This window comes from Colwellia sp. 12G3 (genome assembly GCF_002836775.1).
Taxonomy (GTDB): domain Bacteria; phylum Pseudomonadota; class Gammaproteobacteria; order Enterobacterales; family Alteromonadaceae; genus Colwellia.
Map to the genome: position 1 here is coordinate 1 of NZ_PJAQ01000028.1, position 115,343 is coordinate 115,343.

At 38.0% G+C, this 115,343-nt stretch carries 89 protein-coding genes (1 of these 89 running past the window's edge); 31 read left to right on the forward strand and 58 right to left on the reverse strand.

All coding sequences use genetic code 11. The annotated features are described in order from the left end of the window. The first annotated feature begins 474 nt into the window (after positions 1 to 474). Positions 475 to 1,425 (forward strand): DUF808 domain-containing protein, encoded by a 951-nt coding sequence (locus tag CXF71_RS07965; protein ID WP_101232431.1) that lies wholly within the window; start codon positions 475 to 477, stop codon positions 1,423 to 1,425. A gap of 96 nt (positions 1,426 to 1,521) precedes the next feature. On the opposite strand, the gene CXF71_RS07970 is transcribed toward CXF71_RS07965, so the two are convergent. The 3 genes from CXF71_RS07970 to CXF71_RS07980 all read right to left on the reverse strand — a co-directional run bounded on the left by CXF71_RS07970 (position 1,522) and on the right by CXF71_RS07980 (position 3,311). Next, positions 1,522 to 1,887, reverse strand: a complete 366-nt coding sequence (locus tag CXF71_RS07970) for a HopJ type III effector protein (protein WP_101232432.1) — start codon at positions 1,885 to 1,887, stop codon at positions 1,522 to 1,524. Further along, positions 1,887 to 2,147 (reverse strand): DUF2999 family protein, encoded by a 261-nt coding sequence (locus tag CXF71_RS07975; protein WP_101232433.1) that lies wholly within the window; start codon positions 2,145 to 2,147, stop codon positions 1,887 to 1,889. The genes CXF71_RS07970 and CXF71_RS07975 overlap by 1 nt, the downstream gene beginning before the upstream one ends. Positions 2,148 to 2,240: 93 nt before the next feature. Further along, the gene (locus CXF71_RS07980) at positions 2,241 to 3,311 is read right to left on the reverse strand and encodes a CNNM domain-containing protein (RefSeq protein ID WP_101232434.1); all 1,071 of its coding nucleotides are present in this window, start codon (positions 3,309 to 3,311) and stop codon (positions 2,241 to 2,243) included. A 528-nt stretch (positions 3,312 to 3,839) separates the two neighbouring features. Here CXF71_RS07980 and CXF71_RS07990 point away from each other — a divergent pair. After that, the gene (locus CXF71_RS07990; protein WP_101232436.1) at positions 3,840 to 4,349 is read left to right on the forward strand and encodes a YgjP-like metallopeptidase domain-containing protein; all 510 of its coding nucleotides are present in this window, start codon (positions 3,840 to 3,842) and stop codon (positions 4,347 to 4,349) included. A gap of 102 nt (positions 4,350 to 4,451) precedes the next feature. Then, the gene (locus CXF71_RS21495; RefSeq protein ID WP_198559851.1) at positions 4,452 to 4,622 is read left to right on the forward strand and encodes a hypothetical protein; all 171 of its coding nucleotides are present in this window, start codon (positions 4,452 to 4,454) and stop codon (positions 4,620 to 4,622) included. A gap of 115 nt (positions 4,623 to 4,737) precedes the next feature. Here CXF71_RS21495 and CXF71_RS21500 read toward each other — a convergent pair whose 3' ends face one another. Both CXF71_RS21500 and CXF71_RS07995 read right to left on the reverse strand, forming a co-directional pair. Further along, on the reverse strand, positions 4,738 to 4,905 hold the full coding sequence (locus CXF71_RS21500; protein WP_198559852.1) for a hypothetical protein: 168 nt from the start codon (positions 4,903 to 4,905) through the stop codon (positions 4,738 to 4,740). A gap of 369 nt (positions 4,906 to 5,274) precedes the next feature. Beyond that, on the reverse strand, positions 5,275 to 6,201 hold the full coding sequence (locus CXF71_RS07995; RefSeq protein ID WP_232771416.1) for a universal stress protein: 927 nt from the start codon (positions 6,199 to 6,201) through the stop codon (positions 5,275 to 5,277). Between the two features lie 405 nt (positions 6,202 to 6,606). Between CXF71_RS07995 and CXF71_RS08000 the strand changes: the two genes are divergently transcribed. Next, positions 6,607 to 6,975 carry a hypothetical protein gene (locus CXF71_RS08000; RefSeq protein WP_101232438.1) on the forward strand — a complete coding sequence of 123 codons (369 nt, stop codon included), beginning with the start codon at positions 6,607 to 6,609 and terminating at the stop codon, positions 6,973 to 6,975. Positions 6,976 to 7,632: 657 nt separating this feature from the next. Next, entirely contained in the window at positions 7,633 to 9,870 is a 2,238-nt protein-coding gene (locus CXF71_RS08005; RefSeq protein WP_101232439.1) for a M4 family metallopeptidase, read from the forward strand. Positions 9,871 to 9,913: 43 nt separating this feature from the next. Here the strand turns inward: CXF71_RS08005 and CXF71_RS08010 are convergent, their stop codons facing one another. Further along, positions 9,914 to 10,594 (reverse strand): substrate-binding periplasmic protein, encoded by a 681-nt coding sequence (locus CXF71_RS08010; protein ID WP_198559853.1) that lies wholly within the window; start codon positions 10,592 to 10,594, stop codon positions 9,914 to 9,916. 590 nt (positions 10,595 to 11,184) lie between these two features. Between CXF71_RS08010 and CXF71_RS08015 the strand changes: the two genes are divergently transcribed. From CXF71_RS08015 to prs, 5 genes are all read left to right on the forward strand, one after another. Continuing rightward, on the forward strand, positions 11,185 to 12,057 hold the full coding sequence (locus tag CXF71_RS08015) for a putative selenate ABC transporter substrate-binding protein (RefSeq protein WP_101232441.1): 873 nt from the start codon (positions 11,185 to 11,187) through the stop codon (positions 12,055 to 12,057). Then, positions 12,057 to 12,755: an ATP-binding cassette domain-containing protein gene (locus CXF71_RS08020; protein WP_101232442.1), complete on the forward strand. Its 699-nt coding sequence runs from the start codon at positions 12,057 to 12,059 to the stop codon at positions 12,753 to 12,755. The genes CXF71_RS08015 and CXF71_RS08020 overlap by 1 nt, the downstream gene beginning before the upstream one ends. An 8-nt stretch (positions 12,756 to 12,763) precedes the next feature. Continuing rightward, positions 12,764 to 14,275: a PhnE/PtxC family ABC transporter permease gene (locus CXF71_RS08025; protein ID WP_101232443.1), complete on the forward strand. Its 1,512-nt coding sequence runs from the start codon at positions 12,764 to 12,766 to the stop codon at positions 14,273 to 14,275. Positions 14,276 to 14,577: 302 nt separating this feature from the next. Beyond that, complete coding sequence (locus tag CXF71_RS08030) at positions 14,578 to 16,107, forward strand: thymidine phosphorylase family protein (protein ID WP_101232444.1); 1,530 nt, start codon at positions 14,578 to 14,580, stop codon at positions 16,105 to 16,107. Between the two features lie 52 nt (positions 16,108 to 16,159). Then, a complete protein-coding gene (gene prs, locus CXF71_RS08035) occupies positions 16,160 to 17,125 on the forward strand; it encodes a ribose-phosphate diphosphokinase (protein ID WP_101232445.1) in 966 nt (321 codons plus the stop codon). 219 nt (positions 17,126 to 17,344) lie between these two features. Here prs and CXF71_RS08040 read toward each other — a convergent pair whose 3' ends face one another. The 6 genes from CXF71_RS08040 to CXF71_RS08065 form a co-directional block, all read right to left on the reverse strand. After that, a complete protein-coding gene (locus CXF71_RS08040) occupies positions 17,345 to 17,530 on the reverse strand; it encodes a hypothetical protein (protein WP_101232446.1) in 186 nt (61 codons plus the stop codon). Positions 17,531 to 17,792: 262 nt separating this feature from the next. Then, positions 17,793 to 19,004: an alginate export family protein gene (locus CXF71_RS08045; protein ID WP_101232447.1), complete on the reverse strand. Its 1,212-nt coding sequence runs from the start codon at positions 19,002 to 19,004 to the stop codon at positions 17,793 to 17,795. A gap of 105 nt (positions 19,005 to 19,109) precedes the next feature. Then, positions 19,110 to 19,925 carry an ABC transporter ATP-binding protein gene (locus CXF71_RS08050; RefSeq protein WP_442871927.1) on the reverse strand — a complete coding sequence of 272 codons (816 nt, stop codon included), beginning with the start codon at positions 19,923 to 19,925 and terminating at the stop codon, positions 19,110 to 19,112. A 90-nt stretch (positions 19,926 to 20,015) separates the two neighbouring features. Next, complete coding sequence (locus CXF71_RS08055; protein ID WP_101232597.1) at positions 20,016 to 20,963, reverse strand: ABC transporter permease; 948 nt, start codon at positions 20,961 to 20,963, stop codon at positions 20,016 to 20,018. A gap of 89 nt (positions 20,964 to 21,052) precedes the next feature. Next, positions 21,053 to 22,438 carry a CmpA/NrtA family ABC transporter substrate-binding protein gene (locus CXF71_RS08060; protein WP_101232449.1) on the reverse strand — a complete coding sequence of 462 codons (1,386 nt, stop codon included), beginning with the start codon at positions 22,436 to 22,438 and terminating at the stop codon, positions 21,053 to 21,055. A gap of 398 nt (positions 22,439 to 22,836) precedes the next feature. Further along, complete coding sequence (locus tag CXF71_RS08065; protein WP_101232450.1) at positions 22,837 to 23,496, reverse strand: ANTAR domain-containing response regulator; 660 nt, start codon at positions 23,494 to 23,496, stop codon at positions 22,837 to 22,839. A 357-nt stretch (positions 23,497 to 23,853) separates the two neighbouring features. On the opposite strand from CXF71_RS08065, the gene CXF71_RS08070 reads away from it, so the two are divergent. After that, positions 23,854 to 25,689 carry a monovalent cation:proton antiporter-2 (CPA2) family protein gene (locus CXF71_RS08070; protein WP_101232451.1) on the forward strand — a complete coding sequence of 612 codons (1,836 nt, stop codon included), beginning with the start codon at positions 23,854 to 23,856 and terminating at the stop codon, positions 25,687 to 25,689. A gap of 123 nt (positions 25,690 to 25,812) precedes the next feature. Here the strand turns inward: CXF71_RS08070 and CXF71_RS08075 are convergent, their stop codons facing one another. The 4 genes from CXF71_RS08075 to CXF71_RS08090 form a co-directional block, all read right to left on the reverse strand. After that, complete coding sequence (locus CXF71_RS08075) at positions 25,813 to 26,409, reverse strand: hypothetical protein (protein ID WP_101232452.1); 597 nt, start codon at positions 26,407 to 26,409, stop codon at positions 25,813 to 25,815. Between the two features lie 89 nt (positions 26,410 to 26,498). Then, positions 26,499 to 30,443, reverse strand: coding sequence for an ExeM/NucH family extracellular endonuclease (locus CXF71_RS08080; RefSeq protein WP_101232453.1), 3,945 nt, complete (start codon positions 30,441 to 30,443; stop codon positions 26,499 to 26,501). A 458-nt stretch (positions 30,444 to 30,901) separates the two neighbouring features. Continuing rightward, positions 30,902 to 32,329 carry an aldehyde dehydrogenase family protein gene (locus CXF71_RS08085; RefSeq protein ID WP_101232454.1) on the reverse strand — a complete coding sequence of 476 codons (1,428 nt, stop codon included), beginning with the start codon at positions 32,327 to 32,329 and terminating at the stop codon, positions 30,902 to 30,904. Between the two features lie 59 nt (positions 32,330 to 32,388). Further along, a complete protein-coding gene (locus CXF71_RS08090) occupies positions 32,389 to 34,029 on the reverse strand; it encodes an acetolactate synthase large subunit (protein ID WP_232771425.1) in 1,641 nt (546 codons plus the stop codon). A 559-nt stretch (positions 34,030 to 34,588) separates the two neighbouring features. On the opposite strand from CXF71_RS08090, the gene CXF71_RS08095 reads away from it, so the two are divergent. Then, entirely contained in the window at positions 34,589 to 36,625 is a 2,037-nt protein-coding gene (locus CXF71_RS08095) for a hybrid sensor histidine kinase/response regulator (RefSeq protein WP_101232456.1), read from the forward strand. A 202-nt stretch (positions 36,626 to 36,827) separates the two neighbouring features. Here the strand turns inward: CXF71_RS08095 and CXF71_RS08100 are convergent, their stop codons facing one another. Beyond that, positions 36,828 to 37,343 carry a hypothetical protein gene (locus tag CXF71_RS08100; RefSeq protein WP_101232457.1) on the reverse strand — a complete coding sequence of 172 codons (516 nt, stop codon included), beginning with the start codon at positions 37,341 to 37,343 and terminating at the stop codon, positions 36,828 to 36,830. A gap of 10 nt (positions 37,344 to 37,353) precedes the next feature. Beyond that, positions 37,354 to 39,462 (reverse strand): LruC domain-containing protein, encoded by a 2,109-nt coding sequence (locus CXF71_RS08105; RefSeq protein WP_101232458.1) that lies wholly within the window; start codon positions 39,460 to 39,462, stop codon positions 37,354 to 37,356. Positions 39,463 to 39,952: 490 nt separating this feature from the next. On the opposite strand from CXF71_RS08105, the gene CXF71_RS08110 reads away from it, so the two are divergent. Further along, the gene (locus CXF71_RS08110; protein WP_232771417.1) at positions 39,953 to 40,789 is read left to right on the forward strand and encodes a DUF3108 domain-containing protein; all 837 of its coding nucleotides are present in this window, start codon (positions 39,953 to 39,955) and stop codon (positions 40,787 to 40,789) included. Positions 40,790 to 40,806: 17 nt separating this feature from the next. Here the strand turns inward: CXF71_RS08110 and CXF71_RS08115 are convergent, their stop codons facing one another. After that, positions 40,807 to 41,211, reverse strand: a complete 405-nt coding sequence (locus CXF71_RS08115; protein ID WP_101232459.1) for a hypothetical protein — start codon at positions 41,209 to 41,211, stop codon at positions 40,807 to 40,809. A 254-nt stretch (positions 41,212 to 41,465) separates the two neighbouring features. Between CXF71_RS08115 and msrA the strand changes: the two genes are divergently transcribed. Together msrA and CXF71_RS08125 are read left to right on the forward strand one after the other, a co-directional pair. Further along, complete coding sequence (msrA, locus tag CXF71_RS08120; protein WP_101232460.1) at positions 41,466 to 42,827, forward strand: peptide-methionine (S)-S-oxide reductase MsrA; 1,362 nt, start codon at positions 41,466 to 41,468, stop codon at positions 42,825 to 42,827. A 354-nt stretch (positions 42,828 to 43,181) separates the two neighbouring features. Then, a complete protein-coding gene (locus CXF71_RS08125; RefSeq protein WP_101232461.1) occupies positions 43,182 to 43,490 on the forward strand; it encodes a putative signal transducing protein in 309 nt (102 codons plus the stop codon). 114 nt (positions 43,491 to 43,604) lie between these two features. On the opposite strand, the gene CXF71_RS08130 is transcribed toward CXF71_RS08125, so the two are convergent. From CXF71_RS08130 to CXF71_RS08145, 4 genes are all read right to left on the reverse strand, one after another. After that, positions 43,605 to 44,813, reverse strand: coding sequence for an amino acid aminotransferase (locus CXF71_RS08130; RefSeq protein ID WP_101232462.1), 1,209 nt, complete (start codon positions 44,811 to 44,813; stop codon positions 43,605 to 43,607). 312 nt (positions 44,814 to 45,125) lie between these two features. Beyond that, positions 45,126 to 46,448 (reverse strand): DEAD/DEAH box helicase, encoded by a 1,323-nt coding sequence (locus CXF71_RS08135; RefSeq protein WP_101232463.1) that lies wholly within the window; start codon positions 46,446 to 46,448, stop codon positions 45,126 to 45,128. Positions 46,449 to 46,604: 156 nt separating this feature from the next. Further along, a complete protein-coding gene (locus tag CXF71_RS08140) occupies positions 46,605 to 47,399 on the reverse strand; it encodes a substrate-binding periplasmic protein (protein WP_101232464.1) in 795 nt (264 codons plus the stop codon). Between the two features lie 421 nt (positions 47,400 to 47,820). Beyond that, on the reverse strand, positions 47,821 to 48,534 hold the full coding sequence (locus CXF71_RS08145; RefSeq protein ID WP_101232465.1) for a FadR/GntR family transcriptional regulator: 714 nt from the start codon (positions 48,532 to 48,534) through the stop codon (positions 47,821 to 47,823). Positions 48,535 to 49,305: 771 nt separating this feature from the next. On the opposite strand from CXF71_RS08145, the gene CXF71_RS08155 reads away from it, so the two are divergent. Then, positions 49,306 to 50,178, forward strand: a complete 873-nt coding sequence (locus tag CXF71_RS08155) for a mechanosensitive ion channel family protein (RefSeq protein ID WP_101232467.1) — start codon at positions 49,306 to 49,308, stop codon at positions 50,176 to 50,178. Between the two features lie 84 nt (positions 50,179 to 50,262). Further along, a complete protein-coding gene (gene proB, locus CXF71_RS08160; protein WP_101232468.1) occupies positions 50,263 to 51,360 on the forward strand; it encodes a glutamate 5-kinase in 1,098 nt (365 codons plus the stop codon). A gap of 43 nt (positions 51,361 to 51,403) precedes the next feature. Here proB and CXF71_RS08165 read toward each other — a convergent pair whose 3' ends face one another. The 5 genes from CXF71_RS08165 to rimK form a co-directional block, all read right to left on the reverse strand. Continuing rightward, the gene (locus tag CXF71_RS08165; protein WP_232771418.1) at positions 51,404 to 52,165 is read right to left on the reverse strand and encodes a class II glutamine amidotransferase; all 762 of its coding nucleotides are present in this window, start codon (positions 52,163 to 52,165) and stop codon (positions 51,404 to 51,406) included. A gap of 61 nt (positions 52,166 to 52,226) precedes the next feature. After that, the gene (locus CXF71_RS08170; RefSeq protein ID WP_101232470.1) at positions 52,227 to 53,102 is read right to left on the reverse strand and encodes a mechanosensitive ion channel family protein; all 876 of its coding nucleotides are present in this window, start codon (positions 53,100 to 53,102) and stop codon (positions 52,227 to 52,229) included. 27 nt (positions 53,103 to 53,129) lie between these two features. After that, positions 53,130 to 53,552: an ATP-dependent zinc protease family protein gene (locus tag CXF71_RS08175; protein ID WP_101232471.1), complete on the reverse strand. Its 423-nt coding sequence runs from the start codon at positions 53,550 to 53,552 to the stop codon at positions 53,130 to 53,132. Positions 53,553 to 53,652: 100 nt separating this feature from the next. Continuing rightward, positions 53,653 to 54,678 (reverse strand): succinylglutamate desuccinylase/aspartoacylase family protein, encoded by a 1,026-nt coding sequence (locus CXF71_RS08180; protein ID WP_101232472.1) that lies wholly within the window; start codon positions 54,676 to 54,678, stop codon positions 53,653 to 53,655. Positions 54,679 to 54,691: 13 nt separating this feature from the next. Continuing rightward, positions 54,692 to 55,597 carry a 30S ribosomal protein S6--L-glutamate ligase gene (rimK, locus tag CXF71_RS08185; protein WP_101232473.1) on the reverse strand — a complete coding sequence of 302 codons (906 nt, stop codon included), beginning with the start codon at positions 55,595 to 55,597 and terminating at the stop codon, positions 54,692 to 54,694. Between the two features lie 143 nt (positions 55,598 to 55,740). On the opposite strand from rimK, the gene CXF71_RS08190 reads away from it, so the two are divergent. Beyond that, entirely contained in the window at positions 55,741 to 56,589 is an 849-nt protein-coding gene (locus tag CXF71_RS08190; protein WP_101232474.1) for a LysR family transcriptional regulator, read from the forward strand. A gap of 510 nt (positions 56,590 to 57,099) precedes the next feature. Here CXF71_RS08190 and CXF71_RS08200 read toward each other — a convergent pair. Next, complete coding sequence (locus tag CXF71_RS08200; protein WP_101232475.1) at positions 57,100 to 58,134, reverse strand: DUF21 domain-containing protein; 1,035 nt, start codon at positions 58,132 to 58,134, stop codon at positions 57,100 to 57,102. Between the two features lie 210 nt (positions 58,135 to 58,344). On the opposite strand from CXF71_RS08200, the gene CXF71_RS08205 reads away from it, so the two are divergent. After that, the gene (locus CXF71_RS08205) at positions 58,345 to 59,313 is read left to right on the forward strand and encodes a magnesium transporter CorA family protein (RefSeq protein ID WP_101232476.1); all 969 of its coding nucleotides are present in this window, start codon (positions 58,345 to 58,347) and stop codon (positions 59,311 to 59,313) included. Positions 59,314 to 59,420: 107 nt separating this feature from the next. On the opposite strand, the gene CXF71_RS08210 is transcribed toward CXF71_RS08205, so the two are convergent. After that, complete coding sequence (locus tag CXF71_RS08210; protein WP_101232477.1) at positions 59,421 to 60,587, reverse strand: cation:proton antiporter; 1,167 nt, start codon at positions 60,585 to 60,587, stop codon at positions 59,421 to 59,423. 114 nt (positions 60,588 to 60,701) lie between these two features. On the opposite strand from CXF71_RS08210, the gene CXF71_RS08215 reads away from it, so the two are divergent. Next, complete coding sequence (locus CXF71_RS08215) at positions 60,702 to 61,556, forward strand: universal stress protein (RefSeq protein ID WP_101232478.1); 855 nt, start codon at positions 60,702 to 60,704, stop codon at positions 61,554 to 61,556. Positions 61,557 to 61,926: 370 nt separating this feature from the next. On the opposite strand, the gene CXF71_RS08220 is transcribed toward CXF71_RS08215, so the two are convergent. The 3 genes from CXF71_RS08220 to CXF71_RS08230 all read right to left on the reverse strand — a co-directional run bounded on the left by CXF71_RS08220 (position 61,927) and on the right by CXF71_RS08230 (position 64,182). Further along, entirely contained in the window at positions 61,927 to 62,178 is a 252-nt protein-coding gene (locus CXF71_RS08220; protein WP_101232479.1) for a hypothetical protein, read from the reverse strand. A 26-nt stretch (positions 62,179 to 62,204) separates the two neighbouring features. Further along, entirely contained in the window at positions 62,205 to 62,441 is a 237-nt protein-coding gene (locus CXF71_RS08225) for a hypothetical protein (RefSeq protein WP_101232480.1), read from the reverse strand. Positions 62,442 to 62,835: 394 nt separating this feature from the next. Further along, entirely contained in the window at positions 62,836 to 64,182 is a 1,347-nt protein-coding gene (locus tag CXF71_RS08230; RefSeq protein WP_101232481.1) for a magnesium transporter, read from the reverse strand. Between the two features lie 360 nt (positions 64,183 to 64,542). On the opposite strand from CXF71_RS08230, the gene CXF71_RS08235 reads away from it, so the two are divergent. The 3 genes from CXF71_RS08235 (at position 64,543) to CXF71_RS08245 (ending at position 70,974) form a co-directional block, all read left to right on the forward strand. Next, a complete protein-coding gene (locus CXF71_RS08235; protein WP_101232482.1) occupies positions 64,543 to 67,785 on the forward strand; it encodes a glycoside hydrolase family 2 TIM barrel-domain containing protein in 3,243 nt (1,080 codons plus the stop codon). A 97-nt stretch (positions 67,786 to 67,882) separates the two neighbouring features. After that, a complete protein-coding gene (locus CXF71_RS08240; protein WP_101232483.1) occupies positions 67,883 to 70,243 on the forward strand; it encodes an aminotransferase class III-fold pyridoxal phosphate-dependent enzyme in 2,361 nt (786 codons plus the stop codon). A gap of 356 nt (positions 70,244 to 70,599) precedes the next feature. Next, entirely contained in the window at positions 70,600 to 70,974 is a 375-nt protein-coding gene (locus CXF71_RS08245) for a DUF413 domain-containing protein (RefSeq protein ID WP_101232484.1), read from the forward strand. Positions 70,975 to 71,235: 261 nt separating this feature from the next. Here CXF71_RS08245 and CXF71_RS08250 read toward each other — a convergent pair whose 3' ends face one another. From CXF71_RS08250 to CXF71_RS08265, 4 genes are all read right to left on the reverse strand, one after another. Beyond that, complete coding sequence (locus tag CXF71_RS08250) at positions 71,236 to 71,742, reverse strand: DUF1353 domain-containing protein (protein WP_157826715.1); 507 nt, start codon at positions 71,740 to 71,742, stop codon at positions 71,236 to 71,238. Positions 71,743 to 71,919: 177 nt separating this feature from the next. After that, entirely contained in the window at positions 71,920 to 73,434 is a 1,515-nt protein-coding gene (nhaC, locus tag CXF71_RS08255) for a Na+/H+ antiporter NhaC (RefSeq protein ID WP_101232486.1), read from the reverse strand. 415 nt (positions 73,435 to 73,849) lie between these two features. Next, positions 73,850 to 75,010, reverse strand: coding sequence for a saccharopine dehydrogenase family protein (locus CXF71_RS08260; RefSeq protein ID WP_101232487.1), 1,161 nt, complete (start codon positions 75,008 to 75,010; stop codon positions 73,850 to 73,852). 51 nt (positions 75,011 to 75,061) lie between these two features. Beyond that, positions 75,062 to 76,159 carry a saccharopine dehydrogenase gene (locus CXF71_RS08265; RefSeq protein ID WP_101232488.1) on the reverse strand — a complete coding sequence of 366 codons (1,098 nt, stop codon included), beginning with the start codon at positions 76,157 to 76,159 and terminating at the stop codon, positions 75,062 to 75,064. 672 nt (positions 76,160 to 76,831) lie between these two features. On the opposite strand from CXF71_RS08265, the gene CXF71_RS08270 reads away from it, so the two are divergent. Next, positions 76,832 to 77,023 (forward strand): alanine:cation symporter family protein, encoded by a 192-nt coding sequence (locus tag CXF71_RS08270; protein ID WP_442871926.1) that lies wholly within the window; start codon positions 76,832 to 76,834, stop codon positions 77,021 to 77,023. A 47-nt stretch (positions 77,024 to 77,070) separates the two neighbouring features. Here the strand turns inward: CXF71_RS08270 and CXF71_RS08275 are convergent, their stop codons facing one another. The 9 genes from CXF71_RS08275 to CXF71_RS08315 form a co-directional block, all read right to left on the reverse strand. Then, entirely contained in the window at positions 77,071 to 78,030 is a 960-nt protein-coding gene (locus tag CXF71_RS08275; protein WP_101232490.1) for a DMT family transporter, read from the reverse strand. 179 nt (positions 78,031 to 78,209) lie between these two features. Next, complete coding sequence (locus CXF71_RS08280) at positions 78,210 to 79,043, reverse strand: phytanoyl-CoA dioxygenase family protein (RefSeq protein WP_101232491.1); 834 nt, start codon at positions 79,041 to 79,043, stop codon at positions 78,210 to 78,212. A gap of 324 nt (positions 79,044 to 79,367) precedes the next feature. Then, the gene (locus CXF71_RS08285) at positions 79,368 to 83,654 is read right to left on the reverse strand and encodes an alpha-1,6-glucosidase domain-containing protein (protein ID WP_101232492.1); all 4,287 of its coding nucleotides are present in this window, start codon (positions 83,652 to 83,654) and stop codon (positions 79,368 to 79,370) included. A gap of 209 nt (positions 83,655 to 83,863) precedes the next feature. Further along, entirely contained in the window at positions 83,864 to 86,887 is a 3,024-nt protein-coding gene (locus tag CXF71_RS08290) for a TonB-dependent receptor (protein ID WP_101232493.1), read from the reverse strand. Between the two features lie 476 nt (positions 86,888 to 87,363). Next, on the reverse strand, positions 87,364 to 88,551 hold the full coding sequence (locus CXF71_RS08295; protein WP_101232494.1) for an MFS transporter: 1,188 nt from the start codon (positions 88,549 to 88,551) through the stop codon (positions 87,364 to 87,366). A gap of 101 nt (positions 88,552 to 88,652) precedes the next feature. Beyond that, positions 88,653 to 88,910, reverse strand: coding sequence for a hypothetical protein (locus tag CXF71_RS08300; protein ID WP_101232495.1), 258 nt, complete (start codon positions 88,908 to 88,910; stop codon positions 88,653 to 88,655). A 488-nt stretch (positions 88,911 to 89,398) separates the two neighbouring features. Then, positions 89,399 to 89,728: an antibiotic biosynthesis monooxygenase family protein gene (locus CXF71_RS08305; RefSeq protein WP_101232496.1), complete on the reverse strand. Its 330-nt coding sequence runs from the start codon at positions 89,726 to 89,728 to the stop codon at positions 89,399 to 89,401. A 110-nt stretch (positions 89,729 to 89,838) separates the two neighbouring features. Beyond that, entirely contained in the window at positions 89,839 to 90,228 is a 390-nt protein-coding gene (locus CXF71_RS08310) for a hypothetical protein (RefSeq protein WP_101232497.1), read from the reverse strand. Between the two features lie 119 nt (positions 90,229 to 90,347). Beyond that, positions 90,348 to 90,860: a hypothetical protein gene (locus CXF71_RS08315; protein WP_101232498.1), complete on the reverse strand. Its 513-nt coding sequence runs from the start codon at positions 90,858 to 90,860 to the stop codon at positions 90,348 to 90,350. A gap of 587 nt (positions 90,861 to 91,447) precedes the next feature. On the opposite strand from CXF71_RS08315, the gene CXF71_RS08320 reads away from it, so the two are divergent. Continuing rightward, a complete protein-coding gene (locus CXF71_RS08320) occupies positions 91,448 to 92,161 on the forward strand; it encodes a cytochrome b/b6 domain-containing protein (RefSeq protein ID WP_101232499.1) in 714 nt (237 codons plus the stop codon). Positions 92,162 to 92,222: 61 nt separating this feature from the next. Here the strand turns inward: CXF71_RS08320 and arsB are convergent, their stop codons facing one another. The 8 genes from arsB to CXF71_RS08360 form a co-directional block, all read right to left on the reverse strand. Next, a complete protein-coding gene (gene arsB, locus CXF71_RS08325; RefSeq protein WP_101226930.1) occupies positions 92,223 to 93,275 on the reverse strand; it encodes an ACR3 family arsenite efflux transporter in 1,053 nt (350 codons plus the stop codon). A 2-nt stretch (positions 93,276 to 93,277) separates the two neighbouring features. Beyond that, complete coding sequence (locus CXF71_RS08330) at positions 93,278 to 93,742, reverse strand: helix-turn-helix transcriptional regulator (RefSeq protein WP_232771419.1); 465 nt, start codon at positions 93,740 to 93,742, stop codon at positions 93,278 to 93,280. 24 nt (positions 93,743 to 93,766) lie between these two features. Further along, a complete protein-coding gene (locus tag CXF71_RS08335; RefSeq protein ID WP_101232500.1) occupies positions 93,767 to 94,324 on the reverse strand; it encodes a cytochrome b/b6 domain-containing protein in 558 nt (185 codons plus the stop codon). A 365-nt stretch (positions 94,325 to 94,689) separates the two neighbouring features. After that, the gene (locus CXF71_RS08340; protein ID WP_101232501.1) at positions 94,690 to 96,330 is read right to left on the reverse strand and encodes an AMP-binding protein; all 1,641 of its coding nucleotides are present in this window, start codon (positions 96,328 to 96,330) and stop codon (positions 94,690 to 94,692) included. A 165-nt stretch (positions 96,331 to 96,495) separates the two neighbouring features. Then, the gene (locus CXF71_RS08345; protein ID WP_101232502.1) at positions 96,496 to 97,911 is read right to left on the reverse strand and encodes a coniferyl aldehyde dehydrogenase; all 1,416 of its coding nucleotides are present in this window, start codon (positions 97,909 to 97,911) and stop codon (positions 96,496 to 96,498) included. Continuing rightward, a complete protein-coding gene (locus CXF71_RS08350) occupies positions 97,911 to 100,274 on the reverse strand; it encodes an efflux RND transporter permease subunit (protein ID WP_101232503.1) in 2,364 nt (787 codons plus the stop codon). Before CXF71_RS08350 ends, CXF71_RS08345 begins: the two co-directional genes overlap by 1 nt. 4 nt (positions 100,275 to 100,278) lie before the next feature. Next, on the reverse strand, positions 100,279 to 101,493 hold the full coding sequence (locus CXF71_RS08355; protein ID WP_157826716.1) for a WD40/YVTN/BNR-like repeat-containing protein: 1,215 nt from the start codon (positions 101,491 to 101,493) through the stop codon (positions 100,279 to 100,281). Positions 101,494 to 101,634: 141 nt separating this feature from the next. Next, complete coding sequence (locus CXF71_RS08360) at positions 101,635 to 102,681, reverse strand: AraC family transcriptional regulator (RefSeq protein WP_232771420.1); 1,047 nt, start codon at positions 102,679 to 102,681, stop codon at positions 101,635 to 101,637. 138 nt (positions 102,682 to 102,819) lie between these two features. On the opposite strand from CXF71_RS08360, the gene CXF71_RS08365 reads away from it, so the two are divergent. The 5 genes from CXF71_RS08365 to CXF71_RS08385 all read left to right on the forward strand — a co-directional run bounded on the left by CXF71_RS08365 (position 102,820) and on the right by CXF71_RS08385 (position 109,769). Continuing rightward, the gene (locus CXF71_RS08365; RefSeq protein ID WP_101232505.1) at positions 102,820 to 104,661 is read left to right on the forward strand and encodes a DUF1302 domain-containing protein; all 1,842 of its coding nucleotides are present in this window, start codon (positions 102,820 to 102,822) and stop codon (positions 104,659 to 104,661) included. A gap of 42 nt (positions 104,662 to 104,703) precedes the next feature. Next, complete coding sequence (locus CXF71_RS08370; protein WP_101232506.1) at positions 104,704 to 106,065, forward strand: DUF1329 domain-containing protein; 1,362 nt, start codon at positions 104,704 to 104,706, stop codon at positions 106,063 to 106,065. Between the two features lie 127 nt (positions 106,066 to 106,192). Beyond that, positions 106,193 to 107,812, forward strand: coding sequence for a GMC family oxidoreductase (locus CXF71_RS08375; RefSeq protein ID WP_101232507.1), 1,620 nt, complete (start codon positions 106,193 to 106,195; stop codon positions 107,810 to 107,812). Between the two features lie 15 nt (positions 107,813 to 107,827). Then, positions 107,828 to 108,094, forward strand: coding sequence for a DUF1145 domain-containing protein (locus tag CXF71_RS08380; protein WP_101232508.1), 267 nt, complete (start codon positions 107,828 to 107,830; stop codon positions 108,092 to 108,094). Positions 108,095 to 108,230: 136 nt separating this feature from the next. Continuing rightward, the gene (locus CXF71_RS08385) at positions 108,231 to 109,769 is read left to right on the forward strand and encodes an arylsulfatase (RefSeq protein ID WP_101232509.1); all 1,539 of its coding nucleotides are present in this window, start codon (positions 108,231 to 108,233) and stop codon (positions 109,767 to 109,769) included. Positions 109,770 to 109,992: 223 nt separating this feature from the next. Here CXF71_RS08385 and CXF71_RS08390 read toward each other — a convergent pair whose 3' ends face one another. The 4 genes from CXF71_RS08390 to CXF71_RS08405 form a co-directional block, all read right to left on the reverse strand. Next, on the reverse strand, positions 109,993 to 111,000 hold the full coding sequence (locus tag CXF71_RS08390; protein ID WP_101232510.1) for an aldose epimerase family protein: 1,008 nt from the start codon (positions 110,998 to 111,000) through the stop codon (positions 109,993 to 109,995). A 58-nt stretch (positions 111,001 to 111,058) separates the two neighbouring features. Further along, the gene (locus tag CXF71_RS08395; RefSeq protein ID WP_101232511.1) at positions 111,059 to 112,633 is read right to left on the reverse strand and encodes a sodium/sugar symporter; all 1,575 of its coding nucleotides are present in this window, start codon (positions 112,631 to 112,633) and stop codon (positions 111,059 to 111,061) included. 105 nt (positions 112,634 to 112,738) lie between these two features. Beyond that, complete coding sequence (gene galK, locus CXF71_RS08400) at positions 112,739 to 113,923, reverse strand: galactokinase (RefSeq protein WP_101232512.1); 1,185 nt, start codon at positions 113,921 to 113,923, stop codon at positions 112,739 to 112,741. Further along, positions 113,923 to 114,966: a UDP-glucose--hexose-1-phosphate uridylyltransferase gene (locus tag CXF71_RS08405; RefSeq protein ID WP_101232513.1), complete on the reverse strand. Its 1,044-nt coding sequence runs from the start codon at positions 114,964 to 114,966 to the stop codon at positions 113,923 to 113,925. Before CXF71_RS08405 ends, galK begins: the two co-directional genes overlap by 1 nt. A 153-nt stretch (positions 114,967 to 115,119) precedes the next feature. Between CXF71_RS08405 and CXF71_RS08410 the strand changes: the two genes are divergently transcribed. Further along, positions 115,120 to 115,343 carry the 5' end (the start) of a LacI family DNA-binding transcriptional regulator gene (locus tag CXF71_RS08410; RefSeq protein ID WP_101232514.1) on the forward strand. It continues 781 nt past the right edge of the window, so the window shows 224 of its 1,005 coding nt (coding positions 1-224); the start codon lies at positions 115,120 to 115,122; its stop codon lies off the right edge, out of view.

Consider the following 115,343-nt stretch of genomic DNA (forward strand, 5'->3'; position numbering starts at 1 on the left):
CAGTTCCCTCTTCAGTAGATAAGGGCTCCCGCAACCAATCTAACTGTAAACTCCTTATAAAGTATTATCCAATCTAGCTTAAGCAACTGTCCAAGTAAAATCCCAAAAATAATTATAAAACTCGAACTCGTCTAAGTATCAATTATAAATAGCCGAAGGTTTTCGTTATTTTTTATAATCTCATTACCGTAAAAATCTCAATCCTAATACTCTCTATTCCTCAATCGAAAGCCTGCGTTGATTTATTTTCCCTATCCACAACAAAATCACAATCCTCTGAATCCAAACCACATTCAATAGTAAGACCAATTTGATTAAATCAATGCCTTGCCTCTAAGCCTTTTAATTCTCGCTGAGTGGGAAAGCACTTAATCAACTTGGTATAATACAATTCTTCTTTGCAATTGTTATTGAATAATAAGGTTAAGATAAATATAGTGTTGTCGTTAACAAACATAAATGACAAGGATTTTTATGGCTGGTGCAAGTTTACTGACGTTATTAGATGATATTGCCATGCTGCTCGATGATGTCGCGGTTTTATCAAAAGTTGCCGCTAAAAAAACAGCAGGAGTTTTAGGTGATGATCTGGCTGTAAATGCTGAACAACTTTCGGGTGGTTTAAAAGCAGACCGAGAGCTGCCCGTAGTATGGGCTGTTTTTAAAGGCTCGATGCTCAACAAAGCGATTCTTGTACCTATTGCTTTATTACTGAGTTACTTCCTACCTATGGTGATCATGCCGTTGTTAATGCTAGGTGGTGCTTATTTATGTTATGAAGGCTTTGAGAAAGTTTGGCATAAGTTCTTCCATAATGATAAACACATAGAACAACATGAAGAACTAGTGAGTGCACTGCAAGATGAAAATATAGATATTACTCTTTATGAAAAAGATAAAATCAAAGGTGCCATTCGTACCGACTTTATCCTTTCAGCAGAAATTATTATTATTGCTTTAGGCACTGTCGCAGATAAACCGATAACAACTCAAATATCAGTCTTAATTTTTATTGCCATTTTGATGACTGTAGGTGTTTATGGCTTAGTCGCCGGTATTGTAAAAATTGATGATGGTGGCCTGTTACTCATTAAAGATAAATCCGTTAACCTTTGGGGCAAATCAAAACGTGCCTTAGGTTACTTTATGATTGCTTTTGCACCTAAACTCATGAAGTTTTTAGCTTTTGCAGGCACTGTTGCTATGTGGCTTGTCGGAGGCTCACTCATTACTCATGGTATTCCTGCTTTTCATCACACCATTGAAATAGCAATAAATTTTGCCAGTAACCTCCCTATATTTTCAGGGTTCTTAGTTGCAATTACCCCACTGTTAATCGACTTATTTGTCGGCTTTGTTTTAGGTGCAATACTGGTATTTATTTCTTTAGCGGTAATGAAAGTCGCTAAGAAAATAAAGAACTAGAGAGATAAAAGTAATGGTTAGTTAATCGCTAATGAGCACTTAACTAACCATTAAACACGATGGGTAACAGGTATATCTGAGTTTTAGTCAATAATACTAGAGGGATGTTAACGCAATTGATTTAAATTTAATTGCCTGCCAACCACTTTGTATAAAGTTACGAATATTACCATGGTCATTGCCTTGAGGATTATTTATCACGTCATCACGATAAAACCGTCCAAAACAAGCCAACGTTTGTTGCTCTGTTAACTTATTCAACTGAGCAAAATAAAATATCTTGCAAGAGCCTTCATTAGTGCCTGCTTCATTAAGTAAGTCACCATTAGCGAACGTTGCAGGCACATAGCTATAGTTTTCACTAATAACCTGCATTACTTGCTCAAAACTTATTTCATCAGCACTTGTATCTAGTTTAGTTATAAAGTTAGCTAAGGTAATGCTTACTTCTTCAGTACTCATTAAATATCACCGGCTTTTAATCTTGCTTTTGCTTCCTCTACTTTAGAGAAATCTAAACCTAGCTCATTTACTGCCTGTTCAATAAGTCCTGGATCTGCCATCACTAAACTCATAATCGCTTGTAGTTTTTCAGGTGGAATGCCAAGTTGTGCAATGAATGCCATTGCCATCATAGGATTTTCAGTGAGCGCCTGAAAAAGCTCATTAATTTTTTCATCACTGATATTTAGTTCTTTTAATATTTGGATAATCGGGTTCATTGAATTTTCTCATTGTTAAGACATTAATTAATAATACAGCTATTTTAACAAATAAAATCCATTGATAAAGCATCTGCTGTCTTTAAAAATAATTTACTCCGATTGATCGGTTACTTTATCAGCGGTTTTATCTGTATTGGTCGTTTTAAGCCTTTGCCGATATTGTGCTTTAGCTAGTTTTTGTAAATCGGCAACCTCGTCACTTTCATCGACAATTTCACGGCCGAGGAAAGTTTCAATGGCATCTTCTAGTGTTACCACCCCAGCAGTTTGACCAAAATGATCTTCTACAATAAATATATGTTCATGACGCTTAATAAATAGATCAAGTAAATTTAGCACTGGCAACCGTTCCGACACCCTACCTATAGGGCTAATAATATTTTCAAGACTTTCCTGTCCTTGTCCCTGTCTTTCGTTTTCATATAAGTTAGCTTTAATAACAACACCACAAATATTATCAATACTGTCATCATAAACGGGAATTCGGGTAAAATTTGCTGTCTTTTCATTGTTAATAGCTTCCGTAATTGTTACCTCTTTAGCTAAAGCATGCACAACAGTGCGTGGTGTCAAAATATCTTTTGTTTTGGTCTTTCGTAATTCTAAAATATTTTCAAGTAATTGATTTTCTTTCTTATCGAGTGTTCCACCTTTATGGCTGAGCGCTGCGACCATCAGTACCTCTTCCCTTGTAATGACATCTTTATTTTTACGGCTAAACAAACGAGTAAGTAATGATGAAAGCCAGACAAGGGGATAAATAATTTTAACTAAAAAAGAAATGATATAGGCAGAAGGTATTGCTAAAGTACGCCAGAAGTTAGCCCCCAGTGTTTTAGGAATAATTTCAGAGAAATATAAGATAGCCAAAGTCAGTAAAAAAGCAATAAGGGTTTCTTTTTGCTCGCCAAAAATACGAACAGCTTGAGCACCAACACCAACCGCCCCCATTGTGTGAGCAAACGTATTAAGGATCAGAATACTTGAAATAGACTGATCTAGATTATTCTTTACCTTAGCTAATTTTTTTGCCCCTAGTGCTTTAGCCGCAAGTTTTTGTGCCACAAATGCAGGGCTGACTGAAAGTAAAACGGCCTCTAAAATAGAGCATAAAAATGAGACTCCAATAGCAAGCACAAGGTAAATCATAAGTAATGCCATTATTGTCTATATTCCCTTTGTCCCATACCCGAGCAATCCCCCATAAAATATTTAACCGTTATACCCGTTACCAATCAAAGTGCGGGAATTCAGTGGGAAATAAAATAGCGTTAGGCAAGGAGGATAATTTAAGCATAGTCATTCTGTGCTTTGATTATTTAACGCCACATAAAGCGATTTTAAACCCATAAAAGAAGCGCTTGAGCAACATCACCCCATCGTTTCTGTGATTTATAAGGGAATAACCCTTATTTCATAACCGCGCCTTGAATTGAAATTGCTCAAGCACTCTGAAACCTGCATCTTGAATGATAACGGGTATTTACATTATAGTATTAAATTAAGGACAATATTACAGATGGGTAGTTATAGGTAATTGGAAATATACGGTTAATGAGTCAAACAGGTCTTTAATGATACTTACCTACCCCCATAAGAAAATAAAAAGTATAATAGAGCTGTTTTACCTAAGTAAAATAGACAATAACCAAATTAGTACCTATTACCCTAAGCATTATTAAACTAACTATGTCATCACCATTGAAGTATTTATCAGCCTATTCTCAGCAAGTACAAACTCAGGTTCAGCAAATGCTTGACCAAAAAAAACTTGCCCAATATTTATTGACTAAATACCCTACTACCCATGAAATAAGTAACGATAAAGCTTTACGCTGTTATGTGATGGCATTAAAAAATCAATATTTAAAGAAATCTGCACCGTTAAGCCAAATAAAATATGATGATAAAATTCACATTATCAACAATGCTTTAGGTTTACATACTTATATTTCTCGTGTGCAAGGTAATAAGCTTAAGAGCAAAAATGAGCTTCGTATTGGTAGCCTCTTTAAAAAAGCCCCTGAAGCTTTCCTAGCCATGATTGTGGTGCATGAATTAGCGCATTTAAAAGAGAAAGAGCATAACAAAGCATTTTATAAACTATGCCAAAGCATGTTGCCTGAGTATCATCAATTGGAATTAGATTTACGTATATACCTTACGCAATTAGAAGAGCTAGGTGATATTTATAACTAAGATCCAAACATTTTAAATGTTAGAAAGAGCTTCCTCCCACTTGTTTGATGAGCTATTTTTATATAAATTACTGCTTAACTACCAAAAGAATAAAATACGAAGATGTCTGAAACTAAGATTACGTTTGAATTGGAAAAACAAAACAAGAATAGTGTCCGCTATAAAGAAATCCCCAAAGATGGCATGCCACCAATTTTAGGCTCTATTTATGTACAAAAGTGGTATGCGGGTAATAGTAAATATCTAGAAGTGACTATTAATAAAGTGGATTAATACATTTGGCTTTAAATTTAATGGGATGAAAAACCAAAAAACCAGAATACCTTATTAAGGTAATTCTGGTTTTTTTAGTTTAACCGCTAGTAAAACTAACGGTTATCATTTCTTGCTACGATTGATATAACATAGCTAGAAAATCTTTAGACTCATTCAATTGGGTAAATTTAAACAATTTTGAACCGGCTTGGTCTTTAACAACAACATTTAATTTGTTAATTGAAATAGACTTTACTGGTGCTTCAATAGCGTAAATCTTACCTTGATAAGTATAAGACATAATATAACTCCTTTAATTGCGTAAACACGCAATATTAAAAAGCCCATAACTGCATATACATAATGATAATAATACGATGAACTAACCGAGAATGACTCGGGATCTCATGCAGCAAAAAGCTTTAATTTAATAACTTTTTATTAAGGTATTGGCTGACTGTGAAAGGGAAAGACAAAACACGAAAAAATCACTGGGGATTAACGTTAATTAGCTGAGGAAGGCTAATCAACGTTAGAGAATATACGGGGCTTTGTAGGAAAAGTAAACATCTATTTTATAAGTATTCGATAATAGCACTAAAACAACCGGTTAAATTGAAATCAATGTGACCTAATACTCACGTTATAGCTAGGTAATATGCAGGTTTAACTAGCTAAGGCACTTTATCGATAAAATATCACATTCAACATTATCGAGTATCTTTTCAATAGTATTACCGATGAATTTTCCATTATTACCCATGCCCATGACTAATAAATCTATTTGGCATGATTTCACTAAATCTGGTAATTCATATTCGGCAGAACCAGCGACTAAATGTGTCGATTTTTCAGTAAATTCATAATCCTTAAGTAATTCGTCAAATATAACTTTATGATGATGTTTTATCGCATCACTATAATCGTTAAAATCACCATTAACTAAGCTATGGTCCATACCTACTGAACTCATACCCTGCCATAATTCAATGCCTATAGGTTGATAACAATGGCAAACCTGCAATTCTCCATCAAATAACTCAGCCATTACCAAACCAGCTTGTAGAATATTAGTATCTAATCGCTCGGTTTTATCGTGTGTTTTTTCAGGATCAACCGCAGCCATAATCTTATGATATGAATAGTCGCTAATGTTCTTAGTGAGTAATAAAGGGACCTTACAGTGCTCTAACAATTGCCAATCACTGGGGGTGAAAAATATTTTATTAATAATAGAATCTTGTTTGGTTGACTTAATGACCAGAGAAACGTCAGTACTCGCTACTTTTGCTAATACTGCACAACTAACATCGCAATGCCAAACAACATCGATGTTAACCACTATATTAAGTGCTTTGACTTCAGATACATAGGTTTCTAACCAACGAACTTTCGAAGCTAAATACTCTTTTTGTAACGCTTCTAATTGTGTTTGATTGAAGTTCCAATGGCTAACAAATTGACTATTATAAGCCACAAGAAATAGCTCGATACTTGCTGATGTTTTTTCCGCAATGTTAATGGCTTGCACTAACGCTGCTTGATGATCACTAGTCGAGTCCATCACCACCAAAATATTTTTAATCAATCTCATCATTAGCTCCTAAATAGCAGTTATCCAAGTGATATTACTGCGATAAAAATCGCTATTCACTAAGAAAGTAATTTGCTGTTTCCCTAACTTAAAAATTAGTTGATTTACAGACTTTTAGCAACGTATTTACCTTGATTTTTCCTACTAGTTGATCTAAATAATGTATCCTTTATCTGTAATGCCATGTCTAACCATTTAAACGAACAATGGCACATTTTTTGATAGTATTAATTTTCGAGATAATGTGCCTTGCCCCCCATGGCATTACATTTTATTCTGAACTATTTCCCGCTTTATTAGGAATAAGTTAATCTACTGATAGATTAAAGGTTAACTTACCTGTATTAACTTGCTTGTACTTACTAAGTGTAACAATTAAAAATATAGCCAATAGAAGGACGTTTTTAAATGAAAATGATCATAGTTTTTGTTCTTATTTTAACTATTTCATATGTTTCTCATGCTAAAGATGCTGCTGACATAGCAATAGATGCGGTAAAATCACATGAAAAAATCATTCATTTTCTTAAGGATAAATCCTCAAATGACTACCAAGTCACCTACCAGCAATTAGAACTCGGTGGGATTTGTGGTTTCGTTGGTTGTAATTGGCGACAACTCGTTTCTGTTATCATTACCTCCAAAAGTTCAAATAATCCATCTAAGACTATTTTAGTATTAGTTGAGGGCCTAACATCAACTATCGATAGCAAACCAACAGTTAGCTTTGTTAATCTAAAAACTAGCTTAGAAAATGAATTGATTGTTATTAACTAATCTATTTATTCTCACCTCTTACCAAAAAAGTAACTTATACCAATTTGATTAAATTTCTTCCCAACTCAGAGCTCTGATCGATATTCAATAACAAGGCAAATTTGTTTCGGTTTAGTCATTCTAAATCAAATAAACTTAACGATGTTAATGAACATCGAGAAAGCTCCCAGAGGGCGAGTTTAAAAGGTTTACATGCTGCGTTATTGATTTTGATAAGGGAATAACCATTCTCTTCAATCAATGCCTTGCCTCTAATCCTTTTAATTCTCGCTGAGTGGGAAAGAACTTAATCAACTTGGTATTACAAAACTATATTGTACCAAGCCGATTAATAGCTGCTATCACCTCAACACCCGCTTTATTCTTATAAAACCTGACCGCATAATAAATTGATATAAAGTAATAAAAATATAAAAACTTCTGCCTTTTATATCAAATACGTTCTTTGTAACGATTTCATTACGATTCCAATTGTTAAATTATTATTAATTTTTTGTTAATAACTTAATTTTACTGCTACGTTTAATTTGTCAGCAAAGACTGACTAAAAATCCTCCACATTGACTTAAACGAAATTATGTTTAATTTTTTGGAGAAAATAAAAATAATGTCTGGTTTTTATCCCAGATACAAAATTAAGTTTAATAGGTATATTTCATGAAAAAATACAATAAGATAACGAAGTTGTCATTACTCGTCGGCGCATCACTAGCAGCATCGGCATTCAACACTAATGCCACTGAAGTTACTTCCATGATAGTGCAAAACCAAACCGTAAATGGCGTTCCGTCGTTTGTTGTTGGTGAACTAGGAAGTATGACTCAAAGCACTGCAGCCCAAGCACTAAAAGACATAATTTCTAGCCAGAATGAATTTGCAGCGAACGGTAATGAAAATTTTAACGTTCGTAGACAATGGACAGATGAATTAGGAAAAACACACACACATTTCGATCAAACCATCAATGGTATTAAGGTTTATGGTACAAGTATGATCATGCATGCCAATAGCTCTGTCGGTGTGTTAAGTACTGGAAATAGTCAAGCAGACATTTATGGTATTACCGGAAATTTAGCGAAAAGCACTACACCAGCACTATCAACCTTTAATAGTGTGAACTCACTAAACAGCAGTAATGCCAATACCGGTAAAAATCAAGCGGTAGCTGCAGCACAAAGCATTGGTGAAGTTAACGGCTCTGCAGAGCTTGCTTACCTATATTTACCTTTAACTGAAGAAACAAAACTTGCTTATCGGGTAGAAGTTTCTTGGGATAATGGTGGCGAAGATTTTGGCCGTGACTTTGTTTATTTTGATGCGAATACTGCTGAAGTATTAAGTCGAGAGGCACAAGTGCACTCTTCAAAAAATTGGAAAACTTATACATTAAATGGCGGCTCTGCCAATTCCGCCCCTGGGTCGTTACTCTGTACTAATACTCAAACTTGTGGCGGTAATGCTGCAGCGCAACGCGCACATGATGGTGCCGCAAAAGTTTATGATTATTACCAAAGTAAATTTGGTCGTGACAGCTTAGACAATAATGGCATGACATTAATATCAAGTGTTGATATGGGTGTCGCGAATGCTTACTGGACTGGGACTCAAATGATTTACGGGCAAGCATCAAATGGCTTGAATGATTTTACCAGTGACTTTGATATTATTGGTCATGAATTAACCCATGGCGTTACTGATAAAACAGCAAACCTTGTTTACGCTAATGCGTCCGGTGCACTGAACGAAGCTTGGTCAGATATTTTAGGGCTTTCAGCTGAATCATACCGTAATGGCACAACAAGCTCATCTTGGTTATTAGGTGATGGTTTGTATAACACGCCAGGTAAAGCATTACGTTATATGGACAATCCAACCAAAGATAATTATTCAAAAGATTGGTGGCCAGAACGTATTCCTTACGTGAGCAATCCAAGTAATAGTAATGACCAAGGTGGCGTACATGGTAACTCAGGTATTGCTAACTTAGCTTATGTATTACTCGTGGATGGTGGTACTCATCCACGTAACAAATCAGCCGCACAAGTACCTAGTATTGGTATGGCTAAAGCTGAGAAAATATTCTATCGCGCGCTAGTTACCTATATGAATCAAAACACTAACTTTGCCGGTGCAAGAACAGCAACGGCACAAGCAGCACAAGATTTATATGGTGCAACAGAAAAAAATGCAGTAGAAACAGCTTGGTGTGCTGTAGGAGTTGGCGCTTGTCCTGATGGCGGAACAGATCCTACTGACCCTGGTGGTAATGTGTTAACCAATGGTGTTGCTGCTGCAAATTTAGGAGCTTCATCAGGTTCAGATATTGTTTACACCATGGATGTACCTGCAGGCGCAACTAATATTAGTTTTACCTCTAGTGGTGGCTCTGGCGATTCAGACATGTATGTGAAATTTGGTTCAACACCAACAGACTCAACATATGACTGTCGTCCATACAAAAATGGCAACAGTGAGTCTTGTTCGGGTACATCGACTGGTGGCAAGTATTATGTCCGTTTAAAAGCCTATTCAACTTTTTCAGGTGTCAGTCTAACGGGTAGCTACTCAACTAGCACTCCGGGTGGTAACGATCCAATTAATGATACTTTATCTAATATTTCAGTAACGCAAGGACAATGGCAACGTTATACGCAAGTATTACCTGCAGGTTATGTCGATATGACTATTAGTATTTCAGGGGGCTCTGGTGATGCTGACTTATACGTACGTAAAGGAGCACAATCGACATCTACTGTATATGATTGTCGCCCATATAAAAATGGCAACAATGAAAGCTGTAGTTTCACTAGCCCAGGCGAAGGGACTTATTACATAGATGTTTATGGGTATACTAACGCCTCTGGAATAACGTTAACGTTACAAGCTAATCCTTAATTATTTATTAAGGTAAAAGTAAAAACTAGTCAACAACTGTTGACTAGTTTTCGTCTTTTATCGACCATTTATGCTTTATTTCAACTAATTTCCCTGACGTTACTAATTCAGTATAGGCCGTTTGAAAACGTTCAATGACCTTAGGATCGGTATTAAAACCAAAAGCAATACTTAAGTTATTTTGTAACCCTTTTGCCTCTTGTAATTTTGTTAACGTTGAAAAGTCATAATCGATATTTTGGCTTTGTAACGCTAAAGTGAGTTCATTACTGAGGATAATATCTATACGTTGTTTTTCTAACATGAGTAAACTTTGTTCACCTTTAATCACTTTATAAATATTTTTAAAGCCGTTATCTATTAAATACTGTTCGGTATTGTTTTCATTTACACTGGCGATAAGCATACTTTTAATTGCATGTAAGGATTCATACTCCTTAGTAATCTTACTTTTTAATGCCCAAAAATAGAAACGCTCATATTTTAAAGGTCCGATCCAGTGAAACAATGGATCACGCGCGCTTGTGTGGGAAATGGAATAGATGAGAACATTAGGCTCCCTGCGTGCAGTACCATAGGCTCTTGCCCAAGGTAAAATGTGAATATCCGGAATATCGCCCGTTATTTTAAATAGTTCTGTAATGACATCCGTCGAATAACCACCTAAAGAGCCATCTTCGAGCTTAATTTGATAGGGCGGTAAGTACTCAGTGACAACTTTCACCACCTCTGATTTCGCTGAAAAGCTTGATAATATAAACAGGCCTGTGATAACCAAAAAAGCTATCTGAGAATTTAAAAATTTACCGTAATAATGCAATATTAGTTACCCTAAATTTATGGAAATACTGACATTCATCGTAACGTATAAAGTAAATAATGACCATATAGAAATCGGCTTACACCTATGTCACTTTAATACGCTTCAATACCCATCTATTATTTAATTTATGTTTCAATCAGCACTATAACTTGAGAGTTATTTTACTTATTGATGCTATAAAAACCTAAGTAATTAAATAGATAAGACGAAGACTCTCGCTGTATTTTACCTCAGTGTAAAATGACAACTGCCACTATAAGACGATAGATGATAAAATAATCGCGTTATCCTCAGAGCAAAGCTAATGCACTCAATAATATGCTTAATCGTCACTAATCATGTTGTAAAAAGTAAATAATTTCCCTCGGATTAACATTCATTTTTATCGTAAATAGTGTGTAAATCACTATTTTAAAGAGATTATACGCCATCGAACCACCCCATTTAACGACATCAATGCTATTGATGTCGTTTTAATAAACAGAGATATGATGAATAAAATGACCAAACTGTTCGTACTATGTGCGTTAACGCTAAGTGTAAACGTCCTTGTTAGTATTAACGTGAGCGCCACAACATTTACTTTTACCGCGATTCCAGATGCAGACGAATCTCAGCTGAGGACCCGCTTCGAAAAAGTTGCTCTCTATTTAGAAAAGAAACTTGGCGTTGAGGTAAAATATGTACCGGTTAAATCTTACTCTGCAGCAGTAACAGCATTTAAAAACAATCAGGTGCAACTTGCTTGGTTCGGTGGTTTATCTGGCGTACAAGCCCGACGATTAGTGCCCGGTTCAAAAGCGATAGCGCAAGGTTATGAAGATCAGTTTTTCAAAAGTTACTTTATTGCCCACTATAGTACGGGCTTAGCAATGAGCGAAAATTTTCCTGATATTACCCAGAAAACGTTCACCTTTGGTTCAAAAGGCTCAACTTCCGGTAGATTGATGCCGCAATATTATATAGAACAGCATCTAAAAGAAAAACCACAACAAGCATTTAAACGTGTTGGTTTTTCTGGTGACCATAGCCGTACTATTGCCCAAGTTCAAGCAGGTGCCTACCAAGTTGGTGCTGTAAATTATACAGTATGGGAAAGTGCCCTTGCCGCTGGAAAAATTGATACCAATAAAGTAAAGGTTATTTGGGAAACCCCCGTCTACCCTGATTACCAATGGACGATACGCGCTGATGTTGATGCCAAATTTGGAAAACACTTTGCCGATAAAGTTCAAACGGCACTGCTCAATATGGATAGTCCCGAGTTATTAAAAAGTTTTCCACGGTCTTCATTCGTTAAAGCTGAAAATAAAGATTTTCAACCTGTCGAAGATGTGGCTAAACAAATTGGACTTATCGATTAATGATCACTATTGACAACTTAAACCTTCACTATGATAAAACCGCTGGTTACAACACGGATATAAAAGAGACCTCTACTCAGGTTATTTTTGATCTGAGTCTGACTATCAATGAAGGTGAAAAAGTTGCCATTATTGGTCCCTCTGGTGCAGGAAAATCTAGCCTGTTGCATCATTTGTATCAAGAGTTACAAGGCAATGCCGCTCTTTGCTCACAGCGCCAAGGTTTGGTTGATAATTTAAGTATCTATCACAATATATTTATGGGGGCTTTGGCTAGACATCACTGGTTATTTAACTTAGTGAATTTAATTAGACCTTTCAAAAAAGAGTTAAGCAATGTTAGTTCACTTTGCCAACAGTTAGAATTAGACCAGCCACTGGCAAAGAAAGTGGATAAACTTTCTGGCGGACAAAGACAGCGAGTGGCATTAGCAAGAGCCCTGTATCAACAGCAAAATATTTTTATCGGCGACGAGCCCTTTTCAGCCCTTGATCCATTAATGGCATCAAGACTACTCGAAACCGTATTAAAAAGGCACAAAACTGTCATCATGGTAATGCATGATAGAGAATTAGCGATGAGTGCATTTGACCGGGTTATCGCGTTAGATAAAGGTCATCTGGTACTTGATAGCCAACAGCACAGTGTTGATCATCAACAGATTACCGCGCTGTATCAAACTAGCGCTGTCGCGTAAGCCGTTTTATGTCACAACTGCAGCAAGTGAAAAACACACATTATCCTTTGGGTTATTGGCAAAAAGTCACTTTATCAATATTGCTGATCGCACTGATTATTCTGCCGTTTGCCGATATAGAGATTGTTAACTTCGACCCTTTCCTCGAATTAACTCGCATGGTTGATGGGTTAATGACACCCGATTTTTTCGCGACTGAGTACCTGTTCCAAGCTATCATTCAAACCGTTAACTTTGCCATTTTAGGTGTTTGTTTAGGCCTAATACTTGGCACTCCCCTCGCGCTAATATACCAACATCCAATAATATCGGGTTGCTGTGCTTTTTTACGTGCGATCCATGAAATTTTCTGGGCACTACTTTTTTTACAAATTTTTGGCCTTTCTCCCCTTACCGGAATTTTGGCTATCACTATTCCGTTTGCTGCCACCTTTGCCCGCGTATTTCACGATATCATTAACCAATCTTCAGACAGCCCTCTAGAGAGTATCGATAGCCGTGCCGATATTATTAGCCGTTTTACTTACGGAAAAATAGCCCAAGTGATGCCACAACTTATGGCTTACACTCGCTACCGTTTTGAGTGTGCACTGCGTAGTAGTGCCGTGCTCGGCTTTATCGGTATGCCAACGTTAGGCTTTTATATGGAAACCGCGTTCAGACAGGGACACTATAGCGAGGGTGCTGCGTTACTGATAATATTTATAGCCCTTATCGGCACAATTCGTTACTGGTGCCCACCCAAGTTACTTGGGGTTTATCTTGTTATTGCTTGTGTGACACTCATAGATATTCCTAACGTAGATAGCAGTCTACTGGTGCGTTTTATCAGCCAAGATATTTTGCCTTCTGCATTAGCAAATGCTTCGAGGTTGGCAGAGGTTCAATGGTCATCACTCTACACTTGGTTTAGTACTCTAATATCAGAGCAAGCCATTCCGGGTGCCTTAGCTACCATTACCCTGGCACTACTTGCCTTAGCAGTCAGCCACATTGTTACCTTAAATGCTCATGCAATGGCTAGTAAGCACCTATGGCCTACGCCACTAACTTGGCTTGGCCAGTTAATCTTATTAATTGGGCGCTCAGTGCCTGAATATATCTTAGCGTTCATCTTTTTAATGCTGCTGGGCCCATCGATGTTACCCGCGGTTATCGCCTTAGCCATACATAATGGTTGTGTGATCGCTTATTTGACTGTTAAACAAAGTAACTCCATCGCGCCTCAACAGATGCAGATGAGTAAACTTAATCAGTTTAACTACCACATAATGCCGAGTATCTATCCCAACATGATGGCCTTGATGTTTTATCGCTTCGAGATCATAGTGCGAGAAACCGCGGTGTTTGGTATTTTGGGTATTATGACGTTAGGATTTTATATCGACAGTAATTTCAGCGAAATACGTTATAGTAATGCACTCGTGCTTATCACGTGTACTGCCCTGCTCAATGTTGCCATTGATATACTATCAAGACGACTACTTAAGTTACCGAAAACGAGTCAGACGAGTTGTTAACGATTGAAAAATATACCCTATTTTTTATTAGAATCTGTGTTGTTCTATTTTTCCCCCCACTCCCCTTTATTTTTAAGCACTTAACAAAATTGAAAACTCTCACGCTTACAACTCTATATTCATATCAAGGTTAAATTGACAACAACTTGATCTAAAGCAATTAACTAAACACCTTTTCGACTACACTCATTTCAAGTGTTATGCTTTTAATTAGAAGAGTTATTGCAGTTGATGTACTGACTTTACACAATAAACAAGCTATCTCGACCTAACTAGCCCGCAATAATAGGAACAATGGTGTTATGTTAAAAATCAAGTCTGTTGCCATTGACACCTTTAAAGAAAACGTCGTTTACTTACATCGCGACTGCCCGCTTTATCGCACTGAAGATTTTCAAGCCTTAATGAAAATTGAGATCTCTGTAAAAAAAAATGATACCCCTATTCTAGCCGTACTTAATATTGTTGATGATACGAGTATCGTCAACATAGACGAGTTGGGTTTAAGTACTCAAGCATTTAAACAACTCAATAAGAAGCAAGGCGTTAAAGTCCAAATTGCGCCAGCACAACCACCAATATCATTGGCCGCGGTGCATAAAAAAATTGCGGGTGAAACGCTCAATAAAGAAGATTTTCAACTGATATGCCAAGATATATTAGAAAACCGTTACTCTAAAATGGAAATTGCCGCTTTTTTAGTTGCCTGCAGTCATAGTGGTTTAGAACGTGAAGAAATATTCTTTTTAACTAAAGCCATGGTTGAGTCTGGAAAAAAACTTAATTGGGGCGAGTCTATTGTCGTTGATAAACATTGTATTGGTGGTATTCCTGGTAATAGAACCACCATGATAATTATGCCCATTGTTGCTGCCCATGGCATGTTAATGCCTAAAACATCGAGTAGAGCAATAACCTCGCCTGCAGGTACCGCTGACACCATGGAAGTACTAGCAAAGGTTGATCTTTCCATAGAGAGAATGAAGAATATAGTACAAAAACACCGTGGCATGCTCAGTTGGGGAGGGACAGCTAAGCTAGCCCCGGTAGATGATATTTTAATTTGCGTTGAACGCCCACTCGCTATGGATTCAACTGGTCAGTTAGTTGCTTCTATTTTATCAAAAAAAATTGCTGCCGGTTCAACGCACTTACTGATTGATATTCCCGTCGGCCCCTCGGCCAAAGTACATCAAAATCTTGATGCATTAAAACTTCGAAAGTTATTTGAATATATCGGTGATCTATTTGGTTTACATATTGAGGTTGTATTCTCTGATGGCTCACAACCTATAGGAAATGGCATTGGTCCTGGGTTAGAAGCCCGAGATGTAATGCAAGTATTAAGTAATCAAAAGCATGCGCCAAGTGACTTACGAGAAAAGTCACTAAGATTAGCAGGAAGAATTTTAGAGTTTGATCCTGATGTTCGAGGCGGGCAAGGTTATGTGATTGCCCGTGATATTCTTGAATCAGGTCGGGCCTATGAAAAAATGCAAGACATTATTGAAGCGCAAGGTAGGCAAGAAATAACAAAAAACAAAGCACGTTTTGAGCACAATGTGCTTGCCTCAACAGCGGGTTATATACATGCAATCGATAACTTAAAAATATCAACTATTGCGAGTTTAGCTGGTGCTCCTATCGATAAGATTTCCGGTATTGATTTACATAAAAAAGTGGGTGATAAAGTCAATAAAGGCGATATTCTCTTTACTATTTATGCTGATTTTAACAGTAACTTTGGCTTTGCTACTGAGTTTGCTAACGATAATGAAGCCTATACCCTAAAAAGCACTCGACCGGTTGAGCATGATAATTATTTTATATAATATCCATTACCAATCAGACTATTTTATTAATCACTTTTGTTAGGAAAATATAATGCCACTGATCCTAGGTTTCGATGATTATTTATCACCCGCTATGCAACTTGCCCAAAGCATGCAAGCTGAATTTGGACTCGTTAAACTACACCAATTTCCTGACGGTGAAACTAAAGTGACACTCCCGGTAAATTTGCCAAAAAAAATTATTATTTGTCGTACGCTCAACCAACCAAATAATAAGTTAATAGATATTATCATCGCGGCAAGCGCGGCACGCAGTCAGGGTGTTGAGCACATAACCTTAGTCGCGCCTTATTTATGTTATATGCGACAAGATATTGCTTTTAATGAGGGAGAGGCCGTTAGCCAAAAAATAATTGGTAAACTACTTAGCGAGTACTTCGATAGCGTCATCACCATAGACCCTCACTTACACCGCATTAGTAAACTCAGTGAAGCTATTCCAACCAATCAAGCGATTGCCTTGTACGCGACAAAGGCTATGTCGACATTTTTACAGCAGCACTTTAAAAATCCTATTATTATTGGTCCCGATGAAGAGTCAGCACAATGGGTTAAAGCGATTGCACAACCACAAAACTGGCGTTATAGCATAGCTGTAAAGCAAAGATTTGATGATAAACATGTTGCCGTCAGTCTAGGTGAGTTATCAAACGGTGATAAACTGAATTCGACCAACATAAGTTCAGCCGACTCCAATTCAGCTGATACTGTTTCAGGTAAAAGCTTACCGGTAAATATGAATAATCAAGACGTAGTGATTGTTGACGATATAGCCAGTACCGGAAAGACGCTAGAACAAACCATTGTACAATTACAGCAACACCAAACCGCGAGTATCTCAGTATTAGTCAGTCACGCCTTTTTTGTTGATGGTGCATTAGAGCGTTTAAAAGCTCTAGGTGTTACAAACATTTGGAGTAGTGATAGTGTTATCCATTCAACCAACGCTTTTAGCATCATTGATACTATCGTTGAGCAATTAAATAATACTCATTAAACGGTACGAATTAAGCAATACTAATTAAATCACACCAATGAAATTAATTCGGATTATAAAATCCACCTAAAAGTGAAGTAGGTCAGCTTAAGTAAATTTTCTAGGGAAATAATAAAGTCCCTGCTACTCAGGTTATTCGTTAACCTCAGTAGCAGGGACTGATAATGATAAAATGGGGGCTTTAGTTAATATCGCATCAAGTTTTCCAGCAAAATAACGCTATCCACCAACAGGTACTATGCCCTTGATAGTTAATTCACCTAGAGTTTCTGTAACATCTATTTTATGGTACTTAAGGGCAAATGACATTGCTTGTAATTTGCACTGATGCTTACCATCAACCAGAATATTACTTTTTGGGGATAACTTTATTTTACGGATCGCTTGCGGGGTATTAAATTCCATTTTCATGATTCCTTTAAAGTAGAAACGCTTACCTTGTACATTACGTGTACAACCGTCAGTGTAGGCTAAATTAAAAATAATGCTAATCAGGTGAATTTTTATCACTACCCCAATATTTATTATCTATATAAAGCAAAACATCGCATCAAAATACTTTGATGCGATGTTTACTCTATAAAACCTCAAAATGGCTTAACCTTTGCGCTGAATCGAATCAAAGTTGAAACTCATTTCTAGGGTGACTTAAAAACTAGCTTTAGGTTTAAAATTTAGCGTTTAGCCATAACCATATTTTATTTGTATCAACCGTTCCTGCCGTTGCATCACCGGCAGAATAAGCCGCTAATTTGATACCTGCAGTATAGTTTTTAGTGAAACTATTAGAATAGATGGCATTAAATTCAGAGCCTAAATCATCAACGGTTGCAGAAGCTTCATCGGCATCAAATTTGTGATAGATAACGGCCCATTTTCCGCCCGCAACTTTACCGCCAACACTGGCATATAAATCGGCGAGACCTTCTTTAGGCGTATTTAAGAATTGATCTGACCAACCATTAAATTTATGCAACGTCGCTAAAGGCGTCGAAAAACCATAATTACCATTATCAGAGCCAAGTAATTCGTAACCCACTTTCAAACCAATACCTGAAAATGCAGTACTTAGTTCAGCTAAGAGGTAATCAGCGGAGTAAGACGTGGTTGCATTATCAGCATCTTGTTGAGCATATTCTACTTGGTAAGATATTTTTTGTTCACCAATTGACGTGCCGCCATTAAAACGAATACCAAAGGTATCTAAACCATTATCAGTATCGTTATCAACTTCTAATAAATAGCCGTAAGCAGTGATTTTACCCAATGATGTTTTGTAAGCTGCATTGAGTAAATGATCATTAGAATCTATATCTTTAGCTTCGGCAAAAATTCTATTACGTTTGGTAATATAACCATAATCTACCGTTAAATCTTTAATGGGTTGATAAGCAAAAGTTACCCCATCAAATGTTTGCCTATCTTGGCGCCAGCCAACATGACCAACAAAACGATGATTATCCATTGTTATCAACTGACGACCCACTTTGATGGCGAGAGATTTTTGTTGGTATTGCAGTAAAAATTGATCAAGCTCTGTTGTTTCAGGATCGGCTATCACTGAATAATCGGTATTTTTACCTAAGGTATTATTGTAATCATCCATGCCAAGTACTGTGCGAGAATCTTCAAATTCGATTAAGGAAGAAAAGCCTGCTACCTTACCTGTTTCGTAAGTTAAACGCGTGCGTAAAGTAAGCGCATCAGCATCTTTTTTGGTGTTGTCTTGATCTACTGTTTCATAACGTAGGTTTAAATTAATCTTGGTTTTACCATTAATTACGGCTTCTGCTATTGAAGAATTTTCAGCAAAAGCCATAGATGAACAACTACCTGCTAAGCTGATGGATAGACATAAAGCGATTTTATTCAATGTCATGGGTTAATTTTCCTTTCATGTTTTAAGTTAAGTTATGTTTAGTTATTTTTAATTATTTTTAATTATTTTTAATTATTTTTAATTATTTTTAATTATTTTTAATTATTATTGTGTACTGACACGTTTTCTCGGTATTGATTTTGGGGTTACCGCTTTACTGCTAATGTTCTCTACCTTTCTTTGTTTCTCATAAAGGAAAGTTAATACCTCAGAACGAAGTCGGTTATATTCAATATCTTTGGCAAGCGACAATCGACTGCGCGGGCGTTCAAGTTTAACATCGAGAATTTCACCCACAGTGGCTTCAGGCCCATTAGTCATCATCACGATGCGATCAGAAAGCAATACCGCTTCATCAACATCATGGGTGATCATGATCACCGTGTTATTCAGCTCATTTTGAATTTCCATCAGTGAGTCTTGCATATGCGCTCGGGTTAAGGCATCAAGGGCACCAAACGGCTCATCCATTAATAAAACTTCTGGCTGCATCGCTAAGGCACGCGCAATACCGACCCGTTGCTTCATACCACCAGATATTTCATCGGGACGTTTAAACATGGCGTGGTCCATGTGTACAAGTTTTAAGTTGTATTCAATCCATTCTTTCATTTCACCTTTTGACATGGTTTTGTTGAAGACTTGCTTTACCGCTAGTTCAACATTTTGATATGCCGTTAACCAAGGCAACAATGAGTGGTTTTGAAAAACAACAGCACGTTCAGGTCCGGGTTCATTTACTTCTTTATTCTGCAGTAAAATACCGCCTTTCGTTGCTTGATAAAGTCCTGCAACAATATTAAGTACGGTTGATTTCCCACAACCAGAGTGACCAATCAGCGAAATAAACTCGCCTTTATCAATTTTAAGATCTACATTCTTTAACGCCGTAAAGCCGCCAGTATCTGTAGGGAAAACCATGTCTATTTGACTAATATTTAAAAAGGCTTGTGCCGTATTCTTTTCTAAAAATTCAGGGTTTTCTAAAGCTGATAAATTCATAATGATTCCTTAAACGCTTGCGCTTGATTTGTCCCAAGAAACTTTTCGTTGTAGCTCCAGCATCGCTCGGTCCAATAAAAAGCCGATAAAGCCAATAACAATGACCGCCGCCATGATACGAGCCAAAGAGTCTGAACTACCATTTTGGAACTCATCCCAAACAAACTTACCTAAGCCGGGGTTTTGTGCCAACATTTCTGCAGCAATCAGTACCATCCATGCAACACCAAATGACAAACGCATACCCGTGAAAATCATCGGGACTGACGCAGGTAATACTATTTTTTGAATATGGGTAAATGTAGGTAGGCGTAAAACTTTACTTACATTGAGTAAGTCGCTGTCTATTGAAGAAACACCAATAGAGGTATTGATTACCATTGGCCACAAGCTACATAAGCTAACGGTAATTAACGACGTTAAGAATGACTTTGATACCATAGGATCATCAGAGACATAAAGTGCACTAACAACCATAGTAACTAAAGGCAGCCATGCCAGCGGTGATACCGGTTTAAATATTTGCACAATAGGGTTTATTGCTGAATTTAAACGTTTATTTAATCCCATCCAAATACCAAGTGGAATGGCAATGATTGCTGCGACTAAAAAACCACAGGTTACCGTGAATAAACTAGTAAGAATTTGATCAAAAAAGGTTTCCTTACCTGTATATGCTCTTATCTTGCCAACATAGTTAGGATTGTTCACCTGCTTAGCTAAATTGCGTTTCTCCTGTCGCTGATAAAAGGCTTCAGCTTTTTCTCGCTCTGCGACATGTTCGATATAGAGTGACGAAAATTGTTTAACAACCGCATTGGGGCCAGGAAACGTACCTAAAGAGGTATGAATACTTTGTGCTGAAATTGACCATAAAAATAAAAATATTGTTAAGCCAATAACAGGCAGTAACATCGCATTAGTGATTTTACTTAAGACATTTTTAGAAACTTTCATCACCTGCTTTGTTACGGTTAATTGGCTTGCATTTACTGTTGTTAAACTCATCTATTACCCCTTATATAATCAGCTTTAGCGAATAATGCTTAAAGCTTGTCACCCTTTTTAAGACCCAGTGTGAATTTTTCTAAATAGGCATTAGGTTGATTTCCGTCATAAACAATATCGTCTATAAAATGTTTTTGAGGTGCTTTAAAACCCGTTTCTTTCGTAAAGTCTGGGAAATCACTTGCAGAAATCAATTTATCGGCAATCAATGATTTAGCCGCTTTTTCGTAGATATCTGGACGATAGACTTTTGCCGCTAAGTCTTTGTACCATTGGTCACTTTTGTCATCTGAAATCTGTCCCCAACGACGCATTTGCGTTAGATACCAAATAGCATCTGAGTAATATGGAAAGGTAGCGTTATATCTAAAGAATACGTTGAAATCAGGCACTGCTCGTTTATCACCTTTTTCATATTCAAAAGTCCCTGTCATCGAGTTAGCAATAACATCGTAATCAGCACCCACATAATTAGATTGAGATAATATTTTCACTGCAGCAGGACGGTTAACATTGTTGTTGTCGTCTAACCATTTAGCAGCGCGAATAAGAGCACGTGTTAAACGTATAGTGGTGTTTGGATATTTTTCTGCAAAATCGGCACTCATGCCGAATACTTTTTCCGGGTTGTTTTTCCATATTTCATAATCGGTAACTACGGGTACGCCAATACCTTTAAATACCGCTTGTTGGTTCCAAGGTTCGCCGACACAATAACCATGAATAGTCCCAGCTTCCATTGTTGATGGCATTTGTGGCGGCGGCGTTACCGAAAGCAAAGCTTGGGCATCAATTTGTCCTGAGTTATCCCCCTTGTGCGGTGCATAATAACCTGGGTGTATTCCGCCTGCGGCTAACCAATAACGTAATTCGTAGTTATGAGTAGACACGGGAAATACCATGCCCATTTTAAAGGGCTTACCTTCTGCTGCTAAGCTTTCTATAACGGGTTTTAATGAATCTGCTTTGATTGGGTGTACCGGTCTCCCATCAGCCATTTTGGGAATGTTTGGCTTCATTTTTTTCCAGATATCGTTAGAAACGGTAATAGCGTTACCATTTAAATCCATTGAAAAAGGTGTAATGATATGTGCTTTAGTTCCGTATCCCATTGTGGCTGCAATAGGCTGACCCGCAAGCATATGGGCACCATCTAAGGTGCCATCTATCACACCATTAAGTAGCACCTTCCAGTTAGCTTGCGCTTCAATGGTGACGTATAACCCTTCATCTTCGAAGTAACCATTTTCATAAGCAATAGCAATAGGTGCCATATCGGTTAGTTTAATAAAACCAAACTTTAACTCTTCCTTTTCTGGTTCGCCAAGCGTCTGAGCATTAACGATATAAGTGCCTGAACAGACTAGCGCAATACCCAGCGACAAACTTTTTAGACTCGAGGTTATAGGTTTTTTCCAATTCATAATGAATTCCTTATAGGGTTTATAAAAATGTGAAAGAGTAAATGTTAAATAATAAAAAAATCAAAAAAAAACGCCCACCAATATTCAGCCCATTAAGGTTGATTATTGATGAGCGCCATTGCTCGTATAGTGAAAAGGCTTATGCCTATCATTATCCTGCAGCGTCGTTGCTGTCAGGCTTTATTACTTTATTTTTATCGCCGTTGACAAAAATATTTTTTGTTTTGCTGTGTTAACTTAATCTGGTACTTAGTTAATTACTTACATAGATGAATTGCAGGTATTATGCCAATTTGAATTTTATTACTTTTACTGGCCTCACAACGTTTTACTGTGTAATTAGCTATCTTAATTGCACAATAATAATGATGAAATGCACCACACTTGTTCATATACCTCTATACCTTAGGTGTTGACAGCAGTTGACACACATCAATAATGTTTTTTGCTACCGTCGCCAGTGATCCTCCTTGATCCATTGCCATTTTCCTTAGCGTGCCATAAGCCTCATTTTCACTTATTTGCTTTTGTTGCATGATCAGCCCTTTTGCTCTTTCAATATACTTGCGACTTTCTAACTGGGTTTTAGCCTGTTTAAGCTCGTTATGTAAAGACTGTACAGATTTAAAGCGTTCATTGGCGACTGAAATAATACTCTTGAGTCGTTGAGGTAATATTTCATTAACCACATAAGCACTGACACCCGATTTAATCGCGTTCTGAATAACATTGGGTGAATCATTTTCTGCGAATATAACAATAGGTAAAGGTGATAATTGATTTATTTCCGCCAGATCCCTCAAGGTTGCCTCACTAGGTAAGTCAGTCGCTAGAATAAGAATACTGGGATTACATAAATCAATTTGTTCAATCATATTGTCATAAAAAGAGATGTGTTTAGTAATATGATAACCAAAATCCATTAATGCGCTTTTCAGCATAGAGCTAGCGTTTGGTTGCTCTTCAATTAAAAGCACACTGATATTTTCTAATCCTTGATCAATTGCATTTTTACGCAAAAGATTATTTTTGTTGACCCGTTTATTGTTAAGGCTCATTTTATTTTCAACCTAGGTAATATTTTTAGTTACAATTATGCAATCACAATTGCTTCTTTCATCAAAACCTAATACAAAATCTAAGCCATATATTATTACGTTAAATTACAGTCGCTTAAGCAGTTTTTCATAAAATAATTCAGGTTACTTGCACCAATAAAGTTAGAATGTAATATAACAGCGCCCGCTTATTGCTCATCGTTTTTAAAGAACAACTAAATAACCAGCATTCGCGGCAACAGTAAAATAGTAAAGTGTATACCCATTAATAAAGCTATTATTCATCATAGAGTTAAGAATAAAACCAATAGGTTTCAGATTAACTGAGTAAAAACCAAGCACAATCAGGAGTAAACAATGTTAGAAATGGCTGTGATATATCTCGCCGCGGCAATCATTGCGGTGCCCATAGCAAAGCGTGTCGGCTTAGGCTCGGTACTGGGCTATTTGTTGGCCGGAATTTTGATTGGCCCTTTCTTATTGGGGTTAGTTGGCGATCAAACTGATGTGATGCACTTTGCAGAGTTTGGCGTTGTAATGATGCTATTTTTAGTCGGGCTTGAATTACAACCTTCTCGTTTGTGGAAATTAAGACACTCAATTGTTGGCTTAGGTGGTTTGCAAGTTGTGCTAACCACCCTGCTCATTTCTACTGTCTGCTACCTTGTTTTTTCACTGGTATGGCAAACCTCCCTTGCTATAGGTTTAATGTTGGCACTCTCGTCAACTGCCATTGTTTTACAAACATTAAATGAAAAAGGTTGGATAAAAGAAGAAGCGGGTCAAAACTCATTTTCTGTATTACTCTTTCAAGATATTGCCGTGATCCCCATTTTGGCATTAGTCCCTTTATTAGCCTTTAGTAACAATATTACTACCTCAGGCTCTCATGGAAACCTGATAGAGCATTTTCCTGTCTATATCCAAACAGCAATATCGCTTGGCGTTATCACAGCGATTATATTGGCGGGTAAATATGTTTCAGCGCCTTTATTTCGTTACATTGCAGAAACTCGTTTGCGTGAATTGTTCACTGTTGTTGCCTTATTTCTAGTGATTGTTATCGCGGTCATCATGAAAAAAATTGGTTTATCACCCGCCCTAGGAACATTTTTAGCGGGTGTGGTTCTAGCCGAAAGTGAATTTAGACATGAATTGGAAGTTGATATTGAACCGTTCAAAGGGCTGTTGCTTGGCTTATTTTTTATTACCGTCGGCGCTTCAATTGATTTTCCATTACTGTTTGACGAGCTGGGCTTAGTCACGTTATTAGTGGTGTCGTTAATTGCTATTAAAGCAGCAGTATTATTTTGTTTAGCAACGTTATTTAACATGGCAAAGAAGCAACGTTTGCTATTTACCCTTGCCTTAGCCCAGGGAGGAGAATTTGCTTTTGTATTGCTATCACTTACCTCCACCTTACAAATACTCACACCAGAGCAGAATAAAATCACTACCTTGGTGGTCGCTATTTCTATGCTAATGGCGCCGGTATTATTAATAATCTATGAAAAGATACTCGACAAAGAACAAGAAGATGCCCGCGAATTTGATAAACCAGAAGATATTGAAGCAACCAAAAGCGTAATCATTGCGGGTTATGGACGTTTTGGTCAAATAGTAGGTCGTCTACTTAGCTCGCAAGGATACCACTTGTCGATTTTAGACCACAGTCCAAGTCAAATTGAAATGTTAAAGAGATTTGGTAATAAAGTATTTTACGGTGATGCCGCACGAAAAGATTTATTAGAAGCCTCAGGAGCAAATGAGGCACAATTATTAGTAATAGCCATTGATGATGCGGATAAAATCATTGAAATTGCCCTACTCGCGCAAAAGCATTACCCAAATTTACAAATTGCTGCTCGTGCAATTGATCGCCATCATGCCTATGAGTTATTACGTATCGGTGTAAAAGCAATTAAACGAGAAACATTCGAATCTGCCTTAGAGCTAGGAATTTCAGCGTTAGAATTACTTGGAAATAGCCCCGAGGATTCTAAACGTGCAGGCAAGTTATTTTCCGATCACGATAAAGAGTCAATGCATGTTTTATCTAAAGTATGGGGTGATGATCATAGTTATGGTGTTGCCGTCAAACAGCGTATGGAACTGCTTCAGCAAGTACTCATTAGTGATAAAGAAGACCAAAGTAAAATGCAGACTTGCCAAAAGTCAAAAGAAGCTAATTAGACGACCTGACATTATCGCTCATAAAAAAGCCCCTACCTCAAAGGTAGGAGCTTTAATTAACAAGTTTTTTTAACTCAAAAATTTAAACTGGCAACTTAATACCGATATAATTAAATAAGAGAATTAACTCATTTTTTGTTGGCGAACCAATAAAGTTAACGCCACCAACATTAAAATGATAGCTGTGGGCTCAGGAACATCAACAGGGTTTCCTGAAGTAACAGAATATGCTTTATCACTAGCACTCACATCAGTAAACGCAGCGCCAAAATCATCACCAAAAGCCAAGTTGCTTAAATCTACAGTGCCTGAGCCATTGCCAATCACAGTAAAATCAACACTAGCCAAGACAAAACTGCTTACGCCATCTTGTACTACTAAGAGTTCGTCCCACCAGGCATAACTAGTTTCTGATAAACCTAAGCTGTCGGCCATGTCATCACTAAATTGATCACTACCACCCGCGCCAACATTGAGTTTATTCCCAAAACGGGTAGATACATACTCGATTATCGAATTGTCCCAAGAGACATTAAAATCAAAGGTAGCCAATAACTTTTGAAAACCAACAGCGTCTTCTTCAATATCAGAAATGATAAAATCTGCCGTTAATACGTCACCAATTTGATAACTGTCTTGATTTAACTCAATGTTTAGTAACGTTGCTTGGCTACTGAGCGAAATTAAAAGTGTTGCTAAAAGTGTTATTATTTTTTTCATGGTTACTTCCTTATATATAAATGTTTAAGTAAATTTTAAATTAACGAATGAATTTACTTAAAGTCACTTAAGTAAATTCAAGCTAAATATTATTCTGCCGCGCAGCGCGAACGTGTACATAAAGACATTAATGCTCGGACATCACCGCTATTGACTACATTATCGAGGTTGAAGTCATATTTACTATCATCAACATCACCGCTGCGAACCATAGCGGAGAACTGATTAACATCATTGCGATCGATATCACCATCAACATCAAAATCTCCCACGAGTTCAACCGAGCTATTTAAATTGAGCGAAACTATAACGGGATCATGATCTGATGCACGGTAAGCATCTTCAGCAAAATATGTCGCTAATTGTTCAGACGATTTATATTCAGTGTTGTAATCGAAAATATGGGGTTCATCGGCATTGATATGCCAAACAGTGGTATCGACAACTTGACTAGCTAAGTCGTTGCTCGCTAAGGCATGGTCTAAGTACCCTATTTCACCGCCAAAACTATAAGAGTAAGCTGCACTTCCTAGATGATCTGCCACCAAGTTATGATAATTACTGTCGATAATGGCATTAATAGGATCTTCTTTACCGTAAGCATTTAAATCACCAATGATAAGAAAGTCACTATCCGTTGAACCCGTAGGATTAGTATTTAACCAAGCAGTTAAACCTTGTGCCGCTTGAGTTCTCAGTTCATTCCAACATCCTTGACCATCACCTTGATCGAGGTTATTACCCGATGCACTGCCACAACTTCCTTTTGATTTAAAATGATTAACCGCAATGGTTAATGCTTCATTAGTCGCAATTTCTTTGAAGGTTTGTACCAGCGGTTGACGGTTGCCATAATCGAATGGACTTTGATTGGTAGTGATTGCATCCCCCATCAAGGCAACGGTAGCTGGTTTATAAATAAGTCCAACAGTTATGGCATCGCCACCAATACCCGCTTGGTTGATGCTAACGTAGTTGTATGTTCCAACACCCAACTTCACATTAAGCTGTGAAACAAGCTCCGCAATGGCACTGTTACTGGCAAAACCATCATTTTCTAGCTCCATCAGGCCAACAATATCGGCATTGATATCTGCTAGAGCCGACACTATTTTGCTACTTTGACGAGTAAACTCTTCTAACGTATCCGCGCCCCGAGCGGTAGGAAAACCTTGACCCGCGCCATCACCATTAAAGTAATTTAATACGTTAAAGCTGGCTACTTTTAACGAACCAGTCCCGGTAATCTCGGGTTGTGCAGTTCTTGCATTAGTCGGGTTAAACTGTGGTGTGTTACTAGGTAAAATACGATAAGTATTAAAACTATAATCAATAACACCAGTCAAGTTAGCAACAGAGTCACCTAAGCGTAACGTATTTTGATAGCTTAATCCCGGCGCCGGAAAGGGCACGTTATCTGGGTTTTGTGCATTATTCATATCATCTAAAGTGATACGATTTCGATTGTTTTTATCTGCTAAAGCAATAGCTTGCTCACTACCGGCATTATAAATATTGGTAGGAAGAATCAAACGGCCATTAGACAATGTTAACTGACCATAACGCGCCAAATTATAGGTATCACTTACTTTTAATGTATCCGAAAAGTTTACCGACATGCCTTCAATACTTTCCCAGTAATCAGTAGTTGATACCGGTAAAGACACCATAGTTGCTGCAATGGGCTCACCAACACCACAATCAACAAAGTCAGTTGTTGCCGTTAACTGAGTACGACCATAGCTCTCTTTTATGCTGCCGTTTATCCGTACTTTATTGCCCACGGTAGGGAAATTTGCAATAGCGTTGAAATAAACAAAGATGGCTTCAGAAGTCATTAGATCTGTATCGGTATCTTGCGCTTCTTCTTGAACAAAATAGCCTTTTAAACTTGGCACAGCAAAAGTAACCGTACCTTCAATCACCTTAACTTCGCCAATAACTGCTGAGTCACTGCCGCTACCTTGGATTACATTAATTTTATCTGCATCATCACCACACATTCCGATCACCGGGTCTTCACCTGGGTCTGTCGGTGGCGTAGTAGATAAATGAGCGCCTAAGTTATCAAAAGTATCTTTTGAATTAGTTTGCCATTGGTCTGCTTTAATAAATTCATCGGTACGGTCGTTATCGCCTGATGTTACCGAAGCTAAGCGGACTAATGAGGTATCTTGACCCCAATTTTGTCTAACACCATAGGTGCCGATATTATCGATAATTATATCGCCATGAAGCAGTTCGATATAATCATCACCATTAAAATTAACCGCTCCGACAAAATGGTCAATATAAGGGACTAAAGCACTATCATCTGCAATTTGACTCGAGCCTAAAACCACCACATCATTTGCGAGTAGTTGCCCTGTTAAGGTATAGCTCCCCGTAGCTGTTTGACTACCGTTCGAATAAAGTTTGAATTGATAATCGGCTAAGTCGATAGTTGTATCCGTCGGATTATAAATTTCTATCGCTTTATTAAAGCTCGAACCTTCAACGTATTCGGAGAAAAACAAATCAACGCCTGGCTCTGTTGGATCTACCGGATCGATTGGATCAACAGGGTCAACGGGATCTACGGGGTCAACATCTGAACATGATGCACTGTAAAGCGTTGCAATCCACTCAGGATGGTCAATAAATGGGTTACGGTTTCCTTGAAATTCGTAAATTTTGTTATTTCTATTTATTTCGAAGTCATCAACAGGATCCGCTTCACTCCACGCTAACAACGTACATAACTTACCTAATTTGGCTTCACCGCCAGACGTTAGCATATCAACAACTTGTAAATCAGGTGTCACCGAGTCCAACCCGGCATAGCGCGTATCCATATAAAAAACGATACGGGCAACATCACCTTTCACCGCATCTCTTGGCTCAAAAGAGTTGCCGTCGACGCGGTTTTCTGGCGATTCAGGTAAAGCATTATCGCTATTATCAAAATCTAAATTGCCTCGTGATGAGTTAACTGAAATATCAGTAGGTCTTAAATGGTGAATGTCTGAATAAGCAAACGCACTAGAGCTTGGGAAACCATGGCTTTTTGCCCAAACATGTTCACGATTCCAGTTATCAGGATTTGTCGATTGTGTACCGCTACCGTTTGAGAATTTTTCTTTTGAAAGTCCGCGATAAAATAATATAACATTGTCTGCATTCAGGGGATCTTCATCCGTCACAGTTAATGCGGTCCAAGCTTCAGAATAAGTTAACTGTTTATGATTGGCTGAAATAACGTCATTGATATTGGTGCGGATGACCTCTGCACTTTGTGCTGAATCAATAGCGGTAATAACCGGTGCATAATAACTGGCATCATCAAAGTCTGCAGCACTCGCTATTCGGCTCAAATCAGGGCAGTTAAAACAAGCATTCGTCACGGTACCACCGTCAGTACTGCCTGAGCCATCATCTACGCCTGAAGTAATTATTACATCATCTAAACGTATATATTCAGTGCCTGAGTTATTTGCCATCGAGACTTTAATTTGCAGGCTACTTCCTTGGGGAATGGCTTGGCTGAGTGTGACAGCAGTAAAATCATCAATTAAGGTATGACTATCATTGCCTTTGCCTTGCCAGTTTTCTACCCTGACAAATGCGGCATTATCTACTGAATATGAAAGGTCAAAAAAATCGGTTGATTCGTGGCTGCCACTTTCTTCGGCTAAAACAGACAGATTGACATTAGTTTGTCCTTCAATGCTAATAGGCTCTGACAACCAATCGACACTGCCATCAACATCTCTAGCCTCAACTTTGCTATTGGTCACTTTAAACCAATCACTGTTCGCCGTTAATTGAGCATTACTAACATCGATAGACCAACGCGTAACGCCGCTCATATCAACAGTATCAAAAACAGCCCCTTTATTGGCTAAGGTCGCATCATTAAAATCTTCTGACCATAGTGTTTGTGCACTTAACGCACTATGAGTAACAAAACTTGAAGCAACACACAGTGCAATCAAGCTGAAATTTAACTTACCATTGCCGAAGAATCGACTTGGATTTACCTTACTAGTATTCATTTTATCTCTCCAGATTTGTAATTACTATTAGTTAAAAATTATTGCTATGGCTAAAACTTCAACTTGATTCTGAACGACTAATGTTACAGTTTTGTTATTTAACAGTAGGATTCTTGTTAATATTGACCATATAGTCAATAGATAATTGCATATAAAACAATCACAACGAGGAAATCAATCCGAATGGTCAGATAGAACAAGGGATTCAGGTTGAATTTATTTTGTACAAATAAAATTTAGTAATATTTATCTGTTATTTTTATAGGGAGGGACACAATCGAAGTAAAAATATCTAGACATAGTGACTATAAATCGAAGACAAAAAAAAGCCCTTCATTGGGCTTAATATACTTAGTACACTATTCTGTTAAACCTCAAAATAACAACGTACTGTTTTCACTGAGGTTTTCTATACCGCGTTATGAGTTATGAGTAATGGTTATTGCTCTTAGTGGCTATTAAAGCTTAATAACTGCCATTTTATCCTGAGACATATCATGCATAGTATAGGCAATGCCGCCAGTATTATAACCCGACTGTTTACGCCCTGCGAAAGGCATCCAATCAACACGAAAAGCGGTATGATCATTCACCATTACCGCCGTTGCCTCTAATTCACGTATTGCCTTCATGGCGACATCAAGATTTTTTGTAAATACCGACGCTTGAAAGGCATATTCCAACGAATTGGCTTGAGCAATAGCTTGGTCAATATCATCATAGCCATAGACACAAACTACCGGGCCAAAAATTTCCATAATAGATACTTTGGCATCAACTGGCGGATCAAGCAGTACAGTGGGTGCATAGGTGCTATCACCCAATCGTTTACCTCCTGTTACTAAGATTGCGCCTGCCGCTACTGCTTCATCAACCCAATCAGCAACACGATCAACTTCTTTAGGACGAATAAGTGGTCCACATTCGGTAGTTTTATCAATGGCATTACCAACAATAAGTTTCGCTGCGCCATCAGCCAACAGTTGTGCAATAGCTTTAGCTTTACTTCTCGGCGCAAAAATACGCTGTACAGACACGCACACTTGTCCCGAATGATAAAAACCGCCTTTGAGTAAACTTGGGATCATCGCTTCAATATCGGCACTATCTTCAACAATAACAGGGGCAACTCCACCATGTTCTAGTGCACAACGCGTACCGGGTGCTAGCTTGGAACGTAACATCCAACCCACTTTTGCCGAACCAATAAAACTAAAAAACCCGACACGAGCATCGGTGATCATTTTTTCAGAGGTGGGAATATCACAGGCAATAAAACGACACCATTGTGGCGGCAAGCCAGCTTCATGCAAAATATCAACGAATGCTTTACAGGATAACGGCGTATCTCGTGCAGGTTTAACTAACACAGGACAACCCGCTGCAATGGCCGGAGCAACTTGATGCACAATTAAATTTAATGGATGATTAAACGCTGACACAGCAACGACAACACCAATAGGCTCTTTGGTAGTAAAGGCTATTCTCCCTGCGCCCGCTTGGGTTAAATCCATTGGGATTTGGCTACCTGCTAATTTAGAAATTTCTTTTGCGCAAAGCTCTACGCCATCAATAGCTCTGGTCACTTCAACTCGTGCATCAACCAGCGGTTTACCGCCTTCATTGGCGATCAAAAATGCGAGTTCATCTGCTCTTTCTGAAATTAACACCGCTGCTTTTTTGAGAATACTTATCCGCTCAAAAGCTGGGATCCACTGATGACAATCTTTAAAAAGTTGGTGAGACGTTGCTAAATATTTATCAATATCATACCACGTTACTGTTGGTACAGACCCAATATGTGATTGATCGTATGGGTTAACAACGTTGAGTGTTTCGGATGCACTACTTCTTCTAGGGTCATTTTTTTGTTCTATATCGTCCATAATATCGCTCTTTAATAAGTTGAAAGTCGTCTAATAACAAGAATCTCGCAATCATAACGTTATATCAAACAAACCTTTTTGGCCAATTCATCAATTAATACTTTTTGATTTTCAGAGTAATCAACAGGCAATTCAACAAGATGAATTCCCCCTGCTGAAAATGCTTTTTCATACGTAGGAATAAGGTCTTCAGCAGACATTACTCTATGTCCTGTTGCCCCGTAACTTTCTGCGTATTTAACAAAATCAGGATTGCCAAATTCTAACCCCCAGTCGGCAAAACCAGCACTGGCTTGTTTCCAACGGATCATGCCATAAGAATTATCATTTAACACGGTCACGACTAAGTTTAATCCTAAGCGAATAGCTGTTTCTAATTCTTGTGAATTCATCATAAAACCACCATCGCCACATATTGCCATAACTCGTATATTTGGGTTTAGCATTGCAGCCATCATGCCAGAGGGTAAACCGGCTCCCATGGTGGCAAGGGCATTATCAAGTAATACAGTATTAGGTTGATAAGCTTTATAATTACGCGCAAACCAAAGTTTATAAATACCATTATCCAGCGCAATAATATCTTTATCCCCCATCACCTTTCGAATATCGGCAACAAAGCGCTGTGGAATAATAGGGTAACGAGTATCATTTGCTCCATCTTCAATATGCTCATCAATGGCAAGTTTTATTTTTTCAAAATAACGGCGATCAAAAATAACTTCTCCACCTAATTGATCTTTTAGTGCATCGACAGACGCAGCCAGATCACCAATTATTTCTAGTTGGGGGAAATATACTTGATCAACTTGGGCTGATTTATAATTAACATGAATAACTTTTTTACCACCTTCGTCCATAAAAAATGGTGGTTTTTCAATCACATCATGGCCAATATTAATAATTAAATCTGCACGTTCAATGGCACAATGCAAATAATCGCCAGCCGATAGCGCTGCGGTCCCTAAAAATAAACTGGATCGCTCATCAACAACACCTTTGCCCATTTGCGTGACAAAAAAGGGGATTCGCGTTGAATGAACAAAGTTACACATTGCTTTTCGAACATTTTGACGATTCGCCCCTGCACCAATTAATATTAACGGCATTTTAGCAGCCTTGATTAACGCGACAGCCTCTGCTATTGCCACATTACTAGGGTGAGCATAGTGGCGTTTATGTGGTGTCATCACCTTGGCGGTACAGTTCTCAGCCGCAATATCTTCTGGCAATTCTAACAGGACTGCACCAGGTCGTTCTTCTTCACAAAGTCGAAAAGCTTCACGCACTAATGAGGGAATGGTATCACCGTGTACAATTTGTTTAGACATTTTACAAATAGGATCAAACAAGCCAACAATATCAATTATTTGAAACTGACCTTGCTTCGATTTTTTGATTGGCTTTTGCCCGGTAATCATAAGCAATGGCATACCACCTAAATGGGCATAAGCTGCGGGTGTTGCCAAATTTGTTGCGCCAGGGCCCAGTGTTGCCATACAAACACCTACTTTACTGGTCAGGCGGCCATAAGTTGCGGCCATAAAGCCAGCGCCTTGTTCATGGCGAGTTAACACAAGTTTAATTGTAGAGTTACGTAAAGACTCAACCATATCCAAGTTTTCTTCTCCTGGTACAGAAAAAATATACTCTACCCCTTCAGCTTCCAATGCTTGCACAAATAAATCAGATGCTTTTATCGTATTATCTTCACTCATAACGTTATTCCTAATCAGCCAATCAATAGTGTTTTTAAAACGCTCGAATAGAACGTTATTATTGTGTCATTAAAGACCGGTAAGCTTGCTTGCAGTACCTTTAATGAAAGCGTAACTTTTATCTACACTAAGATTCTAGACTATAGAAAAAATGCTTCCATCAATGTGGGGATTTAAGACTGATATTTAATCCAAATGGCCGCTAGAACCGATGGATTTTATCCTGAGTATTATTGGCGTGCTCATATGAACAGCTTAAGCTGGATCAGAACGCTGAGAATATTTCTGATCATTGAAAGATCGGTATGTGTCTACTAAACTATTTCTCTTAAGGCTATCAAACCTTGTATAAGCGCATAGCTATTTGAGGATACTGACATTATTAAACAATACACCAGCTGTAGATATAACTTAATACTTCAATTATTTTCGATGGATTTAATGTGATTTAGTGAAAAGGACTACCTCTTAATAAAATCACAACCAATGCTTTCTCACAGAAATTATTGGTGTCTGACCATTGCACTCTAAAGGAATAAAAATGCAACAAGCTCAAGATGCCAAAGATGAATTAATTAAGTCACTTCGAACAGAGCTCAAAGCAGCTCAATTGAATGAACAGCGATTGACCACGCTCATTCAAGCCGCGCCTATCTGTATCCATGAAATCAACTTAACAGGCCAAATCACCTCAATGAATGGGGCGGGCCTTAATATGATGAATATGCAAAAAGAAGAAGAGGTTTGTGGTATTAATTACATGGATTTTGTTTGTGATAAACAAAAAGTTAAAATAAACAAATTCTTAGAACAAGCCTATCAAGGTGAATCTAATGCTTTTGAGTTTAGTCCCGATGACTCAGAGCTAACTTTTAGCTCGTGCTTTGCGCCTGTTTTTAACGAAAAAGGCGAGGTAGAAAAAGTCATGGGATTAACCGAAAATGTTACTGAACAACGAAACCAGCAGAGAAAATCACGAGAAAATGAAGTTAAATTTCGCAGTATATTTGATAATGCTGGTGTACCAATTTTGAATGAGGATATGTCAGAGCTTAAAAATGCTTTGGATCAACTTCGTACTGCTGGTGTCACAGATCTCTCTCAATACCTTAGAGAGCATCCTCAAAAGATCATTGAATTTACTGCAATGATTAAAGTAATAAATGTTAATCACGCCGCGCTTAAAATGTTTAACCTCACTTCGGATGAAAATTTTCTTGAGCAAATTTCAGCGTCTTTTACCCCTGCAGCAGATGAAATATTTATAAAGGAATTATGTGCTATATGGGACGGTGCAAAGGAATTTCGTTCTGAGGCTACATTTACAACGCACGAGGGTAATAATATATATTCTATTATTTCTTATCATATACCTGTTGCAAAAGAAGGGTTCAGAAGTGTACCTGTTAGTATTGTCGATATTACTTTGCAAAAACAAATTGAAGAAGAGTTATTCAAATCAAAAAAACTTGAATCTGTTGGCTTGTTAGCCGGTGGAATAGCACATGATTTTAATAATATTCTTGCTGGCCTATTTGGCCATCTTGAATTGGCGAAACTCAAATTAGCCGCTGACCATCCCGCATATCAACATATCAAAACGGCTAATCAAGCGATGGATAGTGCCACCCATCTGACAAACCAACTACTGACCTTTGCAAAAGGTGGTGATCCTTTATTTGAGACGGTTGACATTAAAGAGATTATTGAAGATTCAATAGAATTCTCACTCAGAGGTAGTGGCATTAAAACGATTCTAACACTGCCACAAGATTTGTGGATGCTAAATGCCGATAAAGGACGACTATCGCAGGTTATAATCAACCTATTAATTAATGCCGAACATGCCATGCCCAGTGGAGGGACACTGACAGTAGAAGCTACTAATATTGCGGAATTTACTAATAATTTTGTACCTCATCTGTATGGAAAATTTGTTTGTCTCAAAATTAGTGATAAAGGCGTAGGTATTTCTAAAGAACAACAAAAATATATCTTTGATCCTTATTTTACCACCAAGCAATCAGGTAGTGGATTGGGATTAGCAATGGCACATAGTATTATTGCAAAACATAATGGCTATATCAGTGTTGAATCTGAACTTGATAAAGGCACAACATTCAGTATCTACCTTCCGGCAAAATCTGATGCACAGATAAGTGATAAAGTACTTTTAACTGAGACAGAGAATTCTCTAGCACATTCAGGAAATATCTTATTAATGGATGATGATGAAATGATTCTAGATATATCAGCCGAGATGCTTAAAGCTTTAGGATATTCAGTTGAAACAGCAACTGATGGAAAAAGTGTGGTAGAAAAATATATTAATGCAGATAAACATAGTCAACCTTTTGATGTCGTTATTATGGATTTAACCATTCCTGGCGGCAAGGGTGGAGAAGAGGTTATAGTCGAGTTGCTTGATATTAATCCACAAGTAAAAGTCATTGTTTCAAGTGGGTATTCTACGGGTAAGGTTATGTCTAATCATACCGAGTATGGATTCAAGGGTAAGCTTGTTAAACCCTTTAGGATGAAAGTATTAGAAAGGGAACTCTGTAAAATTCTCGATTAATAATATCAATCCACTGAGAAAGTGAATTAATTACCTAGACTAATGACTCCGCGAGTTACTGTTACCTATTAAAGATCAACGAATAAAATTAACACTGCATCGACATTATTTATTATTCATTAATAGCACAATAAAAAACGCCCAAAGTGAGCGTTTTATTGAGCTAAAAATAATGTAAATTAAAAAAGCCACATCATTGTTATTAATTAACAACAAACATTCTTACTGCTTTTGTATCGTCATCATTTTCCCATACCTCATATCTTGGATTTTTCGTGTCATCAAAATACCAGATAGCCATCACTAAACGATTCTTATCATTTGCAATAGTTAATGTGCCCGCGTAATCACTTTCAATAGAAGTACGTAACAGGCAACTATTATAATTTACTTTAATGCCCTCTTCCCCATCAGTAAAATCTGTACAGACTGATAAATAAGCATTACGGTTATCGTCATTTTTATAACTTACCGTTAACTCATATTCTTGCTTAAGCAGAAACGATTTTGAGACAATAAGCTCAGCCGTTGTATCATAAATAGCATTAGGGTCTGGCTCAATTATCTCCGTTACAAGTGGAGGCGTAACCACAACGGCAACAGGCACTTCAACGACAGCTAAAACGGGGTCAGGAGTCGAAGACTCACCACCTCCGCCGCCACAAGCCACCATCAATAAACTACTTAGTGATATTAACGTAATGTTAGTAAATTTCATGGTCTTCTCCTTAATATTTAAACACGTTGTTATTAGCACTCTTTTCAACAGTAAACCAATCTACATTAAGTGCCCCCGAAGAAGTCACGAAACTATGGAAATTTGGATAAGCATATTTAATATCCATATACTCAACCGGGTGCTGCCACTCATAAGGAATATTAATAGCCCACGGCATACCGTTAGCATTAATAAAGTACTCACCATTATCAGCATTTGAAGCATCATCACCACGGCCTAAAAAATTTGCTTGAAAGGCTTCTGTCGGTGCTTGGTTTTTAAGGTGTATTTCAAACCTTCTCCCTGGTGCTTCGCCAAAGACATAACTTCTTTCATGTCCAGCAGAAGCGAAAATAAAAGGGTCATAAGGAAAGTCAGCTACATCAGCTTTGTTGACATTAGCTTCCAAAGGTATTTCTAATGAAAATGTCATTTGAACGTTTGAGCCACACCCCGTTTCTGTTCGATAAAATTTACAGCTTTCTCCCTCAGTAACAAAATCCCATAGATCATTCGCTATAATGAATATCGCTTCGTCTTTATCCGCTTCAAGTGGCGTAATATTTTGCGCTACTCCATTAATTTTGAAAATTAAACGACCGGTGTCAATCTGGCTACGTAATAACCCAGGAAGTCTAAAGGCAAAACCGTTGTGATAGGCGGCGCCAATGGCAACGACCTCCCCTTCTATTTTAACGCGCATTAACGTCCCTTCTACGTCGTAAGATGAAAGACGATAGCGCACAACCAAGTCATTCATATCGTAATCCCCTTCCAGCGGCCAATTATCTTCGAAGGCTAACGTAGCCCAAGTATCAAGAGATGGGTAATGCATGGCTGTTACGTTTTGTTCCGCAATATCAATGGCATAATCTTCTACTTCGCCATCAGCAACACCACCAATAGGAGATAAAGACGCTTCTGAGCTTAATCTAAATCGTGTCCACGTCGTGCCCGTTTCAGCCCAAGTTGGTACATCGTAAGCCACAATGTTACTACCCGAAGTCACAGCCTCAGCCACTATAATTTGCTCGTCAGCATCGAATTCGCCATCTTTGTCGGAATCGAGCCAAGCATTGACAAAACCATCAGCTGAGGCGGTAATTTCAACAATCGCTGTTTTTCCTGCCTCAATACCCGTTACAAATTTAATACCGTCATTGTCGTTTACTTCAGAACCATTATCGGCATAGGCATTAGGCTCGTTTATTACCGTTGCTCCCAAGAATAAGGTGCCATCCCCTACATCATGGCGAGCACCATTATTGTTTATGCTAGAACCATAAGAATCTGGAGCATCACCAAAATCGGTTGTCGGAGACTCTTGAGAAATAATAGGGGCAAGTGCACAACGTGCGCCATCGTTATTACTCGACGCTGGACCACTGGCAAAAAATTCAGCAACGGGATAACTCCAATTGGTATTTACTCTAAAAATATTACCATCACTATTTCGACTAATATATAAGTTACCCGTAACGTCAAAATAAACCGCACCAAAGGTACCTGCCTCTCCCACGTTACTGATTTTTACCGATGTACCCGCTTGCACATCAATTTTCCAAAGGTTACCCCAGCGGTCAACTGCATAAGCAAAACCATTGTCGGGATGAAAAGCAAAATCATAAATAGCGAGATTAAGGGTAGTGCCATTAACAACATTTTTAATTTGTAAATAATCATCACTGCTTTCGTCTAATGAAACGCGAAACAAACCATAGTTACCACCGGGGCGATATAAATAATAAGCGTTTTCTATCACAGAAATATCGCCCACATAAAAACCTTGCTCTGGGATGTTAGCCAGTGGTATTGGCGTTACCTGAAAGTCGGATCCAATACGCACAATAGTACCGTAGTAGTAATTGAACGCGTACAGGTAACGGTCATGCACACTAAATGCCAGTGCATTCATTTTGTCTTGATTCCAGTCAACAGGTGACGATTTCTCATAAAACCCTGTAGCTAGTTGCACACTATATAAGTTTGCTAACTTGTCCTGGATTAAAAAAGCTTCTGCTGGACACTCAGTAAAAGATTGAGCATGTAAGCCAATGTTGGTCATACCTATGGCAAGAATAATCCCGCTAACTGTGTTTTTCCTGACTGAATTTAACATAGTGAATATCACCTCTACATAAAACGTGTATTGATACTTAATAGTTAGCAAAAAACACACCAACAATAAACACGTTAAATTTCAGAGCCTTGACTTAATCACTCAGGTATTGATTAGAATAAATCAAATTATTTCGCGATATGAAAATGCAAAATGCAAAATGAAACAATTAACCTTGGCTGATTGTGTCATGCTGTTTTGTCTTCATTAATCCAACACGGTAAAAGAAGTAGAGCAGAGGCTAAAACGGAGTTGTTTGCTATTAAAGCAAACATAAAACTATTACAAAATTAACGCGGTAAAATAGTCGATTAATAATAGCGAGTATTCTGACTTCATAGATGATTTGACCACCTAATTGATGTGTTATTATACTCATGATGAAACTTTAACTAGCACTATAAATACGCTAATCAACAATAACTCAGTACATTAATTGAAGTAATATAAGCGCGAATATCGTCTATTTTTCTACAAGTACGCTCTAACAATGATGACTAAATTGACCAACGTAACCAAATCAAAGGCATTAACTCTCAAACTTTTATCCATCTTGAAAGCTTTAGTCCCCTTAATTATCTTTAGTTTTTTCTTATTTACATTCACTAAAAAATTACAAGCCAAGGTGATACCCACCTTAACTGAAGAAGAGTTCAAAGAGCTGCACCAATGTGATAAAATTTTTGAATATAATATTTATTTTTTTGACCAACATGTTGGCTATTTACACCGAAAGATAGCGTGGCATAACAGCTCAGCAGCTACTAAGGCGACAGTAACTTCATACGGAGAAGTAAGCTTCTTGTGGCTTGACTCAACCTATCAACAACAGAGTAAAATGCAATACTCACCTCAATATAAGCACTTTATAACGCCAAGCTTCTCACAAAAGCTGACCGGTATTAAAACAAGAGAAATGAACGCTGAAATATCAAATGATGGCCTTTCGTCAACGGTAACTTTAAATGCTAAAGTTTCGAACTACCAACAAAAAGAAAAAAATGAACACCAAGCCCTATATGACCTTGATACCTTAGGTGCACAGATCAGACTAAATTTATTACAAGGAAAAACGCGCTTCACGCTATCTCGCCAAGCCAGTAGTAAAGTTGAAACTTATCAGTTTGAAGTCGCTGGTGATGAAGTGATTACTCATGAAAAGTGGGGAGAGATAACAACCATTAAAGTAGTAGAAGTGGGTGAACATGACAGTATCGTCTTATGGTTTTCGAGTAAACATGACCATCAATTGATAAAGGCAGAACTCGATATGATATTTTCTCCGGTAGTATGGTTATCTCACTTTAGTCAACAATGTAATTCATAGTTCAAACAATAGCGGCACTAGCTTTTGGTAATTGTCCAAACATCGACAGCAAGGTTATTATCGGTAATGGCTTTATTCAAACGCTTTAAAAATCGTTCTTTAGTTTTCGGATTAACAATTAAAACAATGCCCGCTTTTTTACCTGTCATGGCTGAATAAAATAACGCCTGCCCTAAAGACTCAGCCCATTTTTTTCCCCAATCATATTCAATAGCATGCGTATCAGTTAAACAATCAACCCGCGTTTTATCCGGTAGTACATACTCTATTTCACCCGCACAGTGGGCATTAACAAAGTCTGCCTCATGCCATTTACCTGACTTAGCTTGCGCTGAAGTGCTGGTAGACAATAAAACTATGAGCGAAAATAACGTAAGTGATGTAAATAGCACAAGCGGTATAGAGGAAAATTTTTTAATCATTTATCGAGTTCTAATCTTTTATTATTATTTTGCTGTAATGAAATTTTTTGATTCAGTAAGCGCCTACTAAGAACGCCATTGTAACTTAGCCAACAGCCTTAGCACTACTTTGAATTTCATCTGTGTTGGCTAGTTATTTTCCTCTTGTGATGAAATTGTGATAAATCGGTGACTAAATAGAGATATCAGTCATTTATAATTTAGGTCAAGTTTAATAAATCAATCTATATTCACGGTTGGCTCAGGATAAAATTATGAAAAATATATCGTTCATCACAGCTATCGCATTAGTGTCGGTACTTACGTTTTATGCCGTCGCGCCAAAATCTACTGAGTACTCAGCGGCAAGGACAACTAGCGCTCAAACTCCAAATGACATCGAAGCAATGATGCCTAAATCACAATCAACTGAAAAAATGCCTGCAACAACGCATTTAGAAAGTATTGTACTAGGTGCAGGTTGCTTTTGGGGAGCTGAAAAAAGATATCAGGCAATTCCCGGTGTTGTTGATGCCATATCGGGTTATGCCGATGGTAAGAATGTCAGTGCCACTTACCGTGAAATTACTAAGAAAAAGCACAAAAATAATGTAAATAACCATGCGGAAGTCGTTAAAGTTATCTTTAATAGCGCAAAGGTCAGCTTAGAAACTATTTTACATAGTTACTATGAGGGACATAACCCAACTCAACTGAATCGCCAAGGCAATGATGTTGGCACGCAATATCGTTCAACGATACTAACGAGTAATGAACAACAAAATGCTATTGCCTTAAAAATAACAGCACAGTATCAAACATTATTAACTGATGCTGGTTATGGAAAAATAGAAACCAAAATAAGTTCATTAACTGAGTTTTTTGAAGCTGAGCAATACCATCAAGATTATTTAGCCAAAAATCCAAGAGGTTACTGTCCAGATCATTCAACTGGCGTTAAGTTTACTGCTGATACAGATGAAACGAAATTAGCGAATAAAAAAATTGATAATTCCCCGTTATTAAAGGGCAAGCATATTGTAGTCATTGAATCAGAAAATTATTGCCCTTATTGTGAGAAATTCAAAAAGAATGTCGCTAATGATTATAAAGGCACCATTGCGATAAACTTTCGCCTAGCAAGCCAGCTTAAAGGCTTAACTATCAAGACTGAAACGTGGGCGACACCTACTATTTTATTTATTCAAGACGGTAAAGAGGTCTTTGGAAAGCAAGGATACATGAGCCCTGAGTATTTTTATAAAGCGTTAGGTGCTTTTAAATTAGGAAAAAGTGAAGCGTTTAATGTCGCTTTCGATGAGGGAACTGATGGTCGTTTTTGTAAAGAATATGAAATATTCAAGAACACGCCAGATGGCGTTTTTATTGATAAGTTAAGCGGCGCACCCTTATTTGATACCAATGATCGTTTTAACTCAAAATCTGGTTGGTTATCTTTTACTAAAGCGGTTGATGGTTCAGTGATTGAAAAGCCTGATAATCGTTACGGTATGGTACGAACAGAAATTCGCTCTAAAACATCCGGCATTCATTTGGGTCACGTATTTCCAGATGGTCCAAATGGACAACCAAGGTTTTGTATTAATGCGACGGTATTGGAGTTCAGAGCGAGATAATAGTCCAAAATGACTTTTGCTTAAATATCAGGGGATCTTAAACCAATTCCATTAATTTACATGCCTATACACTTGGCTCAGGGACGTCATCCCCGTGGTATCTAAATCGGGGGGCCAGCTTCTAAAAGTGATAGAACAGGACAATATGCGTCCTGCATTGTCTAATAAATAGCATCCATGCTACGTTCCGATCAGAGACTTCGAAGATGACGGTAAACCAAATCCTGAGGAAAATGAAGTGGTTAATGGCTTTTTTAGTAAAGTACTTAGTAAATAAAACAAAAGAAATTATTTTTCCAGCTAAAGGTTCTATTATTACTATAACCTTTACTTTCATTAACAAAGAACTCGCCTATGAAATTAATTTACACCAATGAAAATCAATTTTTAGTAAATAACGCTAAAAATATTCTTGAAAATCATAATATAGAAGTCACCTTAAAAAATGAGTTTGCCTCTGGCGCTGCGGGTTTATTAGCGCCTATAGATACCTGGGTAGAATTATGGATTATTAATGATCATGATGAAGAGAAAGCAGAAACAACATTAGCACAGGCGTTAAAGCAGCAAGGAGAACACGATTGGTTTTGTCAGCAGTGCCAAGAACAAAATGATGCTTCTTTTGATTCTTGTTGGCAGTGCCAAACTGAAAAGGCATCCTAGTTTGCAAACGGTCATGGAGAGAAAGTACGACCAAATAGCACGGGTAGAATACAAACAGACGAACATGCAGCTAAGCCAGTCATGCCATCATCTTGGCTTGTGCGTTCAACATCCTTAAGATGGCTTTAGTTCTTCACCCGCACGTGTGACAGCTAAAACACTAACGACAAGATAATCAATATCTTGCTCAGGAATTGATGCAAGATTAATTCGCCCGTTGTTCAAGCCATATACCGCATATTCAGCTCTCAAACTTTCCATTTGCTCTGCTGTTGCGGGCAACATGGCAAACATGCCCTCTTGAGATAAAATATAGTCAAAATAATTATCGCCTGAGTGTTGGCGAAATGCCGCGCAAAGCTTTGCTCTTATATCTTTAATTTTGACATTTATTTGTGCCAGTTCATCTGACCACATTTTTTTCAATGTAGGCGTTTTCAAAATAGTTTTTACAATTTCAGCGCCATTAGAGGGTGGTACCCAATAAGTGGTTTTACTCATAATGGCGAGTTGAGATTGTGCTTTGTTGGCTTCTTCTTGTGTTGGACTTAGAATATAAGCAGCGCCGACTCTATCACTGTATACACCGAAGTTTTTCGAACAACTCACGCAAAGCGCTAAGCGTTCAACCGACTTAGCCATAGTAAGTAAACCCGCAGCATCTTCAGTTAATCCGTCGGCAAAGCCTTGATAAGCAGTGTCGATTAATGGCAAGAAGTTAGTAGCTTTTGATAGCTGAGCAATTTGCTGCCAGTGTTGTGCGGTTAAACGTAATCCTGATGGGTTATGACACGAGCCGTGAAGTAGCACCACGTCATTTTCGCCTAGTTGTTCTAGTGTATTGAACATGCCATGCTCATCAAGCGTCATGGTTTTATGGTCAATAAAAGGATATTCCTCATAAGCCAAACCTGCGGCAATAATGGTTGGAATATGATTAGCATACGTTGGGTCACTGACCCAAATTTTGGCATCCGGGTTTGCTAGTTTAATTAAGTCTAATATGGCGCGTAAGCCGCCACTGCCCCCTGCCGTTTGAACACCGCTGATATAACCATTAACCGTTTGGTTTGCAAACACCAACTCTTGTAGTAATTGAACATACTCAAGATCGCCTTTTGAGCCAACATAACTTTTATTTCGTCCTGCATTGGCGAGTAGTTGGTCAGCTTCCTTCACCGCCTTCATTAACAAGGTGTTGTCATTGCTATCTTTATAAACACCTACGGTTAAATCAACTTTAAAAGCTCTTTCATCGTTAGATGAGCGTGCCATCAAGTCTATAATTTCATCAGAAGCTGGGGCAGGAATATTGGTAAACATGGGCGCTCTATAACGTTAATTAGATAAAAAACAACGTAATTTAATACATTTAAATCAAGATTCTACTATATCATCTACTCTGATTTTTGGGAGGATTATAATGCAAATAGCATTCGAGACATTATACGATACGAGTAATGGATAAACTCAAGGCATAAAATAAAAAATCACCAAACGCAAAAAGGCCGATACATTACATACCGGCCTTTAAATTTAGTTAAATCTTATTGATGTATCATTGATGTATTATGGGCACTGTACTTTGCTACCTTCTCAATTCACACAGGTAAAAGCTACATGAAAGCCTACAACTTATTCTGGCTTAGAATATCCTGACCAAATATCGGCATTGACTGCCGCTTTCTTTTTGCGTTTTTTCTTACCTGTACCTTCTGGCGCTGCCATAGGTTTTTCTATCGCTAAAATTGAGTCTTCAGTAATTTCATCAACTTCAAAACCTTCAATTTGTTCACGATCAAGACGAATTTTGTTCTTCTTTTCTATTACGCTAAAGTGATGATAATCTTCATGATCAATTAGTGATAAGGCTAAACCTACTTCGCCAGCACGGCCACTTCGACCAATACGGTGCATGTAATCTGAAGGGCTTCTTGGTAAGTTAAAATTAATGACCACTGGCAGCTTTTCGATATCTAGACCACGGGCAGCAATATCAGTAGCAATTAACACGTCAATATCCCCTGCTTTAAAGCCATCAAGCACGCGACTACGTTCACTTTGACCTTTGTCGCCATGAAACACTTCGGCAGTGATACCACGTTTAGAAAGCTTTTCAGCTAAGTGCTCGCAATGATGCTTAGCATTGACGAAAATAAGCACTTGTCGCCATTGATGTAACTTTATTAAATGCTCTAACAACGCTGTTTTTTCACCTTTGTTAACGGTGAAAACACGCTGTACTAAGGTGCTAGCGTCGCTACTTTGTAATTGTATTTCAATAGGGTTGTTAAGTAATTCTTGCGTTAACGTTTTGACTTGTTCAGGAAAGGTCGCTGAGAATAATAAGATTTGTTTTTTCGTTGGCATTAACGCCAATAGCGCTGTTATCTCTTCAGTAAAGCCTAGACTCAACATACGGTCGGCTTCATCAAGCACTAAGGTTTTAACCTTATCTAGCTTAATCGCATTACTTGAAATTAAATCGAGTAATCGACCCGGTGTTGCCACCAAAATATCTGTGCCGCCGCGTAGTGCAAGCATTTGAGTATTGATTGATACACCACCAAAAACGGCAACGGTTTTAATCTCGCCGTTAAAGTGCACCGCATAAGATTTAATGCTGTCAGCCACTTGCTTAGCAAGTTCGCGAGTAGGCACTAAAATCAATCCGCTAACAAAATTACCTTTACTACTTTTGCTGCCCGATGATATATCAGCGCGCAATTTTTGTAATAGTGGCAGCGCAAAGGTGGCTGTTTTACCTGAGCCAGTATTTGCCCCAGCAATTAAGTCACGTCCCGCTAGTACACTTGGGATAGCTTGCGCTTGAATAGGCGTTGGCTGTAGATATTCCAGCTCAGATAATCGAGCTAATAAAGGTGTAATAAGGCCTAACTCGGCAAAGGAAGCGGTAAAGCTGGTTGAGGGTGTGACTTTAGTTGTGTCAATGCTCATTAAATTAAAGGGCTCAAAGCTAAGGTAATTGCCCCTATTTTAGCGTATTTATGCTCTGTAATACTAATTGAATTAAGTAATACTAAAACTTAATGGTTAAATTATTGTAATAATACTTTTATTGTTGAGATATTAAGTTAAACAGTGCTTTAACGATTACTCTACAACGTAATCATTATTTAGATATTTTTGCCAAACAGGTGTTAACTTTCCCTGTTCATTCAATGTCATTATTGTTTTTTCAAACAGGCTAATCACACAAGTTGGCGTATCTTTATGAAAGACAAAGTTTGTGAATGACGTATCATCTAATGAATAAATAGGTATGATTTTGTGATCTTGATGGTCAAACTTTTCAAACTGAAAAGAAGCAACATCTTCAGAGTAGGCTATGGCATCAACTCGCTCGTACAGTAACATTTTCAACATACTAAATGCTGATATAGTTTTCACTTGCGTTGCTAAAATCCCATGACTATTCAATAAAGATTGTCCAATGTCTCCTCTTACTACTGCTATATCTAGATTATTCAAACTTGTTTTTTCAATAGTGGTTACATTCTTGAATTTAGAGCTTAAAGCCATGATGGATATTTTTGTAATGAAAGGTAGAGAGACAAGTTTATATTTTTTTGCTCGTTCAGTTGTCGTAACCATTGAGAATCCAGCATGGTCAGGATAACGTTCCGTGTTTTTAAGTAGTCTAGCCCAAGGAACTACTGGTATATCATTTACTTTAATATCTATATCAAGTCGCTCATAAATTAACGCTAAAGTATCTGAAAATATCCCCACTAAATCACCTGAATTGTCTAGATAGTTATAAGGAGGATAATCTTCAGTTTGCCAATGAAGGTTAGCTAAAAAAGATTTAGCTAACCTTTCATCACAGCTAATAGCGACAGGAGAGAATAAAATTAATAATAACAATGCAGCTAAAAATTTACTCATAAACTTACCTTACATAGACGTTGATTGCTCAATATGTAGTCGGGTGAAATTTTACGTTGTTATTATTTTAAGCTTGTACAATCTAGTTTTTGTGGCCTGAATGGAAATTAAAAAACAACACGTTATAACTTTGAATATAAGGGTTATCACGCACTAATTCCTATCCATTAAACTTCGGTTTATGCCAAAACCAGTCGAATTAAACGCTGTGCATATTCACTTGAAATAGATATTTCAAAGCCATCTTTCCAGTATAGACTGTGCGCCCTAATATGCATTCAACACCATCAAAATAAACGTTGCGCGAGTCCATAAAAATCATACGAAGCGATAGTAGCGACTATTACCTTTCATATGCCAGCTATCATTCGAGATGCTGGTTTCAGAGTGCTAGAGAAATATTTATTAAGTAGAGATCCGGTTATTTACTCTCTAACACCGCAATTTGGTTATTCACTATAGCCAAGGTTTCTTTTTGAGTGATCAAGGCAGCATCAAAGGCGGCTTGAGGTTCTTTATTTTTGATATGCTCAAAAATATCAACATGGGCCTGATACTCTTCAACGGTTACCGCAACCAGTCGATTAGTAAAACGTATGTTGATTTTAAGTGCTGTCTCAATAAAATTATTTAACTGGATAAAGAAGGGATTATTACTCGCACAGAGCACACTTTGATGAAAATCAATATCCGCTTCATGGGTATCGTCTTGACCATTGGTCGCATTTTTCATTCTAACTAATGCATGTTCAATGTTTTCTATATCACTCTCTTGGGCAAATTGTGCTGCTAACGATGCCGCTTCTGGTTCAATCGCTAAGCGAAGTTGTAAAAAATGTCTTAATAGATATAAGTCTGGCTTGCCTAGCAAAATCCAGTTAAGCACATCAACATCAAATAAATTCCAATATTTTGAATCAACGACTTTAATACCTTGTCTTGGTCGAGAGCTAATCAAACCTTTTGCCGTTAACATTTTAACCGCTTCTCTGGTTGCCGTTCGGCTAATGTTAAACTGAGTGCATAAGTCAGCCTCAGAAGGGAGGCTATCACCAACTTTATAAGTTCCTTCCATGATTTTTTTGCCCAACTCATGTACTACCTGATGGGCCAAATTACGGTGCGATGGTTCCATGTGACTGTTTTACCCTGTTTTTAACACTAATGGCCGATTATAAGCCATTTACAATTGTATGACAAATCATAGTAATGAAACATAACCCTATCCATAATGACTGAGTTATCAATCAGAAAAGAGATTGACCACCGAATAATTACTAATATGCAAGAGGTTTACCTTGATGCCATGTCCGCCATATATTTTCCCCTTGATAGGTTAATTAGAAGCACCCTCATTGTAATGTATGAAGTAAGGATATCTCTATGCATTACTCCTCTTTTTAGAATGCAAAAATGATTACCCCATATTATTTAATCAATTATTTTGATTGATCTAATGAATTTATAACGTTTGCTTATTTATTGTCGATCCATAAAATACGCCATATATTAACACTCTGTTGAAACAGTAAAATGAAAAAATCATACGGAAGTAAGGTAGATGTATTTGTTGTTATATTTTTATTAATAAGTATATTACTTGCTAATTTAGCATTAGCTGGTAATGAATTACCCGCAATAAGAGTTGAGTTTTCAAACAAATAAGAGAATGAATTTATAATAATAAATAATTCTCCTTAAATTACTAAAATCTAAAGACAAAACAGGAAGTTTTTTGATATTATTGTCGAATAAATTGGCTTGATTGATTCAAAAATAAACAGAATTAAATGCTGGTTTTAATAACGTTTTATTAGGTTTGGGTCTGTAGATACACCTCAAACTTAAAAATTCAATTACAAAAATATCACCTTTTTATTAAACAGACTAAGTAGTTGACATATTAATGATAGATTCACTCAATACAACCTTCAATTTAACTCAGGTAACTGAGTGGTTTTTTAATAATAAACTGATGATAACCACCCTAGTTATTGCGTTTGTTTTTATCACTAAACATTTAATTGTTAGATTAATAAAAAAAAAATCTAAACAAGATAAAAGACCCAAAATCAATATGGTAAATAATATATTTACCCTATTAATGATTATTGCCATCTTTAATATTTGGTCTGAAGAGATTCAAAAGTTTGCTTTTTCAATTGCCGCCTTTATCGTAGCAATTGTCTTAGCCACACGAGAATTCATTCAATGTTTTATAGGATTCGTTTACATTTTATCAAGTCGCCCCTTTCGAATTGGTGATTGGGTTCAAGTAGGTAATTATTATGGCGAAGTTCATTCTACTGATTGGGCAAAACTAACGCTGTTAGAAGTAGATAAAGATGATTATCAATATACGGGGAAAACACTGTATGTACCTAACAGCCAGCTAATTACTTCGGTCATAAAAAATCTAAACTTTTTGAAACGATACGCGATGCATCATTTCACTATTGTGCGTGACTGTAGCGTAAACCCCTTTGATTTTATAGATGAACTGCAACTCAAAGCACATGAATATTGTGATGATTTTAGAGACGTTGCCATTCGTTATAATCAACTAATAGAGAATAGATTAGAGATAAACATTGCCGGCCCAGAGCCACATATTCAAGTAGCCACCTCCGAGATTGGCGACACGCAAGTGATCTTTACTATTTTTTGCCCTACAGAAAAAGCCTTGAGAATAGAGCAACAACTGACCTCTGATTTTATGACGTTATGGTTTGAGCATAAGGCTATTAAGTCAAATAGAGAAAAACGTATCAAAGGTTAGATTTACTTCTAACATAAAAATATTAATTTATAGAAAAACAGCCTTGCTTTGGCTATTTCTGTTTACGGTAAGCGTAGGAAAAATATGAATTTTAATCGTGTGGTAATCAAAGTTGGTAGTGCCTTAGTTTCGCCAGATAAAAAAGGCTGTAGTGGTAAGTATATTCAGGCTATCGCAAGCTTTATTACTAAATGCCATCAAAAAAATAAAGAAGTTATTTTAGTGTCATCGGGTAGCGTGTCCGCTGGACGCCATTTAATTCAGCATGGTTCGCCAATTCCTTCTATTCCAACCAAGCAAGCAATGGCTGCTGTTGGTCAAATGAAAATGATGGCTAATTGGCAACGTTTTTTTGATGTGCCCTGCAGTCAATTGTTAATCACTCATGGTGATTTAAAAGATCGTGAGCGCTATATTAATATAAAAAATACGCTGCGTATTTTATTAGCCAACGGCATTATCCCTATTGTTAATGAAAACGACACGGTTGCCACTGAAGAATTAAAAGTGGGTGATAACGATAATTTAGCCGCTTTAGTTGCCCTTATTAGTGAAGCCGATTGCTTTCTTATTTTAAGTGATATTGACGGTGTTTATACTAAAGATCCTAGAACAAACGACGACGCGGTAATGATCAGAGAAATTTCTGAGATCACCGATGAAATTTATGCCATGGCAGGCACAACCAATAACCCTATTGCCACCGGCGGCATGAAAACCAAAATTCAAGCCGCTGAAAAAGCCGTTGAAAACGGTATTGAAACGTATATATTGAACGGTAGTAACAGCCAAGTATTTGACAAAATCTTAGCAGGAGAAAACCCTGGCACGCACTTTTTGGCAAGTAAAGAAGTAAGTAAGGCTAAAAAACACTGGTTAAAGCACACATTAAAAAGTCATGGGCAACTATACCTTGATAGCGGGGCCGTTAATGCGGTGAAAAATAAAGGGGCTTCACTTTTACCTTCTGGCATTTTATCGATAAACGGTGAGTTTTTAGCTGGAGAGTCACTTGAACTTATTGATGCAAAGACCAAAGTCATCATCGCTAAAGGTATTTGCCAATATAACTATCAAGATTTAGTCAAAATAAAAGGCCAGAACTCTGAAAAAATACAAAGTATTTTAGGATTTTGCCCAAGTAAAGTGATTGTGCATCGAGATGACATGGTCGTTTTATAAAGCGATGATATGCGCCTAAAGCGTCTAAATTAACTTAGTTAGCTTAGTTAGTAAGAAGGTCTGTCGTCACCTTATTATTTTCTATCGATATCAAGGTGCTTCTTTCAACTTTTATCCAGTGTGCCTTAATGTCTGAAAGCGGCTCCGACGACACAATAACGCTATTTTCACTCTGACTATAAAATAGAGAAGCGGGCCTAATATCTGCATTTGATGAATAACGAGTAAACAAACTGTGCTTTCTATTCGTTAACGCAAAGTTTATAAAAGCATTGGTTTCGGCATTGACCTGTTTTCTATAATCATTAATTTTCGATATTGTTGTTTTCATTGCTTGTTTTAATTTTTCCAATGAGGCTTCTTCATCAAAATTGATTTCATCTAGAAATATTGCAAAAGCACATTCTGAATCGGTATTTCCTTTAATAAAATCAAAGGCCTTATTTGATAAATCATTTAAGATTAAACGCCTAAACAAGTCAAATTGATCAAGCCTGCCATTATGCATCCATAAGTAACGGCCATATTGAAATGGATGGCAATTACTTTGGGAAACCGGCATACCAACTGAAGCATCTCTTACATGAGCAAAGAAGTGATGCGTGGGAATTTTACTCGCTATCTGTCCTAAATTTCGATTACTCCATGCTGGCTCAACACTAACGAAAGTGCCTGGAATAGGGTCATCATGCTGCGGATACCAACCGATGCCAAAGCCATCCCCGTTGAGGGGATTAACACGCATTTTTGCTTTTTTACTCTGCTGTACTAATGAGTTACTCGCATTAAAAATTAAAGTATTCATAAAAATACTTTCACCTGAGTAAGCGATGAATCTACACATAATAATTAAACCGTATTGTTGCTTAGCTTTCTTGTTTAGCGTTATTAATGAGCGTTATTGAACCATCCAAATGTACATCTCTTTGTGGGAAGGCAATAACAATATTATTCTCTTCAAATAACTCATCTAATCTAAAACGGATATTACTTCTCGTTATGCGTAAACCACCCTCAACACTTGAGTGTATCCAATAGGTTGTCTCGAACATTAATGAGTTATCGCCAAAATCTTCAAACGTAACCAGTGGTTTCGGTTCCTTCAAAACAGCACTTTCTTCTTCTGTCGCTTGCAAAATAAGGGCTGCTACTTTTTTTGCTGGTGAACCATAAGCCACACCAACTTTAACGGATGTTCTCACTAATCTATCGACCAAGGTCCAATTAACAACTGTATTTTCAAGTAATTTACTATTAGGTATCAGTAAATGAACGCCATCAACTCTTCTTATTCTGGTCGAACGAGTATTGATTTCTTCTACAATACCTTTGGCTTCTTCAACTTCCAAAAAGTCACCTATTCGAATGGGTCTTTCCCACATCAAAATCCAGCCACTAATGAAGTTATTGATAATATTTTGCGCGCCAAAGCCAAAACCAATTGCAATAGCACCCGATAAAAACGCAAACGCAGTAATAGGGACGTTAATTAAATCAAGTATTGTTATCGCTATAATCGCAATAGCTATAACGTAAAGAGCTCGTTGTAACAAGTGGATGATGTTTGGGTCAGTTTTTTTAGTGGTTAAACGGTTAGTTATTAATTTCACCGTCCATTTAGTGACAAAAATACCCACAATTAAAAATAGCGGAATCATCAACAAATCAGCTAAAGTAATCGGTTGCTCAGAAATCGTCATGATTTTTGATGATAACAGCGCTTTAACCTGTTCAAAATCCATAAATAATCCTCATTTATATTTTTATTTTTATCCCAAAAACACCTGTGACGGATCAACCAAAAACCTTTCTCCAATGGCTTCGCGCCCAAACAACATTAAATAACTCATATCAGAGCGATCAGTTAGGGTAATTTCAATCACCCATGACTCGTTTCCTAATTTAACAGTTGTTTCAATGACATACCGTTGCTCTGAAGTACCATTAGATGATTTTATTTTGCGTATATCACTTATTGGCGCAGTACAAGTAACGATACGGTTAACATTATGAGCATCGGGGTGAATATCAAAGGTCACATTGTATATACCATCAACTATCACTTTTGTAATATTATCGACATGCAATGATGACGTTTTTGCCCCTGTATCGACTCTAACCTCTAAATCTTCAATACCCAATTCAGGTAGGTCTATAGCTTCTAGTCGACCAATAATTATTTTATTTTTCATCTTTAATCATCTTCTGTAGTATAAATATGAACTCAAGCTTTAATTTAAAATTTTGATTCAAGCTTGAGTTCAGGTATTAACTCAAATATTAGTTCAAAGACTAATTATCATCATTTTCAGGTAACAATTGCCCTTGCACTGCTTCTATATGCTCGGCAATATCTTCATCATTTTCACTAAAGTAAGCAATGTGGAACATCGCCTCCCCTTCTTGTACCAGTGGTATATTTTGTTTACCAATTAATATACCTGCGCGTGCTGCTTGAACGTAACCAATAACATCACCATACGGACTACCAATTTCAGCTAATACTTGTCCCTTAGTAATTTGGTCACCTAAATTGACCAAATTATGTACAATACCGCTCGCATTGGCTCTTTGCCATTGACTGCCATTGGCAATGAATGGCACTGTTTTTTTCTTTTTCGATGTACTTACTTTTCTGGTCATGCCTAAATGCTGTAAAACATTCAATATACCCTTCATACCAGCCCGAATTGAAAACTCATCAAACCGTAGCGCTTCACCCGCTTCATATAATAATACTTTGGTCTGACATTTTACTGCTGACTCTCTCAGTGAGCCATCAACCAAATTAGAATTTAAAATAACCGGTACACCAAAAACTTCGGCTAATGCCTTGGTTTCACTGTCAGACATATCAGCTCTTATTTGCGGTAAATTAGAGCGATGAATAGCGCCAGTATGTAAATCAATACCGTAATCACAATGTTTCACTATTTCATTTAATAAAATATGTGCAACTCGCCCTGCCAAAGAGCCTTTTGCAGAGCCTGGAAAGCAGCGATTAAGATCACGACGATCTGGCATATAACGGCTTTGATTAACTACGCCATACACATTGACCATAGGCACGGCAATCAAAGTACCTTTGGTGATTTTTAATTTTTTTTCATGAATTAAACGTCGAATAATTTCAATACCATTTAACTCATCACCATGTACCGCGGCACTAATAAAAATAGTAGGTCCTGCTTTTTTAGCCCTAATGATATGAACAGGTAAAGAAACATCTGCATCGGTATATAATTTAGCAACGGGCAAATCTATTTTTCGTTGCTCGCCCGGAAATATATCAAAATCACCTATCGTCAATTTTTCCATACTAAATCCTCTATTACCCTTTACCAATGGTCTTATTCATATTGGGTTTTGCATTTTTTTCTAAAAATTCAAACACCATACCTGCAATATTTTTTCCTGTTGCCGTTTCAATACCTTCTAAACCAGGTGATGAATTAACTTCCATCACCATAGGGCCATTTTGTGAACGAAGTAAATCAACACCACATAAATTTAAACCCATCACTTTGGCAGCATTAACAGCAGTTTCTCGCTCTGCTTTAGATAATTTAACCACCTCAGCTGAGCCACCACGATGAAGATTAGAACGAAACTCACCTTCCGCACCTTGTCGTTTCATTGCGGCAACTACTTTTCCACCAATAACTAAACAACGAATATCGGCACCACCGGCTTCTTTAACAAATTCTTGTACTAAAATATTGGCTTTCAAGCCCATAAAAGCTTCGATGATTGCTTCAGCAGCTTTGGCGGTATCGGCTAACACTACGCCTATACCTTGAGTACCTTCTAATAATTTAATAACAACAGGCGCGCCACCGACGTTTTTAATTAAATCTTTAATATTATCAGGTTTACTAGCAAAACCAGTTCGCGGTAAACCAATGCCTTTACGTGATAATAATTGTAAAGAACGCAACTTATCGCGTGAACGGCTAATAGCAACAGACTCATTAATATTAAAGGTACCCATCATTTCAAATTGTCTTGCTACCGCCGTACCATAAAAGGTAACCGATGCGCCGATGCGAGGAATAATTGCATCATAATGCGGCAATTCTTCACCATGGTAACGAACAGTAGATTTAGTACTAGTGATATCCATATAACAATGCAAGGTATCAATAATATCAACTTCATGTCCCATGGCTTCACCCGCTTCTTTTAAGCGTTTTGTTGAATATAAATTTTTATTTCTAGATAAAATAGCGATTCTCATAATAAATACCTTTTGTTATTACTTTTTTATAGTAAAAGTAATGTAATAATTATGCTTAAGTGTATAGTCATATTAAAAAAAATAAAATGCTATATTTTGATGTGATCAATCAAAAAAATTGATTAGTGGAGTTAAACGGTAAAATGAAGATAGAGTTATTAACAACCTTTCTAGAAGTCAGTAGAACTTTACATTTTAGAATTGCGTCAGAAAATTTATTTATAACCCAATCAGCCGTCAGTGCTCGAATAAAATTGCTTGAAGGTGATTTAGGGGTTTTATTATTTGATCGTAGCCAAAAACATTTAAAGTTGACCCCTGAGGGTCACCGCTTAATAAAGCACGCTAACGAACTCATTTTTATGTGGCAAAAAGCGAAACAAGATGTTGGCATTGCGCAAAGTAATACTATGCAATTAGTCATCGGCTCTATGATGTCTATTTGGGATATAGCTTTACAAGATTGGTTGCAAAAAATTCATCGCAATATGGATGACTGTAGTTTGTTAACAACAACTTACAGCCAAATAGAACTGCATAAAAGTTTATTGAACCGAGTGATAGACATCGCATTTTTATTCGAGCCTATTTTTATTGAAGACCTTGTTACCGAACAAGTTGCTAATGTGCAACTTCATTTAGTCTCAACACAAGCAGAAGATGTTACCAACGCCTATCATTTAGACAACTTAATTATGGTCGATTATGGTGAAGCGGTTAATTCCCAGTACATGCGAGAGTTTCAATACGCTCCTGTGGCAAAGCACTTTATGAGTCAACCAATTATAGCCTTGAATTTTATTCTAGAAATGGGCGGTAGCGCTTATTTACCGAGACAAATGACCTTTGAGCACATCAGAAAAAACAAACTACATATCGTTGAAAATGCGCCAGAGTACTCTCGTGAAATTTATGCTAACTACCTTGCAAAAAGCCAAAAAGTCGATGTGATCAAACAAGCTATTGAACTTTTTAATTTTGTTAAAACTTAAAACTGCATTAACTATTGATTTACAACGAAATTAAAGCCGAGTGTAAGGTTATTTTATTTATAAACTTTGATCGCCTTTGGTTATGCTGATAGGGAAAGGAATTTCAATATTCTCTTCATCAAAAGCATTTTTAATTTGTTCATACATGCTGTTTTTTAACTCTAAAAAATTTTCTCTTTTAGCCCAAACTGAAAACTACAACGCGAGTGATGAGTATTCAAATCCTTGAAAAATATAAAGTGGTTTTGGTTCTTCCAAACAAAGCGGGTTATCAAACGCTTCTTTTTAAATAATACTTAACTTTTTCATGTCGTTACCTTCATCGCCACTAATATTCTCTCGTAGCGCATGTATGCACCATTCTTTGCTTTTATGTTCAACAGCAAGGGTAAACGTATTACTTTTTAATAAATAACTATTATTTTCCGGAAGAGGTACGACTCCCCACCATTGTTATTGTTGCATATTCCGAACCACTATGATTTTAATCGTTTTTTTAGGTATAAACCACTAAGCTATTTGTAATTCCGGTGGTTGCATGCCTTTTAATAATAAGCCAAAAATATCTGCACCGGTAATAATTCGCTTACTCTCGCCCCAAACAAGCAATACATCGTGTTCAATAACACCGTCAAATGACTTGTCTGTCGATTCACTTATTTTCATTTTCATAATAGCGCGGTTTAACATTGTCGACTCATCAGTGATAATGGTTGGACGATGACAATATTTATAAGGATCAAATTTCTCTGGTTCGAAAAATGCGTCTCTCAGAAAACCATCTGAATCCACTACGATTAACGGCTCGCCAATTTCATTAGTTAATACTACCCAGCGGTGCCCAGACTTATTTAATAATTGCAAAAATTCATTATTTGCCCCTGATGTTATATCAGGAATAATAGGTAAATCCATTTTCGTTGGTAGTGCGATAATCGAATCAGGGTCAATCAATTCGCCCTCTTCTGCGACTGAAATTTTATCCAGTTTAAAAAAGTTTAATGCGCCAATCCCTTCAACATGGTTAATATCTGTTTCTTCAGATTCTATATGTTTACGAATAATGCTACTCAGTTCACTTTCTGCTAAGTAGGTAATACCTTCTTTTCCTAACCAAGCATCAAGTATTAATGCACTAGGCTTGGCAACAGGATAAAATAATATTTGATAAAATTTAATGACCGGCGATAGTAAACTCCCCATTTTCAAAGCATTTCTTGAAAAGTAAGCTTGCGGCGTAATTTCGCCAATCACGGTAATTGCAATAGTAGAGAATAAAAAAGCACTAATACCAGCCAAGGCTGAATCTGACAACAAGGTTAGTAAGACATTAATCCCTACATTTCCCCATAAAATAGTGGCTAATAAGAAATTAGAATCATTTCTTAAGGCCAAAACATTGTTCGCGGCTTTGTTGCCTTTACCCGACTCGACTTCAAGCTGAAGACGACTTAATGAAAATAAAGCTATATTTAATCCTGAAAATATTGCCGATTGCGATATACATAACGCGATAGCAATCCAAGTAATAATATCTAATGACATAGGTCCACCAAGTGAATAATATTTTTGTGTGTTTGTACTTGCTCAAGAGTGTATAGGTGAACAAGTCGTAAAGATAATTAATAATTTTAGTTAAGATAACAAAAATAAGTGACCAAATTAATCACCCTATTTAACTTTTTATCAAGTAATATTTAGTTTGTACTATTTACTTGATAAATAAAATATTAACATTCAAAAAGTGAGAAATTCATGATTAAATGTATGCTTTTAAAAGCCGACAAAACTTGTATTTATGGCGGCGAAGAATTGATTAATACGTGGCGTGAGCATACAAACTCTTATTTATGGTTAGATATTGATTCACACGACAAACAAGAAGAGCGACAGCTATTACAAAAGATGGGGTGCCATTCACTAGCGATAATGGATGCGCAAAGAGACCGTCACCCACCCAAAATAGAGTTATTTAACGATTATATTTTTATGCTTTATCGTGGTATCTATCAACCCAAAGATGATTTGTTATTTGATCATTTACAAATTAGCATGTTTGTCGGTATCAATATTTTAATCACCAGTCACGCTAAAGATTCTATGTCTATAGAACACTTATTTAGCGCTGAAGGTGCGAAGTATTTACGCAAAAGTCCAATCACATTAGCTTTAAGAATATTTCATTTTAGTTGCGGTATTTATTTAAATAAATTATTTGAATTTGAAGAGAAATTAGAGACGCTTGAAGATCAGTTTCAGCTTGGCGGTGACGATAAAATGATGCAAGAAATCACCTTATATCGCTCTAGGCTTACCAAACTAAAAAGAACATTTAGTTATCACAGCAATATTGGCAGTGAGTTAAAAATATTAGTAACCGATGATACGCCAATTATAAATCAAGCCGAGCTGCATACCGTTATCGATGTACATGAAAGAATTGAGCGTTTATTGAGTTTATCTCAAATGCATTATGATATTTGCAGTGACTTAATTAATGGGTATTTATCGGTTACCTCGCATCAATTAAATGCCACTATGCGGGTATTAACCGTGATTACCGCAATATTTATTCCGCTAGGTTTTTTAGCGGGAGTTTACGGCATGAATTTCGAGCATATTCCTGAATTAAAAGTAACTTATGGCTATTATTACTTACTCGGATTTATGGGGTTTATAGCGACAAGTTTAATAGTTTTGTTTAAGAAAAAACGATGGCTTTAACATAGCGTCCATTTAAAAAATGACGACAAACAATCACTTTTTGCAAGTTAGATGATTAAAAATCATTAGGACATTAGCCGTATTTAATAACTAATGTCCTATTCACATTAAATTTCCTGGTGCTCATATCCTATAAATTTCTTACTTAGTGCTATCCACATAGGACTAATAAGTAAAGATAAGGATATAACGCAAATAGCGAGTTGATAACCATGCTGATTAATAATATTGGCTTGGCTACCAACAGCAGCTAAAACAAAACTAAACTCACCTATTTGTGACAATAATACTCCTGTATATAGACTTTCTTTCCATGAAAAATTAGATATTTTAAGGATCCCCGCATTAATAAATGTATTAGTCACTAAGGCCGCAAATACTAATGCAATAACTTGCAGCCAGTTAGCTATTAAAAAATCGAGGTCAAGCATCATACCGACAGAGATAAAAAATACCGCAACAAAAAGTACTTTTAATGGATGTAAACTGTGGTGAACCCACTGAGTTTCTTTAGCTGCTCCAATTAACATGCCACCAAGAAAAGCCCCTAGTGCAGTTGATAATTCGAACCATGCCGTTAGCATAGATAAGCCAAAGCAAATACCTAAAGCAGCAAACAATTGCAATTCGTGATCATTTTTCAACCATTTAGATAATGGGATATGAACAACTTTCTTGATAATAATAAAAGCTAATAATGCTGCTGCGATAATAGAGCCAAAGACTTGCTTACCAATGTGGACACTTTCCACAGTATCTGTTTTATATAAGCCAATAATAATTAACATAGGGATAATGGCTAAGTCTTGCGCTAACAATATACCTAATACTCCTTGGCCAACTTTAGAGTCAAGCGTATTACTGTCTTGAAGTAGTTTGATCACTATAGCAGTACTACTTAAACTGATGACAAAACCAATAAGAATGACGCGTTCTATACCCCATTGAAAATATAAACCGAGCATCCAAACAAAGCCAACACTTAAGATTATTTGAAATAAAGTACCAAAAATTGCGAGTTTCCAATTTTCTATGAGTTTATTTGCATCCGTTTCCATGCCAACAAAAAACAATAAAAAGACAACCCCCGCAGCGCCTAACCGGGCAATATTTTCTGTGTCATTGACGAGTCCAATTCCCCATGGCCCGATGATAATCCCAACAATTAAATAGGCAACAACATGAGGTTGATGAATAAGTTTAAGTATGAAGCCTAGTGTGAGTACAATAAAAATTATACTGACCATCTGCGGCATAAATGGGTCTAAATGCATAATAATCCTTTAACGATATATAACGGGTTTAAAAAATACAAACCGTTGAAAAATTGTAATAAATATTAATAAATACGATATACTCAAATAAAGGTCCTTGGGGTGTAATAACATATGATAACAGAGCAATTAATTTGGTTTATCGACAGTCGATTTTATTATCAAACGACCTCGTTGGAGAAAATTATTCGTCTTGCCAACATTCATCAAAAGTCTATTAAAGTGATTATCGATGCAAGTACCCAACTTACAGGACATGGATATTGGCATTTATTTAATGACAAAGATGCTTTGTCGAAAGAGTTGATGATCACCATAGAAGCCAAAAAAACTCAACTGCTTAAGTATTTTTCGATGAGTGCTATCAAAGCAGAAGTGATAATTAACCAATCGGCTAATTATCTCGCGACACTTAACACTAACGTTGAAAGTAATATTAACAGTATTGTTATTATAGAAGATAATAGCGCTAAAAAACGACACTCTATTTTCCAACATCTCGCTGATATAAACGCACCGGTTTTACTCTTAACAAAGAATGCATGGAAACAGCAAATAAGTTTTTTAGTTGCTGTTGATCCTTTACACGAACATGCTCGTCCAGAAATGATAGATAACAATATTGTTTCACTGACAAAAAATTGGGTAGACAGGTTAAAGGCTAAGTGGACAGTCGTACATTGTTTTTATATTGCTTCAGTTTTAACTAAATATAAAAAAAACATTCAATCAATGCATCGCGATGGTTTGGATGATTTTGCAAAAAAACTTAGAATACCTCCAGAGCAATCTGTTTTATTAGAAGGTATTCCAGAAGAGGCATTGGTATTATACATTCGTCAACATCACGTTGATATTCTCGCTATTGGTTTGGTTGCTAGAAATCAGTTAGAACAGTTATGGATCGGGAGTACAACAACCGCATTATTATGTGATCTTCCTTGTGATATCTTACTTATTAAAAATTAAGGCTATGACATATCACTAACAAACTAAATATTCATATTTAACCTGAACTCTGGATAATGAGTGCTTGATATTTAATCAAAAAGACTGATTTATCTTATAAAACAAAGACATAACAAGGTCAAGGTTGCTATATCCACTATCAATGTTTCATTCTATTCTATTATCAAGGCAAAACGTTTATGAATAGCTGGCTATTTATCGACGTTTTAACGCTGAGAATGGGATAAAAGGGAATGTTGAGCAAGTGCTGCTTATCCAGAGTTCAGGTTATTTAAAGTAAAAAACTCAAATCAAATAGTTCACTTAAGTTAAATGAACTATAAAATTTGAGTTACTTTAAGCATTATTAACTTGCTTAACCCGCTTGTACCTAATCTTTAGGTAATACTTTTATAGGCTTATAATAACTAGACTCTAGCTCATCATTAACGCACGTTAACAAATAAGCATTAAGACTTTGACTTTCAATGCTGTCCTCTTTCGCATAATCTTTACATAAGCTAACAAGACTCATGACATAACTTTCTGATGCTTCCATCAATTCAGGTTCAGACGCTTCTTCGCTATAAGCTACATTTGAAGATAGCGCTAATAACGTTAGTATCAACATTGTTTTTTTCATTTTTCTTTCTTCCAATAAAAAGTTAATTAAATATCCCAATAGTTACTAAACGAGTTGAGCTGTCTATCGAGTGATCTTTGTTCATGAATTGAATCCAGTTTTTGCCTGGTAATATATTTATCTTTAACAGCCTTTCTAATCGCTTTTTTACTATTCAGAGACATTACCGAATCATAATCCATTTCAAAATCTGCAATAGCAGAATCAAAACCTGAATTACTGTTAATTTCTATATCAGTACTTTCAGACTTATCACTATTCATTTTTTTACCTTATAAAAAGAATCCGTTAATTTTCATAAGATAATGTGCTTAATTTTTAAAATTAGAAAGCAAAAAATTTTTGCTCTGTTAATAAAAATTTTTTATCAAACTGGCTTTATAGGGATAGTTAGAATCAGGAAATAGGAGGGAATTAGCTAAGAGAAAAGAAGATAAGATCAGAGAAAATAAACATACGACGATTCATATGTTTATCTACAGTATTATTTATAACCGTTCCATTAAGTTTGTGTCTTGTTGTGCGCAGGAAAAACAATTCTGGAGTAGGCCCTTGATTGACCAATAGTGGGCTATTGGGATTAAGAGTAACGCCGCCTTGGAGTATGTTAACCTGCATCAATGGGCAGTGATTTATGGGATTGGTATTACCTGTTTTCTAAAGCAATAATAACGTACCACAGCCAAGAAAAGCGATAAAACCAAAGATATCGGTGACTGTTGTTAGAATTACGGCTCCGGATAATGCGGGGTCTATGTTGAATTTATTTAACATCCACGGCACCCAAACCCCCGAGAGTGAAGCGACAATAATATTACCTAAGATAGCGATACAAATAGTCAGGGATAACATAGGGTTACCAAACCAGAAAAAGGTAATAATCCCGATAACAGCTGACCATAAAAGACCATTGATCACGCCAACTTTCAATTCTTTTTTTACAATATCTTGTCTGTTAGCATCGGTGATTTGCCCTAAGGCTAAACCTCTGATAATTAATGTTAATGTTTGACTTCCTGAAATCCCCCCCATTGATGCAACCACAGGCATTAGCACAGCTAAAGCAACTACTTGCTGCAAAGTAGCTTCGAATAGCCCGATAAACCAAGAGGCCAAAAAAGCAGTGATTAAATTGATCCCTAACCAGATAGCCCTGTTTTTACTACTTAACCAAACATTAGCAAATAAATCTTCTTCATCGCTTAAACCCGCGGATTGTATTAATTGGTTATCTTTTTGTTGTTCTTTAAATTTAAACGCTGCATGTAAATCTAGACGTCCCGTTAAACAACCCTCCGCATCTATTATAGGTAGTGCCGATTTTCCGGAAGATATAACTTCATCTACCGCTTCTGTTATGTCTTTATTTGCATCAATTCCCAATATTTCTTGATAAACAACATCAATTAATGGCTTATCATCGTCCAAGCTTAATAATTGACTAATCGGTATACCACCTAATAACTTAGCTTGATTATCGATAACATAAATGATGTCAGTTAACATGGGTTGATTTCGCGCACAAAGCTTCTTTGCTGCTGATACTTTTAACTTGTGCGATACATTAATTTCGTCATAGCTTTGCCAATGGCCCACTTCAATATCTGAGTAATCTTGTGCCTTTTTAAAGTGTTCTTTTTGTTTTGCTGTCATTTTAGTAACAGCATATTCAATAAATCGCTCACTCAAACCTTCGGTGAGTTCAAGTAAGCTGTTTGCATCTAGACGGTCAAACAGTGGAAGACAGGCATCTTCATCCAGTTCATTTAATAACATTTGTCTAGATTCATTCTTCATTTCTAGAAAAATGCTTTGTTGGAAATCAATGCTAAATAATCCCCATAACATCAATCGTCTATTGAGCGGGAATGCTTCCAAAAAGGTAGCTACATGTTCTGGTAATAAATCTCTTTCAATATCAGAGGCTAAGTCAGTTAATTGAAGGTCATTAGCAAATAGCTCATCCGATTTTTCGATGTATTCCGTAAAGAGTTCTAAAGACATAGCTTTATCCTAGGGTAATAATGTTTGATAAACGTTTTGGATTAATCGAAGTAATATTTTACGTTTTATAGATAGACCAACATTGCAACTTTTTCTATTCGCCTATCGCGTTATTGTTAATTCCATTATTTTACATGGGTTTTTCTTTCACTATAACGACTTATAGCATAAGCGATATATTAAAACATAAGCAAGGCAAGGGCTATAACCAAGCGAACTATAACGCTAAAGTTTGTAATATTAGTGTCTTTAGCAAATAGTTTTTCCCCATACTTAGTCGCTTCCTAAAAAATAGCTTGCTTCCGCCCGCCTTAATTGTATTATAAATAGTATTGTATCCATGATTTAAATATACGAACTATGATAAAGTTATTATTACCGCTGATGGTTACCACCACTTTACTACTATCTCCTTATGTCGATGCCAAAGCGCAAAAGCGTGAACCATGGGAAAACAATCAAGTCTTTGCCATTAATAAAGAAGCACCACACGCAACGATGTTTCCCTTTCTATCTCGTGATGCAGCACTTATTAATGTTAAAGAACAAAATGATAACTTTTTACTACTCAATGGATTATGGAAATTTGACTGGCAACGTTCACCAAAAAATAAACCTGAAGGCTTTCAAACAGCCAATTTCAACGATGAACAATGGTCACAAATTCCCGTTCCAGGTAACTGGGAAACTGAAGGTTTTGGTTACCCTATTTATTTAGATGAGCGTTTCCCCTTCACCACCACATGGCCTGATGCGCCAAAAGATTACAATCCGATAGGCTCTTACCGTAAACCTTTTAATCTGCCAAAATCATGGCAAGGCAAACAAGTTTTTCTTCATGTCGGAGCCGCTAAATCATCATTAGATGTTTGGCTAAATGGCGAGAAAGTCGGTTTTAGTCAAGGCTCTAAAACGCCCGCAGAATTTGATATCAGTAAGTACCTTAAAGCAGATGAAAACTTACTCGCCTTTCAAATTCGCCGCTGGACAGATGCCAGTTATTTAGAAAGCCAAGATATGCTGCGTATATCAGGCATCGAGCGTGATGTTTATCTTTACGCTACACCTAAGCAGCATGTTTTTGATGTTCATGCTAAGCCAACATTAAATAAAAACTTTACCCAAGGTACGTTAACTGTTGATGTTACTTTAAAAAACTATGACAACAAAAAGGCTAACCAACACGTTGAAGTAGAACTGCTAGACCCTCGTAGTAATATGAAGGTACTGCTGAGTAAAAAGAGTAACGTTAAGTTATCAGCTAAAGGCTCTATTGAAGTATCCCTTGCCGGTAACATCCAGCAACCCGCGTTATGGTCAGCTGAAACCCCTAACCTTTACACCTTGCTGGTTAATTTAAAAGATTCTAAAGGTAATACCATTGAATCAGTGCGTGATGATATTGGTTTCAGGCATTTAGCCGTGGTCAATGCTCAACTGACTATTAATGGTAAAGCTATTACTATTCGCGGTGTCGATCGTCACGAAACCGATCCACAGCACGGTCATGTAGTCACCAAAGCTTCGATGGAAAAAGATATTCAATTGATGAAGCAATTTAATATCAATGCAGTACGCTCTAGCCATTACCCTAACAATCCTTACTGGTATGAGTTAACTGATAAATACGGTTTATATGTTATCGATGAAGCAAATATCGAATCTCATCCATTAGCCATTGATGAAAAAACGCAGTTAGGCAATGAAATGAGCTGGTTAGCTGCCCATTTAGATCGCACCCAACGTATGTTTGAGCGTGATAAAAATCACCCTTCTATTATTATCTGGTCATTAGGTAATGAAGCGGGTAAAGGCAAGATATTTGAAGCCACCTACAAATGGTTAAAAGACAATGATACTAGCCGACTAGTCCAGTATGAGCCGGCAGGAGAAGCACACTACACTGACGTTTTTGCACCTATGTATCCGTCAATTGAACGTTTAATCAAGTATGCTGAGTCTGATCCAAGTCGCCCAGGCATAATGATTGAATACGCCCACGCCATGGGTAACTCCGTTGGTAATTTAAAAGATTATTGGCAAGTCATTGAAAAGTACGATGTGCTTCAAGGCGGCTTTATTTGGGATTGGGTTGACCAATCACTAGAATACACCAATGAAAACGGTGTTAAATATTGGGCTTATGGTAAAGATTTTCATCCTGACTTAGCTAGCGATGGTAACTTTTTAAATAACGGTTTAATGAGCCCTGATCGCAAACCAAACCCTCATGCTTTTGAAGTAAAAAAAGTGTATCAAGCCATTCGCTTTGCTGCGCTAGATCTTAATAAAGGCAGCTACGTCACTGAAAACCGCTATGATTTTATCGATTTAGCGCAGTACGATTTACATTGGAAAGTGGAAGCTGATGGTGAGTTATTCGCTCAAGGCCATCAATCAATGCCGTCAGTTAAACCCGGTAAAAAAGCGGCCATTGAGGTATCGCTGCCAACATTACCAAGCAGTGATAATAAAGAATATTTCATTACCTTATCTGCGGTATTACCATCGCCTCAAGGGTTGTTATCAACTGGACACGAATTAGCCTTTGAGCAGTTCAAATTACCGGTAAAGCTTGCCCAAGCCAAAGTATCGCCACGCACAGCTAACCTATCTAAAATGACTATTAAGCAAGACAGCAACAGCACTTTGGTTATTAAGAGTAACGATACCCAAGTAACCTTCAATAAAACTAGCGGTTGGTTAACACAATATAGTCATAACAATACCAACTTACTTAAAGCGCCACTAAAGGCTAACTTTTGGCGGGCACCAACAGATAATGACTTAGGTAATGGTATGCAAAAGTGGGCGGCAATTTGGCAGACTGCCAGTGACAATCTTACCTTAACGTCATTTACATCGACAAAAACTGCCAACGGCATAAAAGTGATAACGCACCATACAACAGCAGATTTCAATGGTGATTATCAGGTTGAATATCTTATAAAGCATGATGGACAAATACATGTTCAAAACAACTTAACCATAGAATCTGGGCAAACATTACCTAACTTGCCACGCTTAGGCATGCAATTAACCATGCCAGGTGAGTTCCAACAATTATCATGGTTTGGTCGTGGTCCACATGAAAACTATGCGGATAGAAAAACATCGGCACAAGTATCTTTATATAAAAGTTTAGTGAAAGAGCAAATTCATCATTATATTCGTCCACAAGAAAATGCCAACAAAACGGATGTACGCTGGCTTGCCTTGAAAAATAACAAGGGCTCTGGATTGTTAGCGGTAGGTGATCAATTACTTAATGCCAGCGCTTGGCCATACAAGCAAAGCGACATTGATTTTATCGCCGGCAAAGATGGCTCTGAATCAGCGTCTGGATTAGTGCCGGTAACCACTAAACGTGGTGCAGAAGTGCCGATGAGAAATTTAGTGACGGTAAATATTGATCACAAACAAATGGGTGTGGGTGGTGATACCTCTTGGGGACGCTTAGTGCATGCCCAATATACTATCCCAGCAAAAAGTTACCAGTACGGTTTTACCTTAGTCGCTTTTAGTGCAGCACCTGCTAGCGCTAAACCTTCAGGTGAAGCAGTAAGTTCAGCTGAACTGGCGCGCAGTGTAAAAGTTAAATAAATCGTAACGTTATCAACATTAACAACGTTAATTAATACCAAATAGACTAAGTACAAGCTGTGCGGCAGTGCATGGGTTAGATTTTAAAGAGGCAATAATGACTACAGCTAAAACACCTGATTTTTCTGACATTGAGATTCTTCAATTATTAACTCAGCAATACCAATTGTCGGGACAATTAAAAAGCCTGCCCGGTTATTGCGATCAAAACTTATTACTGACTACTGCTGATCATGAGCAATATATTGTAAAAATTGCTAACTCAGCCGAGCCAGAAATTGAGTTGGCAATGCAAAATGCAGCCATGACACATTTAACTGAAAAAAAATGTGCCGTGCCTCATGCATTAGTTAATAAACAAGGTGATACCATCACCACGATGACCGATGGACAGCAAAAGTCTTTCTGTATGCGTGTATTAACCTTCCTGCAAGGACAGTTTTATGCCGAGGCAAATAGCCTCAGCCATACCCCTGCCCTTTGGTCTGACTTAGGTAAATTTATAGGCCATCTTGATCTTGCCCTCGCTGATTTTCAGCATCCCGGTGCCTATCGTTATCTTGATTGGGATTTAGCCCAAGGTTATCGAATGTGTATGAGTAAAAAACATCTACTCAACACCCAACAAGCCGCTATTGTTGAAAAATTCTTATCTATGTATCAAACACAAACAATGCCGTTGTTAGCGCAATTACCCCAAGGCATTATTCATAACGATGCCAATGATTATAATTTGCTGATAGATGATATGAATGCACCGAGAAAAATAACTGGGCTCATTGATTTTGGCGATATGGTATATAGCCATATCGTTAATGAATTAGCCATTGCTTGCGCTTATGCGTTAATGGGCGAAAAAAGCAAACAACAAGATATTCTGAGCACATTTAAAACTATTGTTGCTAGCTACCACCAAGTTAGACCATTACAAGATGTTGAATTAGAAGTACTGTATTCGTTAGTTGCCTTACGTTTATGTACTACCGTCTGTAACTCAGCCTTAGCTATAATAGAAGAGCCTGAAAATGATTATTTATTGATATCAGTGAAACCTGCTTGGCAGTTACTTGAACAATTCAGCGCGTTAAATTCTTACGCTGTGTTATGTCAGTTACGTCAAGCCTGTCAATTAACTGTTGATAGCGGAAAATTGCCTGCAGACATCATCAGTTACCGCAGTAAACATTTAGGTAAAACGTTAAGTTTAAGCTACCAAGAGCCATTAAAAATGGTCCGCGGCCAAGGGGCATATTTGTTCAACGAGCAAGGCGTACCGTATTTAGATATGGTGAACAACGTCTGCCATGTTGGTCACTGTCACCCTAAAGTAGTTGCTGCTGCGCAAGCGCAAATGGCCAAGCTCAATACCAATACTCGTTACTTACATGACAACATCATTAATTACGCTGATAAACTGCTAGCGACCATGCCAGACGAGTTGTCCGTCTGTATGTTGGTAAATTCAGGCAGTGAAGCCAATGAATTAGCCTTTCGCTTAGCGCGTTATTACACCAAAGCCACCGAATTACTTGTGGTCGATGGTGCTTATCATGGCAATACCAATGCCTGTATTGAAGCCAGCCCTTATAAATTTGATGGCCCTGGCGGTGAAGGAGCACAGCCTTATGTGCATAAGGTAAGCTTGCCTGATCCTTACCGAGGCGAGTTTTTAGGTAATACGCCAGAATCCGCTAATGCGTATGCCAATAGCGTTAAAGAATCACTGGCAAAAATAGAGCGTGCCGGTAAAAAGCCTAGCGCCTTTATTTGTGAATCACTGCAAGGTGTTGCCGGGCAAATTATTATGCCTGACGGTTATTTAACTAACGTTTATCAATTAGTACGAGACGCTGGCGGCGTTTGTATTGCCGATGAAGTACAAGTTGGCTTTGGTCGAGTCGGCACTCATATGTGGGCGTTTGAAACCCAAGACGTGGTGCCTGATATTGTTACTTTAGGCAAACCTATTGGTAATGGTCACCCAATGGCCGCCGTTATTACTACGCAAGCAATTGCTGATGCTTTTGTCACAGGTATGGAATATTTTAATACCTTTGGTGGTAACCCTGTCTCTTGTGCTATCGGCATGGCGGTACTTGATGTTATCGAAGAAGAACAGTTACAAAAACATGCGTTAATCACCGGTCAATACTTCCAAGAAAAGCTAACAGAACTTCAACAGCAATTTAAGCTTATTGGGGATGTACGCGGTTTAGGTTTGTTTATTGGTGTTGAATTAGTTGAAGACCGCATAACTAAAAAACCCGCTACCGATAAAACATCCTGGTTAGTGGAGTTTTTCAAACAACACCGTATATTGCTCAGCACCGAAGGCGCCTTTTACAACATATTAAAAATTAAACCGCCATTAGCTTTTACCCAAACTGATGCGGATAAATTTATTGAGGTGCTTCGTTTAGGGTTAACTGAGCTCGAGAATAATTCAGTTAATAACTAATTCAGCGATTTAATTCGTCATTCAAATCACATAAATCACACGACCAACACAACGAGAAGTACAGTAATAATAAGGGGGCTCTACTAAACTTATTACTGCTTTCTTGCTGTAGCTATAATATTTACAACATGATTGAGCAATGATTTTTATACATAATTCAATCATGTTAATTGTTTTGCATATTGGTTGATGTCTGCTGTTATCTTGTATTTTTGGAAGAGACTATTATGCGTATGTATAAAAAGTTATAAACATGATTAAAATAGAATAATAAACTCTAAAAAACTATTGCAAATAGTTAATGATTGAACTAAAAAATACAGTGTAAATTAAATTGTATTATGGAGTTTATTCATATGATTAATGTAACTATATCAAAAGACAGTTTTAAGTCTGTTAGACGTTTTTATGACGATAAAAATTACCCTAAAGGAATCAGTCGCTCGGGTGATTTCACTTTAAACGAAACCCACATTTTAGAGGAATATGGGGTTGCATTAAAGGAACTATCAATAGGGCTTCGTATACCCATAACCGATGATGAACAACACTTTGTAGATGTTTGTCATGGTCGAGCGGAAATTGAAAGTGTGATCGAAAAAACATGGGTGAAATATAATGATAAAGTTTTAACACCCAAACAATTTCATACTCTCTTTGGACAGACCAAAATATCAACTTATGAAGAAGAAGAAGAAGAAGAAGAAAGTCCAGATGACGATACAGATTAGATGAGCATATCATTATATACTGGTACTTGACTGAATACATTCAGCTAGGTAATAAGAAATAATTAGCCATAATGCATAAATATTTCTTTGTATACCTAACTGTGTATTACTAAAACGCTAGTTATATGGCATTAAGGGGTACATAGATATGGCCCCCTTTAAGCCTTGCAGACATCCATTGTAAGTCTTAAATAATCGTGATTTTTTTGTAAACTATCATGAGTTGAAGTTTCCCACAGAGCTAACAAAACGCTCAAGGCATTATTTAGTAGAGTTTATTTTTTTATTGTTATTATAATCCTTTGGAAATAACTCATTCTCTTTTTTCTTTTGAAAACTCAACCAGTTAATCCAACCAAAAATGATACACATCAACCAAGTAAAATAATCAATTAACAGTAATTCATTCCTTTGTACACCCACATTACGTATAAATGCAGACCACTTCAGAAAGCCATTACCTTGTTTGAATTTAAATACCCTATCATCGTGTACGGCCCATAAGTAATTATATTGAAAGCAGAAATCATGCAAAATTACGGGAATTAATAATAACCCTGTTGGCGAATATAAAAGCCAAACAATTGCAGGGTATGAACTTCCATCAAAAACAAACCCTTGAGGTACAACAACAACTCTCTTGTTGGGCAATACGTAGTGCCAATCTTCAATGAGTTGCCATTGACGTTTTCTAAAAAGTAATCGCCATAATTTGGATACAAGTGAAAAATGTTGCGTTTTTATTGGGTATGGTTGCAGTTTTGGCATTTCCATAACGTTTATAATTTAATTAATAATGAATGTCATAATTTTACAGTTAAATGGGTATAAAGACAAAACGCAAAATTTTACTTGGACTAATCCAAAAAATCTATCAACGCCCCTCACTTAGGAGAACGATATTTTTTGAGTGATTAACTGCATACATCGAATAAGCGATTAATGTTATGTAAAGTCATGCCTGCCAGCTGATAAAGGACTATCCATAACGTTTACTGATGATGATTTTTCAGCTGAAGTTTTCACCATCAAATACTTCACTTTAAAGCCCGCATACGCACAGATAATGCCGATAATCGGCGATAGCCAATTAAAGAAACAAAACACCGCATAGTCCAATGGATTGATCAGTAATACCGACTGCATATAAGCACCACAGGTATTCCAAGGAATCAAAGGAGAAGTTACTGTGCCGCCATCTTCTAAAGCGCGTGATAAGTTTTCTGGCGCAAGCGAGCGGCGCGTGTACTCGTCTTTAAACATACGTCCGGGCATAACAATTGCGATATATTGATCAGCGGCAATACAGTTAGTACCAAAAGCCGTCACTATCGTGGTTGAAATCAGCGTTCCAACACTGCTGGTCACGCCTATTAAGCTTTCAACAACGCGCTTTAATAAGCCTACTTTTTCCATTATTGAGCCAAAAGTCATGGCTGAGATGATTAACCAAATGGTATTAAGCATTGAGCCCATGCCGCCGCCACTTAATAAATTATCAACGACTTTATTACCAGTATCAAGTGATACACCTGCGAACATAACTTGCCAAACCACCATAATATTGGCTTCTACTGCAGATAAACCATCATTGGCATAATAGATAATAAGGTCTTGTTGAAATAATACCGCCCATACCGCGCCAGCAATAGCGCCAATGCCTATTGCAGGAAACGCAGGCATTTTATTAACCGCTAAGAGCAAGGTGATAAACAACGGAAGCAGCAAATACCAAGCGATAAAAAATTCACTTTCTAAACTTACTAGCAGTTGTTCAATGTCAGTATTCGAGACTTGGCTGGTATTATTTAAGCCGAGGAAGAAAAATAATATCAAGGTAATAACAAAACTAGGCACCGTACTCCACATCATATTTTCAATGTGAACAAACAATTCAGTACCGGCAATGGCTGGCGCAAGATTGGTGGTATCTGATAACGGTGAGAGTTTATCGCCAAAGTAAGCACCGCTAATAATTGCGCCTGCGGTCATAGGACCAGATGCACCAATGCCAGAAGAAACGCCCATTAAAGCCACACCTATAGTGGCAGCTACCGTCCAGCTACTGCCAATGCATAAGGCGACTAATGCACAAATAATGCAGCAACAAATATAAAAATACTGAGGATTTAGAATTTGCAGGCCAAAATAGATCATCGTGGGTACTGTGCCGGCCAGCAACCAAGTGCCTATTAGTGAGCCTACTGCTAATAAAATTAAAATGGCGCCCAAGGTTAAGCTAATGCCTTTGACAATGCCTTCTTCAATTTCATGGCGTTGGTAGCCATTTTTCAAACCAATGATGCAAGCAATACCCGCACATAACATCAGTGCAATTTGATTAGGTCCTGACGACGAATCATCGCCAAAATAATAAACAGCGAGAAAGAGTAAACATAGTAATACTGCAATAGGAAATAAGGCATCAAATAATGTTGGTTTTTGTCTTTTTTTTATCATATTCATCTCGCCTTTTATTTTCATGCCTATGTGGTTAACTAAGGCGCTAGGGTAATGTCATCTTCGCAATCTCTGATCTAAGCGCCAGCCGTTTTTACAAACAAAAACGGCGATTAAATAGTTATACCAAGTTGATTAAGTTCTTTCCCACTCAGCGAGAATTAAAAGGCTTAGAGGCAAGGCATTGATTGAAGAGAATGGTTATTCCCTTATCAAAATCAATAACGCAGCATGTAAACCTTTTAAACTCGCCCTCTGGGAGCTTTCTCGATGTTCACTAACATCGTTAAGTTTATTTGATTTAGAATGACTAAACCGAAACAAATTTGCCTTGTTAATGAACATCGAGCAGAGCTCTGAGTTGGGAAGAAATTTAATCAAATTGGTATTACTATCTAATCGCCGTATGTTTATTCTATTTAGCTACATGATTATGATGACCAATAGTCTCACCATGAGCTGTTAGCGCCGATAACCATTTATCAATTTGTTCAGGCTTGTCCGGTGCAGCACTAACACCTGCCGGCATTTCGTTATTCAATACTGACTCAATCGCTAAACTTACCGGTAACGATACTAAACGAGCCATTGCTTGCCCTTGCGCGTTTCCTTGGCTATCTAGATTATAACTTTGATGCCAAACAACCTTGCCTGCTTGGCGAACTTCAAGCTCTACACACATCACTACGCGATCAGCTTCGTTTTCGTCATACAGGTACTTTTGCTCAAGCTCTTGACTAATTTCAAGTAAACGCGCTTCGCCACTACTGCCTTCTAACGTCGCTATTTCGTCAAATAATGGCTGCCACGCTGTAGACCAGCCATTTAAGCGCAAGGTTCCACGCACAAACTCTTGTACATCCCAATCATCTTGAAAATTATACTGTTTGATGAAAGGCAGTGAATCTCTGTTTGGGTACGCTTGAAAAATTTCATTATGATCAGCTAACTTCGCTTGGTATTCGCTTAATGCTTCCCAAGGTGCATTTGACGTTTTAACCATGCCATCTGCTTGCCATTGAGCCTTTGAACGCAATGCTTTTAATACACCTAAAGGTGACCAGCTAAATTTATATTTAAAATCATTAGCAACTTTAGGGAAACCACCACAATACGAACGGAAGTAATGTTGGTTTTCAGCTGAAAACTCAGCACTATTTTGATAACTATCAACCAGTAAATGCGCTAATAAATGATCAATACCTGGGTCTAAACCCACTTCATTAACAAAACACAGATTTAAGGCTTTTGCTTGTGCATCTAATTCAGCCATTTCGGGTGCGATATAACTACTCGAAACAAAGTGAGCTGCATGCTTCAAACAAAACTGCGCCACGGTTATGTGCAAGGTTGCTGGCAGCATAGACACCAGTACATCGCCTTTTTGAACGGTATCAGCTAACGCATCCCAATCTAACTGACGAATATCAACCACTACATCTTCATTTTTCAGTGCTTGCTCGGCTTTTGCCAAGCTACGATTCCAAACAATAAGAGGTGTGTCTTTTTTTGCTAATTCGATAATACCCGGGGCTGCCGATAGTCCGGCGCCTAGCCAATGTATAGTATTTTTCATGTTCATCCTTTATAGATTGATATACCAATTGAACTAATTAAGTGATCATTTTCAAATGGTATAAGTTTTGCTCATAAACAGAGCGAGTGCTGTAGGCCAAACGCCTTGAGATTTATCATCAAGCGTTAATAAATGTGTTAAGAGTTGTTCGCCATAATCTTCACTACTCTCTTTAGGTAAAAGTGAAGGCAGGTGATCAATCGCAATAAGGTCAAGCACCTTAGAGTGATCAATACGTAAACATGGCGCTTTGAATGTCGTACATTGCTGATAAATGGGTAATGGGTTGTAGCTTCCGTAAGGATCACAACTCACATCAACAATCACAGAGAGTTTTCTATCTTCTTGGCTAAGTAATTCACTGGTGATAAATGGCGGTAAGTCTTGATTAATTAACACACAATTAATCAAGATATCAGCTTGGTTAATCTCAACAAACGGACCACCCTTTTTAGTTTCTGCCATGTCCCATTCAAGCACTTCAAGACAAAGCGCTTTAGCTAAATCTGCCGCACCTTTACCACTGCGCCCTTTCGCCCCAATCACTAATAACTTGGGTTTACTTTTAGGGGGGGGGGCATTTTCAGCGTTAGTGATGGCCTTGCTTATCGCCAGTTCAAGAACATCAAGTAGTTGCTGCTTGTCTTGATAAGATGAAATATCAGCAAGTGGTGGATCAATACTTAATTGTTGATTGGCCCACGCTAATACCGACAAAGCCCCACCAGCAAAACCAGCCCAATAACCAAAAGCGGCAATTCTTCTTTGCTGGGTGTCTACTAAATACTCTAAGTCAAACAACTCGCCACCACCGCGTTTAAAGCGTGACAATAGCGCTTGCCATCCTGCTTGATCTTTATAAGCGTGGGCAAAATAAATGTGTTGATGAATAAGGGGAAAGTTATCTTCAGGTAATTCTTTTAAGCCCAAGATAATGGCCTCTTTAGGCGCCTCAACCCAACTGCCTTGAGGCACTAAATCAACATCAACTTGTCGATATAATTCTTGGTTAAAAATGTTTTGAGATGAACATTCAACCGTGACTTTAAACCCAGCCTCAATTAATTTTTTCGCCCCCTTAGGAGTAAGTGCGGTTCGTTGCTCATCAGGTTTGGTTTCAGCTCTAAGCCAAATATGTGCCTTATTCATAATATAAATTTTCTGTTAGTAATACCCATCCCACTAAGTTATTGCCCACTTGTGCTGGTTAAAGTAATCCAAGGCGGCGTTGCTCTCAATCCCAATAGCGAGCTATTGGTCAATCAAGCGCCTACCCTGAATTATTTTTACTACGCATAACAAGATCACAAACTTAATGGAACAGCTATAAGTTAAAAAGAGACGTTAATTAGGCATAGAAAACATAATAAAGTGGTGAGTTTTGGTTTATTCATTCTGTAATTAAACTCCCCATGGCAATGTTACTTATCAGTAACCAGCCAAATTTTTAGATGTTTCATGGATATTTATTAGTCAGTTGAACTTATACTATAATCATAATTATAGTAATTACAATATTTATCATACAAATAGACTTATTATTTATCATACAAATAAGATTAATTACAAATATCTTAACAAACAGCCTTATTCTCAACGGTGAAATAAAACAACAAAAAAACAGGTATAGATATAAAAATCAGTTACTTAACCATTTGACTATATCTATCTTTGGTGGTTTTAATGGTTAAAAAAATTAAAGGGACTATGGAGTTGTGACTGAGGTTGGGGTATCGAACAGTAATATAGCGGTAGTAGCGTCAGTATTTAGTGCCTTTATCACAAAACTGAAAAATGATGAACGCCTTGGTTTTTATTATAATGGGTAGCGTAGCCAATATAGGGGCAAGTGCTGCACCTAATCCAAATCATCCCACTTCACCGGGATTCATTCAAATATTTGGCGTTTTTGTCGATAGTTTGGTTATTTGTAATGCCACTGCAGCGATAATTCTGCTCGCGGGTGATACGGGTAAGTCTGTCGATGGAATTGGTATAACGTCATTGTATTAATTAGCGACTATTACCCATGCGTAATAGTCGCTATATTGCTAAAAACGTTACTTATCGACAGGTGCCGCCATTTGATCTAATGGCTGTATTTTAATTTTTCTTCTACCACCGAGTTCAGAATAAAGCATACCCCCAATGATTAACCCTGCACCAAACCAGCCATTAACACCAAGATGTTCGCCTAATATGAAGAATGCGGCAATATGAGCAAAGATAGGCTCTAATGCAAAAACAAGGGCTACTTTGTGTGGTTCAAGTAAACGTTGACTGGAGGTTTGTGCCCAATAGGCAAACGCGCTCGCTAAAATACCTGAGTAAAGTATTGCAGCCCAAACATCGGCATTTGAAAGTTGTTCAATAAACGGCGGATAGCTTTCGTTAATATTCGCCAATGCTTCATAACTTGCAGTCACAGTACTGTATAAAGCAACGGCTGCCAATTGAATAATACTTAACGAAATAACAGCAAATCGTCCACCATATCTTGCCATTAACGTAATGTGAGCGGCATAACAAACTGCGCTGATAGCGACGAGTACATCACCTTGGTTGAATTCCATTTTATCGCCCATGGTCAGAAAATATAACCCGATGGTGGCCGCGACAACACTCGCCCAAACTTCTATACCTACTTTCGTTTTAAAGAGTATAAAGCCGAAAATAGGGACTAAAGGAACACATAAACCCGTAATAAAACCGGTATTAGACACGCTGGTATAGATCATGCCTTGGGTTTGAAGAGCAAAACCTAAAAATAATAACAAGCCAAAACCAAAACCGACTTTAAGTAGTTCTGCTACGGTGTAATCTAATTCCGCTTTTTCTGGCTTTTTTTGTAAAAAATACAAAGGTAATAATGCTAATGCTGCAATACCAAAACGAAAAGCGTTGAAGGTATTAACCGGCATAATGTCAATGGCGCCATCAACCACAACAAAGCCGACGCCCCAAATAAGATTGACTAACACTAAAGCCCATAATGCGGAATTAGCCGTACGAATTGTCATTGATTTACCTTTTGTATTATTAGTTTTTGCGCATTATAACGTTACTCACTATTAACGCTATTAAAACAAGTCTTTTACGCCGAATTCAGGGCTTTAATAGTGTCTATGAAAAAATAAAGCGACGCTCCCTTTAGAGTGAGGGTAGCTTTACTTTTAGCTTTAGTTTTAGCTTTTAGATTTCAAACTTCAGATTTTGACTTTAAGTCGAGTGTGTTGATAAATAATCTTGGGTCGTCAATGTGATCTAACATTGCGCTATCGGGTAAACAATCAGGGTCGATATAATCAGAAAAATCGCCAGCTGAATCAAACACTAAAATGTCTAACGCTAATCTGTCCATACCGTATAAACCACGGTGGATCATATCAGCAGAAAAAACTAACAAATCACCCGCCGCTAACTTAATTTGTTTACCGGTAGAAAGGCTTTCGTTACTCAGTCTGCCCTTTTCTTCTTGGCGTACATTAAATTCTTCTTCACTGTCCCAGCGTTTATGTGTGCCGGGTACTAGCTCCATACCAAGTTCATCAAACAAAGGCACACGCAGGTGTAATACTTGGGTCTCATGAATCACTATTTTTTGCACGTCAACATCATGATCATACTGACAATCTCGGTGCCAAAAATCTTTAAGCTCAGGATTAATAGGATTAAAAAATAACTGGGTATTCATAAACGCAGGGTTATTTTTTATAACCGCATCGACAATAGCCATCATTTTTTTAGAGCTGATAAAGTTAAATAGCTTTACCCTATCGTCGCTGCCTAAGTACTCACTGCCGGTAATTAACGACGAGTTGAACGCGACCTCTTTATAAAACTCTGCATTGTCATGTTTCCATAAGGTATGAAATTTTAGGACAACTTCTCTAAGTGAGGCAATTTCAGCCGCATTAAAATACTCTCTAATAACAAAGTAACCTTGGTCTTCGTAATCATCATTCAACTTGTCACTATTTAACTGGTCACCATTCAACTTGCTACAGTTTAGTTCACCTAGATTGCTTACCATTACTACCCATTAACTCCACTTTTTCAATCTTAATAACAACAAAAAATGACACTTGCTTAGCTTTACAAAGCAGGTATTTACCGCCACTGAGGGCGTGCGCTTATTTTACCGCCCGCAACTATTCATGGCAACAACACAGCTATGTTTGATTATAAAAACATTGCACTAAATCAATAATTACATTGCTGTCAGTAAGCCAATAAATAATTTTTACCCATAAAAAAAGCTCTCTACCAAGTAGAGAGCTTTTTAATTTCGTTAAACGTCGTCTAACGCCGCTTAACAGTAAGGCTTTATTTAGATGATATTAACTTACAATCATCATTACGGTTTTTTACTGATATTTATCGTTGGTGCTGTCGGATCAGGCCCTGCAACGGTAACGATATACACACCATCATCTACAATAGTTACGCTCAAATTATCTTGCGAGTCTTGCACTAATGTTAATGTTGAGTCTAGGGTAACAACATTAGTCTCTGCTGGTGCACCTAAATTGAATGTAGACCAATCCCCTGAAGCTACTTTGAAACCATAATCACCCGCAGTTAGGTTTATCTCGACTGAATAACTACTTGAGCCATCATAACCAAGCACATCAACTTCACCCCAACCATTCATATCACCACGAATAAATACTGATGTAGCACCAAACATCTCAGCCGCATAAATACTTAATGTCGCTTCAGCTAAATTAGAAGCGTCAAATACAAAAGTATAGTCTCCGTCTACAGCAAAAGTCATATTGAAGTTATCATTACTACCCGATAACAATAATTGATTTTCACCTTCAGTGATTTCCATATCATCAGCTGGAGCGCCCATATTTACGGTACTCCAATCAGCAGAGGCTATTTTAAAGTTAGGTGTTGAAGCACTAATAGTTATAGTGGTTTGATATTTCCCATTACCAATGTAAGTAAGTTGATTATCTTCACTCCAACCATTCATATCACCACGAATAAATACCGGTGTGCCAACAAATGGCTCTTCGTTTTCTACCAACAAAGTAGGTGCGTTGGTATCAGAAGCATCAAGGGTAAAGAAGTAAGTCCCGTCAACGGCAATGGTGATACTTAAATTATCATTACTGCCCGGTAATAAACTAAAGCTTTGATCTTCTAATACTTCACCACCAGTTCCTGGTGCGCCTAAGTTAATGGTTGACCAATCACCTGATGCGATTTTAAAACCGTAAGTTCCGGCAGCAAGAGTAATCTTAGTTTGGTATATGCCATCTGCTTGGTAAGTTAAGCCGTCAATTTCACCCCAACCATTCATGTCACCACGAATAAATGGCACGTTATCACCATAAGGAACAACGTCAGGTGCGCCTGCAGTTGCATAAGCAGATAAACCTGTTGCTTGGCTTTCACCTTGTACTTTCACAAAAACAGCAGTTGTTAGTGCCGGAACCGTAAAGCTACCTTCACCTGTACCTTCCTCAAAGCTTGCGCTAGCAACGGTGCCATCAACTGAAGCAGCTAATAAAGGGTGTAAGGTAAAGCCACTTGCTGACGTAATAGTATGCGTGTGCTCACTATTACTACCATTTACCACAACCACTAGTGCGTCGTAATTTGGGTCAATATCAGTAAGATTTACACCATCATCAATACTCATCACAATCAAACCTTGGGTTTGATTTTTACCAATATTATGAAAACCAACGCGTTTAATAATATCTGTCGCAGTGGTTAATCTAAATAATGGGCTATTTGAACGAATCGATAAAAACTCATTAAACACATTCGATGCAAATAACATATCCGTCAGTGCAACAGTGCTTGATGAACTCGCTGCTAAAGAAACTAATTCAGACTCAGTTCGACCACCTTTATCTAGCGGTAAACCTTTATTCCAATTATTTAACTCAAAAGTGAAATCAACAACGTTATACCAATCACCCGCATCATAAGTATTTCTATCTAACGATTTAGAGCGAAGGAAATCACCACCCATTTGTAAAAATGGAATACCTTGTGACAATAATACGATTGATTGAGAAATGTTTTGTGCGCGAACACGTTCGCTGTTATTCATTTCAGGCTTTAATTTAAACTGTAAGTTATCCCATAAGGTTTCGTTATCATGCTTTGAAACATAGTTGATAATATCTGCAGGGTCTTTGGCATACATACCCGATGCGCTACCAAGTACGTCAGTACCCTTAAAGGTTTTCAATACATAGTCAGTTAACGTACCAGCCATACCAAATTTAACAATGTCTTGTTGCTCGAACGGATAATCTGAATCACTGTCGTTGTTAAATAACGTAGCATTACGAATACCGTCACGAAGTCGATCGTTATAGGTTGCTATTTCAGTGCCGGCCATATTTTCTTGGTCTGCACGTTCAAATCCGCGAGAATCTTTGTACCAACCTTCACCATAAAAATGATTATCAGGGTCAATCGCCTTAACAGCATCACGAGCAGCTAACATTTGCGTTTTAGAGCCTTGGCTCATAATGTCGAAACGGAATCCGTCGAATTGATATTGCTCAGTCCACTGTTTTAACGAGTCAACCATCAACTTGTCCATCATGCGATGCTCAAGCGCGGTATCACTACAACAGGTGCTATTTTGAACCGCACCCGTAATCTTATCTCGGCTGTGATAGTAACCTGGTACAAATTTATCAAGTACCGAGTTGTCCCATAAACCCGAAGAATTAGTATGGTTATAAACAACATCTAGAACCACACGTAAGCCAATATCATGTAATGATTTAATCATCGCGCGCATTTCTTTAATTCGGCTTACACCATCTGGATTTGAAGCATAAATACCATCAGGCACATTAAAATGTTTAGGATCATAACCCCAGTTAAAGCTATCGTGATCATTCATTGCTTCAGTAAGTAATGCTGCATCGTTTGAAAAAGGAGAATAACTTTCAAAAACAGCACGCAATGTTTGGTTATCAACACCTTGATAACAAGGCGGTGCTTTAAAGTTTACTTTACACAAGGCTAAGACAGTACTATCTAAATCGATAATATTGTCGGCATCTTCATCAATAGTCGCTATATCATTAGCAGGCAACATATGAAAATGCGTTAAACCGTTAGCAACTAACTTTTGTAAATGCTGCATTGGCGCAGAATCAATTTCAGTAAACGCTAAAAACTTACCTCTATTTTCAACGGTAGTACTTTCATCCAGCGCACTAAAATCACGAATATGTCCTTCATAAATCACTGCATCTTCATAATTTTCAATAGTAGAGACTAAGTGGCCATCCCAACCTTCAGGCTGTAAGTCTTCATCAGATAAATTAACAAACTGAGAATACTCACCATTGGTTGATAAACTTAACGAATAAGGGTCTGTGCTTTCAATTTCTTCAATGGCCTTATTTTGTGGATGATAAATCGTTAACGCTAAACGATAAAATTGGCGGTCAAGACTTGCATCCCCTTCATAACTCCAAATACCTGTCATTGAGTCTTCGGTCATATCATGGCTTGAAACCATGTTTTTGTTCGCGTCATAAATGTTTAGTTTAAGGTTTTGCGCAGTTGGTGACCACACCGAAACGTTAATGGCACCGTTGTTATAAACAACACCTAATGTTGCTTCATCAGCATCCATTTCGCCTTTGGTATAAAGCTCATCTAGCACTAAGTCTGCTTGAACATAAGTGGCAGCAACCGCTACGCCTTCTGCGTTATAGCCAACTAAAACCGATTGATTTTTAGTGATGGTTTTTGCTTCTTCAACAGTCCAACTAGCTGAAAATGCAGGCCAATCAGCAACTAAAGGCGCAGCCGCTTTTTGTTCATCGGTTAAATCAACTTCTGTTAATTCAACAACGGTTCCAGTGATAACGTCTACATTATCTTCACTAGCACCAATATTAGCTGTTGCTGAGTGGTGTAATTTTACCGAGGTTACCTGCTCAAAATTTACATTCCATGTAAAGGTATTGCTATCAATCCAATGCGCGGCAAAATCAGTTATCGCTAACGGTTGCTTACCCAATGAAACAACAGGGTATTCAAAAATAGACGCGACACCTGAAAAGGTAAAGTTCATGCGTTGGTATGTTTCATCATCTTGTAACAGTGGCATTTTAAAATCACCGCCACCAAATTCTTTGCCTGCGTCATCAGTACCTTTATGAATAATCATATGACCACATTCATTGTGATCTTCTTTAAGATTGACTAACCAATACGCACCGTATACCGGATCAACCCCGGTATGTGCTAAGCCATTATCCCAAGAAGGCGCTAACGAATCGTCAGCATAAGCGTCACACTCATCACTGTTCCAATTATGCATTTTGTAGTCGTTGTATTCACCGTCTGCACGGTTATAAAACAACAACGCCTGATTTTCGCCAGGAAAAATTACTGGTTTAGGTGCCGATGGGTCGATACCCACAACACAGCTTTCATTTAATGCATCTGGCACTGTTGGCACCGGACATTCAATAGGCTCTGGCGCAACACAACTTGTGCCCGCTGCATCCGAAACCATGGGCACATCACAACTAAGTAGTACTTCACCTGGTTCAGTAGACTCTGAGCCTCCACACGCCGAAAGTACAACTGATACAGATGCTAAGACTATAATTCTTAACACCGATTTTTGACTAAACATAACTTTTACTCCAAATATATAATTGGCGAGTTAATGCAGCAATTAGTACCAGATTTATTAACGGACTTTTCACCGAAATGAACTCCGCAATGAAAACGGGAATTATTAGATTGTTTTTATTTGAATAGTTAATTTTATTCATTTTCAATAACTCCTGACTCGTAAATTCTGACTAATAAATTCTGGTTAATAACTCACTCTAACTAGCGCTATAACGCGTAGGTCATACCTAAAAAGAATTGACGACCAAAGTACTGAATGGTGCCTGTTTGGCTTTGTACGCCAAAGTAACTTTTAGTCGGTTCGTCGGTTAAGTTGTTCACCTGAAAAACCATGCCTAAATTCTCAGTAACTTGATAAGAAGCCTGATAATCAATCACCAATTCGTCATCGTAATTAACGGTTTGTGCTTCTACAGCAACTTGCTCTGACACAAACTCATCTCTATAACGCGCACTGATACGTGTTTCAAAACCTTGATAGCTCCAAAAAAGCGTGGTTTGTAAAACATTTTCAGATAAGCCCGGCAATGAAATAGGTAAATCTTGTTGTCCTAATTGTGAAATTTGTTGGATCTCACTTTTGGTATGTGAGTAACTTGTCGTAAGTCCTAAGCCAGACCAGAAATCAGGTAAGAATGAAAAAACTTGGGTGTAACTCACTTCAAGCCCTTTTATATAACCGCCTTTATCATCGTTGAACGCCGTTTCAAAATTACCGTTACGAATTTCTAATGGCACGCCGCTTAATGGGTCAATATATTCGTCAGGTACGATTAAACCATTACCCTCAAAGTCATATTCACTGATGGTTTGCGTAACAATACCTGCCGATTCTATGTCTTTATAGAAAAGCGCAAAAACAAAGTTACCATCAGAATCGGTAAAGTATCGCTCATAAGAAAGGTCATATTGATTGGCATAAAACGGCTTTAAATTAGGACTGTTTTTAGCGTTACCACTGATTTCAGCATACGTACCACTGTCAGTTGTCACCGGGGCAATATTGACACTACTGTTGGAAGCTAATCGGTCAATATTAGGGCGGCTCATTACTTTAGCCGCAGCAAAACGTATTTGGTCATCTGGGGTTATATGAAAGTTTACATTCATTTGAGGCAAGTAATCCGTGTAAGTATTAGTGATAATACCCGGTGCATACTTTTGATTAACTAGCCCAGCGTCATCAGTAATAAACTGTGCGCCTAATTCAGAATTTGCTCGAACAATAACATTGCCATCTTCATCAACAGCATCTTGTCCGTAAGCATCTTTTACCGTAGTTTCACCAACATCTTGTAAAGAAGTTGACGCTTGCTTGGTTCTAACAACACGAACACCAAAGTTACCAGTTACCGGAACACTGCCAATTTCCATGTCAATATTTGCCATGACATAAGCCGCGAAAATATCTTCAAATACTTGACCACTTTCTTTCATGGTCCAAGCTGTATCCTTACCTAATGGATCACCATTGATAACGCCACTGGCAGTACTGCCCCACGTTTGAACGGGCTGAGGTACGCCTTCAGGAAACCAAGCATTAAGCACTTTATCTTGATCAAGCGACAAATAGCTTGGATAAGCAGAGAAATCGCCCTTCCAGTCAACGACTGTTGCCATATCGTCAGTGATTTTTAACGGCATTTCTTTTGAATTAAAACCACTGTCGCTACCAAATTCAAAAACTGAACGGTCGTTACTGTATTCTCTTTCTGAATAACGCGCACCAACCTCTACCGACGAGATGTAATCCGTATCAAGGGTGTACTCAAAATCAACACGAGCAGCAATAACTTCGTCTGAATTCACATAAGGATAAATACCGTATTTTGTTACCATGACTCGGTTTAAATCAGTTAACGCATCCGCTTGATTTAAACTAACATCAGGTAAATCTAAACCGTTTAATAAGTAGTTAATTGATACGTTATTATCAAACTCTGGTATTGCAGCATTCGCGTCATCAGCAACTAACGACCAAATTAAACCGTTTCTAAAATCACTTGTCGCAGATGAATACGATAAATCTACCGCCATATTAAAGTTGTCTGTGATTTGCCAATCAGCATTTAAGCCAAAACTTTGTACTTCATCAGAATCACTATTGTCATCATTAACAACTTCAACACGTGTTGAACTGTTAGAGGTTCTATTAAACGTACCGCCTACTACCGAGTTGTCGATAATAGTCGCATTGCCAATCGCCGCTTGGCTTCCATCAAATTTTACCCGATAACCACGGGCGAATTCTTCTGAATCAAACTTAGAATAAAAACTATCAAACTTGAGGGTGAAATTTTCAACGGGTTGCCATTCAAGAGTAGCAACAAAACCATCACGGGTTTCTTCACCACCTTTGTGTTGTAACTCAAACCCTTCACCAACATATTCTTTAGCGAGGTGAATACCCTCTTCTTTGGTTGGTCCATTGGTATCGTCAGCTAATCCGTCTACATCTCTTAATTTACTGTAGTTAAGGCCAACAAACTGTGTAGTTGCAGTGGGTTGAAATAAGCGCGCATATCCAAGTGCAACACCAAAGGTATCATCAGCAAATTTACCTTGGTATGAAACACTAAAACGATGGCCTGTTGAGGTAGCATCAGGAACATCACTGGCTAAATCGTTATACATACCACGGGCATTTACATTGAATGAATGCTGTTCTTCATTTTTCAACGGGCTGGCCGTTTTTAATTCAACTGTACCTGCCACGCCACCTTCAATAAGTGATACTTTTGGTGATTTAAATACTGAGGCTTGTGAAATCAGCTCTGAGGGGTATTGGTCAAATTCAACGCTCCGCTGACCGCTGGTTGATACTTGCTCGCGCCCATTTAATGTTGTCGATACAAAACCGCCTGACATACCACGAATATTAATTTCAGCAGCTTGCCCACCGGTTCTTACCGCAGAGATACCCGGTAAGCGCGTTAAAGCGTCAGCCATGGAAACGTCAGGTAGTGCCCCGAGATCATCAGCGGTTATTTGCTCTGATACCGTATCGGCAAAACGTTTCTGATTAATAGACTTAATCAGTGAACGTCTAAAACCAGTCACTTCAATCACTTCTACTGCATCAATCTCTTGTTCGGCATTGTTTTTTTCGACAACTTTATCTGGCTCTTGAGTGGCTTTCACCGCTTCTTGAGCATAAAGCCCGCCAGAAGACACCATAAAACCACAGGAAAGTAAGGCTATTGAAAGCTTACTCGGCTTGAATGTACGCATAAATTTTCCCCTCATATTCATCCATGAAATATTATTATTTTCAGTTTTCTAACTGACTTCGTTAATCATTATTTCTACAATATAAAGGGCGAATTTTTCTTTAGATATGCTTTGCATACGTATTCAAAAATAGGCAAAAAGAACACGATTCTTAATGAAAAGTAGATAAATTGATAAGTTAACGCTTAAAAATAAGCCTACAGCCTATTAATATCGAAGTTTTAGAGGATTATTCATATCGATAAATCGTCATGAAATGTTACAAAATACCGCTAATTGATTACGTTTGAATACGTATGAATACGTATGCAAAATATAGGGATAATTATTAACACGCGATAGTGAAGATAAATTCAGGTGGGAGTTTACTGGAGTTAAACAGCTCATTAAGTCCGTCATCTTCGAAGTGTCTTGTCGAAGATCCATTCCCTAAAGTCCGTCTTCTTCGAAGTGTCTTATCGAAGAACCATTGTCTTTTACTTTAATGCAGAAGAACTGAATCTCTGTAAACGCCAGCACAATAAATAAATTAAACCATACAATATCATGCCGCCAACTAGCACCCCATGCCATGAGCCATATTGCCAACAGGCAACTAAGTAAAAGCCCCCTAGGCTACCGCCAACATAATAATGCACTAGGTATAAGGCCGTTGCGGTTGCTTTCGCAGTTTTGGCTTTCTGACTTACCCAAGCATAAGCAAGAGAGTGGGTGAAAAAAGAGCCTGAGCTAATAAATAACAAACCAATAACCATGGCGTACAATGAATCGTAAGCAGCAATCCACATACCTATCGCACTCACCGTTGTACCTAAAACCATGCCTTTAATGGGACTGTAAAGTTGGCTCCATCGACCACTGAGTTTTGCCGTAATAGTACCGCTGAGATAACACAAAAATATCATCGACGTTAAGCTGATAGACAGTGAATAAGGTGGCGCGACAAGTCGAAATCCCATTACCGTATAAAGGTTAACGAACAGCGAAAAGTTTACTCCACCAATAAGCATAGCGAACCATAACTCACGCTGTTTTAAGTGCCCGATCACACTTTTATTATGGTTACGGAACTGGCCTTTTTGGGGCGTAAAATGTTGTTGTTCAGGTAATAATCTACTCACTAATAACGCGCCGAGTAAACTGAAAATAGCCATACCAATTACCGCTATATTCCAGCCCCAATACTGTGTGGCAAAACCACCATATAAACGCCCAGCAATTCCCCCTAATGAATTCGCACTAATATAACCACCTACGGCAATCATAAAGGCTTTTGGGGTGAATTCTTCAGCCATAAAAGCCACAGCAACGGCGACAAAACCCGCAAGAGAAATCCCCATAACGGCTCGGGTTAAGGTTAACATTATCAAGGAGTCTGTGAGTAACATTGCCATGCCCGTAAACGGCAATAAGAAAAGGCTCAGCATCATCACCTTACGACGGCCAATAATTTCTGAGCCAACCGCCCAAGGCACAAGCGTAAGCGCTAACGTTAAGGTACATGACGCAAGTAACCAATTAATTTCAATGGCACTGGCGTTAAATTTTTCTGCCATCAAGGGCAACATGGGTTGGAACATGTACAAGTTACAAAACACAAGGAAAGAGCCTAATGCTAACGCAAAGCTAGCACGGCGATAAGCGGCTGTTTTTATTTCAATCATGATGAGATGACACTTAGCAGGTGACGTTCAATAACAAAGGTTATTTTACAACTGATAACAGGTTAAGGATACAAGATTAAAGTGAAAGATGAGGGTAATAATTACCTTTTCACAAGCCTTTCAATAGCAGGTATATCAAAAAAACTATTCTCACTGTCATTGTTTACTGCAGTTTTCAGTTCAGTAAAAGCAGCTTTACGTGCCTTACGTTGGTCATTGGTTACACCAAAAACGCTAAAGTGTGCCTCATCCATTAACTCAATGGCTTCCGCTCGCGTAATAACAGCTAAAAATTCACCCGCATTAATAAAGCCCTGCACTCTTTGTTTAAGCTCAGCATCAAGTTTATTCTTGTGCAAAAGCTGAAAGTAGCCGGTTAACTGGCGAGAACATTCGCGCTTAAAATTTTCTTTAGTAATGCTTTCTGTGTTGATAGGGTCTTACTTGGTGACTTCTTTATGCAAAATATAAATCCTTATTGCTCTGATTAGTCCTATCTTGCTTAATAATCTTAATCAGGACAAGACCATTTCAGGTCACAGGTTGAGTTATATTTAGCAAAAGATGAAAAGCACATGGAAAATTAAACATCTCATGCCAGCGTATTTGTGGCATGAGACAGCTAACTAAATGGCCTGATAATAGAGCGTAGGTAGCTTTACATAACGAGGTTAGTATTTGAAATATTCACTTATGCCACATTCGAGACATTAGCTTTTAAATATAATCAATACTTCGGACTAGGTTTCATACCAACGCCCTAATAACAGGCAAATAATAGTTGCTTAAAATAGGTGAACGTAGTGAAAAAAGAGCCAACTGGATTTTGTCCTGCTTGAAATTCTTGTTAGCTCCATGTTTTCACATGACTAAAATGATTAAATATATCTAGTGAATCAAATGCCTCGATATACTCTTTATATTCTGGTGCTTTCTGGAGAATTTTGACTTGCTTAGCGGCTTCTTCCGCAAACTCAACAGACGACCAACGCACATAATCCATAAACATATTACTATCTCGGCAACCCTGATAAAACTCATAACTAATAAAACCATCAAAGCTCATTACAAGTTTACGGAATTTATCAATAGCTGAATTAACATAAACGCTGTTCATTTCTGGTTTTATTTTATAAACAACCAACTCTACAACTTCATTTAAATTTTCGGTGTTCATCACAACCTCTGATAATGCCTAACGCCGTTTTAAGCGGCGAAAAATAGTTTGCTAAAATGTGTAACGAAGTGGAACCGAGCACACTGTTACGAGTTGACTTAAAAACCTTGTTATGTTTTTAAAACACCCATTATTTCAAGCCACTCAAAAGCTTCGTTTAAGTCTTCACAAAATTTAGTCTCAACATTTGTCAGTGCGGCATGACTTTTTTCGATAAGTACTTTTTGTAAACTCAAGCTACAAACAACGGCTTCATACTTTTGGTTATGAAGATTACTCCATTTATTTACACTATCAAGATGTTCCCAAACTTCAGGTATCGCCAACTCAAAATTTGATAGATCAACCAAACAAGCCCATTGAAGCTCTTCAATGCTGCTGACAAGTAATTTAAACTCTTGTCCCCATCTTATTGCTGTTTCGAGGTTCCACGCACCTACAGCTTCAACCATGAGAGTACGGTCAACTATTTTCATAGAAAATGAGCCATGTTCATTCATGCACTACCTCCTTCAGAAAAAATAACGCCCTAATAATGGGCGAAAACTTGTTGGCTAAAATGTTGAAGGACGAAAACAGCCAACTTTTTTTGTCCTTATTAATTAGCTTGTTAGGTGATTTACCCACAGAATTTTTTTATAAACCAACCTTCTTCAATGGGCGTAATTTCAGTAGCAAAACGAGAGGTAATATCCGTTGCAGGTATTGAACCGTCTCCATGAATATCTACTGTAGTCATACAGCCTATATTTCGATAAAACATAATACTAGTTGAGCTAGGTATATTAGAACAATGGGATAAACGTTCAGCGCTAACTATCCTCAGGAGTGCTATGTATTCGCCATATCTATCACTTGAAATACCAACCTTATTTAAAACGTCTCCAATTGTCACCATTGTCTTGGGGTTTTGAAGAGTATTCCACTTATTACCATATTTCCAAAAATCACCTATATGATCAGTTCCAACAGTAAAGCACGTTTCAAATTGTGTATCTCTTTTGATCATTAAGGCTAGTTGTTCAAAGGAGTCTTTATTTTGAGTAAACCCTTGCTTAATTTCATCAATTTTGACTGGTACGCAACCTTGAAAAAGCAAAGTCGACAATAGCAAACTGATCCAAACTTTCATAATCACCTAACGTTTAATATGAGGAAAAATTCCTTCTTTCTACAAGATGGAGTTAATCGTCAATAATTTATATAATGCGAGATTACTTTATTGTTACTTGTAAATCAATTAGTTAAAAATAAAACCAACTATTCAATATGTGAAAAGAGGCAATATGCGCTCTTTCTTGTAGAAAGCAGGAATCATAGTCTACTGTATAGGAACACACTAACAACAAAATAAAAATTCATTAGAAAATAGAGGGAAAAACTTGGCGTTAATGATCGCGATGCACTCTTCGCACTTAACAACATAAAAACCTATCAATAAAGTTAGTAAACAAAATAAACCCTAAAACATCAATGCGATAGTAAGACAACGGACATATGCCCCATAGCCAACATTAGCGATAAATAGTCATACTCACTGGCGTATGTCCGATGATTTGTCATAATAATAAAGTAATACTTAGCCAACACAGCAATTAGCTGGCACAACTAACTATTGGTAGTTTAACGATAAACACTGAATGCCCACATAGTGTATTGAGTGATGCTGGTTACTATTATGCTCGTTACTATTATTGACGACAAAAAAGGGAGATTACTATGAGTATTAACAGAGAACGGGTTTTTGTGTGGAGTCGTCGTATTCGGTTATTCCATTGGATAAATGTAATCGCCATCACATTACTCATTTGTATCGGCTTAGTCATTTTAAATGGCAAGTTGTTTGGTGTTAGCACGGATGGCAAGATTCTATTAAAAACCATTCATGTAACCGTAGGTTATGTCTTTGCCACTAACTTAGTTATCAGGCTGATTATTGGTTTTATCGGTAAAGCCCATGAGCGATGGAGTAAGGTATTACCGTTTAATAAAGGTTTTACCCAAGCGCTAGTCGACTTTAAAAATAATAAGAAAGCGGCGTATAAGGGACATAACCCGGCAGGGAAATTAATGATTTTGGCTTTATTTACCTTATTGTTTACTCAAATGATTTCAGGTCTGGTTATTGCGGGTACCGATATTTATTACCCACCTTTTGGTGGCTACTTCGCTGAAAGTATTGCCATAGATAAACAAAATATTGAGGTGATTCAGCCTTATTCAAAGGAGAATGTTGATGAAGCGGCCTATAAAGAAATGCGTGCGATACGAACCCCGTTTATAACCGCGCATGTTTATTCGTTTTACGGGTTACTCTTCCTTATTCCGTTGCATATTTTAGGGGTTATCATTGCAGAAAGAAGAGAAAAAACAGCGTTAGTTTCTGCCATGATTAACGGCTATAAATACTTGCCAAAAGATACTGAAGATTAAGTGATAAATGAGTCATAGCTAAGCCATGACTCATTATTGGCTTATGATTAGCCGTTGGTAACTACTCACTTTTAACAAACCAGTTTTGGGTATGATTAATAAAGTAAACCAACGACAACATAACGGGTACTTCAACCAGTACCCCAACAACGGTCGCCAATGCCGCACCTGAATGTAAACCAAACAGCGAAATAGCCACGGCAACCGCTAATTCAAAGAAGTTAGATGTGCCTATCAAACAAGCGGGAGCCGCGATGTTATGCGGCAGTTTCATCCACTTTGCCGCTAGGTAAGCAATAATGAAAATACCGTATGTTTGGATCATCAGCGGAATAGCAATTAAGCCGATGGTTTGTGGCTCAGATATGATGGTGTTGGCTTGAAAACCAAATAATAAAACAACTGTCGCTAATAAACCGATAACCGACCAAGGTTTTAATGTCGCTAATAAGTTGTCTAATGACTTGTTAGCACTGTCGGTATTTGACTCAATATTATTGCTGTTCTTATTTAATATTCTTCTGGTGACTACCCCCGCAATTAAAGGCAATAACACGTACAGTAAAACCGAAATAAGTAACGTTTCCCAAGGCACTTGAATATCACTAACGCCTAGTAAAAATGCCGATATAGGCGCAAAGGCGAATATCATGATGACATCATTAACAGAGACTTGCACTAAGGTGTAATTAGGGTCGCCTTTGGTTAACTGAGACCACACAAACACCATTGCGGTACAAGGTGCTACGCCCAGTAAAATCATACCCGCGATGTATTCTTGCGCCGATTCGGGGTCAACTAAGTCTGCAAATAAATAGTTAAAGAACAGCCAGCCTAACGCTGCCATGGTAAAAGGTTTAATAAACCAATTAATGATGATGGTTAGCACAAGACCTTTGGGGTTTTTGCCGACATCTTTTATTGAAGAGAAGTCTATTTGAACCATCATCGGGTATATCATCACCCAAATAAAAACGGCGACAACAATGTTAACGTGCGCAATTTCAAGCTCGGCAATCAGTTGAAAAATGTCCGGTTGCCATAACCCTAAAGTCACGCCAAGCAGTATGCTTAAACCAATCCAAACAGATAAGTAACGTTCAAAAATACCCATGGTTAAACCTCCCTCATTAAGTCTTCTATAAAGTATGCTGCAAGTTCGTGTCTGCCTGCACAGTTGGCTTTGGCATATATCGCGGTGGCTTGGCCTCTCACTGTTTTTTCTTTTACTTGTCGTGCTTCGGCGATTTCTTTCATCGAAAGCCCTTTGATTAACAGCAACGAAACCTCACACTCAGAGGGTGTTAGTTGCCATTTAGCGAATTGTTCTTTCATCACTTGCAGTAATTCACCGGCGAGTCTGGCTGTTTTCGATTTCTCTATGACGATGACTTTTTTGAGGGATTTAACATGTTGCAGCTCACGAAATAAAACCACTGAAATGGCGATGAAAACCATGAACTCAAGACTGAGATGGAGAAAGCCGTCTTCATTACTCAACACATCACTGACAATGTCAAAAATGAAAAACGCCATGGCAAATGCCAGCACGATAGCTGGCAAATATAGTCTAAAAGACACTGAATACCTCTCAAATAAGAAACGTTAACGGGATTTATGATTGAACATTTTTCGCCAAATAGGTTTACCACACAGTGTATGTAAAATCACCGCGCCCACATGTAACGCTAAGAAAATGGGGATTAATGACTCACCTACTTCATGCAGTTCTTCGACATATTCAAAAATGTTACTTCCACCCTCTGACCCTAGCATAAATAGTGTTGTACCGGTAACTGACATCCAAATAAATATCAGTAAACCAAACGTTTGTGTGAGTCCGGCAAGCCCATCATGACGCTCTCTATTAGGGATTTTAAAGGTAAGTAAGGTACGAAAATCATCAATGGCATATTGCCTTTGCTGTTTTGAAAACGGCGACCATTTTTTAAAAGATAATGCCGATGCGTTAGTAAAACCTATGGCGACTCTTATCAGCATGACACTCGCTAACGACAAACCTAAATAGCTATGCAGTAAATAGCCATTTGAAGTGATCCCATCTTCAGCAAACTCTCCCGTAAGAAAGGCAAAAACACCAAAAAAAGCCATGCCTAAGTGGATGAGCTTTGCGTAGGTTGGGTAAGTGTATTGATCACTCATCATGACTCCAAAATTTGTGTTGATATAAATTATGGGTATGAGTTTATTGCTTTAAACACCTATAAACATGGGGCAATTGCCTTTTATTGACCGTTCTCAGTCATATGCCCTAGGCAATTTATTGATATTGCACCTGATTAGCCTTGATAGCAGACGCAAAAAAGCCGATAGATTACAGGTCTATCGGCTTTTTATATTTTGTCATTCAAAATAAGTATTGGCGTGCTATTTCACTTTCGTCCCAAAGCGCGTTTTAATCAATCAAAATGGATGCTTTTTGATATAAATTAACTCGCAATAAAGTACTAAACGTTAAAGTACCAAGCGTTAAAGTACTAAGCGTTAAAGTACTAAGCTCTGTTTCTTTAACGTAACTCTCTACGTAATAATTTACCGACACTCGATTTAGGGATTTCATCAATAAAAATCACCTGTTTAGGCACTTTGTAGCCCGTTAGCCCTTGGCGACAAAATTCGATAACATCTTGCTCAGTAATTTTTAGCTCTGCTGATTCTTTCTCTGTAACGACAAAAAGCTTAACCGCTTCACCTGTTTTATCATCCTCAACACCAATACAAGCAGACTCGAGTATGCCCGGCATGTTGGCTATTTCAGCCTCAATTTCATTAGGATAGACGTTAAAACCAGACACATTAATCATGTCTTTTTTACGATCGACAATATGAAAGAACCCCTTATCGTCGAGCAGTGCAATATCACCCGTTTTAAAATAACCGTCATGGGTCATACATTCTGCTGTGGCTGCTGCATTATTCCAGTAACCAGACATGACTTGTGGGCCTTTAGCGCATAACTCTCCCGCTTGCCCTTGGGCAACAATGTTCCCCATATCATCACGAATTGAAATATCCGTGTTGGGCATAGGTACGCCAATACCAGCAACCTCTTCACTGTCATCAGTACTACCAAAATTCAACGTTAAAATAGGTGAGGTTTCTGATAAGCCATAACCTTCATTTAGCTTAACACCGGTAACTTGTTGCCATTTTTCAGCCACCGCCTGTTGCACCGCAGCACCGCCGCCAATACAAAGTTTTAATGACGAAAAATCTACTTGGTCAAAGCCAGGCGTATGTAATAAACCATTAAATAACGTGTTTACGCCGGTGAACATAGTCGCAGGGGTATTTTTCCATACTTCGACAAAGCTAGCCATATCTCGAGGGTTAGTGACTAACACATTGTTAGCACCAAAGTAGAAATAGCTAAGCGTGTTCGCCATCAACGCAAAGATGTGATACATCGGGATGGCGGTAATAACCACGTCATTACCGTAATCGATATGGGCTTTGGCAAATTCTTGATATTGTAATATATTGGCGATTAAGTTGCCGTGGCTAAGCATAGCCCCTTTAGATAACCCCGTAGTGCCACCGGTATATTGTAAAAACAATAAGTCATCTTGACAAAGCGTAGGCTCAGACAGTTCAATTTTTTCACCTTGCGCTAAGGCATCGGTGAAACTAATGGTTTCGGTTAAACGCTCATCAACAGGCGCACAAGGTAAGCCCTTATTTATCAAGTCGTCTAAGTTTACCGTAATCACATTTTTAACACCGGTATCATCAATAATATCCGCGAGTATTTTGGTTGAGGGCGAAAATATGATGATAGTGTCAACTTGCGCGTCATTAAGTTGATGCGCTAACTCTCGCGCTGTGTACATAGGATTAACGTTAACTTGCACACCGCCAGCACGCACTATTCCCCACATGGCGACAGGGAAACAAAGCGTGTTTGGGCACATTAGCGCGATACGCTCACCCTTAACAATGTTTAATTTACTTTGTAAAAAAGCGGCGAAATCACGCGATAGTTCATCGACTTGCTCAAAAGTAAGTTCCGCACCAAAGTTACTGTAAGCGCTCTGCTGCTTATATTTAGCAATTGTTTGATGAAATAAATCTAACAAAGAAGTATGACGGTTTAAGTCTACTTCATGAGCCACATTTTCTGGGTAATTGGTGAACCAAGGTTTAGTCATGTGCTTTCCTTAAGTAACTAGATTTATTTAAGCTGAGTAATAAATAGAGTAAAACAAGCTGAGAAACAAAACAGTATAAAATTGTCTTTTAACGTAACATTATTTTGTTTGTCTTAATTAAGTTAACGATTAAGTTAACGATTAAGTTAACGATTAAGTAAACAATTAACGAATAAATAACTTATAGACAAGTTGATGTATTTTATTGCCAAACGGTGGAAACAACAGCGTTCCTAAGCTAATTCGCCCGCGTGAAAGTACCGTTTTACCATGAGAGAATGTTTTAAAACCTTCACTACCATGATATTGCCCCATGCCTGACGCGCCAATACCACCAAAGGGTAAATCGTCATTGGCTACATGAAAAGCGGCATCGTTAATACAAACGCCACCGGCATGAGTCTTTAATAAAATCTGTTGCTGAAATGCTTTATTAAAACTGCAAATATATAACGCAAGTGGCCGAGGTTTACTGTTGATATAAGTAATGACTTCATCAATATTTTTATAACCTATGATAGGCAACAAAGGACCAAAAATCTCTTGTTGCATCACGGTCATCTCATCATTGACATTAGTGAGTAGTGTTAACGGCATTTTTCGAGATGAATTGCTGTTAGTGTCTGCTGTCAAAGGGATTATATTTGCGCCCTTCTCTTTCGCATCCGTTAACAAACTGTCAAGTCGTGCTTTTTGTCCATCATTAATTATGCAAGTCCAATCAGAATTTTCCTGTAGATCAGGGTACATATTTTGATAAAAATCGTTAAAAGCTTGCGTTAATGCTGCTACCTTATTCTCAGGGCAAAACAAGTAATCTGGCGCGACACACGTTTGTCCTGAGTTAAGTGTTTTTCCTAAAATCAATCGGCTGACCGCCGTTTTTATATCAATGTCATCATCAATAATAGTCGGTGATTTACCGCCTAACTCTAAGGTGACCGGCACTAAATTCTCTGCCGCCGCTTTCATAACCAATTTACCAACACCGGTAGAGCCAGTGAAGAAAATGTGGTCGAAAGCCATATTCGAAAAGGCTGTCGCTATGTCAACTTCACCGCAAACAATTGCCACTTTTTTGCAAGAAAAATGCTCAGCCACTAACGTTGCCAAAAGCGTATTGGTATTCGGCGTATATTCGCTCATTTTTATCATGGCGGTATTACCCGCAGCTAACGCTGTCGTTAGTGGTCCAAACGCAAGAAAAACGGGGTAATTCCATGGCGCTATTATCCCAACCACTCCTTTGGGCTGAAAAATCACTTCACCTTTTGCTGGTTGAAATAATATGCCGATATGTTTCTTTTCAGGCTTCATCCAGCCTTTTAATTTTTTAATGGCGTAGTTAATACCCATCACTGACGTGAGTATGTCACCGATTTTGGTGTCATCGGCACTGCGGTGACCAAAATCTTGGCTGATAGCAGTAATAAAAGCGTCTTGGTGATCAATAAGAATCGTTTTTAACTTCATTAAATCACTAATGCGTTCTTGGTAACTTGGGTAAGTGTTGCAGGCAAAGTATTCTTTTTGTTCTAAAAAAGTCTCTTCTAGTGCCTTTATTGTGGTAATTTCAGTCATTATTTTTTAGTCCTATGAGATCCGATATTAAGTAGCCAAGCAATAGCAGGGATAAGGGTTAGTGCGCCCAACATATTAAAAATAAACATAAAGGTGAGTAATATCCCCATGTCAGCTTGGAATTTTATAGGTGAAAATACCCATGTGGCGACACCTATAGCTAAGGTGATACCCGTGAAAGCAACGGCTTTGCCTGTTTGATTTAACGCATAACGATAGGTCATGTATAAAGACTTGCCTTGGCCTAGGGCTTCTTTAACTTTACTGAAAATGTAGATGCCATAATCAACACCAATACCAACCCCTAAGGCAATAACAGGTAAGGTTGCTACTTTTACGCCAATGCCTAACGCGCCCATTAAGCCTTGACTCATGATGCTGGTTAAAATTAGCGGCGTGATGATACAAATAACGATGCGGCCACTTCTAAAGGTAATTAAACAAATAATGATGACAATAGCGTAAACCCATATTAACATTTCAGTTTCAGCTTCTTCGATCACCATATTGGTGGCTGATTCTATCCCTGCATTACCTGCGGCCATGAGAAACTCAATGCCCTCAACTGGGTTTTCGGCGTTAAATTTTTCAACTGCTTTGACCACATTATCTAGCGTTTGGGCTTTATGATCATTGAGGAACACCAGCACGGGCACCATAGAGCAGTCTTTATTCATCAACCCTAGTGGTGTTTTAGATAAGGAAGCATTAGTCATTAATTGGTTTCGGTTTAAACCGTACCATTTCAACGAACCTTCATTCATGCCAAACAAGCCGAATTTTGATACATCTGCAACTGATTTAACCGCTTGAACGCCAGCAACATTGCGTAGTTGCCATTGGAATTGATCTACCCAAACCAAGGTTTGATATTGAGCACATTGTTCAACATCAGTTTTCACCATAATGACAAATAAATCGGTACTGGTACTGTAGTTATCAACGATATAGGCGTTGTCTACGTTATAACGTGAATCAGGTCTTAGTTCAGGTGCGCCCGCATCTAGATCACCAATTTTCATCGATTGTGAAAAATATAAACCAAGCATTAAACAACATATGCCAACGATTAAGGCTATTTTTGCGAGTGGTGGTTTAGCGAAGTTTTTAAACAAGCGTTCCACAATACCTGTTTGGTGAGCTGACTTTTGTGCGTATTTCAAGCCCGCAGGGGAAACGCCGATGTAACTCATTAAAATAGGCAAAGCGATTAAGTTGGTGACAATAATAATGGCAACACCAATACTGGCGGCGATGGCTAATTCTCGAATGACGGCTATATCGATAATCATTAAGGTAGTAAAGCCGATAGCATCACTGACTAAAGCGGTGATACCCGCAATATAAAGTGAGCGAAAAGCCAGCTTGGCTGAATCAATTCTATTTGCGCCCGTTACGCTATGGTGAATGATGGAATTAATAATTTGTACGCCATGACTAACACCAATAGCAAAAACTAAAAAAGGCACCAACATAGAATAAGGGTTAAGACCAAAGCCAAGTAAATTAAGAATACCTAATTGGCACAATACGGCAAAAATTGAAAAAACTAGCACTGATAAAGTGCTACGTAGGCAACGTGAATAAAGCCAAAGTAAAACAAAGGTAATAACAACGGCTAGTGCAAAAAAAGCAACAACTTGTAAAGCGCCATCGATTAAGTCACCCACTACTTTGGCAAAACCGACAATGCGTATAGTGACCTTATCACTACTGTATTTGTCTCTGATTTTCTCTTCTAAAACGCTTGATAATTTTCTGTAATCTAAGGGCAAACCTGTTTCAGGGTTAGTGTCTTGCAATGGCGCGATAATAATTGCTGATTGGAAGTTATTGGCGACAAGTACACCAATTTGTCCTGACTTAAATACGTTAGTTTTAACGCGTTCAATCATTGCTGCTGAGCCATCATAACCATCAGGAATAACAGCACCACCAACAAAACCTTCTTCGGTCACTTCTTGCCAGCGAACATTGGGTGTCCATAATGATTTTAAACCATCACGACTTACCCCTGGAATAAAGAAAACTTCATCGGTAACTTGCTTTAAAGTTTGTTGAAAATCAGCATTGAAAATATCACTCTTTTCATTATCACCATGAGTATTTTCAACCACAATACGAATAACGTTACCTAAATCTGCGAGCTCTTTTTGATATGTTAAATAATTAGTCACATAAGCATGAGATCCGGGGATCATTTTAGTGAAGCTAGCTTCCGGTTTGACCTTAACGGCTTGTAGGGTTAACAAAGCGATACAAATAACGATGATTGTCATCATCAATGCACGATGCTTAAAAACAAAATTCTCTATTATTTGTTCTACTTTTCTTGGTGAGTGTGAGTTTTTAGTAGGTGACATAAGCTTATTCCTCTTCCTTAAGCGGCCATTGTGAAATACCGAATTGACCCGCAAGAATCAATGCATTGTCTTTAACTAAAACACTAGAAAATGCCGCGCCTGAGGGATGCTTTTTAATGTTTAAAGAGGATGGATTTTCTGGATCGAAACTGACAATGAGACCACCATGCCCCACTAAATATACCTTGCCCTGTTTAGAGAAATTTCCGCCGAGTAAACTGGTGCTACTGGGTAATTTTTTATGCTGCCAATGCCCTCCTCCATCAAGCGATATCAGGATATTGCCTTGTAAGCCAAACGCGACAAGCTGTGTACTATTCGTTGGATTGTTATCGTCAGTTGCATTGTTATCGTCAGTTGCAATGTTATCGCCAATAGAAGGGGGGAGAACATTGACTGTATTGGCGATAATGCCGAATAAACTGCCCGAATAAGGCAATGCCATTACCGACCATGTTTGGCCGACATCAGTAGAATGAAAACCGGTGCCATTTTCACCAACAATATAAAGTTGATCATCTGATGTCGCTATAACAGCATTGAGGTGAAAACTATCAGGATTATCAAGTTGATTGCTTACTAACTTCCACGTTTCACCTGTGTCTTTACTACTGAGTAATATACCGTAGGCACCGCTAGCAAATAAGATATCATTCGACGTTCGGGTAACCGATAACAGCGGCTTATTGGGCCCTGACTTTAATTCTATTTGGTTATCTTTAATCGCAAAGGCTAAATCATCAAGTTGGTAAGTTAACGCTTCAAGTTCATCTTCATCTTGAGTTTTCAAGAGCAATTGCTGCAATATTTCCTGTTGTTTTTTTAATTGCTCTATTGTTAAGCTTGTTATCTCTTTACCCGTAAATACCGTGCGCCATGCTGTGCTATCACTCGCCACTTTTAGGATGACACCATCATGGCCAACGGCAATTTTACTACCGTCAGAGAGTATGGTGACATCAGTTATAGCAACACTGACTGGCGATTGTTGCTGCTGCCAGTTATTGTTATTTTGCCACTTTATTATGTGTCCACGTTCACCTACAGCAAGAATAGCGTCATTAGTTGGCGTTATAGCCATGAGTACACTTTTATTGGCTAAGTCACTGTCGACGGCAGGTAATTCCAATAAGTTGGAGGAGCTTTTCGCCTGTGCGATATTAAAAAATGAAGCAAGCAGTAAGCTCATCACGCTAAAGACGACATAAGGTGTGCGCATAGAAAACCTAATAAGTGAAAAAATCATGCTTATTAGTATTCATGAATAAAGATAACTTGAGAGGCGTTAAACGTGCCAAATGATTATCTTTGCAACACAGTCAATATTTAGCGTTTTTTTGCGGTGGTTTTGTCGAAAGGGTTATGCTTTTTGGCTTTGTCGATAATCGCCCGGCGTTTGATTAGTCCAACGTTTAAAAGCACGGTTAAAGTTACCTACGCTCGAAAAACCGACCAAATAGCCAATTTCACTCAAGCTTAAATGTTGTTGAACAATGTAATTCATCGCTAATTTTTTACGAGTGTTTTCCAGTATTTCTTTATAACTTGTGCCTTGGTCTTGTAATTTTCGTTGTAAATTACGCAAACTCATCCCAAGGTATTCGGCAATTTCAGTTTGAGAAGGTGCGCCCAGTGGTAACAATTCAAAAATTTTATTTTTGATTACATGGCTTAAATCATTTTTATCAATTCTTGCCATGAATTCATCAAGCATTTTTTCATGGCTGTGAGTAATTAAAGGATTACCGCACATTAACTTTTCTTGTGTTTGTTTAAGGTCGAAATAAATAGCGGTTTTATTGCTAGAAAACTCTATTTCACAATTGAAGAAATTGTCAAGGTAACTCATATCATGATCGGGTTTTGGGTAAGCAAAGCTGATTTTTTTTGGTGAAAAGTCTAACGTAACCAGTTCTCGAGAAAAACGAATAATAGTGGCTAAAAAAGTTTCGACTGTGAGCAGTGACAATACCGGTCGGTTTGTTGTTTCATAGGTAATAATTTGCATCTCAAAAACAAACTGCCCCTTTTCTTCGTAATTAACTAATTGACAGGTATTTGAAACAACACGTTTGTAATGAGCGATACGCTCTAATGCATCTTGCAACGTATTTGAAGACATCATAGCGTAGCCAAGCGCATGAAACATACCCGGATGAAACTGCTCCGCTACCAAAATAGAAAAGTCATGTCGTGCTAATTTAACATTGCAGTAGTTAAGTAACTGGGAAAGTTTTTCTGCGGCAATACGAGATTCTTGATCCGCCATCGCATCTTGAGAAATATCACAGGTTTTTAATGCTGCGGCAATATCAATGTTATGCGCATCCATAGCCCTTGACGTAGGGATCATCCAGCCGGTTAATGTCGAATAATAATTTTGCACTGCGTTGCCTGAATTTTTCATATTTTTCCATTCTACGAGTTTTGCGCGAAATGACAAGAGGTTGGCACATTTAGCGAAATATTAAACTGAACATTGTCGTAATGTAATGATGAAGAAACATTACAGTAAGTATTACAACGATAATAATAGGCGAATAACATGCTAAATAATAACCACAAAATCAAACCATTAGCGCTGGTTGTCGCGATGGCATTTGGTGCATCATCAGCACACGCTGTCGACTTCAACTTTGGTGAAGACGATGAAATTTTATTGCAAATCAACTCGCAGTTAGACATTGGTTCAAGCTGGCGACTAGGGGATGCTGACCCACGTTTTATTGGGAAAACCAATGGCGGAACTGGTGCTACATCAACGACTGATGATGGAAATTTAAACTATGGAAAACATGATGCCTACTCGCAAATAATTAAAGGTGTGCATGATATACAATTAAGCAAAGGCGATTTTGGCGCTTTTGTACGTTTTAAATATTGGTATGACTATGCGCTTAAAGAGGGTGATGTCAGCCATGGTAATTCAAACAATGGCTATACCCCGAATACGCCATTAAGTGATGACGGTTTTGAAAACAACACTAAATTTTCTGGCATAACTTTATTAGATGCCTATGTTTATGCTTCATTTGATTTAGGCGAAACGCCACTAGACATTCGCTTAGGTAGACAAGTAGTGAGTTGGGGAGAAAGTACTTTTATTCAAGGCGGTATGAATTCATCAAACCCTTTTGATGTGGCCGCATTAAGACGTCCTGGTGCAGATTTAAAAGAAGGTATTTTACCGGTTGGAATGTTATATGCAAATGCCGGCATTACCGAAAATTTAAGCATTGAAGGCTTCTATCAGTATGAGTGGGAAAAAACTCAGATTGATGGTTGTGGTACCTATTTTTCAGGAGCTGATTTTGCCGCCACGGGCTGTAACTCTGTTTCCGTAGGTCCTTTAGGTGATCAAGCAGGATTGGCTGCAGGCTTTGCTGCTGAACGAGTTGCTGATGTTGAACCTGATGACGGAGGTCAATATGGTTTGGCAGCGCGTTATTATGCTGCAGAACTAAATGATACTGAGTTTGGTGTGTATTATATGAATATTCATTCACGCCTGCCCCTTATTAACGCTGTCCGTACTAGCATTCCTTTAGCTACAGGAAATGCCACGCCAGTATTTGTGCCTAAAGCACTTGACCCAACAGGTGGTGCTTTAGCGGCATTAAATCCTGGTTATAATATTGAATTCCCAGAAGACTTAGCCTTTTATGGGGTGAGTTTTGCCACCAATGTTGCTGGTGTCGCGTTATCAGGTGAAGCTTCTTATAAGCCTGATACACCGGTACAGATTAGCGGACCAGAAGTACTCAATGCAGCATTATCTGAAGCACCTTTCTTACGCTACAGCCCTAGAGTTACCTCGGTTGGTTATGGTGAAGAGGTCAAAGGTTGGGATGCGTTTGATGTCACCCAATTACAGATGACCGCAGTGCAATTTTTTGAGAATACTATGGGTGCTTCGCGAGTAACGATTATTGCCGAGGTAGGTATGATTTTAACCGATGGTGTTGAAGATTCTGACCAACATTACGGAAGAAACTCGGTGTTTGGCTTGGGCGACTTTGATGCGGGTGGCGGCTTAAATTGTGCCAATCTTGTTGGCGCAGGAGCGTTATCGGGCGATTGTCGTACAGATGGTTTTGTTACTGATAATGCATGGGGATATCGCATGCGTGGTGTTTGGCAATATTCTGATGTATTTGCTGGCGTATCGTTAAAACCAACCATCTCTTGGGCACATGATGTCAGTGGCTACTCACCAGACCCCGCTCAACAATTTCATGAGGGACGAAAAAATCTAGGCTTTTCTTTAGAAGCAGCATACCAGCAGAAATATACTGCCACCGTAGGCTACAACAACTATTCAGGTGGTAGTCATAATATTCTAGAAGATAAAGACTTAATATCGCTGTCATTTGGCATTTCATATTAATTAACATATTCATTGTATTGCAAAAACATTAAGAGAATCATGATGAAAAAATATATTACAACAGCAAGTTTACTATTGTTATCGCTAGCAACCAGTGCTGCATTTGCAAAAGTCAGCCCACAAGAAGCCGATAAATTAGGTAATACGCTGACACCATTAGGTGCAGAAATGGCTGCCAATGCAGAAGAAACTATCCCTGCTTGGACCGGGGGACTAACGAGTAAAAACTCAACTAAAAGCAACGACTCTGGACGTCCTGAAAATCCTTTCTCAACAGACAAACCACTCTTTGAAATAACCAGTGCTAATTTTAGTGACTACAAAGCGAACTTAAGTGCAGGTCAAATCGCAATGTTTACTAAGTATGCTGATTATAAAATGCCTATTTATAAAACAAGAAGAACCGCTGCATACGCTGATGAACTTTATGATGTCGTTAAGAAAAATGCGACAACCGCTGAATTGGTGCAGTCGGGTAACGGTGTTGCTAATTTTGATACAACAATCCCCTTTCCTATTGCTAAAAATGGCTCTGAGGTTATTTGGAATCACATAACTCGCTTTCGTGGTGGCACGGCTAAACGTTTTACCACCACCATTCCTGTGCAATCAAATGGCTCATTTGTACCCGTTAAAATGAATGACCAGTTAGTGTGGCCTGAATTTTTAGAAGGTGGCCGTGATGATAAAAAAGATGACAATATTTTGTTTTATTATCTTTCTCAAATTACCGCTCCTGCACGTTTAACAGGCACAGCTTTATTGGTACATGAAACAATGGACCAAGTAAAAGAAGCGCGTAAAGCGTGGGTTTATAATTCTGGCCAACGTCGTGTTCGTCGCGCACCAAACGTTGCTTATGACGGACCTGGTCAAGGTACCGATGGTTTAAGAGCCTCTGATAACTATGACATGTACAACGGAGCACCTGATCGTTATGACTGGAAATTAGTCGGTAAAAAAGAACTTTATATCCCTTATAATTCTTATAACTTGCTTGATACAACAGCAAAATATGATGACGTAATACAACAAGGTCATTTGAATGCTAGTTTTCTACGCTATGAATTACACCGTGTTTGGCAAGTTGAGGCTACCCTAAAAGAAGGTACTAGGCATATTTATGCGAAACGTACCTTCTTTATTGACGAAGATACATGGGGTGCCTCTGTTATCGATCAATATGATGGCCGTGGTGAGTTATGGAAGTTATCTGAAGCGCATAATATTCAGTTTTATGATGTTGATACCCCATGGATGGTTGCAGAAACGTTATATGACTTAAGCTCTGGACGATACTTGGTTACTGGGTTAAGCAATGAAGAACCGACCTTTATGATTTGGGGCAAAAAAGTCAACAGAACAGACTTTTCCACCTCTGCGCTTAGACGTTTAGGACGATAATTACTATTTAGTTAATAGTTAATTCGTATAATAAAATAGGGTAAATGTTAATAGCATTTACCCGCTATTACATACACAGACTTAAGATGTTTTTAAGGATGAATAGTAGAACTTTAAGGTAAGGTATATGAATAAATCGCATCATAACGACTTTGACTACATTATAGTTGGCGGGGGATCTGCGGGCTGTGTTTTGGCGAATAGGTTAACTGAAAATGGAAAATTTACTGTCTGTTTATTAGAGGCAGGTAGTGATAATAATTCTATGTTAGTTAATACCCCTGGCGCATTTTCAGCCTTTATGTTTTTGAAAAAATTCAATTGGAGTTTCAATGCTAAGCCTAAAAATGATATTCGCCATGGTGCCCCCTTATTTGTGCCACGTGGACGTGGCTTAGGTGGAAGTTCAGCGACTAATGCCATGCTTTATATACGTGGCCAAAAACAAGATTATGACCATTGGGCAGAACTAGGTAATGAGGGTTGGTCATTTGACGATATATTGCCTTATTTTAAGAAGTCGGAAACCAATAGCCGTGGTGAAAGTGAATTGCACGGCGGCGAAGGTCCCTTACAAGTGACTGACCGCCCTATTTTCTATGAGATCAGTAAACGATATATTGACGCTAGCCAACAAGCTGGCTTTAAAGTTACCGATGATTTTAATGGTAGTGAGCAAGAAGGGGTTGGTTATTACCAGTGCACAATAAAAGATGGTAAGCGTTGTTCTGCTGCTCATGCTTATTTGTTGCCGGTACTGTCCAGAGATAATCTTACCGTATTAACCCACGCACAAGTGAGTAAAGTACTACTAAAAGACAAAGAAGCCTATGGCGTCGAAGTTTTCATTAAAGGTAAAAAGAGCACCTTAACAGCGAATAAAGAAGTCATTTTAAGTGGTGGTAGTATCGCTTCACCACAGCTATTAATGTTATCTGGCATTGGTGATAAAAACGAACTAAAACAACACGGTATAAATTGTGTACATGAACTTAAAGGCGTTGGGAAAAACTTACGAGAGCATGTAGATGCCTGTGTATTGGTAAAAAGTAAAAAAACAGATGGCTTTACCCTCTCAGTTACAGGCTTACTGAAAATGCTACCAGAAACCGTGAAATATATAACGGGGAGAAAAGGTAAACTTGCTAATACTATTGTAGAAGCGGGTGGCTTTATTAAGTCAAATGACAATCAAGACAGACCCGATATTCAATTGCATATGTTGCCTTTATTATATGACGATAATGGCAGAGATTTTAAATTGTTATCACAACATGGATTTTCGTGTCATGTCTGTGTACTTCGTCCGGAAAGTACCGGTACTGTGTCGTTAAAATCGGCTAACTACCAAGATGCGCCGGAGATAGATTTTAATTTACTTTCTGATAAAGACGGCAAAGACAAAGCCGTTTTAATTAATGGTATGCGACAGCTGCGCAAAATATTATCTGCTCCTGCATTAGCACAACATTATGATAATGAAATTCACCCAGGCACGGCTTTTGAAACTGACGAACAAATTTTTGCTAAGACTAAAGAGCGTTTAGGCACCGTTTTTCATCCGGTAGGCACATGTAAAATGGGCAATGATGAAATGGCGGTGGTTGATAATCATCTGAGAGTACACGGTATTGATAAGCTCAGAGTAATAGACGCTTCTATTATGCCGACACTTATCAGTGGTAATACCAATGCTCCTACCATGGCTATTGCCGAAAAAGTTGCCGATATGATGCTGGCACAATAATTAAGGAAAGAACCAATGTTTAATTTCATTATATACAGTACAAAATTCTTACTGGTTGGGTTGTGGATTTTAGCGATATCAGGCCTATTATCCCTATCACCGCTACCAGCCGAGTATCAATTTTATATGCTAGCTTTAGCTGGTGCTGTGCTTTTGGTACATTTTATTGAGTTTTTGGCGATGAAAAATAAAATAAAAAATCACAGCAGTAAAGAAATGAGCTTTATACAAACTATGCTTTGGGGCTTTGGTTATTGGCTGCCTTTACTCAAAAATAGTTAATGACTTAAGTGCTACACACAAATAATTTTTTGTCCTGATTCATCATAATAATTAATGACGAATATATTTCCGTGTCCAAACGGTCAAAATTTAGCGTATTAAAATCATTATCATTGACACACAAAGGAAAAATAAAATGAAGATACAATTTAAACGTTTAACATTAGGTATTGGCCTGATGCTAAATGCAGGAGCAGCCTTCGCAGCTGATAAGCCCAATATTTTGTTTTTTTGGGGCGATGATATTGGTCGCACCAACATTAGCGCCTACAGTCACGGTATTATGGGTTATCAAACACCTAACATCGACCGTATTGCTAAAGAAGGCATGATGTTTACCGATTATTATGGTGATCAAAGTTGTACTGCAGGTCGCTCTACTTTTTTAACTGGGCAATCCGGTTTACGTACCGGTATGACAAAAGTTGGTTTACCCGGTGCTAAAGAAGGTATTCAAGATAGAGATATCACCATAGCCGAAATGCTCAAAGCTAAAGGTTACACCACAGGTCAGTTTGGTAAAAACCACTTAGGTGATAAAGATAAACATTTACCAACCAATCATGGTTTTGATGAGTTTTTTGGTAACCTTTATCATTTAAATGCAGAGGAAGAACCAGAAGATCCAGATTACCCTAAAGACCCAGCGTTTAAGAAACGATTTGGTCCGCGTGGTGTCATTCATTCTTATGCCGATGGAAAAATTGAAGATACGGGTCCGCTAACCAAGAAACGTATGGAAACCGCTGATGATGAGTTTATTGCGGCGGCACAAAAATTTGTCGCTAAAGCAGTAAAAGCCAAAAAACCATTTTTTGTTTGGGTAAATACTGCAGGAATGCACTTTAGAACACACATTAACCCAAAACATGTCGGTTTATCTGGGCAAGGTTTTTATAACGATGTCATGGTCGCTCACGATAACCATGTGGGTATGATGTTAGATCAATTAGAGACGTTAAAAATTGCTGACAATACTATTGTAATGTATTCAACTGATAATGGTGTTCATTATAATACTTGGCCTGATGCAGGCGTTACTCCGTTTGATGGCGAGAAAAACAGTGAAAAAGAAGGTGCTTATCGCGTACCTATGATGGTTCGCTGGCCTGGCAAAATCAAAGCGGGCTCTATTTCAAATGAGATCATGGCACATTTAGATTGGATGCCCACGCTAGCAGCAGTCACAGGAGATACTCAACTGAAGCAAGATATGCTTAAAGGTGAACGTCGCTTTGGTAATAAACAAGAAAAGATTCATCTTGATGGCTTTAACATGCTTCCGCACTTAACGGGTAAATCAGAAAAAGGTGCGCGTAATATCTATCATTATTTGAATGATGAAGGCTTTCCTGTTGCGATTCGTATAGGTGATTGGAAAATGGTTTATGCTGAAAACCGAGGTAAAACCCTAGCACTTTGGGCCGAACCTTTCACTATGCTTAGAATGCCTAAAATTCAAAATTTACGTCGTGATCCTTGGAGCAAAGCAGAAGAAAACTCTAATTCATATTACGATTGGATGATTGATAAAGCCCCTTATATTTATTTAGGTTTATCTGAAACGGCTAAATTTCTTTCAACCTTTAAACAGTATCCACCAAGCCAACCTACCGGCTCTTGGTCAGTTGAAGCGGTTTATGATAAATTCTTAAGTAAATCTGAAGGTAAATAGTCAACCTTCTCACTACCTAGCCCGAGCATCAATGTTTCGGGCTTTTTTTAACCTTTAAATAATAAATTACTTTAAAGTTTGTGATCTTGTACTGCACAGCGAAAATACATCAAAGCAACACTGACGTAGAGTATTTTAGCTAGCACAAGTGAACAGTAGCAGCCTAACCTTAAGGCTACCTATAGCCGTACCATTGCCTGATGCATGACAATTAATAGCGCGGCTATGTTATTGATTCAAATTTATAAATAATTTGTCGCTGATATTCTTGATGGGGCTGTAAGATATTACTAGGAAAATGTTTGTTATTTTCTGCGTCAGTATAATTTTGCGCCTCTAAGCACAAGCCTTGGTAAGGCGTAAACTTTCCGTTTAAATAGAAGCCAGTATAAAGCTGAATTGCACTCTGATCCGTGTAGACAGATAAACTAATTTGATTCTGCCAAGACGTTAGCACCGCTTTCGGCTCACCAAAAGGTGTGCTATCCAGAACAAAACAATGATCATAGCCCTTTTTTTCTTGAAGAGATTCATCTTGAGAGTTCTGCTGTCGATCGCCAATACAAGCGGGTTCTCTAAAATTATAATCAGTCTCAGCAACGGCAACTATTTTACCCGTTGGAATATTAGCAGCATCCGTTTCGAGGAATGCCGATGACATCATTTGCAAATATAATGACTGGCAGTCATTTTCACCCAGAGTAAAGTAAGCATGATTGGTCAAATTGATTACTGTGACTAAGTTAGTATTAGCTGAGTAATTTATGCTGAGTTTATTATCCGTACTTAACTGATAAGTAACAGATAAGGTTAATTCCCCAGGAAAACCTTGGTCTCCACAAGGAGAAATTAATGATAAAGTCACTGAAGTACTGGTGAGGCTTTGCCTATCTATTTGCCAATAACGAAAAGCAAAATTATCATTCCCACCATGTAAACAATTTTCACCGTCGTTTTGAGGTAACTGATATTGCTTACCGTCTAGCTGAAATTTACCACCTGAAATACGATTACATACTCGGCCACAGGTTGCGCCTAAATAGAACTCATCAGTTAGATACTGCTGCGGCGAAGCATAGCCCAGTGTCATTTCCGTTGGTATAGTATTCACGGGAAATTTAATTGATTTAATTCGGGCACCCAAATTAATAATTTCAACAGACATGCCATAGTTATTGGTCAGTGTTACTGTTGCCAGTTCCTCTGCGAGTGCTGTGTTCACGTTAATCATTAAGCTCCTTGAAAAGTAAAAAGGCCAATAACTTGGCCTTTTTCTATTGATGTTTTGTTTACCACCAAGTGGCGTATAAAGCCGTAAGGATAAGTACCACACCTATTGCAGCGACATTAAATGACTTGCTTGTTGCAAAGCTCACCTGTTCTAAACTCACACTGCTATCAGCACTATTAGGTTTTCCTAACATGGAAACCACATAACAAAGCGCTAAACAAAGTAAAAAGACTAAGCCAACTCGGTCCATAAATGGTAGCTCAGGCCACGAAAACTTAAGCACTAACGAAAATACTGCTGAGCCTAAAGCAGCTGATAATGCGCCTGTTGATGTTGCACGTTTCCAGAACATGCCCATAACAAATATAACAACGATGCCTGGGGTAAAGAAACCAGTAAACTCTTGAATATATTGAAACGCTTGGTCAAACTTGCCCAGTAAAGGTTGAGCCACAATTAACGCGATACACAAAGAAACTAATGCAGCAATACGACCAATATGTACATAGTGACGTTGGCTCTCGTTCGGCTTAAAACGCGTATAAAGATCCATGGTAAAGATGGTAGAAATACTATTGGTCATTGACGCTAGCGAAGATACTATGGCGGCAACTAATGCAGCAAAAACTAGCCCTTTAATACCTACAGGCATTAATGCCATCATTGACGGATAGGCTTGATCCGGGGTAGTTAATGTCGGATAAAGAACTACCGCTGCAATGCCGGGTAAGACCACAATAAGCGGCATTAATAATTTAAGGTAGGCTGCAAAAGCAATACCTTTTTGTGCTTCTTTTAAATCTTTAGCGGCTAAAGCACGCTGAATAATATACTGGTTAAAACCCCAATAACTAAAGTTCATTACCCACATGCCACCAATTAACACAGAAATACCTGGCAGGCTCATATAATGGTCATTATCTGAACTTAATATCATGTCAAAATGCTCAGGCATTGTATCGGTTAGAATCCCAAAACCGACTAAAAGCCCTTGACCATCAGCAACGGCATCTAAGGCTAAATAACTGAGTAATAAACCGCCAAAGACCAATAACACCACTTGTAATATGTCGGTAAAAGCAACGGCTTTTAAGCCGCCATATAAAGAGTAAGCAACAGAGAATACGGCTAAAAATATCATGCCGAACATCCAATCAACACCTGCTACCGTTTCAATGGCCATGCCACCTAACCATAACACCGCGGTTAAGTTAACAAAGGTGTATACCGCTAGCCAAAAAATAGCCATGGTAGTTTTTACCTTATTATCAAAACGTTGTTCAAGGTATTGCGGCATGGTAAATATTTTATTTTCCAAGAAAATAGGCAACATGTATTTACCGACTAATACCAAGGTAATAGCGGCCATCCATTCATACGAAGCAATCGCTAACCCAATAGCGTAACCAGAGCCTGACATACCAATAATTTGTTCTGCGGAAATATTTGCGGCGATTAAAGAAGCCCCTATAGCCCACCAAGGCAATGATTTGCTTGCTAAGAAATAATCTTCAGTATTTGCGCCCTCTTTCTTCTCATTACGAGAAATCCATAAAGCTAAACACAATAGTCCTATGACATAGACAATAAAAATAGTGCTGTCTATGGTCCCCAATTTGTTTGTAATATCCATTATTTGTTCCTTTTGCTTTTAATTATTATATTTTATTTGAACGTGTTCTATTTAAGCGGATTTTCTAAAAATTCATTGTCTAACCTTAAATTATCTACAAGGTAATTATCTAAATGCGCCTTGTGTTGCAGTGCATAGATAAAAGCTAGGTTTTAAAAAGAATTCTTCCTCATAACGGCTGCTTACAACATCTTTTACCTGTTCAACCATAGATTTTGGTACTAAGGCGACAACACAACCACCAAAACCACCGCCAGTCATTCTAACGCCCCCATTAGCGCCTAAAACACTTTCGATGATAGCAACCAAACCATCCATTTCCTTAGTGCTCACTTCAAAATCATCTCGTAAAGAAGTATGAGACGCTTTCATCACGGTACTAATCGTTGCCATATTATTCTGTTTTAATGCATTAAATGTAGTAATCGCTCGAGTATTTTCAGTGATTACATGGCGGGCTCGTTTGAATAATACCGGATCAATTTGTTCTTTGGCTGAATTTAGTTGCGCCAAAGTAACTTCTCGAAGGGCAGAAACACCAAAATACAAAGCAACTTTTTCACATTGCTTTCTTCTTAAGTTGTACTCACTGTCAACTAAGCCGCGTTTAACGTTGGAATTAACAATAAACAGTACTAAATCTTCAGGGATAGCTGCGTCTTCAAAGGATAAGTCTTTGCAATCTAACAGCATGGCGTGATTTTTTTGTCCCATGGCAGAAATAAGTTGGTCCATAATGCCGCAGTTACAACCAACAAAATTATTCTCTGCTTGCTGACCCATGAGCGCGGCACTGACACCCTCTAAATCTATTTGATAAAGCTGCGAAAACGTTTTTAAAATGGCTATTTCAAAGCTGGCCGAAGAACTTAAACCTGCGCCTTGTGGCACATTGCCCGTGACTACAAGGTTTGCGCCTTTAATGTCTGGATACTTTGCCATTAACGCTTGTAATGTGCCTTTAACATAATTAGTCCACATTAACTGTTGATCAAACGTTATTTCATTCAGGGAAAATTCATTTGTTTGTTGCTCACAATCATGGGCATACACTTTTATTACGTTGTCTTGTCGCGAAGAAGCGGCAATAGTAGTGCCATAATTAATCGCGGCGGGAAGCACAAATCCGTCATTGTAATCGGTATGATCGCCCATTAAATTGACTCGACCAGGCGCGTGACAAACGATCTGGGCTGAGCATTTAAATTGCTGTTCAAATAATTGTTGAGCAAGCTGTTTTTGTTCAACGTTTTCTGATTCAGGCACAAGTTGTGGCACATACTTAGACATCAGTGTTGCTCCTTATAATGAATATCTGACAAATCACGTAGTCGATGTGCAGCTTGCTCTGCGGTAAGATCTCGTTGTGCTTCAGCCATCATTTCATAACCCACCATAAATTTACGCACCGTGGCAGATCTTAATAAAGGTGGAAAAAAACTAGCGTGCAAAGTCCATTCATCATGTTGTTGACCATCAAAAGGTGCACCGTGCCACCCCATGGAATAAGGAAAAGAGCAATTAAATAAATTGTCATACTTGATGGTTATTTGCTTAATAATATCTGCCAGAGATAACTTTTGTTGAGTATTAAGTTCAGTTAGGCGTGACACAGTAAAGCGTGGTAGCAGTAACGTTTCAAACGGCCATGCTGCCCAATAAGGTACAACAACAAGCCAATCATCATTTATCACCACAATACGTTCGTTATTTTCAATTTCTCTGGCAACATAGTCTTGTAATAAATTACTGCCATGCTGTTTTAAGTAGGCCTGCTGTGCTTTTTGTTTTTTCATCACTAAGGTCGGTAATTGTTGTTGCGCCCAAACCTGTCCATGAGGATGAGGATTAGAACAGCCCATGACACTGCCTTTATTTTCAAAGACCTGCACTGACATATAGGTTTTCCCTAACTCTTCACACTGGTTTTGCCACGTATCAACTACGCGAGTAATTTCCTCTACAGAAAGCTGAGGCAAGGTTTTACTATGATCAGGTGAGAAGCAGATAACACGGCTCTCACCTTGCTCTGTTGCCATTTTAAAAAGTGGGTCATCGCTTTTAATAATTGGGGTGTCCTGCTTGATTGCAGCAAAATCATTGGTAAAGACAAACGTTTTTGTATACTCGTCATTGACCTCACCATTTATTCTGGTGTTACCCGCACAGAGAAAACATTCTTTATCGTGTGTTGGCCTTTCTTGTTCATCAAGCTTTTCTACTTGCCCTTGCCAAGGTCGCTTTGCTCGGTGTGGGGAAACTAAAATCCATTCATCTATTAACGGATTATATCGTCGATGGGGATGTTCTGTGGGGTCAAAAATTGTAGCCATAATAATTCTCAAAATTATATACTCAAAATCAATAAACAAAATGTAAACGTTTACATTTTTATTGTCAATATTTAATTTAAATCTAGTTACTAGTATTAACATCCCGTTAAATTAGGGTTATTATAGAAAAAATAACAATATAAACGTTTACCTATGTCAACAATAAAAGATGTTGCCCGCGTGGCCGGAGTTTCAATTGCCACCGTATCTAGAGTCGTTAACAACGGTCCTAAAGTCGGTAAAAAAACACGTCTGAAAGTTACGCAAGTAATGGAAGAGTTAGGCTATACCCCTAATGCTAATGCACGCGCATTAGTGACACAAAAATCAACCACCATTGGTGTTATTGTGCCCGCGCTTACCGATCCTTTTTTTGC

What these genes read in the sequence shown, in the direction of transcription:
- CXF71_RS08320 (WP_101232499.1), top strand. Translation starts at nt 91,448, where the DNA reads ATGAGTATTAACAGAGAACGGGTTTTTGTGTGGAGTCGTCGTATTCGG.
- msrA (WP_101232460.1), top strand. Translation starts at nt 41,466, where the DNA reads ATGAAAAATATATCGTTCATCACAGCTATCGCATTAGTGTCGGTACTT.
- CXF71_RS08350 (WP_101232503.1), bottom strand. Translation starts at nt 100,274, where the DNA reads ATGTCACCTACTAAAAACTCACACTCACCAAGAAAAGTAGAACAAATA.
- CXF71_RS08310 (WP_101232497.1), bottom strand. Translation starts at nt 90,228, where the DNA reads ATGAATGAACATGGCTCATTTTCTATGAAAATAGTTGACCGTACTCTC.
- CXF71_RS08380 (WP_101232508.1), top strand. Translation starts at nt 107,828, where the DNA reads ATGTTTAATTTCATTATATACAGTACAAAATTCTTACTGGTTGGGTTG.
- CXF71_RS07990 (WP_101232436.1), top strand. Translation starts at nt 3,840, where the DNA reads ATGTCATCACCATTGAAGTATTTATCAGCCTATTCTCAGCAAGTACAA.
- CXF71_RS08250 (WP_157826715.1), bottom strand. Translation starts at nt 71,742, where the DNA reads ATGCCAAAACTGCAACCATACCCAATAAAAACGCAACATTTTTCACTT.
- CXF71_RS08280 (WP_101232491.1), bottom strand. Translation starts at nt 79,043, where the DNA reads ATGGTAAGCAATCTAGGTGAACTAAACTGTAGCAAGTTGAATGGTGAC.
- CXF71_RS08335 (WP_101232500.1), bottom strand. Translation starts at nt 94,324, where the DNA reads ATGAGTGATCAATACACTTACCCAACCTACGCAAAGCTCATCCACTTA.
- CXF71_RS08275 (WP_101232490.1), bottom strand. Translation starts at nt 78,030, where the DNA reads ATGACAATTCGTACGGCTAATTCCGCATTATGGGCTTTAGTGTTAGTC.
- CXF71_RS08020 (WP_101232442.1), top strand. Translation starts at nt 12,057, where the DNA reads ATGATCACTATTGACAACTTAAACCTTCACTATGATAAAACCGCTGGT.
- CXF71_RS08305 (WP_101232496.1), bottom strand. Translation starts at nt 89,728, where the DNA reads ATGAACACCGAAAATTTAAATGAAGTTGTAGAGTTGGTTGTTTATAAA.
- CXF71_RS08100 (WP_101232457.1), bottom strand. Translation starts at nt 37,343, where the DNA reads ATGAAATTTACTAACATTACGTTAATATCACTAAGTAGTTTATTGATG.
- CXF71_RS08165 (WP_232771418.1), bottom strand. Translation starts at nt 52,165, where the DNA reads ATGAATACTTTAATTTTTAATGCGAGTAACTCATTAGTACAGCAGAGT.
- CXF71_RS08130 (WP_101232462.1), bottom strand. Translation starts at nt 44,813, where the DNA reads ATGTTTACCAATATTCCTGCCCCAGCTTCTGATGAAATTATAGACTTG.
- CXF71_RS08370 (WP_101232506.1), top strand. Translation starts at nt 104,704, where the DNA reads ATGAAAAAATATATTACAACAGCAAGTTTACTATTGTTATCGCTAGCA.
- CXF71_RS08395 (WP_101232511.1), bottom strand. Translation starts at nt 112,633, where the DNA reads ATGGATATTACAAACAAATTGGGGACCATAGACAGCACTATTTTTATT.
- CXF71_RS08005 (WP_101232439.1), top strand. Translation starts at nt 7,633, where the DNA reads ATGAAAAAATACAATAAGATAACGAAGTTGTCATTACTCGTCGGCGCA.
- CXF71_RS08235 (WP_101232482.1), top strand. Translation starts at nt 64,543, where the DNA reads ATGATAAAGTTATTATTACCGCTGATGGTTACCACCACTTTACTACTA.
- CXF71_RS08230 (WP_101232481.1), bottom strand. Translation starts at nt 64,182, where the DNA reads ATGTCTTTAGAACTCTTTACGGAATACATCGAAAAATCGGATGAGCTA.
- proB (WP_101232468.1), top strand. Translation starts at nt 50,263, where the DNA reads ATGAATTTTAATCGTGTGGTAATCAAAGTTGGTAGTGCCTTAGTTTCG.
- CXF71_RS08375 (WP_101232507.1), top strand. Translation starts at nt 106,193, where the DNA reads ATGAATAAATCGCATCATAACGACTTTGACTACATTATAGTTGGCGGG.
- CXF71_RS08070 (WP_101232451.1), top strand. Translation starts at nt 23,854, where the DNA reads ATGTTAGAAATGGCTGTGATATATCTCGCCGCGGCAATCATTGCGGTG.
- CXF71_RS08220 (WP_101232479.1), bottom strand. Translation starts at nt 62,178, where the DNA reads ATGAAAAAAACAATGTTGATACTAACGTTATTAGCGCTATCTTCAAAT.
- CXF71_RS08225 (WP_101232480.1), bottom strand. Translation starts at nt 62,441, where the DNA reads ATGAATAGTGATAAGTCTGAAAGTACTGATATAGAAATTAACAGTAAT.
- CXF71_RS08260 (WP_101232487.1), bottom strand. Translation starts at nt 75,010, where the DNA reads ATGAAAAATACTATACATTGGCTAGGCGCCGGACTATCGGCAGCCCCG.
- CXF71_RS08180 (WP_101232472.1), bottom strand. Translation starts at nt 54,678, where the DNA reads ATGGAAAAATTGACGATAGGTGATTTTGATATATTTCCGGGCGAGCAA.
- CXF71_RS08065 (WP_101232450.1), bottom strand. Translation starts at nt 23,496, where the DNA reads ATGAGCCTTAACAATAAACGGGTCAACAAAAATAATCTTTTGCGTAAA.
- CXF71_RS07970 (WP_101232432.1), bottom strand. Translation starts at nt 1,887, where the DNA reads ATGAGTACTGAAGAAGTAAGCATTACCTTAGCTAACTTTATAACTAAA.
- rimK (WP_101232473.1), bottom strand. Translation starts at nt 55,597, where the DNA reads ATGAGAATCGCTATTTTATCTAGAAATAAAAATTTATATTCAACAAAA.
- CXF71_RS08030 (WP_101232444.1), top strand. Translation starts at nt 14,578, where the DNA reads ATGTTAAAAATCAAGTCTGTTGCCATTGACACCTTTAAAGAAAACGTC.
- CXF71_RS08085 (WP_101232454.1), bottom strand. Translation starts at nt 32,329, where the DNA reads ATGGACGATATAGAACAAAAAAATGACCCTAGAAGAAGTAGTGCATCC.
- CXF71_RS08245 (WP_101232484.1), top strand. Translation starts at nt 70,600, where the DNA reads ATGATTAATGTAACTATATCAAAAGACAGTTTTAAGTCTGTTAGACGT.
- CXF71_RS08390 (WP_101232510.1), bottom strand. Translation starts at nt 111,000, where the DNA reads ATGATTAACGTGAACACAGCACTCGCAGAGGAACTGGCAACAGTAACA.
- CXF71_RS08175 (WP_101232471.1), bottom strand. Translation starts at nt 53,552, where the DNA reads ATGAAAAATAAAATAATTATTGGTCGACTAGAAGCTATAGACCTACCT.
- CXF71_RS08055 (WP_101232597.1), bottom strand. Translation starts at nt 20,963, where the DNA reads ATGAAAGTTTCTAAAAATGTCTTAAGTAAAATCACTAATGCGATGTTA.
- CXF71_RS08270 (WP_442871926.1), top strand. Translation starts at nt 76,832, where the DNA reads ATGGGTAGCGTAGCCAATATAGGGGCAAGTGCTGCACCTAATCCAAAT.
- CXF71_RS08290 (WP_101232493.1), bottom strand. Translation starts at nt 86,887, where the DNA reads ATGCGTACATTCAAGCCGAGTAAGCTTTCAATAGCCTTACTTTCCTGT.
- CXF71_RS08140 (WP_101232464.1), bottom strand. Translation starts at nt 47,399, where the DNA reads ATGAGTAAATTTTTAGCTGCATTGTTATTATTAATTTTATTCTCTCCT.
- CXF71_RS08110 (WP_232771417.1), top strand. Translation starts at nt 39,953, where the DNA reads ATGATGACTAAATTGACCAACGTAACCAAATCAAAGGCATTAACTCTC.
- CXF71_RS08365 (WP_101232505.1), top strand. Translation starts at nt 102,820, where the DNA reads ATGCTAAATAATAACCACAAAATCAAACCATTAGCGCTGGTTGTCGCG.
- CXF71_RS08345 (WP_101232502.1), bottom strand. Translation starts at nt 97,911, where the DNA reads ATGACTGAAATTACCACAATAAAGGCACTAGAAGAGACTTTTTTAGAA.
- CXF71_RS08075 (WP_101232452.1), bottom strand. Translation starts at nt 26,409, where the DNA reads ATGAAAAAAATAATAACACTTTTAGCAACACTTTTAATTTCGCTCAGT.
- CXF71_RS08240 (WP_101232483.1), top strand. Translation starts at nt 67,883, where the DNA reads ATGACTACAGCTAAAACACCTGATTTTTCTGACATTGAGATTCTTCAA.
- CXF71_RS07980 (WP_101232434.1), bottom strand. Translation starts at nt 3,311, where the DNA reads ATGGCATTACTTATGATTTACCTTGTGCTTGCTATTGGAGTCTCATTT.
- CXF71_RS08295 (WP_101232494.1), bottom strand. Translation starts at nt 88,551, where the DNA reads ATGATTGAAATAAAAACAGCCGCTTATCGCCGTGCTAGCTTTGCGTTA.
- CXF71_RS07975 (WP_101232433.1), bottom strand. Translation starts at nt 2,147, where the DNA reads ATGAACCCGATTATCCAAATATTAAAAGAACTAAATATCAGTGATGAA.
- galK (WP_101232512.1), bottom strand. Translation starts at nt 113,923, where the DNA reads ATGTCTAAGTATGTGCCACAACTTGTGCCTGAATCAGAAAACGTTGAA.
- prs (WP_101232445.1), top strand. Translation starts at nt 16,160, where the DNA reads ATGCCACTGATCCTAGGTTTCGATGATTATTTATCACCCGCTATGCAA.
- CXF71_RS08265 (WP_101232488.1), bottom strand. Translation starts at nt 76,159, where the DNA reads ATGAATAAGGCACATATTTGGCTTAGAGCTGAAACCAAACCTGATGAG.
- CXF71_RS08025 (WP_101232443.1), top strand. Translation starts at nt 12,764, where the DNA reads ATGTCACAACTGCAGCAAGTGAAAAACACACATTATCCTTTGGGTTAT.
- CXF71_RS08210 (WP_101232477.1), bottom strand. Translation starts at nt 60,587, where the DNA reads ATGCATTTAGACCCATTTATGCCGCAGATGGTCAGTATAATTTTTATT.
- CXF71_RS08285 (WP_101232492.1), bottom strand. Translation starts at nt 83,654, where the DNA reads ATGTTTAGTCAAAAATCGGTGTTAAGAATTATAGTCTTAGCATCTGTA.
- CXF71_RS08115 (WP_101232459.1), bottom strand. Translation starts at nt 41,211, where the DNA reads ATGATTAAAAAATTTTCCTCTATACCGCTTGTGCTATTTACATCACTT.
- CXF71_RS08360 (WP_232771420.1), bottom strand. Translation starts at nt 102,681, where the DNA reads ATGAAAAATTCAGGCAACGCAGTGCAAAATTATTATTCGACATTAACC.
- CXF71_RS08155 (WP_101232467.1), top strand. Translation starts at nt 49,306, where the DNA reads ATGATAGATTCACTCAATACAACCTTCAATTTAACTCAGGTAACTGAG.
- CXF71_RS08170 (WP_101232470.1), bottom strand. Translation starts at nt 53,102, where the DNA reads ATGGATTTTGAACAGGTTAAAGCGCTGTTATCATCAAAAATCATGACG.
- CXF71_RS08385 (WP_101232509.1), top strand. Translation starts at nt 108,231, where the DNA reads ATGAAGATACAATTTAAACGTTTAACATTAGGTATTGGCCTGATGCTA.
- CXF71_RS08015 (WP_101232441.1), top strand. Translation starts at nt 11,185, where the DNA reads ATGAATAAAATGACCAAACTGTTCGTACTATGTGCGTTAACGCTAAGT.
- CXF71_RS08405 (WP_101232513.1), bottom strand. Translation starts at nt 114,966, where the DNA reads ATGGCTACAATTTTTGACCCCACAGAACATCCCCATCGACGATATAAT.
- CXF71_RS08045 (WP_101232447.1), bottom strand. Translation starts at nt 19,004, where the DNA reads ATGACATTGAATAAAATCGCTTTATGTCTATCCATCAGCTTAGCAGGT.
- CXF71_RS08135 (WP_101232463.1), bottom strand. Translation starts at nt 46,448, where the DNA reads ATGAGCATTGACACAACTAAAGTCACACCCTCAACCAGCTTTACCGCT.
- CXF71_RS08095 (WP_101232456.1), top strand. Translation starts at nt 34,589, where the DNA reads ATGCAACAAGCTCAAGATGCCAAAGATGAATTAATTAAGTCACTTCGA.
- CXF71_RS08190 (WP_101232474.1), top strand. Translation starts at nt 55,741, where the DNA reads ATGAAGATAGAGTTATTAACAACCTTTCTAGAAGTCAGTAGAACTTTA.
- CXF71_RS08080 (WP_101232453.1), bottom strand. Translation starts at nt 30,443, where the DNA reads ATGAATACTAGTAAGGTAAATCCAAGTCGATTCTTCGGCAATGGTAAG.
- CXF71_RS07965 (WP_101232431.1), top strand. Translation starts at nt 475, where the DNA reads ATGGCTGGTGCAAGTTTACTGACGTTATTAGATGATATTGCCATGCTG.
- nhaC (WP_101232486.1), bottom strand. Translation starts at nt 73,434, where the DNA reads ATGATAAAAAAAAGACAAAAACCAACATTATTTGATGCCTTATTTCCT.
- CXF71_RS08000 (WP_101232438.1), top strand. Translation starts at nt 6,607, where the DNA reads ATGAAAATGATCATAGTTTTTGTTCTTATTTTAACTATTTCATATGTT.
- CXF71_RS08060 (WP_101232449.1), bottom strand. Translation starts at nt 22,438, where the DNA reads ATGAATTGGAAAAAACCTATAACCTCGAGTCTAAAAAGTTTGTCGCTG.
- CXF71_RS08215 (WP_101232478.1), top strand. Translation starts at nt 60,702, where the DNA reads ATGATAACAGAGCAATTAATTTGGTTTATCGACAGTCGATTTTATTAT.
- CXF71_RS21500 (WP_198559852.1), bottom strand. Translation starts at nt 4,905, where the DNA reads ATGTCTTATACTTATCAAGGTAAGATTTACGCTATTGAAGCACCAGTA.
- CXF71_RS08205 (WP_101232476.1), top strand. Translation starts at nt 58,345, where the DNA reads ATGATTAAATGTATGCTTTTAAAAGCCGACAAAACTTGTATTTATGGC.
- CXF71_RS08355 (WP_157826716.1), bottom strand. Translation starts at nt 101,493, where the DNA reads ATGCGCACACCTTATGTCGTCTTTAGCGTGATGAGCTTACTGCTTGCT.
- CXF71_RS08125 (WP_101232461.1), top strand. Translation starts at nt 43,182, where the DNA reads ATGAAATTAATTTACACCAATGAAAATCAATTTTTAGTAAATAACGCT.
- CXF71_RS07995 (WP_232771416.1), bottom strand. Translation starts at nt 6,201, where the DNA reads ATGATGAGATTGATTAAAAATATTTTGGTGGTGATGGACTCGACTAGT.
- CXF71_RS08050 (WP_442871927.1), bottom strand. Translation starts at nt 19,925, where the DNA reads ATGGTTTTCCCTACAGATACTGGCGGCTTTACGGCGTTAAAGAATGTA.
- arsB (WP_101226930.1), bottom strand. Translation starts at nt 93,275, where the DNA reads ATGGGTATTTTTGAACGTTACTTATCTGTTTGGATTGGTTTAAGCATA.
- CXF71_RS08200 (WP_101232475.1), bottom strand. Translation starts at nt 58,134, where the DNA reads ATGTCATTAGATATTATTACTTGGATTGCTATCGCGTTATGTATATCG.
- CXF71_RS08315 (WP_101232498.1), bottom strand. Translation starts at nt 90,860, where the DNA reads ATGAAAGTTTGGATCAGTTTGCTATTGTCGACTTTGCTTTTTCAAGGT.
- CXF71_RS08340 (WP_101232501.1), bottom strand. Translation starts at nt 96,330, where the DNA reads ATGACTAAACCTTGGTTCACCAATTACCCAGAAAATGTGGCTCATGAA.
- CXF71_RS21495 (WP_198559851.1), top strand. Translation starts at nt 4,452, where the DNA reads ATGTCTGAAACTAAGATTACGTTTGAATTGGAAAAACAAAACAAGAAT.
- CXF71_RS08145 (WP_101232465.1), bottom strand. Translation starts at nt 48,534, where the DNA reads ATGGAACCATCGCACCGTAATTTGGCCCATCAGGTAGTACATGAGTTG.
- CXF71_RS08040 (WP_101232446.1), bottom strand. Translation starts at nt 17,530, where the DNA reads ATGGAATTTAATACCCCGCAAGCGATCCGTAAAATAAAGTTATCCCCA.
- CXF71_RS08105 (WP_101232458.1), bottom strand. Translation starts at nt 39,462, where the DNA reads ATGTTAAATTCAGTCAGGAAAAACACAGTTAGCGGGATTATTCTTGCC.